The sequence below is a fragment of the Pseudomonas sp. GM48 genome, assembly GCF_000282335.1.
Classification (GTDB): domain Bacteria; phylum Pseudomonadota; class Gammaproteobacteria; order Pseudomonadales; family Pseudomonadaceae; genus Aquipseudomonas.
This window is the reverse complement of record NZ_AKJM01000034.1, coordinates 1-100,345: the sequence shown is the minus strand read 5'-3', so window position 1 is coordinate 100,345 and position 100,345 is coordinate 1. Positions and strand designations below refer to the sequence as shown.

Here is a 100,345-nt window from a genome sequence, read left to right as displayed (position 1 = left end):
GGCTGGCCGATCGCCCTGCCGGTGATCGGCGCCAGCCTCGCCAATATGGGGTTGAACATCGATCAGGCGGTCAACGGTAAAACCGCTGCAGAACGCAAGGCCGGTATCATTGGCGCGGTGCTCAGTGGCATCGATGTGCTGTTTAACCTGCTTGTACTCAAAGGTCCGGGATCGCTGGAAGACGTCGGCCCCGAGGTTGACGCTGCTGAAGCGCAAGAAATCGCCGATTTGAAGGACGCGCCCAATCCGGTCAAAAGTCCCAAGCCGACGCCGGCCGAAGTTCCCGTGTCCACAGCGGGCAAAGCCGAGCCGAGCGTGAAAGTGCCAGAAACTTTCAGGATCGATGTACCGCTCAATGAGGATACTCTGGTTCGCGAGCCAGGCAGACTCCAGGGTATCTATCAGCTGGCGTCCAACCCTTCCAGCGCCATCAAGCTCAACGGTGATGCTTACTACGTGCGCTACGAATCCAGCATAAACGGCCGTGGTACCTGGGCCATCATCGACCCGGCCAACCCCCATGCATTCTCCGGTTCGATTCCCGTACGTTTGAGCGCCGAAGGCGAGTGGGAAGTGATTCCGCGCCTGGGACTGCGGGGCGGCATGCAAGCGTCGTCCCTTGCTGGCGCATCAAGTGAACCCGTCGTCGAAGAATGGGCACGCACACCGGGAGTTTCCTTACCCGAGATCGAAGACCCTGAAATGAGGACATGGGCACTCGGCGGAGCAGACCAGCGCGCAGAGTTCCGGAGGATATGGACGATCGGCTCAATAGATGTCCGCAGTGTGCTGGGGGATGTGAACACAGCAGGCCCCCGCAGCGTGTTCATGAACACTTTCGAGGAAAACATTGAGAATGTGAGCGCCTTCGAACTGGCGCAACAAGAATCCCGCGATCTCCTGGTCAGCGAAGCAAATGCCTACTACGAACTCAATACCCCGACACCTCGCCCACCGGTATCGTCTGAGCCGATAAACACATCGACCGAGCTGCTCGATACTGCATTCGCGGAAAAACCGGGGTTGGTTGTGGGAGAGCGTTACGGCAGCATCGGCAGTAAACAGTTCCTGATCGAAAACATGCCCGCTCTGGCCGGTCGCGGCGTAAGGACGTTGTACCTGCAGGAACTGCTGGTTAACGTCAATCAACTTGATCTGGACTTGTTTGCACGAACCGGCGAAATGCCCGAGGAGCTGGAGAACTACCTGAGAAAGCTCGATATCAATGCCGGAAACGACCCCGAGGGCAGATTCAACCTGCTGGCACTGGTGAAAGCTGCCAACGCTCAGCGCATTCGTGTGCAAGCCCTCGACATGACGACGACCTACAACATTAATGGAACCCATGTCTTTCGGGGTAACAGCCAAATGGCGAGAAGTTTTTTTGCCAGCCAGGTGATTCAGTTCAATGAAGAGTTAAAGGGGCCAGCCAAATGGGTTGCCCTGGTCAATCAGGAATACATGACAAGTTTCAGAGACTACAGGGGCATCAGCGAACAGACTGACGCCTTGAGTGTGCGAATCGATGACGTGCCTCCGGGTCAGGTACAGCCCATCGGTTCGGACCCTGGCTTGGCGGTGGAATATGCCGACTATCCAGACTCCCTTGTCGTTGAAGCCGTGGAAGGCCTCACTGATATCGACAACATCGGGGCGCTCATCAAAGGCGACTGGCGAGTGCAAATACAAACGTCATGGGCCGACAGAACCTCGCAAGAACTGCGAGCACTGTTGTCAGAACCCGGGATGTTCACTTTCCAGCGCTACAGAAGCAGCCTGCTGGTGGTTTATCGCGACGCCAATAATCGAATGGCGGACAGCGTCATCCGGTTCACGGCCGAAGGGAAAATCACCCTGGATACACCGTTCGGACCAACCCGTAACGCCATGACGGTCGATAACTTCGAGCAACTCAAGCAGGCATTGATCGAACGTGGCATGAAGCCGATGGGATGGCCGGAACTGGCCGGCGAAGCTGATGGTGCCGCGTCCGTGCTCGAAGGACTGGCGCAGGCGCTCCCGCACATTCAGAGGCCGTCCGTACCGGACACATGGCAGGCCAACGAGTTGCTCGAAAGCATGAGCGCCGAAAGCGAACCTGGAAAATACCAGGGCATCTATCGTCTGAACTCCAACCCTTCGACCGCCATCATGCTCGATGACACGCCGTACTACGTCGATTTCAAGCCCGACGTCAACGGCGCTGGCCACTGGGCGATCATCGACCCGGAAAACCCGACAGCACTGTCGGGCTCGATCCCTGTGCGCCTGAATGCCGAAGGGAAGTGGGAAACCATGGCGAAAGAGGGCCTCAAGGGAGGCGGAAAAACTCAAAGCAAACCAGTTCCCGTTTTGCCCGGGCCTTCCGCTTCCCATCCGGACGCCGGTGCGCAAAGTGCAACATCCGTTTATGAGGTGCCGATCCGATGGCGTCCAGAGCTCAAGAACGCGGCAAATGGTTTCCACGACCGTTCTATATGGGATGTCTACGAGAATTTTCGTGAGTTCGACCCTTACCGGGATTTCAAGGCGATCAGACAACGCCTGCTTCAAGATGCGGTGAGCTTTTATGAACACCCTCAGCTGCCACCAAGGCCGCCCATTGCGTCGATGGATTCAGCCGCTACCGACCAGACCATTATTCAGACGCTTTTTCAGGACACCCGAGGACTGGTCATTGGTGAAAGCCATGGCGATACCGGCAGCAAGCAATTCTTGATCGACAACATGGAGCACTTAGCCAGGCAGAACGTCAAAACCCTCTACATGGAACATTTGCTCACTGACTTCCATCAGGCCGATCTGGATGAGTTTTTCAATACAGGTTCAATGCCTGAAAGCCTGGAGCAGTACTTAGAGGGACTCGATCACGGGCATTTGACCGACCCGCTCGATCGCTACACGTTTCTTGAAGTGGTCAGGACCGCGGGGAAACACCGTGTTCGGGTTCAGGCCATCGACTGCATGGCAAGTTACAGGCTCAGCGGCATGCGTTCTTCCCATCTTGGCGAGAACATCGACACAGAGACGCTCAGGCAGCAAATGATGAATTTCTACGCCAGGACAGTCATCCGGGCCGATCAGGCCTCGCATGGTGCTCACCGGTGGGTGGCCTTGACGGGTAATTCCCATGCCGGCACCTACCGTAATGTTGCGGGCATCAGCGAGCTGGAAGAAGCCATTGGTTTGCGCATCGAGGATGTCGCCGAAGGTCAGGCCACGGGCATCGTGGCAGATCCTGGCAGGAACTACGCGGTTGACCATATCGGGCACGCGGTCGAGTTTGTGAAAAACGATTTGCGCCTGCAGATCGAAACGCCCTGGATGGCCCAAAGAATGCCGGAGATCGACAAGCTGCTGACCAGGCCCGGCATGTACACCTTGAAACAGGACCCGGTCGCGACATATCTCATGCACCGAAGCAGTGACAACTCGCTGGTGCGTACCGCCATCGAGACGGAGCATGGCTACCACTCCATCAAACGGCCGTCCTGGCCTTTGATCAATGGACGACGGTTTCCCAGTATCAAGGCGTTACTGGAAGCTCTGGATCAAATGGGCATGACCTTGGCAGGTTGGTCGAAACCTCTGTAACGCGCCCACAAAAAAAAGCCGTGTGAAATCTGGTTTCACACGGCTTTACTGCTCCAGCACTCAAGCCATTATGGCGTGTGCGGGATCATTCCCACTCAATGGTTTTCTTCAAGTCAGGTCGATCACGATGATCTCGCAAAGATCGCCGGGTTCCAGGTCCTGCGTGTTGTGAAGCTCCGATTGGGCCTTCAGTTCGTCCACCAGTGGCATGCGCGGCACTTCAGTCGGTGCACCTTTCTTGCCGCCATGCTTGCCCGCCATCGTCGACATCATGGTCTTGAGGCGATCGGGCGTCTGTTCCTCGTTGCGTTTGTTGAAGCGGTTCCACATCGCCTTGGGCGTTGCGTTCAGGCTGCCGTGATGTCCGACCTTGTAGAAATCGACGTCGTCGAGCAGTTCCGCCATGCCCGATTGGAGCGCGTAGTTCCAGTTCTCCAGTTGCGCATCACCGGGAAACAACAGCTTTCTGGTTCCCGCTTCGAACAACAGGATGAGGCTCGTATTGTTCACGGCGTCATCCAGCGCCGTGACGATTCCGAGCAACTGATCAGCTTCCGCGTTGTCGACCCGTTCCGCGACCCAGCGCATCTCGCTTGGCAGGCGCGACTTGCGAAACATTTCTTCTTTCGAAAGCTGTGGGAACAGCTTGCTGTCCGACTGCCTGGCCACCGCGGCATCCGCGCCGAGAGCCACCAGGGGACTTGCACGTAACCAATAGTCGCTCGAGGCTTTCGCATACTTTTTGATCGACTGCGACTGCTGCAATGTCGGGGGGCCCAACACGTGCACCTTGATGTTCGGCAGGATTTCGTCGAGATCGACATCGCAGCCGTGAAACAGATAGACGTTGCGTGTCTCATCACCAGCCATGGTCATCAGGTTCTTGACCGCGGAGAGGTTCTTGATGTTGTCCTCGCCGAGAAAGCGCAGGCGGTCGGCAAACGGCCATTGGGCGTTGAAGCCCTTCTCGCTGTCGAGCCGCCGCACCACCGATTCGGCGATGGCATGCATGCTTTCGAGCGAGGCAACACGCGTGTCGAAAGCCTTCTTCGCCGCTGCCGCATCAGCCGGGCCCGCCCAGTTCTCGGGGGCTTCGGGGGCCTCGGTCCATGGCTGCAGCACGCGATCGGGCTTGAGTGCCCGGATCACATCGCCAGGACCATCGCCATTGTCAGACGTGGCGAACCCGCTGATGTGATCGGCATGCCGGTGGGTGGCGACCACGATGTCGAGCTTGCCGCCACATTGCTGCGCGATGTCGTCGGCCACGCGCTTCATGTCCGCCTTCGGATCGTTTTTCGGCATGCCGGTGCTGCCGAAATCGATCAGGATGTGCCTGGCGCTGTTGTCGCTGTAATCGAAGCGCAGAAGAAAGCAGTCGCCGAATCCGACCTGGTAGGCGCGAATCGTCGCCTTGACGGGTTGCGGCCCTGCGCTGTGAGCAGTGGTGACCATGCTGTCAATCCTCCATGCGCGCCAGATGCATGCTCGAGAAGCGCATGCGCGCCTCATCGCGTGGCATACGCAGTTGCCCTGTATCGCGCAGGTACTCGAGGCGCCGCACTTGCCGCGCGCCATCGAGCAGGCCATTGCAGATGTGGTACTTGAGGCGACCGTACTGGTCGAAGACGACGACACCACCGCCGAAGAGATCGGCCCGCGTGCGGGTCGTGAAACCCTCGGGCAAGGGTTTGATGCCGCACTCCGACATCAGCTCGGATCCGAAGAAATGCCCGATCTGGACGTACTGACAAATCGTTTCCCGGAACGGAATACCGTCGGGATCGACACGCAATGCCGCGTCGATCGACTGCACTTGCGTATGGCCCCGATCGGTGATGCCGAGTGCCTCGCGGTTTTCCCAAAGGAAGCGAAAGCATTCATCAGGGTCACGCGTCAGCGCTTCGGCATTGCTACGCGAATACTGCAGCTCTTCCGGCGTCGAAAAACCCAACCAGCATCCGTCTGTGTCAGTTTGTCCACTGGGTGGGACGATGCCATAAGCCTCGAAGGAATTCCTGATCTGCGAGCGATAACCAAACCGGCTGTCATCCGGCACCAGCTCGCGATCAGCCGTGAGCAACCCGGCCAGGAACTGGCCAAAATCGAGATCGGTCGGTGGACAGTAGTCGATCGCACGGATCGACATCTGCAACAACTGCGCAGCGGCCTTGGCTCCTTCTTCGACGACAGACTTGAGGTTGTAGCCACCACCATCGAATGTGCCGAGCTGGGCGATGCGTTGAGTCCATAGTTCGACGAAAGCGCGCATCATCGCTGCCACGAGGACTTCGCCTCGTCGATGCGGCTCCAGCATTTCGGGGGCATCGAGAATGTCCGGATCAGGCGTAATCTTGACCGATTGGCGCAGAGCCTCGCGTCCACCACCCGCGATGGCACCTATCTCGGCAGCGATGCCGAGCAGGATCGACGATCGTATGGCATCGCCCGTGACCTTCTCGGCAGGAATCAGCTGCATCGGCTCGCCGAGGCCCGGCAGTTTGTCATTGAAGCCCAGACCCGCTGCGACCACTTCGGGCAGCGAGAAGATCGAGAGGATCGCAACGATGTCGGCGAAGCCTTCATGGAAGGCGGCCTGGTCGGGACCAGACGGCTCCGTGTAGCGCGTGCGCAGGCCGTCCAGTACCGCATGCGTAGTCTCATGTGCGATGACGTCGTGGCTGAGCGCGGTAAAGACCGGCTGCATCTTGTCGTCGAAGAAGTAGCCAAACATCAGCGTCCTGTCGGGCTCCGAATAAAAAGCGTTGGCCAGCGCGAAGGCATGTGGCGCAATGTGCAGCTGATGGCCACCGAACGACCAGCGGACACGGCGACCGAGCGCGCGCTCGAACAGACCCAGCGTGCGCATCGCGATCGCATAGCAGTTCTGGGCATGGAAATTGGGATTCTCGAGCAAGCGGGCCTGGTAGGCCTTGTCGTGCAGTGTTTCGCCGTCCTGCGGCGCGAAGGGATCGAGCAAGACGTCGCCGACTTGATAGCGTTGGCGATCGGCGTAGGCGTGCCGCTCGGTCGCGTTGTAGTCGACCACCTTGATCCTGTAGCCAGTGGGGCCCGAAGCCAGGATCTCGGCCGGCACGTCGACCTGCGCGAACACTATGGGTCCGTTGTTGCCCAGACGCAGACCCGGATCCTTGGCGATGACGGTCAGTTTACGAACGGATTGCAGCACAGTCATGGAAGCGCCCTCTTGCGAAAAAGCTACTCACAGACTTTATGCGTTGTACTGCATGCGCATCATCTGGTTTGGGTAGAGTAGATGGACTCATGCAGGCCTGCGCCGAAGTTGCCCATCAAGCCGCAGGCGCTGCCGTTCATCCTATGGAATTCAACGACCCAGAGTTTGGGAAGCTGCAATCGATGTCGTATTCACGATCACCGGCAGCCTCCTCTAAACCATTGATTCACATGGCTGGTTCAACCGCCATCATTCCCACTCAATGGTCGCTGGCGGCTTGCTCGACACGTCGTAAGTGACGCGGGAGATGCCTTCGATTTCATTGATGATGCGGCCGCTGACGGTTTCCAGCAGTTCGTAAGGCAGGTGTGCCCAACGCGCGGTCATGAAGTCGATGGTTTCCACGGCACGCAGGGCCACGACCCAGGCGTAACGACGGCCATCGCCAACCACGCCAACCGATTTCACCGGCTGGAACACCACGAACGCCTGGCTGACCTTGTGGTACCAGTCGGCCTTGCGCAGTTCTTCGATGAAGATGTGGTCGGCGCGACGCAGCAGGTCGGCGTATTCCTTCTTCACTTCACCGAGGATGCGCACGCCCAGGCCCGGGCCCGGGAACGGGTGACGGTAGACCATGTCGTACGGCAGGCCCAGCTCCAGGCCCAGACGGCGGACTTCGTCCTTGAACAGCTCGCGCAGTGGCTCGACCAGCTTGAGGTTCATTTCTTCCGGCAGGCCGCCCACGTTGTGGTGCGACTTGATCACGTGGGCCTTGCCGCTTTTCGCGCCAGCCGACTCGATCACGTCCGGGTAGATGGTGCCCTGGGCCAGGTACTTGATGTTGTCCAGCTTGCAGGATTCGGCATCGAACACGTCGATGAAGGTACGGCCGATGATCTTGCGCTTCTTCTCCGGGTCGGCTTCGCCGGCCAGGTTGCCCAGGAACTGCTCCTCGGCATTGGCGCGGATCACCTTGACGCCCATGTTCTCGGCGAACATGGCCATCACTTGCTCGCCTTCGTGCAGGCGCAGCAGGCCGTTGTCGACGAAGACGCAGGTCAGCTGGTCGCCAATGGCCTTGTGCAGCAGCGCGGCAACCACGGAGGAGTCAACGCCGCCGGACAGACCAAGCAGTACGTTGTCAGTGCCGACCTGGGCGCGAACCTGGGCGATGGCGTCTTCAGCGATTTTCGACGGAGTCCACAGGGCTTCACACTCGCAGATGTCGAGGATGAAGCGCGACAGGATGCGACCGCCTTGCTTGGTGTGGGTCACTTCCGGGTGGAACTGCACGCCGTAGTAGCGACGCTCATCGCTGAACATGCCGGCAATCGGGCAGCTCGGGGTGCTGGCCAGGATGTGGAAGTCAGACGGCATTTTGGTGACCTTGTCACCGTGGCTCATCCATACGTCGAGGCCGAACAGGCCATCGGCGTCGATGTGGTCTTCGATGCCGTCGAGCAGGCGGCTCTTGCCGACCACGTCTACGCGGGCGTAACCGAACTCACGCAGCTCGGAACCTTCAACCTTGCCGCCCAGTTGCTCGGCCATGGTCTGCATGCCGTAGCAGATACCGAAGACCGGTACGCCCAGGTCGAAAACGGCTTGCGGGCAGCGAGGGCTGTTGGCTTCGTGAACCGACTCCGGGCCACCGGCGAGGATGACGCCTTTAGGAGCGAATTCGCGGATCGCATCTTCGTCCATGTCGAACGGATGCAGTTCGCAGTACACGCCGATTTCACGCACGCGGCGGGCGATCAGTTGGGTGTACTGGGAACCGAAGTCGAGGATCAGGATGCGGTGAGCGTGAATGTCGAGGGCCATGATTCAGTCTCGTCTAAAAAATTCGGAAACAGTCGTGATTCAGAAACAACTCGGGGCTGAATAAAACAGCCCCGGTTGCTTAGCTTGTTACTTGAAGGCTCAACCTACGCGGTAGTTTGGCGCTTCCTTGGTGATCTGCACGTCGTGAACGTGGGACTCGGCCATGCCGGCACCGGTGATCCGCACGAACTCAGGCTTGGTGCGCATCTCTTCGATGTTGGCGCTACCGGTGTAGCCCATCGAGGAGCGCAGGCCGCCCATCAACTGGTGGATGATCGCGCTCAGGGTGCCCTTGTACGGAACACGCCCTTCGATGCCTTCCGGCACGAGCTTCTCGGCGCCTGCCGAGGAGTCCTGGAAGTAACGGTCGGAGGAGCCTTGAGCCTGGGACATGGCGCCCAGCGAGCCCATGCCGCGATAAGCCTTGTACGAACGGCCCTGGAACAATTCGATCTCGCCCGGCGCTTCTTCGGTACCGGCGAACATCGAGCCCATCATCACGCAGGAAGCACCGGCAACGATGGCCTTGGACAGGTCACCGGAGAAACGGATACCGCCGTCGGCGATCAACGGCACGCCAGTGCCTTCAAGGGCAGCGGCGACGTTGGCGATGGCACTGATTTGCGGCACGCCGACACCGGCGACGATACGGGTGGTGCAGATCGAGCCAGGGCCGATACCGACCTTGACTGCGTCAGCGCCGGCTTCGGCCAGGGCCTTGGCGGCAGCGCCGGTGGCGATGTTGCCGCCGATGACCTGCACTTCAGGGAAGTTCTGCTTGACCCAGCGAACGCGGTCGATCACGCCTTTGGAGTGACCGTGTGCGGTGTCGACCACCACCACGTCAACGCCGGCATTGACCAGGGCGGCTACGCGGTCACCGGTGTCTTTACCGGTGCCGACGGCCGCACCAACGCGCAGACGACCTTGATCGTCCTTGCTGGCCAGCGGGTAAGCCTTGGCTTTTTCGATGTCTTTAACGGTCATCATGCCTTTGAGGGCAAACTTGTCGTCGACGATCAGGACTTTTTCCAGGCGGTGCTTGTGCAGCAACTCGCGGACTTCGTTCTTGTTGGCGCCTTCCTTGACCGTGACCAGACGCTCTTTAGGCGTCATCACTTCACGAACGGTGGCATCCAGACGGGTTTCGAAGCGCACGTCACGGGAGGTGACGATGCCGACCAGGTCGCCATCGTGCAGCACCGGAACACCGGAAATGTTGTGCATGCGGGTCAGTTCGAACAGGTCACGCACCGTGGCGTCAGCCTCGATGGTGATCGGGTCTTTGACGACACCGGCTTCGAACTTCTTGACCTTGCGGACTTCGGCAGCTTGCTGCTCGATGGTCATGTTCTTGTGGATGATGCCGATACCACCTTCCTGAGCCATGGCGATTGCCAGACGGGCTTCAGTGACGGTGTCCATGGCAGCGGAAACCAGTGGAATATTCAGCTCGATGCCACGGGTAAGGCGGGTCTTGAGACTGACTTCGTTAGGAAGCACCTCGGAATAACCGGGCACTAGGAGAATGTCGTCGAATGTCAGAGCTTCTTGGCTGATACGCAGCATCGCGGGGGCTCCCGAGCGGGAAAATGGAAGCGCGCCATTATAGTCAGACACCCCCTCGGGTTCAATGTAAAACTCTGACTATTATTGGCATTACTGACATACGGGGCGCTTTTTCGTAGGAGCGAGCTTGCTCGCGATGGTCGTGAACGATAATGCGGGTTGTCTGGAAACCCGCGTGGCCTGAAAGTTCATCGCGAGCAAGCTCGCTCCTACAGGTTTCAGAGTTCGACTTTTACCCAACTGACCGGCTGATCCAGCCAATCGGCAAATTCGTCGAGAAAGCGCTGTTTAAAGCCGGCTTCGGCCCAGTTGTTGAAGATGAAACCGAGGTTGGAGAAGCCGCATTCCTGCAGGAACAGGAAGCCGTTGATGTCGTCTTCATGCCCGCATTCCGGGCAGGTGAAGTTGTCGGTGCGTCCTGGCATCCAGTCTTCCAGGCTTTCGAACAGGGCTTCACCGATTTCCTTGCGGCACTCGGCACAACCTGCTTCTCCAAGGAAACCCTTGGCCGGCGTATAGATGCAGCGCTTGGTGACAATTTCCAGGCCGTTGACGGCTTCGCCAAACGGCAGCGCTTCCGGATGCAGGACCACCTCACGGGCACCCTCGGCGATGGCGTGTCCCATACGATTGCCGGTGCGGCCGCAAGTGGTCAGTTCTTCCTGGACGATGTTCTTGCGCACCAGCCAGCGCACAACGGCCCTGGCCCGGGGTTCGTGCACCGGCAGGGTGGAGATTTTCGGGACGATGATGCTTTGGGAATTCATGGGTACAGGCCTGAAGCTTTAATAAAGGGTCTTGGGCACCCCCAAATTATAGAGACTGAACACCGAACCTGTGGGAGCGGGCTTGCTCGCGAAGAGGGAGTGTCAGTCAACATTAATGTGTCTGACACAGCGCTTTCGCGAGCAAGCCCGCTCCCACAGGGTTACGGGTTTTTACAGTTCTACGACAACCGCCTGCGAAGCACGGGTCGCCTTGGCACGGGCGGCTTCGATCGATTCGTCGCGCGCAAGGGCCACGCCCATGCGGCGCTGGCCGTTGACCTCAGGCTTGCCGAACAGGCGCAGCGCGGTATCCGGCTCGCTCAAGGCGGCACCCAGATTGGCAAAAGCGGTCTGGGTCGACTGCCCTTCCACCAGGATCACCGCCGAGGCCGATGGCCCGAACTGACGGATCAACGGGATCGGCAGACCGAGAATGGCCCGTGCGTGCAGGGCGAACTGCGACAGGTCCTGGGAAATCAGGGTCACCAGACCGGTGTCATGCGGGCGCGGCGAGACTTCGCTGAACCACACCTGGTCGCCTTTGATGAACAGCTCGACGCCGAACAGACCACGGCCACCCAGGGCTTCGGTCACGGCCTTGGCGACACGTTCGGATTCAGCCAGGGCAATCGGGCTCATGGCTTGCGGCTGCCAGGACTCCTGATAGTCGCCCTTCTCCTGACGGTGGCCGACCGGTGCGCAGAACGTAGTGCCGCCAACGTGGCGCACGGTCAGCAGGGTGATTTCGTAGTCGAAATCGATGAAGCCTTCGATGATCACCCGGCCTTTACCGGCACGGCCACCTTCCTGGGCGTAGTCCCAGGCCTTCTGCACGTCATCGACGCTACGCAGCAGGCTCTGGCCCTTGCCTGAAGAACTCATGACCGGTTTGACCACGCATGGGAAACCGAGGTCTTCGACAGCTTTGCTGTAGTCCTCGAAGGTGTCGGCGAAGTGGTACGGCGAGGTTGGCAGGTCCAGTTCTTCGGCGGCCAGGCGACGGATGCCTTCGCGGTTCATGGTCAGCTGCGCGGCGCGGGCGGTCGGGATCACGGTGAAACCTTCGGCCTCCAGCTCCACCAGGGTCGCGGTGGCGATGGCTTCGATTTCCGGCACGATAAAGTGCGGTTTCTCGGCTTCGATTACCGCTCGCAAGGCCGCGCCATCAAGCATGTTGATCACGTGGCTGCGGTGCGCAACCTGCATGGCCGGCGCGTTGGCGTAGCGATCCACGGCAATCACTTCAACGCCCAGGCGTTGCAGCTCGATCACCACTTCCTTGCCCAACTCGCCACAGCCACACATCAATACGCGGGTCGCGGTGGGCGACAATGGAGTTCCGATACGGGTCATCTGAAGGTCCTCAAAGAAGCGGATCATCGAGGGAAGCACGCTTCCCATGGGGAGAAAGCGCGGCATTTTACATGAACTTCAGCTGACGACAGCCTGTTTGCGCAGGCGCCAGGCCATGATCAGCCATACGGCGGTGACCCCGGCGAACTTCGACCCCAGGGCAGTAAGGATCACCCCCGGCGTCAGTACGCCGATCATGCCGAAAAAGATAAAGGTGTCGAGGGGAATGCTCAGGGCCGAACTTATCCACAGGCGATCATGCAGCGGGCGCCTGGTGATGCTGAACACCAGCCAGTCGATGCACTCGGAAATCGCGAACGCCGTGGCACTGGCCAGGGCGATGGACGGATCGGAAGTGATGTAGGACAGCACCAGCGCCGCCAGCATCGCCACGAGGGCGCCATGCCCGAATCGGGCTTGCACCATGTCGCGCAACACAAACACCAGCCCGCCCCAGGCCGACCAGATGATGTCCAGGTGCGGCGCGGTGGAAAAGGCGTAGTTGATCAGCACGACGCTGCTGATGTAGGCGACCAGGAAGAGCATGGACAGTGGGATGCCTGAGGATTCAAGGCGCACAGGGTACTTCAGTCATGCAATGCCGCCAAATGCAGCGCGATCCTTGTAGCAGCTGGCGAAGCCGGCGTTCGGCTGCGAAGCAGGCGCAAAATCAGCCAAAAGCGGTGCGTCAGATATACCGTGTGCTCAGGTTTTACGACTGCTGCGCAGCCGAACGCAGGCTTCGCCAGCTGCTACCGGTTCGGTGATTTGTTGAGCATCCAGATCAACCCGCTGGCCTTGGCCCGCTCATGACACAACCCCAGCACCTTGCGGCGCTCGGCGTTGTCCATGCGGCTCCAGCGGGTGATTTCTTCCACCGTGCGCTGGCAACCGGTACAGATGTCATCGTCATCCAGCGCGCAAATGTTCACGCAGGGCGATGCTACCGGGCGTTCGGTGGTGGTCATTGTTCCTGCTCGGCCAGGTCGCGGGCATAACGCTGCGAGTTGTGCACGTAGTGAGCAGCGCTGGCCTCGAGCATCTTGATTTGCGGCTCGGTCAATTCGCGCACCACCTTGCCGGGCGAGCCCATGACTAGCGATCCGTCCGGAATCTCCTTGCCTTCGCCGATCAGCGAATTGGCGCCGATGATGCAGTTCTTGCCAATCTTCGCGCCATTGAGAATCACCGCGTTGATGCCGATCAGGCTGTAGTCGCCGACGGTGCAGCCGTGGAGCATGGCGTTATGGCCGATGGTCACGCCAGTGCCGATGACCAGCGGGTAGCCCATGTCGGTGTGCATCACGGTGCCGTCCTGGACGTTGCTGTTCTTGCCGATCAGGATCAACTCGTTGTCGCCGCGCAGAACGGTGTTGAACCAGACGTTGGCGCCCTCTTCCAGCTTGACCTTGCCCACCAGCACGGCATTGGGAGCCACCCAGCTTTGTGGATGGGTTTCGACGCGGGCGTCGCCCAGGCGGTATTTCATCGTGTTGTCCTCAAGGCTCTGGCAGGCAGGTTCAAACCATTCGAACGATGGCTTCAGGTGTTGATAAAGCTTTTGGGAGGTTGATGCAGGCTGATTTTGGCGTCATACAGCAGGTTGATCAACTCGACGATCATGATCGCCGTCAGTCCCCAGATCTTGTATTCACCGAAGCGATAGCTCGGCACATACCAGCTGTGGCCCTGATAATCGATGCGATGGGTATGTTCACGGGGGTCTTTGCGGAAGAACTCCAGGGGCACGCTGAACACGGCGGCGATCTCGGCATCGTTGGCCTGGTATTCGACGAAATCCGGAATCACCCCGACATACGGGGTGACCTTGATGCCATGCAGGCTGATCAGCGGGCTGAGCGGGCCGATCACCTCGACCAGTCCCGGCGGCAGGCCGATCTCTTCTTCGGCCTCACGCAAGGCGGTGAAAATCAGGTCGGGGTCTTCGGGGTCGCGGCGGCCACCGGGGAAGGCAACTTCGCCGCCATGGGTCGACAGTCCGCTGGCACGCAGGGTCAACACCAGCTCTGGCTCGTCACTGCGGGTGATCGGCACCAGCACTGCGGCCTCGGGAAAACGATGGTCGGTCTCCAACGTGCGTGGTGTGTGGTTACTTACCCGATGCAGTAGCTCGTCCAGCATGAGTGTTCTCGATCTGTGCCTTACCCGGCATCATGCACCAATCGCTGCGGCCGCCCAACCCCCGCAACCGCCCCATGTCGCGAAACGACAACTTGCCGACCGGCACTGCCACACGCCAAGATAGGCGCAGCATTCAGGAACCCCAGCATGAAATTTTGCAGCCAGTGCGGTAACCCGGTGACCCAGCGCATTCCCGAAGGCGATTCGCGCCTGCGTTTTGTCTGTGACAGCTGTCAGGCCATCCACTACCAGAACCCCAACATCGTCGCCGGCTGCGTGGCGACCTGGGGCAGCAAGGTGTTGCTGTGCCGGCGGGCCATCGAGCCGCGCCGCGGTTACTGGACCCTGCCCGCCGGTTTCATGGAGAACGGCGAGACCATCGAGCAGGCGGCCATTCGCGAAACCGCCGAGGAAGCCTGCGCCCGGGTGCGCAACCTGAGCATCTATACCCTGATCGACGTGCCGCACATCAGCCAGGTGCATGTGTTCTTCCGTGCCGAGCTGGTGGACCTGGACTTTTCTGCCGGCCCCGAGAGCCTGGAAGTGCAACTATTCGACGAAGCGGACATTCCATGGGATGAGCTGGCTTTCCGCACGGTGGGCCGTACCTTAGAATGCTTCTTCGCTGACCGGCGGACCGAGGTCTATCCAGTACGGTCTGAATCGATCCCGCCGCTTGCTCAGCCTGCCATTATCTGATGCCATATTGGTATCATTCGTAGCCGCTGAAAAATCGTCCGAACGCGGCCTGAGCCTTCGGCAGTTCCTACATAAAACATCTATAAATAAATAGTCGCGACACCTCCTGGGGAATCGTTTCAATGCGCTGGTTGCTTGCCCTGTTCTGTTTGTCGTTTGTCACGGTGTCCCAGGCTTCTGCCGTGGAAACCCTGGACGGCAAGGTCATCGAGAAAATCCTGATTCTCAAGTCGTCCCATCAATTGCAATTGATCAATGACGGCAAGCCGCTCAAGACCTATCGAATTTCCCTGGGCAAGCGCCCCAAGGGGCCGAAGCTGATGGAAGGCGACAAGCGCACCCCGGAAGGCTTCTACTGGGTCGACTGGCGCAAGATCAGCGACCGCTTCAACCTGGCGATGCACATTTCCTACCCGAACATCAGTGACTCGGCCCGCGCCCGTCGTGAAGGCGTCGAGCCCGGCGGCATGATCATGATCCACGGCACGCCAGACAGCGAAGACACTCCGGAAGACCTGTTCCACACCCTGGACTGGACCGACGGCTGCATCGCCATGCGCAACATGGACATGCGCGAAGTCTGGAACCTGGTGCCGGACGGCACGATGATCGAGATTCGTCCGTAATCGCAACACCTACCTTGTAGCAGCTGGCGAAGCCTGCGTTCGGCTGCGAAGCAGTCGTAAAACCTGAGTGCGAAGTATTCCTGACACAACGCGTCGGCTGATTTCACGACTGCTTCGCAGCCGAACGCAGGCTTCGCCAGCTGCTACAGGGCGAATTTCTTCCTCTGACCGCCACCGTCGGTCGCCCTCGAAAAAATAAATTCAATAGATCGCGGCCTGCGACAGCATCTGCCGGGGAGATACCAGTTCCCTTCTCAGAAGCTGCCGCAGGCTGCGATCTTTGCTATTGAACTCGCCACCTCTAATACCACTTCGAACACCCCACCATTTCAATCGCTCTTTAGAGCTGGATTTACCGCGCCCCTGCCAGCCAGTGGCGTTGACATGGTATTCAAGTGGTATTAGTTTTTGCTCCATTCAAGGGTGACAACACTCCAATATCCGCCCCGGACACCGCCATGAACGATCTCCACGCCCTGCGCCCCGACGACACCCAGCCCACGCCGCTCTACCTGCAACTGGCGCGCAACCTGGAGGCGGCGATCCATGCCGGCCAGTGGAAAGCCGAGCAGGCCATGCCTTCGGAGCGCAACCTGAGCGAGACACTGGGCATCTCCCGCGTCACTGCCCGCAAGGCGCTGGAAGTGCTACTCGAACAAGGCCTGATCCGTCGCAACCAGGGCTCCGGCACCTTCATCACGCCGCGCCTCGAACAACCGCTGTCGCGCCTTTCAAGCTTCAGTGAAATGCTGCGCCACAAGGGATTTGTTCCCAGTTCGCAATGGCTGGAGCGGGCAATCACCCTGCCGACCCATGAAGAACTGATCCGCCTCGGCCTGTCGCCCAACGACAAAGTCGCGCGCCTCAAACGCCTGCGTAAAGCCGACGACACCGTGATGGCTATCGAGATGAGCACCCTGCCCGCCTCGATCATTCCCAAACCGCAAATGATCGGCGACTCCCTCTACGAATTCCTCGACGGCATCGGCAAACCGGTTGTCCGCGCCTTGCAGCATATCCAGGCGATCAACGCTTCGGACGAGTTCGCCGCGCTGGTCGGTATCGCCCCCGGCACCGCCATGCTGCTGATGACCCGGGTCGGCTACCTGGAAGACAACACACCGATCGAAGTCACCGACACCTATTGCCGTAACGACTACTACGACTTTGTGGCAGAACTTCGCCGCTAGAACGCGCACCGCGAAGCCGCCAAACCAGAGAACCGATCATGTCCGAAGACAACATCCTCACCCCCGACGGCTGGGTTCGCGGCCGGCTGGTTCACGAACACGGCAAGGTCGTCGCCATCGAAGGCGCGTCCTGCGATCCGGCGGACAACGACCTGCCGTACCTGCTGCCGGGCTTCATCGACCTGCACGTGCACGGCGGTGGCGGCAAAGACATCATGGAGGGCACACCGGCCTTCGAAACCATCACCCGCACCCACGTGCGCTTCGGCACTACGGCGCTGCTGGCGACCACCATGACGGCACCGAGCGAAGAAATCTTGCGCGTGCTCAAAGCCGTCGGCGAATTCTGTGAACAGCGGCCCCAAGGCTGCGCCCGGGTGCTCGGCGTGCACCTCGAAGGCCCCTACATCAACCCCGGCAAGCTCGGCGCACAACCCAACTTCGCCCACACCGCGCTGATGGCCGAAGTCGAAGCGTACCTGGCGCTCGCACCGATCCGGGTGATCACCATTGCCCCGGAAATTGCCGGCCACGACGCCTTGATCCGTGACCTCAGCGCCCGCGGCATCCGCATGCAGATCGGCCACACCCTGGGCAGTTACGAAGAAGGCGTGGCTGCGCTGGCAGCCGGGGCCAGCAGTTTCACCCACCTTTACAACGCCATGAGCCCGCTGCATCACCGCGAACCGGGGATCGTCGGCGCGGCACTGGCCCACGCCCAATACGCCGAACTGATTCCGGACTTGCTGCACGTGCATCCCGGCGCGATCCGCGTGGCCCTGCGTTCGATCCCGTGCCTGTACTGCGTCACCGACTCGACCGCCGCCGCCGGCATGCCCGACGGCGAATACAAACTCGGCAGCCACACCGTGACCAAGTGCCTGGGCGGCGTGCGCCTGCCCGACGGCACCCTGGCCGGCAGCACCCTGACCATGGATCAGGCCCTGCGCAATCTGGTGAAGATCGGCCTGCCCATCGCCGAAGCCTCGCAGCGCCTGTCGCAATTCCCCGCCGACTACCTCGGCATCACCGAACGCGGGCGCCTGCAACCGGGGGCCTGGGCCGACTGCGTGCGGCTGGATCGCTCACTGAAACTGACCGCTGTCATGGTCGAAGGAGAAGACATTGACTTCAAAAATGCTTGAAGAGGCGCTGTCCTCGTTCGAGGCCGTGCAAGCCCATCTGCAACAACTCGACCCGCAGTTGATCGAGATCGCCGGACGCCTGCGCCGTCAGCCGCCACAAGTGGTCATGACTGTGGCCCGCGGCAGCTCCGACCACGCCGCCAGCTACTTCGCCTACCTGACCATGCAACTGCTGGGCATCCCGGTGGCGTCGTTGCCGATGTCAGTGGTGACCATGCAGCAGGCACCGTTGAAGGTCAGCGGCCAGGCGGCATTCGCTTTTTCGCAATCGGGGCAAAGCCCGGACCTGGTCAACAGCCTGCGCCTGCTGCGCAAGCGCGGTGCCTTGAGCATTTCGCTGGTCAATGCCGAGGACTCGCCGCTGGAAGCCGCCTGCGAATTCAGCCTGCCACTGTGTGCCGGCACCGAAAGCAGCGTCGCCGCGACCAAGAGTTTTATCGCCACCCTCAGCGCCAGCGCCCGGCTGATTGGTCACTGGAAAGAAGACGCCGAACTGCTCGAGGCCGGCTCTGCCTTGCCCGATGGCCTGCGCGACGCCGCGCAGCAGGACTGGAGCCCGGCCATTGACGCCTTGCGCGATTGCCAGCGGCTGATGGTGATCGGCCGTGGCGCCGGTTTCGCCATCGCCCAGGAAGCGGCGCTCAAGTTCAAGGAAACCTCGGCGATCCAGGCCGAAGCCTTCAGCAGCGCCGAGGTCCGTCACGGCCCGATGGCCTTGATCGGCGACAACTACCCGCTGCTGGTGTTCGCCCCACGGGGTGCCGAGCAGGCCGGTTTGCTGAGCCTGGCGGCCGACATGCGCCAGCGCGGCGCCCGTGTCCTGCTGGCCGCACCGGATGACGTGCTCGAACGCGACCTGACGCTGACCCGCGCCGAACACCCGGCCCTCGACCCGATTCTGGCGATCCAGAGTTTCTACGTGATGGCCGCCGGCCTGGCCGTGGCCCGCGGCATGGACCCGGATCAGCCACGGCACTTGAACAAAGTCACCCGTACGCACTAACCCCCCTTGTAGGAGCGAGCTTGCTCGCGATGGACGTTAACGATAACGCGTGTTTCCTGAATGAACGCGTTGTTCTCAGGTTCTTCGCGAGCGAGCTCGCTCCTACAGAGAAGCGCGTTGATCTGAACTGCATTTTTTATGAGACCGAGCCATGCACAACAACAATAAAGAGCTGACTTTAAGCGCCCCGCTCAGCGGCCCGGTGCTCACGCTCGCCAAAGTCCCGGACCCGGTGTTTGCCAGCGGTGCCATGGGCGACGGCATCGCCATCGATCCGCTCAACGATACGCTCCACGCCCCCTGCGCGGGTGTCGTGGTGCATGTCGCCCGCACCGGTCACGCGGTGACCCTGCGTGCCGACAACGGCGCGGAATTGCTCCTGCATCTGGGCCTCGACACGGTCGAGTTGCAGGGCCAGGGCTTCTCGATGCTGGTCAAGGAAGGCGCACGCGTCGCCAATGGCCAACCCCTGCTGCGCTACGACCTGGACAAGGTCGCGCAACAGTGCAAAAGCCTGGTCAGCCTGCTGATCCTCACTAACAGCCAGGACTTTCAGGCGCGGCCCATCACCCTCAAATCGGTGAAGGTCGGCGAACCGCTGCTGCACATCATTCGTCGACAGACATCGACCGCAGAGGTCGATGTCGAGTTTGCCGGCGCAGAGATTGTCGGTCACGTACGCATTGCTCACCGTGGCGGCCTACACGCGCGGCCGGCGGCGTTGATCCGTCAGACCGCACAAGGTTTCAAAAGCAAATCGCAACTGCACTTCGCCGGCAAGTCGGCCACCTGCGACAGCCTGATCGGCCTGATGGGGCTGGCCATCGGCGAACAGGCGGAAGTCCAGGTCAGTTGCCAGGGTCCGGATGCCGAAGCCGCGCTGCAAGCCTTGCTCACCGCGTTATCCACAGCCCTGGCCGAAGACAGTCACGCTGCCGCGCCACCGACGATTGCACAGCGCAATCGCCCCGCCGAAGCGGGTGTGTTGCACGGCGTATGCGCGGCGCCCGGCCTGGTCGGCGGGCCGCTGTTTCGCCTGAATGCGATCAGCCTGCCGGTGGATGCCGGCCATCATGATCCGCAGCAACAACGGCAGGTTCTGGATGCAGCACTGAGCCAGGTGCGCAGCGACATCGACCACACGCTGGCCTTGGCGAAAAAACACAAGGACAGCGCCGAAGAGGCCATCTTCGCCGCACACCTCGCACTGCTCGAAGATCCGGCCTTGCTGGACGCCGCCAGTCAATCCGTCGCCCATGGCACGGCCGCGACTCACGCCTGGAGCCAGGCCATCGATGCGCAATGCGAAGTGCTCCAGCAAACCGGTAGCGCATTGCTCGCCGAACGCGCCAACGACCTGCGCGACCTCAAGCAACGGGTGCTGCGCGTATTGCTCGGCGATACCTGGCATTACGACGTGCCGGCCGGCGCCATCGTCGCGGCGCATGAACTGACGCCCTCCGATTTGCTGCAACTGAGCCAGCAAGGCGTCGCCGGGCTGTGCATGGCCGAGGGCGGCGCGACCTCCCACGTGGCGATTCTGGCCCGGGGCAAAGGCCTGCCGTGCATGGTCGCACTGGGCTCGACGCTGCTCGATCAGCAACAGGGGCAACCGGTGGTGCTGGACGCCGACGGCGGCCGACTCGAGCTGACACCCGGCACACAGCGCCTGGCGGACGTGCGCCAGTTGCAACAGCAACAGCAACAACGCCGCGCCGAACAACAGGCCCAGGCGCACACACCGGCGCTGACCACCGATGGCCTGCACATCGAAGTCGCGGCCAATGTGGCGTCCAGCACGGAAGCGGCAGACGCATTGGCCAATGGCGCCGACGGCGTCGGCTTGCTGCGCACCGAGTTTCTCTTCGTCGACCGCCACACTGCCCCGGATGAACAGGAACAACACCAGGCCTATCAAGCCGTGCTCGATGCCATGGGCGACAAGTCGGTGATCATCCGCACCATCGACGTCGGCGGCGACAAGCAATTGGACTACCTGCCACTGCCCGCCGAGGCCAATCCGGTGCTCGGCCTGCGCGGCATTCGCCTGGCCCAGGTTCGCCCGGAACTGCTCGACCAGCAACTGCGCGCACTGCTGCACCTGAGCCCGTTGTCACGCTGCCGGATCCTGCTGCCGATGATCACTGAAGTCGATGAACTACTGCACATCCGCCAGCGCCTCGACGCCTTGTGCGGTGAACTCGGTCTGGCGCAACGCCCGGAGCTGGGGGTGATGATTGAAGTGCCGGCCGCCGCGCTGCTGGCCGAGCAACTGGCGGAGCACGCGGATTTCCTGTCCATCGGCACCAATGACCTGTCGCAATACACCCTGGCCATGGACCGCGACCACGCCGGGCTTGCCGCGCGCGTCGATGCGTTGCACCCGGCCCTGCTGCGGTTGATCGCCCAGACCTGCGCCGGGGCGGCGCAGCACAAGCGTTGGGTCGGCGTGTGCGGCGCACTGGCGTCCGATCCACTGGCCACGCCGGTGTTGATCGGCCTGGGGGTCAGCGAGTTGTCGGTGAGCCCGGTACAGATCGGTGAAATCAAGGACCGCGTGCGCCATCTCGATGCCAGCGAATGCCGGCGCATCAGCCTGGACCTGCTCAAGCTGAGCAGCGCCAGCGCCGTGCGTCATGCCTGCCACCAGCATTGGCCTCTGAGCTAAAGAACAACAAGAATCCAGGGAGATCCGCCATGTACCAACTTTTCATTGAAGGCCTGCAACGCCTCGGCCGTGCACTGATGCTGCCGATCGCGATCCTGCCGATTGCCGGCCTGCTGCTGCGCCTGGGCGATACCGACCTGCTGAACATCGCAATCATCCACGACGCCGGCCAGGTGATTTTCGCCAACCTGGCCATGATCTTCGCCATCGGCATCGCGGTCGGTTTCGCCAAAGACAACAACGGTACGGCGGGGCTTGCCGGGGTGATCGGTTACCTGGTGATGATCGCCACCCTCAAGGTGCTCGACCCGAGCATCAACATGGGCATGCTCGCCGGGATCGTCAGCGGCCTGATGGCCGGCGCGCTGTACAACCGCTTCAAGGACATCAAGCTGCCGGAATACCTGGCGTTCTTCGGTGGCCGGCGCTTCGTGCCGATTGTCACCGGGTTCGCCGCTGTGGGCCTGGGCGTGGTGTTCGGCTACATCTGGCCGCCGATCCAGCACGGCATCAACAGCTTCGGCACACTGATGATGGAAAGCGGCAGCATCGGTGCGTTCGTCTTCGGCGTGTTCAACCGCCTACTGATCGTCACTGGCCTGCACCACATCATCAACAACATGGCATGGTTCGTCTTCGGCAACTTCACCGACCCGGCTACGGGCGCCCTCGTGACCGGCGATATCTCGCGCTACTTCGCCGGCGACCCCAAGGGCGGCCAATTCACCACCGGCATGTTCCCGATGATGCTCTTCGGCCTGCCCGCCGCGTGCCTGGCAATGTACCGCAACGCCTTGCCGGAACGGCGAAAAGTCATGGGCGGGATCTTCCTGTCGATGGCCCTGACCTCGTTCCTCACTGGCGTCACAGAACCCGTCGAGTTCGCCTTCATGTTCCTTGCGCCACTGCTCTTCTTGTTGCACGCGCTGCTGACCGGCCTGTCGTTGGCTATCACCAATCTGCTGAACATCCACCTGGGGTTCACCTTCTCCGGTGGCTTCATCGACATGATCCTTGGCTGGGGCAAGTCCACCAACGGCTGGCTGGTGTTCCCGGTGGGCCTGGCGTATGCCGTGATCTATTACGTGGTGTTTGATTTCTGTATCCGCCGCTTCGATCTGAAAACCCCGGGACGTGAAGGTGTCGCGACCACCGAGCAGGCCGCCGTGGCCGACAACGAGCGTGCCGGGGCTTACATCAAGGCCTTGGGTGGTGCGGAAAACCTGATCACCGTCGGCGCCTGCACCACGCGGTTGCGTCTGGACATGGTGGATCGCCACAAGGCCTCGGATACAGATTTGAAAGCGCTCGGCGCCATGGCCGTGGTGCGTCCGGGCAAGGGCGGGAGTTTGCAGGTGGTGGTCGGACCGATGGCCGACGCCATCGCCGACGAGATTCGCCTGGCGATGCCGGCGTTGGGTCGCGCCATCGTGTCGTCGCCTGCGGCAGTCATTGATGAACCCGCACCTCTCGCCGTGGAGACACCTGAAGCCCGGCGATGGCTGGAGGCGCTGGGCGGTGGAGACAATGTGCTGCAACTCGATTGCATTGCCATGACCCGCCTGCGCCTGCAACTGGCCGACGGCAAGGCCTTGTCGGAATCTGATTTGAAAGCGCTGGGTTGTCAGGGTGTGAGTCAACTGGACGGTGGCGTCTGGCATCTGTTGATTGGCGACAAGGCGTCGACCTTGAGTGATGCGCTGGAGGCATTGGTCAATCGCAGTGAGGTCAGTGCCAAGGTTTAGATTTTGGAAACACACCGAACCAGTGTGGGAGCGGGCTTGCTCGCGAAAAGGCCATCACATTCAGCATCAATGTTGCCGGTTAGACCGCCTTCGCGAGCAAGCCCGCTCCCACCCTGGATCGGTGTACATCCTTTGAATTGCAAGCAACAAAAAACCCGCTGAAATCACTTTCAGCGGGTTTTTCATTTCAGCACCGGAGAATCAGAAATCCTCCAGCCGCCACACTTCATAAGCCGGCGTCTCGTAGGGGTGGCTCTGCTTCAGAGCCGCCACCACCGGGCGAATCAACTCATCGGCCACTACGAGCTCAACCTTCCATTCCTCGACCTGTTCGACCTGCCCCGCTTGCCCAATGAACGGCTGGCTGCCGTCCAGTGGGCGAAACTGGCCAAGGCCCAACACCTGCCATGCACAGTGATCGTAAGCACCGATCCGTCCGCCACCGGCGGCGAATACGGCACTCTTGACCAGGTCGACATGACTGTCGGGAACAAAAAAGCTGAGCTTGTACACAGCGCTTAGTTCACCCACACACGAGCATTACGGAACATGCGCATCAACGGTGCATCTTCGTTCCAGTCATCGGAACGCCACGAGTTCTGCACGGCGCGGAACACTCGCTCCGGGTGCGGCATCATGATCGTTACGCGACCGTCGCGGCTGGTCAGGCCGGTGATCCCGCGCGGCGAGCCGTTCGGGTTGGCCGGGTAGCTTTCGGTGACCTTGCCGTGGTTGTCGACGAAACGCATCGCCACGCAACCGGACAGATCGGCTTGCAGCAGTGCTTCTTCGCTGGCGAACTCGGCATGACCTTCGCCGTGGGCGATGGCGATCGGCATACGCGAACCGGCCATGCCCTGCAGGAAGATCGAGTTCGACTCCTGGATCTGCACCATCGCTACACGGGCTTCGAACTGCTCGGAACGGTTGCGCACGAAGTGCGGCCAGAACTCGCTGCCCGGGATCAGCTCGTGCAGGTTGGACATCATCTGGCAACCGTTGCACACGCCGAGGGTGAAGCTGTCGTTGCGCTCGAAGAAGCCCTGGAACGCATCGCGGGCGCGGCTGTTGAACAGCGCGGATTTCGCCCAGCCTTCACCGGCACCCAATACGTCGCCGTAGGAGAAGCCACCGCAAGCGACCATGCCCTTGAACTCGTTCAGGTCGACACGGCCGGCCAGAATGTCGCTCATGTGCACGTCGATCGCGTTGAAACCGGCGCGGTCGAATGCAGCCGCCATTTCCACCTGACCGTTGACGCCCTGCTCACGCAGTACGGCAACCTGTGGGCGAATGCCTTTCTTGATGTAAGGCGCGGCGATGTCCTGGTTGATGTCGTAGCTCAGCTTGACGCTCAGGCCCGGGTTGTCTTCTTCCAGCAGCACGTCGAACTCTTGCTCGGCGCAGTCGGCGTTGTCGCGCAGACGCTGGATCTGGTAGCTGGTCTCGGCCCACTGGCGTTGCAGCAGACGACGCTGGCCTTCGAACACGGTTTCGCCGTTGAAGGTGATGCTGATCTCGCCGTTGTTCATCGGCTGACCGACCACCGATACGCAATCACCCAGACCGGCAGCGCTGAACTGCGCGAGGATGTCCGGGGTGGCGTCCTGGCGAACCTGGATCACGGCACCCAGTTCTTCGTTGAACAGGATCGCAGCGATGTCGGCGGAGGTTTCCGCCAGACCGTCGAGGTTCAGGCTCAGGCCACAGTGACCGGCGAACGCCATCTCGACAACGCTGGTCAGCAGACCACCGTCGGAACGGTCGTGGTAAGCCAGCAGGTGACCGTCGGCGTTGAGGCCCTGGATCACGGCGAAGAAGGCCTTCAGGTCTTCGGCGTCATCGACGTCCGGAGCCTGCTTGCCGAGCTTGCCGTGAACCTGCGCGAGGATCGAGGCGCCCATGCGGTTCTGGCCGCGGCCCAGGTCGATCAGGATCAGGTCGGTGGTGCCCTTGTCCATGCGCAGTTGCGGGGTCAGGGTCTGACGGATGTCAGTCACTGGCGCGAAACCGGTGACGATCAGGGACATCGGCGAAGTGACGGACTTGTCCACACCTTCATCGTTCCAGCGCGTGGCCATGGACATCGAGTCCTTGCCCACCGGAATGGTGATGCCCAGCTCAGGGCAGAGTTCCATGCCGACCGCTTTCACGGTGTCGTACAGACGTGCGTCTTCGCCCGGGTGACCGGCAGCCGACATCCAGTTCGCCGACAGCTTGATGTCGGAGATCTTGCCGATGCGCGAAGCCGCGATGTTGGTCAGGGTTTCGCCGATGGCCATGCGGCCCGACGCCGGAGCGTCCAGCAGCGCCAGCGGAGTACGCTCGCCCATGGCCATGGCTTCACCGGTGTAGACGTCGAAGCTGGTGGCGGTGACGGCAACGTCGGCCACCGGCACCTGCCACGGGCCGACCATCTGGTCACGGGCCACGAGGCCGGTGATGGTGCGGTCGCCGATGGTGATCAGGAAGCTCTTGCTCGCCACGGCCGGGTGATGCAGGACGCGCTCGACGCATTCGGCAATGTTCAGGGCCGACGGATCGAAGTCATCGCCCAGTTCGGCTTCACGCACCACCGAACGGTGCATGCGCGGCGCCTTGCCCAGCAACACTTCCAGTGGCATGTCCACCGGGCTGTTGCCGAAGTGGCTGTCAGTCACGGTCAGCTGTGGTTCTGCAGTGGCTTCGCCGACCACGGCAAACGGGCAACGCTCACGTTCGCAGATCGCCTTGAAGCGCTCGAAATCCGCCGGGCCTACGGCCAGAACGTAACGTTCCTGGGATTCGTTGGACCAGATTTCGTGCGGGGCCATGCCCGGCTCGTCGTTTGGAATGTTGCGCAGTTCGAAACGGCCACCGCGGTCGCCGTCGTTGACCAGTTCCGGGAAGGCGTTGGACAGACCGCCCGCACCCACGTCGTGGATGAAGCTGATCGGGTTTTTGTCGCCCAGTTGCCAGCAACGGTCGATGACTTCCTGGCAGCGACGTTCCATTTCCGGGTTTTCGCGTTGTACCGACGCGAAGTCCAGGTCCGCCGAGCTGGTGCCGGTAGCCATGGAGGAAGCCGCGCCGCCGCCCAGGCCGATCAGCATCGCCGGGCCGCCGAGCACGATCAGCTTGGAGCCAACCAGAATCTCGCCTTTCTTGACGTGCTCTTCACGGATGTTGCCCATGCCGCCAGCCAGCATGATCGGCTTGTGGTAGCCGCGAACTTCATCACCGTGTGGCGTGGTGATCGATTGCTCGAAGGTACGGAAGTAGCCGGTCAGCGCCGGACGGCCGAATTCGTTGTTGAACGCGGCACCGCCCAGCGGGCCTTCGATCATGATGTCCAGCGCGGTAACGATGCGCTCCGGCTTGCCGTACGGCACTTCCCACGGCTGTTCGAAGCCCGGGATCTGCAGGTTGGACACAGTGAAACCGGTCAGGCCGGCTTTCGGCTTGGCACCACGACCGGTGGCGCCTTCGTCGCGGATTTCGCCACCGGAACCGGTGGACGCGCCCGGGAACGGGGCAATCGCGGTCGGGTGGTTGTGGGTTTCAACCTTCATCAGGATGTGCACCGGTTCCTGTACCGCGCCGTACTGGCGGGTTTCAGGGTCCGGGAAGAAACGACCGGCCACGGAACCGACGATCACCGAAGCGTTGTCCTTATAAGCCGACAGGACACCTTCGTTGTGCATCTGGTAGGTGTTCTTGATCATGCCGAACAGGCTTTTTTCCTGGCTCTCGCCGTCGATATCCCAACTGGCGTTGAAGATCTTGTGACGGCAATGCTCGGAGTTCGCCTGGGCGAACATCATCAGTTCGATGTCATGCGGGTTACGCTTCAAGCCGACGAAGGCATTGACCAGATAGTCGATCTCGTCTTCGGCCAGGGCCAGGCCCAGTTCGGTGTTGGCTTTTTCCAGCGCGGCGCGGCCGCCGCCCAGCACGTCAATGGCGGTCAGGGGCTTCGGTTCGGCGTGGCTGAACAGGCCGGCGGCCTGTTCGAGGTTGCCCAGGACGATCTGGGTCATGCGGTCGTGCAGACCGTCAGCAATAAGCTGGGCTTCAGCGTCGCTGAACTGGCCGGCCACGTAGAACGCGATGCCGCGCTCCAGGCGCTGGATTTTCGCCAGGCCGCAGTTGCGGGCGATGTCGCTGGCCTTGCTCGACCATGGCGAGATGGTGCCGAAACGCGGCAACACCAGGAACAGACGACCGGTCGGCTCCTGTACCGGAACGCTTGGACCGTACTTCAGAAGGCGCGCGAGCACCTGCTGTTCGTCGCCGGTCAGGACGCCGGTAACTTCGGCGAAGTGAGCGAATTCAGCATACAGGCCGCTGACAGCCGGAACCTTCTGGCTCAGTTGCTCAAGGAGCTTGCTGTGGCGAAAGGCAGAAAGGGCAGGAGCGCCGCGCAGGATCAACATCTTCGGGACAGCCTCGGGAAGGGGTGTGCTTTGAGGCCGTGCATTCTAGCCTAAACAGCCCGCGACAGCACCCGAAACGCTACGCACGGTTGCACTCGGGTGTCGATCTGTGTTTCTGCCTCGAAAGTCAGGTTAACCGGGCATGTGACGACAGCTTATTTTTACTGTAACAAAATGCGGACAAGGCCCGTTCCTGCGGGGTTTCGGCCGGATTTGTGATCTCTAGCAGACTAGCCCTTCACTGTCGAGATATGGCGCCCGTGGTCCTTTGCGTATACTGCGCAGATGTTTTTCCCAACGGCTTTACGTCCGCGGTACGCCAAATGGCTGATCGCAACCGGACTCTTCCTGATGCTCGGTGGCTGTGTTGATAAACCCAACACGCTCGAGCGCGTAAAGGAGGATGGTGTGCTGCGGGTGGTTACCCGAAACAGCCCCGCCACCTACTTTCAGGATCGCAACGGTGAAACCGGCTTCGAATACGAGCTGGTGAAGCGCTTCGCCGACGATCTGGGGGTCGAGCTCAAGATCGAGACCGCCGACAACCTCGATGACCTGTTCAATCAGGTAGGCAAGCCCAACGGCCCGGTGCTGGCGGCTGCCGGCCTGGTCAGCAGCGACGAACGCAAGAAGCAGGTGCGCTTCTCGCACTCTTATCTGGAAGTCACCCCGCAGGTCATCTACCGCAACGGTCAGTCACGACCGACCGATGCGAAGGATCTGGTGGGCAAGAAAATCATGGTGCTCAAGGGCAGCACCCACGCCGAACAACTGGCGCAGTTGAAACAGAATTTTCCCGGCATCGAATACGAAGAGTCTGACGCGGTCGAGGTCGTCGATCTCCTGCGCATGGTGGACGAAGGTCAGATCGACCTGACCCTGGTCGACTCCAACGAAGTCGCGATGAACCAGGTGTATTTCACCAATATCCGGGTCGCCTTCGACCTCGGTGACGCCAGCAACCAGAGCTGGGCCGTCGCGCCGGGCGACGACAACAGCCTGCTCAACGAAATCAACGATTACCTGGACAAGGTCAAGAAAAACGGCACCCTGCAACGCCTCAAGGACCGCTACTACGGGCATGTCGACGTTCTCGGCTACATGGGCGCCACCACGTTTGCCCAGCACTTGCAGCAACGCTTGCCCAAGTACGAACAGCACTTCAAGGCGTACGCCAAGAAAGAGAAAGTCGACTGGCGCCTGTTGGCGGCCATCGGTTACCAGGAGTCGTTATGGCAGGCGGCCGTCACGTCCAAGACCGGCGTGCGTGGCCTGATGATGCTGACCCAGAACACCGCGCAGGCCATGGGCGTGTCCAACCGCCTGGACCCCAAGCAGAGCATCATGGGCGGCGCCAAGTACCTGGCCTACATGAAAGACCAGCTCGACGCATCGATTCAGGAGCCGGACCGCACCTGGTTTGCCCTGGCGGCCTACAACGTCGGCAGCGGCCACCTGGATGACGCCCGCAAACTGGCGGCCAAGGAAGGGTTGAACCCGGACAAATGGCTGGATGTGAAGAAGATCCTGCCGCGCCTGTCGGAAAAGAAGTGGTACAGCAAGACCCGTTACGGCTACGCCCGTGGCGGCGAACCGGTGCATTTCGTGGCGAACATCCGTCGCTACTACGACATCCTGACCTGGGTTACACAGCCGCAGCTTGAAGGCGACCAGGTTGCCGAGGGCAAACTGCTTGTCCCGGGGATCGACAAGACCAAGCCGGCGCAGGAACCTTCGCCGCTATAACAGAACAACCTGGATCAAATGTGGGAGCGGGCTTGCTCGCGAAAGCGGAGTGTCAGCCAACAGAGATGTTGACTGATAAGCCGCTTTCGCGAGCAAGCCCGCTCCCACAGGGTTTTGTGTTGGTTTTTAAGCCTTGGCAGCCGCCGCCAGAATCAGCGCCTTCATCTCCGAAACAGCCGACTTGAAGCCAACGAACAGCGCATGGGCCACCAGCGCATGGCCGATGTTCAGTTCGTTGATGCCCTTGATCGCCGCCACGGCTTCGACATTGTGATAGTGCAGGCCATGGCCGGCATTGACGATCAGGCCCTGGGCCAGGCCAAAGGCCACGCCATCGGCCACACGCTTGAGTTCTTCGGCGACTTCGGTCGGCGTCTCGGCATCGGCGTATCGCCCGGTGTGCAGCTCGATGGCTGGCGCGCCGACACGGCGGGAGGCTTCGATCTGCCGCTCATCGGCGTCAATGAACAGCGACACTTCGGAGCCGATCTTCGACAGGCGCTCGACCGCCGCCTTGATCCGCGCCTCCTGACCCGCCACGTCCAGGCCACCTTCGGTGGTCAGTTCCTGACGGGTTTCCGGCACCAGGCAAATGTGTGCCGGGCGGATGCGCTCGGCAAACTGCATCATTTCTTCGGTGACGCCCATTTCGAAGTTCATGCGGGTTTGCAGCACGTCCTTGAGCACCAGTACGTCGCGCTCCTGGATGTGCCGACGATCTTCGCGCAGGTGCACGGTAATGCCATCAGCGCCCGCCTCTTCCGCGTCCAGTGCGGCCTTGACCGGATCCGGGTAACGGGTGCCCCGGGCCTGACGCAGGGTGGCAACGTGGTCGATGTTCACGCCAAGAAGAATGCGGGTGCTGGTGGTCACGGAAGCGCTCCAGAAGAAGAGAAAGTTCGGTGCACAGCATACATGCAGAATTTACGGTTTTCGAAACAACTCGCGGGAAACCAAAGGTCGGCCCCCAAGATGCACTGCCAGTGCCTGACGCATCAAGCGTTTGGCCGCCGACAGCGCGCCAGGAGCGGACCAGTCCGCCTCAGCCATGGCCAGCAGTTCAGTGCCGTTGAAGAGACCCGGTTGCAGTAGATAGACCTGCTCCAGCCCGGCATCCACCTGCAAACGGTAAAGACCGTTCGGCGCAATGGGATCACCGTGAATGTCGGTATTGAGGGAAAAACCGTAGCCAAGATCATCGAGCAATCGCCACTCGAAAGAGCGCAGCAACGGCTCCAGCGGCCGACCTTCAGCCAGGGCCAGCAAGGTCGCGGCGTAATGATCGAATACACCGGGATGCGGGTCTTCGGCGGGCAACAGGCGAATCAGCAGTTCATTGAGGTAAAGGCCACTGAACAACGCCTCACCGTTGAGCCAGGTGGAAACACCGGCACTTTCCATGCGCCCGACGTTCTTCAACTCACCACGTCCACGGAACTCGACCTCCAGCGGCACGAATGGCCGAGCGAGCGTCCCGGCCTTGCCCCGCGCACTGCGCAATACCGCCCGCAGCCGACCTTGCGGCGTGAGGAAATCCACCAGCGCACTGTTTTCGCGGTAGGCGCGGGAGTGCAGGACGTAGGCGGGTTGGCCGATTGGCAGGGTTGAGGACATGGGTATCTCGTTGGAGGAGCGCCATCGTGAGATCAACACAAACCAAATGTGGGAGCGGGCTTGCTCGCGAAGGCGGCGTGACAGTCAACCAGGATGTTGAATGTTAAACCGCTTTCGCGAGCAAGCCCGCTCCCACATTTGAATCTTTGTACAGTCTGAGATTACAGATCGCCGTAACCCAGCGAACGCAAGGCACGTTCGTCGTCGGACCAGCCACCCTTAACCTTGACCCACAGGTTGAGCATGATCTTGGAGTCGAACAGCAGCTCCATGTCCTTGCGCGCTTCGGTGCCGATGCGCTTGATGCGCTCGCCCTTGTCGCCAATGATGATTTTCTTCTGGCCATCGCGCTCGACGAGGATCAGGGCATGGATATGCAGGGTCTTGCCCTGCTGCTTGAACTCTTCGATTTCGACGGTGATCTGGTACGGCAGCTCGGCGCCCATCTGGCGCATGATTTTCTCGCGCACCAGCTCGGCGGCGAGGAAACGGCTGCTGCGGTCGGTGATCTGGTCTTCCGGGAAGAAGTGATCGTTTTCCGGCAGATGCCCGGCAATCACTCGCTCCAGCGCATCGAGGTTGTGCCCGTGCTGCGCGGAAATCGGCATGATCTGCGCATTCGGCAACTGCTCCTGCAACCAGCTCAGGTGCGGCATCAGCTCGGCTTTGTCTTCGATGCGATCGGTCTTGTTCAGCGCCACGATCAGTGGGCCGGTCACGTACTGGACGCGCTCGAGAACCATCTGGTCTTCTTCGGTCCACTTGGTGCGGTCGACCACGAAGATCACCACGTCGACGTCTTTCAACGCCGCCGAAGCAGTCTTGTTCATGTAGCGGTTCAGAGCCTTTTCGCCACCCTTGTGCATACCAGGGGTGTCGACGTAGATCGCCTGCACATCGCCCTCGGTCTTGATACCGAGCATGTTGTGACGGGTGGTCTGCGGCTTGCGCGAGGTGATTGCCAGCTTCTGGCCAAGAATGTGGTTCAGCAGCGTGGACTTGCCCACGTTCGGACGGCCGACGATGGCAACATAGCCACAGCGAGTTGCGTTTGTATCAGTCATTGCCATTCTCCACACCCAGGGCAATCAGTGCTGCGGCGGCCGCTACCTGTTCGGCAATACGACGGCTCACACCCTGACCTCGGCTTTTTTCATTCAGTAAGATGATTTCGCATTCGACGAAGAACGTCCGGCAATGCGGTTCACCCTGGATATCCACCACTTCGTAACGCGGCAGCTCACAACCACGGGACTGCAGGAACTCCTGCAGGCGGGTCTTTGGATCTTTGTTGGTGTCGACCAGCGTCAGGCCTTCGAACTCTCCGGCCAGCCAGGCGAGTACACGCTCGCGGGCCACTTCCATGCCGGCATCGAGGTAGATCGCACCGATCAGCGCTTCCAGGGCGTCGGCCAGAATCGACTCGCGACGGAAACCGCCGCTTTTCAGTTCACCGGAGCCCAGGCGCAGGTATTCGCCCAGATCGAAACCACGAGCCAGTACGGCCAGGGTCTCACCTTTCACCAGGCGCGCGCGCAAACGCGACAACTGGCCTTCGCGGGCCAGCGGGAAACGCTCGAACAGCGCCTCACCGGCGACGAAGTTGAGGATGGCGTCACCGAGGAATTCCAGGCGTTCGTTGTTACGCCCGGCAAAACTGCGGTGAGTCAGGGCCAGGACCATCAGTTCCTGATCCTTGAAGGTGTAGCCGAGCTGACGCTCTAGACGGCTTAAGGAGACGCTCACGGTTTACCCACGCTGAGTTCGTGGCTGGATTCCACCGCCATCGCCGTGATGGGGCGCAGGCTTGGGACAATTAACGCTGTGTTCAAAAATTACGTCCTGAATATCATTGGCTTCATGCTTTCAGACCCCGAATGTGCCGGTTCCAGAAATGCATTCGGCGCTGTGTTCAACAGCGCCGTGTTTGATTACTTGATCAGGCCAACCCGCGAGAAATTCGGCAGGTGGCTGAGTTTTGGTTCCGGCCAGCTCATCCAGACCGCAAAGGCCTTGCCGACGATATTCTTGTCGGGAACCATGCCCAGCAGATCCTTGGGAATGCTCGGATCATCCCAGTAGCGACTGTCGTTCGAGTTGTCGCGGTTGTCGCCCATCATGAAGTAGTGCCCGGCCGGCACAGTCCATGAATGGTCCGGCGTTGCACGGTAGCGGCTCATTTCCTTGCGGATCATGTGCTCGGCGGCGCCGAGTTTTTCCTTGTAGAGCTCAGCGCTGCCCAGCGTGCCCGGCTCGGAGCCGACCAGTTGCTCGGCAATCGATTGACCGTTGACGAACAGACGCTTGTCGGCGGTATAACGAACCGTGTCGCCCGGCAGGCCGACTACACGCTTGATGTAGTTGACGTTCGGATCGCTCGGGTAACGGAACACCATGACATCGCCGCGCTGCGGATCACCGACCTCGATGATTTTCTTGTCGATCACCGGCAAGCGGATCCCGTAAGAAAACTTGCTCACCAGAATGAAGTCGCCGACATCCAGGGTTGGCTTCATCGAGCCGGAAGGAATCTGGAACGGTTCCACCAGGAACGAACGCAGCACCAGCACGATGAACAACACCGGGAAGAACGACTTGCCGTATTCAACCAGCAGCGGCTCTTTGTTCAGCTTCTCTACCACGACCATGTCAGGCTGGCTGACGCTGCCCTGGTAGGAGGCGATGGCGGCGCGCCGACGTGGTGCCAGGATCAACAGATCGAGCAACGCCAACAGGCCGCAGACGAACACGGCGATGACCAGCAACAGCGGGAAATTTAGTGACATAGGACCTAACTATCCAACCTGAGCACTGCAAGGAAGGCTTCCTGTGGAATTTCCACGTTGCCGACTTGCTTCATGCGTTTTTTACCGGCCTTTTGCTTTTCCAGCAGCTTTTTCTTACGGCTGACGTCACCGCCGTAGCATTTGGCCAATACGTTCTTTCTGAGCGCCTTGACGGTTGTCCGCGCCACAATCTGCCCGCCAATGGCGGCCTGGATTGCCACGTCGAACATCTGCCGCGGAATCAGATCCTTCATTTTCTCGGTCAACTGGCGACCTTTGTAGTGCGAGTTGTCGCGGTGCACGATCAGCGCCAGGGCGTCGACCTTGTCGCCGTTGATCAGCACGTCCAGTTTCACCAGGCTGGCCGATTGGTAACGATCGAAATGGTAGTCCAGAGAAGCATAGCCGCGACTGGTGGATTTCAGACGATCGAAGAAGTCCAGCACCACTTCGTTCATCGGCAAGTCGTAGGTCACTTGTACCTGAGAGCCAAGGAACAGCATGTCGACCTGTACACCGCGTTTTTCGATGCACAGGGTAATGACGTTGCCCAGGTGTTCTTGCGGCACAAGAATATTGGCGCGCACGATCGGCTCGCGCATGTCTTCGATGGCGGACAGGTCCGGCAGCTTCGACGGGTTGTCGACGTAGATCGTCTCGCCGGTCTTGAGCAGCAGCTCGAAGATTACCGTCGGCGCCGTGGTAATCAGGTCCAGGTTGTACTCGCGCTCCAGGCGCTCCTGGATGATTTCCATGTGCAGCATGCCGAGGAAGCCGCAACGGAAGCCGAAGCCCAGTGCGTCGGAGCTTTCAGGCGTGTATTGCAGCGACGAATCGTTGAGGGTGAGCTTTTGCAGCGCCTCGCGGAAGTCTTCGAAGTCGTCGGAGCTGACCGGAAACAGACCGGCGTACACCTGCGGCTGGATGCGCTTGAACCCCGGCAGCACGTCGACGTCCGGCGTCGTGCTCAAGGTCAGGGTATCGCCCACTGGCGCACCGTGAATGTCCTTGATGCTGGCGATGATGAAGCCCACTTCACCAGCCTTCAGGTCGGCGGTAGGGGTGTGTTTCGGGTTGAACACGCCGACGCTGTCCACCAGGTGGATCTTGCCGGTGGACTTGACCAGAATCTTGTCACCCTTCTTCACGCGGCCGTGGCGAACGCGAACCAGGGAGACAACGCCCAGGTAGTTGTCGAACCAGGAGTCGATGATCAACGCTTGCAGCGGATCTTCGATGTTGCCGGTCGGCGCCGGAATGGTGGTCACCAGGCGCTCGAGCACTTCATCGACGCCCAGACCGGTCTTGGCAGAGCAAGTGACCGCGTCGGTGGCATCGATGCCGATGATTTTTTCGATTTCTTCCTTGACGCGCTCCGGATCGGCCTGTGGCAGGTCGATCTTGTTCAGCACCGGCATGACTTCCAGGCCCTGTTCGATCGCCGTGTAGCAGTTGGCAACCGACTGCGCTTCAACGCCCTGACCGGCATCGACCACCAGCAGCGCGCCTTCACAGGCAGCCAGCGAACGGCTCACCTCATAAGTGAAGTCAACGTGGCCGGGGGTATCAATGAAGTTGAGCTGGTAGTTGATACCGTCTTTGGCTTTGTAATACAGAGTAACGCTGTGCGCCTTGATGGTGATCCCGCGCTCGCGCTCGAGGTCCATGGAGTCCAGGACCTGGGCTTCCATTTCGCGCTCGGCCAGGCCGCCACACATCTGGATGAAGCGATCGGCCAGCGTCGACTTGCCATGGTCAATGTGGGCGATGATGGAGAAATTGCGGATATGACTCAAATCACTCACGGATCAACACTCAAAAAGGCTGCAGGCATAGCCCGCCGAAAAATAGCCGGGAATTGTACCTGATCCACGGCGCAAGCGTCACGTTCGCAGGTCAGACGGCACCTACAAAAACGCCCCGGTCTGGCGACAAGGGCGTTTTTTATCGTCAAAGCGGTCGGGAAATGCCCGCCATCAGCCTGCCCGGCGCATCAGCCAGAGCCCCGCCACGGCACAAATACCCGCCGGCACCAGCACCGAAAGCAAGGGTGGGAAGCCGAACACCTGGCTCGAAGGCCCCAGCAGATCCTGAACGATGCGGAAGGTGAAACCCACCAGCACGCCGGTGAACACTCGTTGACCCAGGGTCACCGAACGCAGCGGACCGAAGATGAAGGAAATCGCCATCAACACCAGGGCGGCAGTGACCAGCGGCTGCAACACCTTGACCCAAAATGCCAGCCAATAACGGCTGTTGTTCAACCCCTGCTCCGCCAGATAGTGGATATACCCCCACAGACCGCTGATCGACAGCGACTCCGGCACCATGACCACGGTGCTCAGCAATTGCGGACTCAAGGCTACTTCCCAGCGCTCGATCGGAGTCGACACCACTTCAGTGCTGCGCTCGTGGAACAGCGTGGTCGTGACGTCCGTCAGCTGCCAGTGATCCGTGTCGAACTCGGCACGCTTGGCGAAGCTCGCCGACAGCATGTGCCGTTCGTTGTCGAAACGGTAGCGGGTCACGCCGTACAAGATACCGTTGGGTTGCACCGAGTTGACGTGAATGAACTCGTCGCCCTGGCGGTGCCACAAGCCGTGCTTGGCGCTTTGTGCATCGCCGCTGCCCTGGGCCAGCGAGCGATTGGCCTGTGCGGCGGTTTCGGCAGGCGGCGCGATGTACTCGCCTACCAGCACACCGGCGAGCATCAATACCAGCATCGGTTTCATCACTGCCCAGACGATCCGGCCGATCGACACACCGGCGGCGCGCATGACGGTCAGTTCACTGTTGCTGGCCAGACTGCCCAGACCGATCAGGCAGCCGATCAGCGCGGCCATCGGCAGCATTTCGTACATCCGGCGCGGAGCGGTCAACAACACATAACTCAGCGCATCGACCAGGGTGTAGGTATCGCTGACTTCACTCATCTCGTCGATGAAGGCAAACAGTGTCGCCAGACCAAGAATGATCCCGAGCACCGCCAGAATCGCCATGAACACGCTGCTACCAATGTAGCGATCCAGCTTAACCACGGGCCACCTCCAGCGCGCTGCGGCGACTCGCCCTCTTCAATTGCAAGGGTTCCCAATAAAGCAAACCCAGGCCGATGGCCAGGAAAATCCCGTGCACCCACCACAAGCCCAGTGCCGCGGGGATCTTGCCCTTGTCCAAGGCACCGCGGGCGGCAATCAGAATGGTCAGGTAAGCCATATAAAGAAGAATCGCCGGCAGTAATTTGAGGAAGCGGCCCTGACGCGGGTTGACCCGCGACAGCGGCACCGCCATCAAGGTCACGATGAACACCAGCAACGGCAGCGATATGCGCCATTGCAATTCGGCGCGCAGGCGAATGTCTTCACTGCCGATCAACGTACTGGTCGGCATCGCGTCACGGTCGGTGACTTCGTCACTGACTTCCGGTTTTGGCAGCAACACGCCGTACTCGTCGTACTTGATCGCCCGGTAGTCGGCCTGTCCCGGACTGCCGTCATAGCGATAACCGTTATCCAGGATCAGGTAGCGGTTGCCGTCCGGACGAATCTCCTGACGCCCCTTTTCCGCCACGAGCACAGAAATTCCGCGATCCTTGTTGTTGGAACTGATGTTCTTTTGCGAGATGAACACACCGCCCAGATTCACGCGATCATCGGACATGCGTTCGGTGTAGGTGACCCGGGTACCGTCACGCAGGGCCTGGAAGCGCCCTGGCTCCAGGGTATCGAATTCGGTGAGGGCATCCTGCTTGTTCAGCAGCAGCTGAAACTGATTGGCCCCTTGTGGCGCCAGGCTCAGGCTCAGCCACGCGACGACGAGTGCAACCAGAGTGGCAGGAAACATCGTCATCCAGACCAGCCGCTGCTGGCTCATGCCGGTGGCCGAGAGCACGGTCATTTCGCTTTCGAGGTACAGCCGCCCGTAGGACAACAGGATCCCGAGAAACAGCCCCAGCGGCAGGATCAGCTGCAGGAACCCCGGCATGCGAAAGCCCATGATCAGGAACAGCGAGCCCGGATCCAGCAGGCCCGAGGCCGCCTGGGCGAGGTATTTGATGAAGCGACCGCTCATGATGATGACCAGCAGCACGGCGCTGACGGCGCTCAAGGTCAACAGGACTTCGCGGGACAGATAACGGAAGACGATCAAACCAGACACTCCAGGGTTGTCAGGCTAAGGCGGCCAAACAAGCAAACGTATCGGACAGCCCGCAAGACAGAGCCGCCGAAAAAAGATGGCGCATTATCCTGTGATTGGGTGCGCCTGTCACTGCGCAATGCATCCCGGGCAAGTGTAGGAGCGAGCTTGCTCGCGATGGTCGTCAACGATAACGCGAAGAACCTGAAACCCCACGGTGGCCTCAGGTTCTTCGCGAGCAAGCTCGCTCCTACAATCGTACAACCGAGGGTTGTCAGCCGCCGGTAGCGAGGTTCAAACTGCGGCCTTTGTCGCCGGTCGATCCTGGCGCCTTTCTGTCTATAAGCAATCGACGCACATAAGGTGTCGGGCGCATGCGTGATAACCATCAATTCAGGGACCCGGACATGGAACTGGTTGTAAAAAGCGTCAACCCGGAAACGTTGAAGACCGCCACGCTGGTGGTTTCCGTCGGCGAAGGCCGCAAGCTCGGTACGGTTGCCAAGCAACTCGACGAATTGAGCGGCGGCGCGATCAGCGCAGTGCTCAAGCGCGGTGACCTGGCCGGCAAGGTTGGCCAGAGCCTGTTGCTGCACAGCCTGCCGAACCTCAAGGCCGAGCGCGTGCTGCTGGTGGGCGTGGGCAAGGACGACGAACTGGGTGACCGCCCGTTCCGCAAAATCATCGCGGGTATCCTCAATACCCTGAAAGGCCTGGGCGGCAGCGATGCGGTGCTGGCCCTGGATGAAGTGGTCGTCAAAGGCCGCGACAGCTATGGCAAGACCCGCCTGCTGGCCGAAACCCTGGTGGACGGCGAGTACACCTTCGAGCAGTTCAAGAGCCAGAAAGCCGATCCCCGCGCCCTGAAAAAAATCACTCTGCTGACCATCAAGGCCGCTCAGGCTGAAGTGCAACGCGCCGTGACCCACGCCACCGCCATCGCCAACGGCATGGCCTTCACCCGTAATCTGGGCAACCTGCCGCCGAACATCTGCCACCCGACCTTCCTCGGTGAGCAGGCAAAAGAGCTGGGTAAAGAGTTCAAGGATCTGAAAGTCGAAGTCCTCGACGAGAAGAAGATCAAGGCTTTGGGCATGGGTTCGTTCTACGCCGTAGGCCAGGGTAGCGCCCAACCGCCACGCCTGATCGTCATGCAATACAACGGCGGCAAGAAATCCGAGAAGCCGTACGCGCTGGTCGGCAAGGGCATCACCTTCGACACTGGCGGCATCAGCCTCAAGCCGGGCGCCGGCATGGATGAAATGAAGTACGACATGGGCGGCGCCGCCAGCGTGTTCGGCACCCTGCGCGCCGTGCTCGAACTGAAACTGCCGGTCAACCTGGTGTGCATCCTGGCCTGCGCCGAGAACATGCCAAGCGGCAATGCTTCGCGTCCAGGCGACATCGTCACCACCATGAGCGGCCAGACCGTGGAAATCCTCAACACCGACGCCGAAGGCCGTCTGGTGCTGTGCGACGCCCTGACCTATTCCGAGCGTTTCAAGCCACAAGCCGTTATCGACATCGCGACCCTGACCGGCGCCTGCGTGGTAGCCCTGGGTTCCCACACTTCGGGCCTGCTGGGTAACAATGACGAACTGATCGGCCAACTGCTGAGCGCCGGCAAGGCTGCCGACGACCGCGCCTGGCAGTTGCCGCTGTTCGATGAATACCAGGAACAGCTGGACAGCCCGTTCGCCGACATCGCCAACATTGGCGGCCCGAAGGCCGGCACCATCACCGCGGCCTGCTTCCTGTCACGCTTCACCAAGAACCTGAACTGGGCGCACCTGGATATCGCAGGCACTGCCTGGACCAGCGGCGGCAAGGACAAGGGCGCCACCGGCCGTCCGGTTCCCCTGCTGACCCAATACCTGCTGGATCGCGCCAAAGCCTGAAACCGATGACTTCACGTGGCGTCACTTATGCGGTGACGCCACGTGAAGCTCAGGAACCGCAATGACCAAAGTCGACTTCTATATCCTGCCCAGCGCCGATCCATCGGCACGCCTGGATTTCGCCTGCAAGCTCACCGAAAAAGCCTGGCGCATGGGTCACCGCGTCTACCTGCATTGCAGCGATGCCTCCCAGCGCGACGATCTCGACGCGCGTCTCTGGGCATTCAAAGGTGAAAGCTTCGTGCCCCACGGTCCCGCCGAAAACGAACCGGACGGCTTGATCGTCCTGGGTCTGGGTGACGATTGCGGTCAGCATCAGGACCTGCTGGTCAATCTTGACCTGAAAGTCCCGGCCTTTGCCCAGCGTTTCGCCCGCGTGGCAGAAGTGGTGGTGGAAGACCCGACGATTCGCCAGGCCGCGCGGGAGAGTTTCCGTTTCTACCGCGAACAGGGCTATCCTCTGCAAGATCACCGTTTACAGCGACTCTGAGCCTTCCAATGGACACTCCAAAACCGCTGCAACAGTCCGCGCACCTGCTGGACGACCTTGAGTCGATCCGCCAATTGCTCGGCGACGACAACCTGCAACCGCCCCTGCTGACCGACACGGTCGAGGAAGGCGATCAGGAACAGATTCCGATGTTGTTCGACGCCGTGAGCGAGCCTTCGCCGTCCGTCTTGCTACCGACAGCCCCTGCCGTTGAACCTGTCACCGCGACGGCATCGACGCCTGCCGCCAGCAAGAACCCGGATGACTTGCTGCACCTGGACAGCGAATTGCGCGCCGCCGCGCAACTGATCATGCAAGACGTGATCGACGATTTCGCCCCGCACATCGAAACCGAAATCAAACGCCGCCTCAGTGCACGACTAGAGCGGCTATTGAGCCAGTACAACGATTAATTCGGACTACAAAAAACTGTGGCGAGGGAGCTTGCTCCCGCTGGGCCGCGAAGCGGCCCTGGCTTTTCTGTCAGTTATACCGGCCTGGATGAATAAGCGTCTGCTGCGCAGCCGAACGGGAGCAAGCTCCCTCGCCACAAAATAGCTCTCTGGCACCAACTCCCCGCCACAGGTTGAATCTTCAGGTACTGAGATAGCGCCCGATCAACGCGATCCCGCTGGCCAGCACCAGCCACGTCACCAGGCGCACGAACGCCTCGCGGGACAAGCGCATGGTCAACCGTCGTCCGAACCACAGCCCCAGTGCCATAGCCGGCAACAGACACACCGCCAGCGCCAGCAATGGCAAATCGGCATACACACCGGCGATTGCAAACAGGCTCAAACGCACCACCGTACTGCAACTGATCAGTGCGCTCTGGGTGGGCCTGGCCGCCTCCTTGGGCAACCGGCTGTTCAGATAGATCGCATAGAGAAAGCCGCCGCTGCCAAACAACGCGCCAAACATTCCGCCCACAGTCCCCATCGGCAGTGCCCACAAGGCGGACAGTTGAGTCGGGCGGACTTTGATCCACAGGCTGTAAATCGCATAGGCGCTGATGAACAACCCCATCAAAAGCAGCAACAAGTCGGACTTGAGGTTCAGCAGAAAAATCACTCCAAGCGTGCACCCCACCGCCATACAGGGCAGCAACCGCAACAACTCCGGCCTCGCCACATCGCGCCGCGAAGGCAGCAGATTGCCGAATGCCGCGACAAAATCGAGCAACACCAGCAACGGCACGATCTTCGACAGCGGCATGAACAGGATCAGAATCGGCCCCGCCACCAGCGCGGTGCCGAAACCGGCGATGCCGAACACGATGTAGGCCAGGGCGATGCCCGCACCGATGACCAGCCAGTCCAGCGAGCCGAATGGCCACTGGTTCAACAGTTCAAACACATTCATTCACGTATCTTCCTTGAATACCCGTCGGTGACTTTACCTTTGTGGGAGCGGGCTTGCTCGCGAATACGGACTTCCATCAAGCATTGAACTGGCTGACACACCGCTTTCGCGAGCAAGCCCGCTCCCACATCAGGCGGCTCCACAAGGGATTTATGCCGGGCCATGGAGATTGCCGGGCAAATGCCTTTAAACTGCGCCCCATGATTAAAGATCCCTTTGCAAGACTCGGCCTGGACCGCGAAGTCCTGACTGTCAGCCAGCTCAACGGCCGCGCGCGGGTGTTGCTCGAAGACGTGTTCAGCAACATCTGGGTCGAAGGCGAAATCTCCAACCTCGCCCGCCCGGCGTCGGGCCACGTGTATTTCACCCTCAAGGACAGCGGCGCCCAGGTGCGTTGCGCGCTGTTCCGGCAGAACGCGGCACGGGTTCGCCAGGCGTTGAAGGACGGGCTCGCGGTCAAGGTACGTGGCAAAGTCTCGCTGTTCGAAGGGCGCGGTGATTATCAGCTGATCCTCGACACCGTGGAGCCGGCCGGCGACGGCGCCTTGCGCCTGGCCTTCGATGCCCTCAAGGAAAAACTCAGCGCCGAAGGTCTGTTCAGTGCCGAGCGCAAGGTCCCACTACCGGCGCATCCGCAACGCATCGGCATCATCAGTTCGCCCACCGGCGCGGTGATCCGCGACATCATCAGTGTGTTCCGCCGTCGCGCACCGCAGGTGCAGTTGACGCTGATCCCCACCGCCGTACAGGGCCGCGAAGCCACTGCGCAGATTGTCCGCGCCCTGAAACTGGCGGATGCCCGCGGATTCGACGCACTGATCCTGGCCCGTGGCGGCGGTTCGCTGGAAGACCTCTGGTGCTTCAACGAAGAAGCCGTGGCCCGCGCCGTAGACGCTTGCGTGACGCCGATTGTCAGCGCGGTCGGCCATGAAACCGACGTATCGATCAGCGACTTCGTGGCCGACGTTCGCGCACCCACCCCCTCCGCTGCCGCCGAATTGCTGGCACCGGACTCCAGTGACCTGGTGCGTCGGGTCGACAGCCTGCACCGCCGGCTGGTGATGCGCATGCGTGACCGCTTGATGCGCGATCGACTACGCCTGGAAGGTATCTCTCGCCGCTTGCGCCATCCCGGCGAGCGTCTGCGCCAGCAAGCGCAACGCCTGGATGACCTGGACATGCGCATGCGCCGCGCGTTCGAGCGTAGCCTCAACACCCGTCGCGAACGCTTGATCCGCCTGGAAACCCGTCTGGCCGCACAACATCCAGGCCGGCAACTGGCAATGCTGCGCCAGCGCCTCGACAGCCTGGCCGAGCGCCTGCCACGCGCCATCCGCGAAGGCCTGAAGAACCGCCGCCTGCAATTGCACAGCCAAATGCAGACACTGCATGTAGTCAGCCCGTTGGCGACCCTCGGCCGTGGTTACAGCATTTTGCTGGACGAGCGCGGCAACGCGATCCGCAGCGCCGCGCAAACCCATACCGGCCAGCGCCTGAAAGCCAAACTGGGCGAAGGCGAACTGCAAGTGCGGGTCGAAGACAATCACCTGACGCCCGTCACCCTTTCTTTACTGGACTGATCCATGCCGCGCTTCCTGGCTCCATTGCTGTTGCTGTGCCTGACCTTCAATGCCCACGCCGATAGCTACATCACCCGCCTGTTGAACAAACCGGTGCCGGGCGGCGTTGCGGTGGTGGACCTGGGCACATCCGCCCAGGCGCCAAAAGCCAGTTATCAAGGCAAACCGGTGCTGGTGGTCAAGGAACAGGAAAACTGGCTGGCCATCGTCGGCGTGCCGCTGACGGTCAAACCAGGGACTCAATCGATCAGCAGCGGCGGTCGTAATCTGAGTTTCACGGTTGGCAGCAAGACATACCCGGAACAGCGCATCACCCTGAAGAACACCCAACAGGTCAATCCGGACCCGGAAAACCTCAAGCGCATCGAGCGTGAATTGGCCGAACAGATTGCCGCTTACCGCACGTTCAGCCCCAACACCCCGAGCAACGTGCTGCTGGACAAACCGGTGAACGGGCCGCTGTCGAGCAAGTTCGGCGTGCGGCGCTTCTTCAACGGTGAGGAGCGTAATCCTCATTCGGGTCTGGATTTCGCCGTGGGCGCTGGCACGCCGATCAAGACCCCGGCCGCGGGCAAGGTGATCCTGATCGGCAACTACTTTTTCAATGGAAATACGGTGTTCGTCGACCATGGCCAGGGCTTTATCAGCATGTTCTGCCACATGTCGAAAATCGACGTGAAGGTCGGCCAGCAACTGGCCCGGGGCGGCGTAGTCGGCAAAGTCGGTGCGACTGGCCGCGCGACCGGACCGCACATGCACTGGAACGTCAGCCTGAACGATGCGCGGGTGGATCCGGCCATCTTTATTGGTGCGTTTCAACCTTGATTATTGCGTAAGGCAGCTGACGCCATCGCGAGCAAGCTCGCTCCCACAGTGTCCGTGTTCACGCAGATCCAATGTGGGAGCGAGCTTGCTCGCGATGGCAATTTCACAGGCACCGAAAGTCGTCCAGCCACACCCCACACCAATTGCGCACCACTCAAACCTTGCGCAAACAACAAAACAATCATTGCCAATCACAGCAATAAAATCTCGATAAATACTCACTCACGAGTATTCCTCTCAATTTTTTTCGACTGCTTGCCAACCTTCACCCCCGCGGTTAGGGTTGAAGGCATGAAAACCTCTCACACCCTCATTCAGCTCCGCCAGCACAGCAGCCTGTGCCTTGTCAGTGCACGACTGCCGGGCTGAATCGTGGTGCCTCGTCCCAAGCGTTACTCCAAGAACTTTTGATCCACCGGCAGGCCGCCTTTTTTCGGCCCACACAATAAGGATTTCCTGATGAGCATGCTTAAAGACCCGTCTTCGAAATACCGCGCGTTCCCGACCATCGACATTCCGGACCGCACCTGGCCATCGAAAACCATCACCGCCGCGCCGATCTGGTGCAGTTCCGACCTGCGCGACGGCAACCAGTCGCTGATCGAGCCGATGGACGCGGTCAAGAAGCTGCGCTTCTGGAAAACCCTGGTTCAGGTCGGCGTGAAGGAAATCGAAGCGTCGTTCCCGGCCGCCTCGCAAACCGACTTCGACTTCGTTCGCACCCTGATCGAAGGCAACCACATCCCGGACGACACCACCATCCAGGTGCTGACCCAGGGCCGTGAAGACCTGATCGAGCGCACCTTCGAATCCCTGCGCGGCGCGAAGAAAGCCATCGTTCACCTGTACAACGCGACCTCCCCTTCCTTCCGCCGCATTGTCTTCAACCAGGACAAGGACGGGATCAAGGCCATCGCCGTTAACGCCGCCAAGTTGTTCGTCAAGTACGCGGCCATGCAGCCGGACACCGAGTGGACCTTCGAATACTCGCCAGAAACCTTCAGCGCTACCGAACTGGAGTTCGCCAAGGAAGTCTGCGACGCGGTGATCGAAGTCTGGAACCCGACGCCCGAGCACAAGATGATCCTCAACCTGCCGGCCACCGTCGAATGCGCGACGCCGAACATCTATGCCGACCAGATCGAATGGTTCGGCCGTCACATCAACCGTCGTGACAGCGTGATCATCAGCCTGCACACCCACAACGACCGTGGCACTGGCGTTGCGGCGACCGAACTGGGCCTGATGGCCGGCGCCGACCGCGTCGAAGGCTGCCTGTTCGGCAACGGCGAGCGTACCGGTAACGTCGACCTCGTGACCGTGGCCCTGAACCTCTACACCCAGGGCGTGAACCCTGAGCTGGACTTCTCCGACATCGACGGCGTGCGCAAAGTCGTCGAAGAGTGCAACCAGATCCAGGTGCACCCGCGTCACCCGTACGTCGGCGACCTGGTGCACACCGCGTTCTCTGGGTCGCACCAGGACGCGATCCGCAAGGGCTTTGCCCAGCAGAAACCGGACGAGTTGTGGGAAGTGCCATACCTGCCGATCGACCCGGCCGACATCGGCCGTAGCTACGAGGCGGTCATCCGCGTCAACAGCCAATCGGGCAAGGGTGGTATCGCCTACCTCCTGGAACAGGAATATGGCATCAGCCTGCCGCGCCGCATGCAAATCGAGTTCAGCCAGGTCGTGCAGCGTGAAACCGACCGCCTGGGCCTGGAAATGACCGCCCAGCAAATCCACGCGCTGCTGTACAGCGAGTACTTGCAGGCCAACACCCCGTACGCGCTGGTCAGCCATCGCCTGCAAGAAGAGAACGGCCACAGCGCGGTGGAAGTCGAAGTCGCCAGCCAAGGCCAGGGCGAAACCAACCTGCACTGGCGCGGCAAGGGCAACGGCGCCCTGGAAGCACTGGTAGCCGGCCTGCCGATTCCGGTGGAAATCATGGACTACAACGAGCACGCCATCGGCGCGGGCACCAATGCCAGGGCTGCGGCCTACATTGAACTGCGCGTCAACGGTGAACGTGCGGTGCACGGTGTCGGCATCGACGAAAACATCACCACCGCCAGCTTCAAGGCCCTGTTCAGCGCGCTGAACCGTTCGCTGAGCCAGCCGGAAGCGAAAGCGGCGTAAGCTGTTAGCCGAAAAGCAAAAGGCCCCGATGGTGTGAACCCCGGGGCCTTTTTTTGCCTGCTTGTTTTGTGTTGTCTGAACCGGCCCCTTCGCGGGCAAGCCCGCTCCCACATTGTCCGTGTTCATATTGAACAACTGTGGGAGCGGGCTTGCCCGCGAAGAGGCCCTGTCAGGCAGCGAAAATATCAGGTGAACTCGAAAGTATCGGCATCCAGATTCGCCGGAAACCGCTGCCGATACGCGGCCAGCTCTGCCGCATCCAAAGTCACCTTGAACACCCCGTCAGCCTCTCCGGCACCGAGCAACGTCTCGCCCTGGAAATCCAGCACCTGACTGTCACCGGTATAAGCAAAGCCTTTGCCATCAGTCCCGACGCGATTGACCGCCGCCACGTAGCACAGGTTTTCGATCGCTCGCGCAGGCAGCAAGCGGTTCCAGTGCTGACGTCGAGCGCCCGGCCAGTTCGCGGTGTACAGCAGCAGATCCGTGTCCTGGGCGTCGCGACTCCACACCGGGAAGCGCAAGTCGTAGCAAATCAGCGGCCGCACTCGCCAGCCCTTGAGCTCGAACTGCACCTGGTGTTCGCCGGGGGTGTAGTGGTTGTGCTCGCCGGCCATGCGGAACAGGTGACGCTTGTCGTAGTGCAACACTTCGCCGTCCGGACGCGCCCACAGCAGACGATTGCGGTGGCTGCCGTCGGCGGCCTGAACGATCACGCTACCGGTGATCACCGCATCCAGCTTCGCCGCCTGAACCCGCAGCCACTTGCTGGTGGGACCGTTTTCCGGCTCGGCGAGTGTCTCGGATTCCATGGAGAACCCAGTGGTAAACATTTCCGGCAGGATGATCAGGTCAGCGCCGCGAGCCTGCTCCAGCAACGGTTCGAAATGCTCCAGGTTAGCCTGACGGTCATGCCAGGCCAGGGATGTCTGGATCAGCGCCACGTTCAGATTGGGCAATGCACTCAGATCACGCATAGTTTTTCCGCTGCCTCACGCAGGGTCTCCTCACGCTTGGCAAAGCACAGCCGCACCAGGCGCTGGCCTTCAGGAGGCGTCTGGTAGAACACCGAGATCGGGATACTTGCCACGCCATGCTCGCGAGTCATCCACAGGGCCATCTCGACGTCATTGAGGTCCGGGCGGATCTGTGAGTAATCGACCAACTGGAAATAGGTGCCGGTCACCCGGGTGAAACTGAAACGTGACGGCGCCAGCAGATCGCAGAACAGATCACGCTTGGCCTGATAGAAGTCCGGCAGCTCTTCGACGTGTTCCGGGTGTTCGGCCATGAAGTCGGCCAAGGCGTATTGCAGCGGCGTCACACCACAGAAATTGACGTACTGGTGCACCTTGCGCAATTCCGCCGTCAGGGCCGGTGGCGCGACCACGTAGCCGGTTTTCCAGCCGGTGACGTGGTAGGTCTTGCCGAACGAGCTGACCACGAAAGCACGCTGATACAGCTCTTCATGGGCCAGCACGCTGACATGGGGCACACCGTCATACACCAGGTGTTCGTAGACTTCGTCGCTGATCAGATAGATGTCGCGATCGCGGATCAACGTCGCCAACTGGTCCAGTTCGGCACGACTGATCAGCGCACCACTGGGGTTGTGCGGGGAGTTGAGAATGATCATCCGCGTGCGCGGGCTCAGTGCCTGGGCAAGCTTCTCGAAGTCGATACTGAAATCGTTCAAGCCCAGTTGTACGTGCACGCAACGACCGCCGGCCAGCTCTACCGAGGGCTCGTAGCTGTCGTATGCCGGGTCAAACACGATGACTTCGTCGCCGCTGTGGATAACCGCCTGAATGGCACAGAAAATCGCTTCGGTCGCGCCTGGGGTGACCGTCACTTCAGTATCCGCATCCACCTGCGCGCCATAGCTGCGGGCGATCTTCACCGCAATCTGCTGACGCAACACCGGCAGCCCGGTCATCGGCGAATACTGGTTATGGCCACTGGCGATATGCCGGCCAACCGCATCGCACAGGGCCTGTGGGGCCGCGAAATCGGGAAAGCCCTGGGACAGATTGAGCGCGCCGGTCTGTGCCGCGAGCTGAGACATCTGAGTGAAGATAGTGATGCCGACATTCGGCAGCTTGCTGGTGATCATCGGTGGTTCCCTACTGAACACCCGGCTCTAACGACGGCGCGGGAGCCCTCGAGGATAGCCCAAACGGAACCCATAAAAAAAGGGCGCCAACTGGCGCCCTTCTTCTAGTGCAATCACCACAAAAACCCGTGGCGAGGGAGCTTGCTCCCGCTGGACCGCAAAGCGGTCCCAATATCTGCAACCGCAATCGTTCAGGCAGAACGCGCTGGTTGATTTTGCGACTGCTGTGCAGTCGAGCGGGAGCAAGCTCCCTCGCCACAACAAGCCCTCCACACAAGATTAGTGTGGAGACTTGAATCAGCGCTTGTCGCGACGCTTCTTGTCGGCTTTCTTGTGGTGCGACATCAAGCGACGCTTCTTGTTGACCTGGCGGTCGGTGAGCGTGTTCTTGTTGCCTTCGTACGGGTTCTCGCCACCCTTGAACTCGATGCGGATCGGCGTACCGACCAGCTTCAGCACACGACGGTAAGTGTTTTCCAGATAGCGCACGTAAGACTTCGGCACTTTCTCGATCTGGTTGCCGTGGATCACGATGATCGGCGGGTTCGCACCACCAAGGTGGGCATAACGCAGCTTGATCCGGCGGCTGTTGACCATCGGCGGCTGGTGTTCGCTCACCGCGTCTTCGAGAATCTGGGTCAGGCGGCTCGTCGGCCAGCGGGTGACCGCGGACTTGAACGAGTTCTGTACCGAGGCGTAGAGGTTACCCACACCAGTGCCATGCAGTGCCGAAATGAAGTGGATATCGGCGTAGTCAACGAAGAACAGCCGACGCTGCAGCTCGACCTTCACGAAGTCGCGCTCGCTCGGCGTCATGCCGTCCCACTTGTTGATCGCGATCACCAGCGCACGACCCGATTCAATGGCGAAGCCCAGCAGGTTGAGGTCGTGATCGACCACACCTTCGCGGGCGTCCATCACGAAGATCACCACGTTGGCGTCTTTGATCGCTTGCAGGGTTTTGACCACGGAGAACTTTTCGACTTCTTCGTGGATCTTGCCGCGCTTGCGCACACCGGCAGTGTCGATCAGCGTGTACTTCTCGTCGTTACGCTCGAACGGGATGTAGATACTGTCGCGGGTGGTGCCGGGTTGGTCATAGACGATTACCCGGTCTTCACCGAGCATGCGGTTGACCAGGGTCGACTTGCCGACGTTAGGACGGCCGATGATCGCGATCTTGATCCCGTCTTTTTCGCTTGGGCCAGGAATGCGCTTGGCTTCCTCGCCTTCGGCGACGACCTCTTCCTCTTCGCCTTCCTGCGGCTCGTCTTCGTCACGCGGGAATTCACTCAGTGCCGCTTCCAGCAACTGGGTGATACCACGGCCGTGGGCACCGGCGATCGGGATCGCATGGCCCATGCCCAACGGGGCGAATTCGGCGCGGGCCATTTCCGGGTCGATGTTGTCGACCTTGTTGGCCACCACGTGGGAACGCTTGTTACGTTTGCGCAAATGCTCGGCGATCATCTGGTCGGCGGCGGTGAAACCGGCCTTGGCATCTACCAGGAACAGAACGACATCCGCTTCTTCAATGGCCAGCAGCGACTGCTCGGCCATCTTTTCGTCCATACCGTGCTCGTCACCGGAGATACCGCCGGTGTCGATCAGAATGTAGGAACGCCCTTGCCACTTGGCCTCACCGTACTGGCGATCACGGGTCAGACCGGACAAGTCGCCGACGATGGCGTCACGAGTCCTGGTCAGGCGGTTGAACAAGGTGGACTTGCCGACGTTCGGTCGGCCCACCAGGGCGATTACGGGAACCATGCGGCTCTCCACTTCGTTATTTCAGAAAATACAAAAGCCGCTGCGAGGCAGCGGCTGGTGCTCGGGGGCAACACTGTGGGAGCGGGCTTGCTCGCGAAAAACGCAACAACACCGCGTTTATTCAGACAGCAAACGTAATCGTTGACGTCCATCGCGAGCAAGCTCGCTCCTACAGGTGAAGCCGCTTGGGGTTAAAACCCAAGCATAGTCGTTACTTGATGGTCAGGGCTTCCAGTTTGCCGCTGTTGCCATACACATAAATCGTGTCACCCACCACCAGCGGACGGGCACGCAGGCCGTCGCTGTCGATGCGTTCACGGCCGACGAATCGACCGTCCACCTGACTCAACAGGTGCAGGTAACCTTCCAGGTCACCGACTGCAACGTAACTGGAGAACACTTCCGGGGCCGACAGTTGACGACGGGCCAGCGAATCGTTGCTCCACAAGGCCGAGGTAGAACGTTCGTCGACGCCTTCAACGGTGCCCGAAGACAGGCTCACATAAACGGAGCCCAAACCCTGGGCGACACCGGCGTAGCTGGAAGCATCACGCTGCCAGAGCTGACGGCCGCTTTGCAGGTCCAGTGCGGCAACGCGCCCTTGATAGCTGGCGACATACAGCGTCCCGCCCGACAGCAGCAAGCCACCGTCGATATCGACCACACGCTCCAGCTCCGAACGACCTTGCGGGATCGCTACGCGCTGTTCCCACACCGGCACGCCGTTGGAGATATCCACGGCAACCACTTTACCGGTCGACAGGCCAGCCACCGCGAGGCGGTTGGTCACGATCGGCGCACTGGTACCACGCAGGGTCAGTACCGCAGGGGTGCTGTCATAGATCCAGCGGCGGTTACCGGTGGAGGCATCCAGGCCGATCAGACGATCGTCCTGGGTCTGAACCACCACAACGTCACCGTTGTTGGCTGGCGGAGCCAACACTTCGCTGGACACGCGAGCGCGCCACTTTTCTTCACCATTGATCGCGTCCAGGGCAACGATTTCACCCTTGAGCGTACCGATGGTGACCAGACCGTAACCGACACCGACAGCACCGGAAACAGGCAGTTCGAGATCTTTCTTCCATTTGACGTCGCCCGTGTTGCGGTCCATCGCCATCAACACGCCAGTGACGTCGGCGGCATAGATGGTTTCGCCATCGATGGCCGGAACCAGCATGTTGTAGGTTTCGCCCTGACCGTCACCGATCGAACGACTCCACTGCTTGTGCAGAACCACTTCTTCCTTGAAGTCGACCAGTTCGGCCGGAGGCAGTTCTTTCTTGCTGTTGCTGCTGCAACCCGCGGCCAACAAGGCCAGAGCCAGCAATGCTGCATGTTTCCAACGAATCACGTCACGCATCCCCTTTGGCCAGGTCGTCCAGCTTGATTTGCAGGCCACCGACCGCCGCTTCATCCGACAGTGCCGCCTTGGCTTTTTGATACGCCGCGCTCGCCTCATCGGTACGACCCAACTGCACCAGCAGGTCGCCCTTGAGTTCTTCGCGAGTGGCCAGGAATGCCTTGTCGGCATCGCCTTCAAGCAGTTTCAACGCTTCGTCGGCCTTGTTCTGCGCACCGAGTACCTGGGCCAGACGCTGACGGGCGATTTCGCCCAGCGCCGGGTTGGCCGGTTTGTCGACAATGGCTTTCAGCTCGCTGGCCGCGTCGTCCAGCTTGCCGCTGTCCACCGCCACTTTGGCCACGAACAGGCTGCCGTACTGCGCGTAGGCGCTACCGCCGAACTCGCTGTTGAGCTTGCCGGCCAGGTCCGAAACACGCGCCGCATCAGGCTTGCCGTCAGGCGTCAGCGTGGTTTCGAGCAATTGCTGATAGAGAATCGAGGCGCCTTGCGACTGATTGCTCTGATACTTGTGGAACGCCTGCCAGCCGAACACGATGACCAGCGCCAACAGGCCGCCAGTAACCAGGGGCTTACCGTTGCGTGACCACCATTCCTTCAATTCCGCCACATGTTCGTCTTCGGTACTCGACACCCCAATACTCCTTAATCGCTAATTCGGCTGTTTAGACAGCTTCAATCCTGCACGACGCAGGTGGCCAGGTGTGCTGCAAGCGCATCCCAGGCAATGCTTTGTTGTTCGCCCTGGCCACGCAGGGGTTTGAAACCTACCACTTGCTGGGCCATTTCGTCGTCACCGAGGATCAGCGCGTACAGCGCACCGCTCTTGTCGGCCTTCTTGAACTGGCTTTTGAAACTGCCGGCGCCGGCATTCACTTGCAGGCGCAGGTTGGGCAACTGATCACGCACACGCTCAGCCAGGGTCAGGCCAGCCAGTTCTGCGGCTTCACCGAAGGCGCAGAGGTAGACGTCGACCTGACGGGAGATCTCTTCCGGGATCTGCTCCAGGGTTTCCAGCAACAGCACCAGGCGTTCGATGCCCATGGCAAAGCCAACACCGGCGGTCGGCTTGCCGCCCATCTGCTCCACCAGACCGTCGTAACGGCCACCGGCACACACGGTGCCCTGGGCGCCGAGTTTGTCGGTGACCCATTCGAAAACGGTCTTGCTGTAGTAATCCAGCCCGCGAACCAGCTTCGGGTTGATCACGTAAGGAATGCCGGCGGCGTCCAGGCGAGCCTTGAGGCCCTCGAAGTGCACGCGGGATTCTTCATCGAGGTAGTCGGCCATTTTCGGCGCATCGACCAATACCGCCTGGGTGTCGGCGTTCTTGGTATCAAGAACCCGCAGCGGGTTGGTTTTCAGACGACGCTGGCTGTCTTCGTCGAGCTTGTCCATGTGCGCCGAGAGGTACTCGACCAGCGCTTCACGATAGCGGCCACGGGACTCGCTGGTGCCCAGGCTGTTGAGCTCGAGTTTTACCGCATCGCGGATGCCCAGTTCGCCCCACAGGCGCCAGGTCAGCACGATCAGCTCGGCGTCGATGTCCGGACCGTCGAGGTTGAACACTTCGACACCGATCTGGTGGAACTGGCGATAGCGGCCTTTCTGCGGACGCTCGTGGCGGAACATCGGACCGATGTACCAGAGTTTCTGAACCTGGCCGCCGCCAGTGATGCCGTGCTCCAGCACCGCGCGCACACAGGCCGCCGTGCCTTCAGGGCGCAGGGTCAGGGAGTCGCCGTTGCGGTCGTCGAAGGTGTACATCTCTTTTTCGACGATGTCGGTCACTTCACCGATGGAACGCTTGAACAGTTCGGTGAACTCGACGATCGGCATGCGGATCTGCTTGTAACCGTAGTTATCCAGCAGGCGCGAAACGGTGCCTTCGAAATGACGCCAAAGGGGAGTCTGTTCGGGCAGGATGTCGTTCATGCCACGAATGGCTTGCAGAGACTTGCTCACTTAAATTCCTTAATTCGTTCGGCTCTTTTTAGCCAGGCTTAGCCGCGCGCAATAACGGCAGCGTCAGCTTCGACCTTCTCGGCCGCTTTCTGGCGGATCAAGCGTTCAAGCTCATCCACCAGATTGTCATTCGTCAGCTTCTGCGACGGCTTGCCGTCGATGTAAATCAGGTTTGGCGTACCGCCGGTCAAGCCGATATGGGCTTCCTTGGCTTCGCCCGGGCCGTTGACCACGCAACCGATGACCGCGACATCCAGCGGCACCAGCAAATCTTCGAGGCGCCCTTCCAGCTCGTTCATGGTCTTGACCACATCGAAGTTCTGCCGCGAGCAGCTCGGGCAGGCGATGAAGTTGATGCCACGGGAACGCAGGTGCAGGGATTTGAGAATGTCGTAGCCGACTTTCACTTCCTCGACCGGGTCGGCCGCCAACGAGATGCGGATAGTATCGCCAATCCCTTCGGCGAGCAGCATACCGAGGCCCACGGCAGATTTCACCGTGCCGGAACGCAAACCACCGGCTTCGGTGATGCCCAGGTGCAGCGGCTGGACGATTTCCTTGGCCAGCAAGCGATAGGCCTCGACGGCCATGAACACATCGGAAGCTTTAACGCTGACCTTGAAGTCCTGGAAGTTCAGGCGCTCAAGGTGCTCGACGTGGCGCAAGGCAGACTCGACCAGCGCGGCCGGAGTCGGCTCGCCGTATTTCTTTTGCAGGTCCTTTTCCAGGGAACCGGCGTTCACGCCGATACGGATCGGGATCCCGCGGTCACGGGCGGCATCGACCACCGCGCGCACGCGGTCTTCGCGGCCGATGTTGCCCGGGTTGATCCGCAGGCAATCGACACCCAGTTCGGCTACGCGCAACGCGATGCGGTAGTCGAAGTGGATGTCGGCAACCAAGGGCACCTTGACCAGTTGCTTGATCTTGCCGAAGGCTTCGGCAGCGTCCATGTCCGGTACGGAGACCCGCACGATATCGACGCCGGCCGCTTCCAGACGATTGATTTGCGCAACGGTGGCCGCGACATCGTTGGTGTCGCTGTTGGTCATGCTCTGCACAGCGATAGGCGCATCGCCGCCCACAGGCACGTTACCGACCCAGATCTTACGGGATTCGCGACGTTTGATTGGAGATTCGCCGTGCATGACTTATTGACCCAACTTCAGGCGAGCAGTCTCGCCACTGGTGAACGGAGCGACATCAACCGGCTGGCCGTTGTAGCTGACCTGAGCGCCGCGGGCGAAACCCAGGCGTACGGCGAACGGTGGTTTGCCATTGACTGCCAGGCTGTCGCCTTTGCGTTTGAGACCACTGAACAGCACCTTGCCGCTACCGTCGGTCACTTGTGTCCAGCAATCGGCGGTGAACTGCACCTGAACCTGGCCTTGACCGGCTACAGGCGCGGTTACCGCTGGAGCTGGAGCACTCGGGGCTACCGGCGCAGTGACCACCGGGGCCGGGGCGGCAGGAGCTGCCGGGGCCGGAGTTGCCGGGGTCACCGGCGCTGCGACAACGGGCGCGGTAGCGTGAGCGGGCGCGGCGGGTGTGGTCGGGGCTGCAGGGGCTGCGGCCGGTGCAGTCGCCTGCGTCTGCTCAGGTTCTTCAGCCGGAGTATCGGCCTGTGGCAGCGCGAGGGCGGTTCCGCCTTCGGTCTGACCTTCCACGACGGCCTGGTCTTCCGGCTCGTCCAGCGGATGAATCTGTGTGGTACCGTCGGCGCCTTCGACTTCAACGTGTTCCGGAGCCAGACCGATCAGGTCCTTGGTGCGCATCGAGGTTTGGTCCTGCCACCAGACAAAACCGCCACCGATCACCGCAATCAGCAGCAGCAGGCTGACAATTCGCAAAATGGTGTGGGAAACCCGAACCGGTTCTTCGATACGGCCCAGGCTGTGGACGCTGCTGCCCTGGGAGTCGCTGCCGGTGGATTGATCGAACTGCTGGACCAGAACGGCCTGATCCATGCCGAGCAACTTGGCGTAGGCACGAATATAACCGCGGGCAAAGGTATGCCCAGGCAGTTTGTCGAATTGGCCCGCTTCAAGATTGCTCAGGGAATTGACGGTGAGGTTGAGCTTGAGGGCCACTTCGGCCAGCGACCAGCCATTGCTTTCGCGGGCCTGGCGCAGTGTCTCACCGGGGTTAACGCGATTCGCTGCTACAACTTCGGGATGCGCCGCTTTCATCATTGCTCCGACAGGTATTGCTGATATTCCGGCGTACCGGGATAGAGTCGTTTTAGTTGCAGGCCGGCACTTGCGGCCTTGTCGCGATCTTCAAACACTTTTGCCAGTCGAACGCCGAGCAATAGACTACGTGCATTTTGTTCGGCGAGCTGGTTAAAACGGTCGTAGTAATCGCGCGCGGGCACATAATGCCTGTCTTCGTAAGACAACTCAGCCATTTCCAGCAATGCACGTGGTTGTTGGCGATTCAGGCGCAGGGCTTTTTCCAGTTGCTGCCGGGCCAAATCGCGCTGACCGAGCATCGCAGCGGTCATACCCAGGTTCTCGAACACCCGCGAACGCTCAGGATACAGGGTATCGGCAGCGGCTTGTTCAAAGCGCTCGTAGGCTTCCTTGTAACGTTTCTGCTCGAACAAAAAACTGCCGTAGTTATTGAGGATTCGTGCATCGCCGGGACGGGAAGACAGTGCCTGGCGAAAATGCTCGTCGGCAAGTTCCGGTTCCATCTCGGCCTGGAACACCAAGCCCAGCGCCGCATTGGCATCCGGGTCGGAGCCATCCAGCTCCAACGCTTTTTTCAGCGGAACCTTGGCGCGCTCGGTCATGCCTTGTTGCAAATATCCAATACCGAGCTGCACATACGCCGCACGCGCTTCATCACGGCCCTCGCTGGTCTTCATCGGGTTGTAGTCACCCGAAAGCACGCAGCCAGCACACAGGCTGGCCAACAGCAAAAGCAGCGCAAAGCGCAGTGACATAGAGATCCTCTCTCGGTTATTCCGCAGCGTTTTGAGCCATATCGTTGTCAGCGTTCAATTCACGCACGGCGATATAACGTTCGCTGCGACGGGTGCGATCCAGCACCTGCCCTACCAATTGACCACAGGCCGCGTCGATGTCTTCACCACGGGTGGTGCGGACGGTGACGTTGAAACCGGCATGATGAAGCTGATCCTGGAAACGACGAATCGCGTTATTGCTCGGACGCTCGTAACCGGAATGCGGGAACGGGTTGAACGGGATCAGGTTGATCTTGCACGGGATGTTCTTGAGCAACTCGATCATTTCCACCGCGTGCTCGACCTTGTCATTGATGTCTTTGAGCAAGGTGTACTCGATGGTCAGCACGCGCTTTTCGCCGAGATTCGACATGTAGCGCTGGCACGACTCGAGCAGCATCTTAAGCGGATATTTTTTGTTGATCGGCACCAATTGGTTACGCAATGCGTCATTCGGTGCGTGCAGGGACAACGCCAGGGAGACGTCGATGTGCTTGGAGAGCTCATCAATCATCGGCACCACGCCGGAGGTCGACAGGGTTACACGGCGCTTGGAAATGCCGTAGCCCAGGTCGTCCATCATCAAATGCATGGCCGCGACGACGTTGTCGAAGTTCAGCAGCGGCTCACCCATGCCCATCATCACCACGTTGGTGATGGCACGGTCGACGGTTGCCGGGACGCTGCCAAAGGATTTGTTGGCAATCCACACCTGGCCAATGACTTCGGCGGCGGTGAGGTTGCTGTTGAAGCCTTGCTTGCCGGTGGAGCAGAAACTGCAATCCAGGGCACAGCCTGCCTGGGACGAAACGCACAAGGTGCCGCGCTTGCCCTGGGGAATGTACACGGTCTCGACGCAGCTGCCGGACGCCACGCGCACCACCCACTTGCGGGTGCCGTCGCTGGAAATGTCCTCGCTGACCACTTCCGGACCACGGACCTCAGCAACAGCCTTGAGCTTTTCGCGCAAGGCCTTGCTGACGTTCGTCATGGCGTCGAAATCATCGACACCAAAGTGGTGAATCCATTTCATTACCTGACCGGCACGGAAACGCTTCTCCCCGATTGAGTCGAAGAATTTTTCCATTTCCAACTGAGTCAGACCCAGCAGGTTAGTTTTTACAGTCGATGTAGTCATGGATTCACCTTCACTCTTAAGCCAATGCTTAGCGAGTGGTTACTTCAGTAGCTGCGAAGAAGTATGCGATTTCGCGAGCGGCAGCGGCTTCGGAGTCCGAACCGTGTACGGCGTTGGCGTCGATGGAGTCAGCGAAGTCAGCACGGATGGTGCCGGCAGCAGCTTCTTTAGGGTTGGTAGCGCCCATCAGCTCACGGTTCAGAGCGATAGCGTTTTCGCCTTCCAGAACCTGAACGACAACCGGACCGGAGATCATGAAGGCAACCAGGTCGTTGAAGAAACCACGAGCGCTGTGCTCAGCGTAGAAGCCTTCAGCTTCGGCTTTGGACAGTTGCTTCAGTTTCGAAGCTACAACGCGCAGGCCAGCTTTTTCGAAACGAGTGGTGATCTCGCCGATCACGTTTTTAGCAACGGCGTCAGGCTTGATGATGGAGAAAGTACGTTGAACAGCCATGGTGTAACTCCAGAAACGGTAATTTACGAAAAATTAAACCCGCGAATTATACGCGGGTTCTCGGGTATTGCCTAACCTGCGGCGTGGCTCAGTCGCGTTCTTCGATCCAGTGGGCCTGAATGGCCTCCAGGATCTTTTCGCCACAATGCTCAGGTTTGTCGTCGAAATCGGGCAATTCCATCACCCATGTACGCAGATCGACGAAATTGACCGACATAGGGTCCACGTCGGGCTTGCTTTCAGCTAGCTGGATCGCGATCTCCAGCACATCAGTCCACTTGAGTTTCATGACAATTCCTTGAATCAGTGCGCTGCTTCGGCTGCGTGGTTGAGCGAGTACTTCGGAATTTCGACGGTCAGGTCTTCAGTCCCGACCTTGGCCTGACAGCCCAGGCGCGACTGGGCTTCCAGACCCCAAGCCTTGTCAAGATAGTCCTCTTCCAGCTCGTCAGCCTCTTCCAGCGAGTCGAAACCCTCGCGAATGATGCAGTGACAGGTGGTGCAAGCGCAGACGCCACCGCAAGCGCTTTCCATCTCGATATGGTGCTCATGGGCCAGTTCGAGGATGGACGTACCGGTCTCAGCCTCCACAACCATGCCTTCGGGGCAAAACTTCTCGTGTGGCAGAAAAATGACCTGCGGCATCGTTATTCCTCAATCTCATTCAGGTTGCGCCCCGCCAGCGCGGCTTTCACCGTCGAGTCCAGGCGGCGGGCAGCAAAGGCGTCGGTCACTTGCGACAGACGCTTGGTCTGCTGCTCGATGGCGTAACCATCAGTACCTTTCATCAGTTCGGTCAGTTCCTGCATCTGCATTTCGATGACCATGCGCTCTTCGGCGTCGAGCAGACGATCGCCATCGGCCTCCAGAGCACCCTGCACCGCTTCGATCAGGCGCTGGGCATCGACCTGCTGCTCGCGCAACACGCGGGCAACCTTGTCGTCATTGGCGTGCTGGAACGAGTCCTTGAGCATCCTGGCGATTTCGCCGTCGGTCAGGCCGTAGGACGGCTTGACCTGAATGCTGGCCTCGACGCCAGAACCCAGTTCGCGGGCGGAAACACTGAGCAGACCATCGGCATCGACCTGGAAGGTCACGCGAATCTTCGCCGCACCAGCCACCATTGCCGGAATGCCGCGCAGTTCGAAGCGTGCCAGGGAGCGGCAGTCGCTGATCAGCTCGCGCTCGCCCTGCAACACATGGATGGCCATGGCCGACTGGCCGTCTTTATAAGTGGTGAAGTCCTGGGCGCGGGCGACGGGGATGGTGGTGTTGCGCGGAATCACCTTCTCCATCAAGCCGCCCATGGTTTCCAGACCAAGGGACAGCGGAATCACGTCGAGCAGCAGCAGTTCGCCACCGTCACGCTTGTTACCGGCCAGCGTATCGGCCTGGATCGCAGCACCAATGGCCACCACTTGATCCGGATCGATTTCTGTCAGCGGCTGGCGAGCGAAAGCTTCGGCGACGGCTTCACGAACACGAGGCACGCGAGTCGAACCACCGACCATGACCACGGCATGCACGTCTTCCAGCTCGATGCCGGAATCGCGAACAGCGCGACGGCAAGCTTTCAGGCTGCGAGCCACCATCGGCTCGATCAGCGCATTGAAAGCTTCACGGGACAGTTCGGCCTTCCAGTCGCCATAGGCAACTTCAACGGCCGCAGCATCGGTCAGTGCTTCCTTGGCCGCGCAGGCGGTTTGCAGCAAATTGCGCTGCACACCCGGATCGAGGTCAGCGGACAGACCGGCGCCCTCGATGATCCAGCCAGCGATCGCGTGGTCGAAGTCATCGCCACCCAGGGCGCTGTCGCCGCCGGTAGCCAGGACTTCGAAGACACCGCCAGTCAGGCGCAGAATCGAAATATCGAAGGTGCCGCCGCCCAGGTCATAAATGGCGACCAGGCCTTCGGCATGCTGATCCAGACCGTAAGCCACCGCGGCCGCCGTCGGCTCATTGAGCAAACGCAGCACGTTCAGACCGGCCAGTTTGGCCGCGTCCTTGGTGGCTTGACGCTGGGCATCATCGAAATAGGCCGGAACGGTGATCACCGCGCCCACCAGTTCGCCACCCAGGGTCGCCTCAGCGCGCTGGCGCAGGACCTTGAGGATATCGGCGGAGACTTCGACCGGGCTTTTCGGGCCCTGGATCGTATCGATGAACGGCATGTGCGACTCGCCGTCAACAAAACGGTACGGCAGTTGCTCGCCCAGTTGCTTGACGTCGGACAGACCACGACCCATCAAGCGCTTGACCGACAGCACGGTGTTCAAGGGATCGGTGGCGGCAGCCAGCTTGGCCGACTCGCCGACTTCGACGCGATCGGCGTGGTAGCGCACGGCAGACGGCAGGATGACCCGCCCTTCTGCGTCAGCCAGAGGTTCGGAAAGACCACTGCGCAATGCAGCGACCAGCGAATTGGTAGTGCCCAAGTCGATCCCCACAGCCAGACGACGCTGGTGCGGTTGAGGACTTTGGCCGGGTTCGGCGATCTGCAGTAGGGCCATCGTTATCAGGACTTATCTGTATATCAGGCGTGCGACCGGAGCGGCACTGGGTTAATCGTCGAGGCGCTCTTCTAACTGGCGCACTTCGTAGGTGAGCTTGTCGAGGAACTGCATGCGCCGCATCAGGCGTTCGGCCCTTTCGCGTTGCGCGGCATCGTTCCAGCAAGCTGCGAAGCTTTGGTTCAGCTCATCCTGGGCTGCCTTCAGGCGGCGCTTGAAGACCGCAACGCCGTTGAGGTCGGCACTGTCCTGCAGGTCTTCGAGCTCTTCACGCAATTCCATCTGTTGCAGAAGAAACTCCGGATCATGCACCGTGACCTCCAGCGGCAGCTCGCCACCATTCAAGGCGAGCAGGTAGCGCGCGCGCTTGGGCGGACTCTTGAGCGTCTGGTAGGCCTCGTTGAGGCTCGCCGATTGCTCCAGGGCCAACCGTTGTTCGCGTTCGGAAGCGTCGGCAAAGCGGTCCGGATGAACACCGCGCGCCAGCTCGCGATAGCGCGTAGCCAGCTGATCGAGGTCCAGGTTAAAACTCGGTTGCAGCTCGAATAAAGCGAAATGACAAGGAGTACCCACGACAAGCCTCAGATGTTGAAGCTTTCGCCGCAGCCACATTCACCGCGTACGTTGGGGTTGTTGAACTTGAAGCCTTCGTTCAACCCTTCCTTGACGAAATCGAGCTCGGTGCCGTCCAGGTAGGCCAGGCTTTTCGGGTCGATGATCACTTTTTCGCCGTGACTCTCGAACACCTGATCCTCTGCAACCACCTCGTCGACAAACTCCAGCACGTAGGCAAGGCCGGAACAGCCTGTGGTGCGAACACCCAGACGAATCCCTTCACCTTTGCCGCGCCCGTCGAGGGAGCGCCGCACGTGTCGAGCAGCCGCTTCTGTCATGCTGATAGCCATCGGTGACTCCTTACTCGTCGCCAAAACTCGAAAATCAGATCAAGCCTTTCTTCTGCTTGTAATCGCGAACAGCCGCCTTGATGGCGTCTTCAGCGAGTACCGAGCAGTGAATTTTCACTGGCGGCAGGGCCAGTTCTTCAGCCAGCTGAGTGTTCTTGATGGTTTCTGCTTCGTCCAGGGTCTTGCCCTTCATCCACTCGGTGGCGAGGGAGCTGGAAGCGATAGCCGAACCGCAGCCGTAGGTCTTGAACTTGGCATCTTCGATGATGCCGGCGTCGTTGACCTTGATCTGCAGGCGCATCACGTCGCCGCACGCCGGAGCGCCGACCATGCCGGTGCCGACATCAGGATCTTCCGCGTCCATCTTGCCGACGTTGCGCGGGTTTTCGTAGTGGTCGATGACCTTTTCGCTGTAAGACATGATTCTCAATCCTCACTCATCAGGGCCGCTCTTGAGGCCCTGCAGTTACGCTGCGTCAGTCGCCGCGTCGCTACAGGACCTGTATCCGGCGGCTTCTATAGTTAGTGTGCCGCCCACTCGATCTTCGAGATATCGACACCGTCTTTGTACATGTCCCACAGCGGCGACAGAGCTCGCAGCTTGATAACGGCCTCGCAGACTTTCTGCGCGGCGTAGTCGATTTCTTCTTCGGTGGTGAAGCGGCCGAAGGTGAAACGGATCGAACTGTGGGCCAGTTCGTCATTGCGGCCCAGGGCACGCAGTACGTACGAAGGCTCAAGCGATGCCGAGGTGCAGGCCGAACCGGACGAAACCGCCAGATCCTTGAGCGCCATGATCAGCGACTCGCCTTCAACGTAGTTGAAGCTCAGGTTCAGGTTGTGCGGAACGCGGGCGCTCATGCTGCCATTGACGTACAGCTCTTCCAGGTGCTCGACCTGCTTGAAGAAACGGTCGCTCAGGGCCTTGATGCGCACGTTCTCGGCAGCCATGTCTTCCTTGGCTACACGGAAAGCTTCGCCCATGCCGACGATCTGGTGGGTCGCCAGGGTACCGGAACGCATGCCACGCTCGTGACCGCCACCGTGCATGGTCGCTTCGATACGTACGCGCGGCTTGCGGCTCACGTACAGGGCGCCGATGCCTTTAGGACCGTAGGTTTTGTGGGCAGAGAACGACATCATGTCGACTTTCAGCTTCGACAGGTCGATATCGACCTTGCCGGTGGACTGAGCAGCGTCGACGTGGAACAGGATGCCCCTGGAGCGGGTCAGTTCGCCGATGGCTGCGATGTCGTTGATGGTGCCGATTTCGTTGTTCACGTGCATGACCGAAACCAGGATGGTGTCATCACGCAGTTCTGCTTCGATCATTTCAGGCGTCACCAGGCCATCGGTGCGAGGCTCGATGTAGGTGACTTCAAAACCTTCACGCTCCAGTTGGCGCATGGTGTCGAGGACAGCCTTGTGCTCAATCTTGGTGGTGATCAGGTGTTTGCCTTTGGTGGCATAGAAATGCGCCGCACCCTTGATTGCCAAGTTGTCGGATTCGGTGGCACCGGAGGTCCAGACGATTTCACGCGGATCGGCGTTGACCAGGTCGGCGACCTGACGGCGAGCGTTTTCAACGGACTCTTCAGCTTTCCAGCCGAACACGTGGGAACGGGACGCCGGGTTACCGAAGTTTCCGTCGACCAGCAGGCATTCACTCATTTTTTGCGCGACACGCGGATCAACCGGGGTGGTCGCAGAGTAATCAAGGTAAATCGGCAATTTCATGGACTATCTCCTAAATCGGGCTGGCTGGCGTGCCGCTAGCTCTTTGGCTGTCATTCGACGGCGGACGCTTCAATCTTGTCCAGGCGTGGCACCTTGCTGTTGCAACGGCGCTGGTCCTGACGCTGGGCTACTTCTTGCACCTCACGGCGAGTCACAAGATCAGCCAAGCTGATACCGCTCAGAAATTCGTGAATCTGCAGGCTCAGGTCGCACCACAAGTGGTGAGTCAGGCAAGTGTCGCCGGAATGGCAATCACCCTGCCCCTGGCATTTGGTTGCATCGACCGATTCGTTCACCGCATCGATCACCTGGGCGACCTGGATGCCCTGCATGTCGCGGGACAATTGGTAGCCGCCGCCCGGACCACGCACACTGGACACCAGGTTGCTGCGGCGCAGCTTGGCGAAAAGCTGTTCGAGGTAGGACAGGGAGATGCCTTGGCGCTCGGAGATATCGGCCAGGGACACGGGCCCGTGCTGCGCGTGCAACGCCAGGTCAAGCATGGCGGTCACGGCGTATCGGCCTTTTGTAGTCAGTCGCATGGACAATTACCACGGAGTTCGGAATGAGGCGAGTATGCAATTCCCGAGTATTTAAGTCAACTATAAGACCTAGTACTTTAGTCAGGTTTACCCGCAAAAGAGCGGCCGCATCATAACAAAGGCTGGGCGTGTATCACCAGCAAATGCGCGTTATCGTTCTTCGCGAGCAAGCCCGCTCCCACAGGGACGATGAACATCCTGTGGGAGCGGGCTTGCTCGCGAAGAGGTCGACGCGGTCTAGCTAGCCTGACTCTGATCCTTGTCCTTCACACAGGCGAAGTCTTCTTCGCGCAGTTCAGGCAGATCTTTCGCACAGTAATTACTGCCCAGATCCTTCAACGCACCACACATCCCCTCCAGACGCCCATCGACTGCCTGCAGGTGGTCGAGCAACTGGTTAATGGCGCGAGCGACCGGGTCAGGCATATCTTCAGTCACGCCGTAGGCATCAAAACCAATCTTCTCGGCCATGGCCTTGCGCTTGGCATCCTGCTCTTCGTCGGATTTGACGATGATCCGCCCCGGAATCCCGACCACGGTCGCGCCGGGAGGCACTTCCTTGGTCACGACAGCATTGGAACCCACCTTGGCACCGGCACCGACAGTGAACGGCCCGAGCACCTTGGCGCCCGCCCCGACCACTACGCCATCACCCAAGGTCGGATGCCGCTTGCCCTTGTTCCAGCTGGTGCCGCCCAGGGTCACGCCCTGATAAATAGTGACGTCATCGCCGATCTCGGCGGTTTCACCGATGACGATGCCCATGCCATGGTCAATAAAGAAGCGACGCCCCACTTTGGCCCCCGGATGAATCTCGATCCCGGTCAACCAGCGGCCGAAGTTCGACACCAGCCGCGCCAGCCATTTCAGGTCCGCCCGCCATAGCATCGCCGACAAGCGGTGTATCCAGATGGCGTGCATGCCCGGGTAGCAAGTCAGGACTTCAAAAGCGTTACGCGCCGCCGGGTCTCGGTGGAATACGCTCTGGATATCTTCACGCAAACGCTCGAACATCATTAATCCTTCCGCTTTAGTAGCTCACCACGGGCCGCTTTTTGGGTTTCCGTGAGGATGCCACGCAAAATATTCATTTCCGCCCGGCTGACCGAGCTGCGTCCGTACAACCGGCGCAGGCGCGCCATCAAGTGCCGTGGCTTTTCCGGATCGAGGAATTCGATGGCCACCAGGGTTTGCTCCAGGTGCTCATAGAATCGCTCCAGTTCATCCATGGTCGCCAGCTCAGCGCTTTTGACCGAAGCCACTTCTTCCTTCTCAACCTTGCTCGGCTGGCCTTGGGCAGCCAGCCAGGACATGCGCACTTCATAACTCAACACTTGCACCGCCGCCCCAAGATTCAGCGAGCTGAACTCAGGGTCTGATGGGATGTGCACGTGGTAATGACATCGCTGCAGCTCTTCATTGGTCAGGCCGGAATCTTCACGCCCGAACACCAGGGCGATTTCCGCGCCCTGCCCGGCCTCCTCCACCACTTTCGCTCCGCATTCGCGGGGATCGAGCAGCGGCCAGGGAATGCGCCGGTCGCGGGCGCTGGTGCCGAGCACCAGGTTGCAACCGACCAACGCATCTTCCAAGGTGGCGACGACTTGCGCGTTTTCAAGGATGTCCCCGGCACCCGAAGCACGGGCGTCGGCTTCGTGGTGCGGGAACTGACGAGGCTCGACCAGCACCAGCCGCGACAGGCCCATGTTCTTCATGGCACGCGCAGCCCCGCCGATATTGCCCGGATGGCTGGTATTGACCAGGACGACACGAATGTTTTGCAGCAAGGGAGGCGCTCTCGAACACAATAATCGGGAGCAGAATCTTACAGCTACACCTACCGTTAAGCTATGAAAGCGAACGTCGTCCTTCTCCTGTAGAAACTTTCTGATAGAATGCCCGGCTTTCTTTAACAACCTTAGGTGACACATCCATGCAGCCCATGCTGAATATCGCGCTGCGCGCCGCCCGCAGCGCCAGTGAATTGATCTTCCGCTCCATCGAGCGCCTGGATACCATCAAGGTCGACGAAAAAGACGCCAAGGATTACGTATCCGAGGTGGATCGCGCCGCTGAACAGAAAATCATCGACGCCCTGCGCAAGGCCTACCCGAATCACTCCATCATGGGTGAAGAGACCGGCATGCACGCCGGCACCGGCATCGAAGGCGAAGAGTACCTGTGGATCATCGATCCGCTGGACGGCACCACCAACTTCCTGCGCGGCATTCCTCACTTCGCTGTCAGCATCGCCTGCAAATACCGCGGTCGCCTGGAACACGCCGTTGTTCTGGACCCGGTTCGCCAGGAAGAATTCACCGCCAGCCGTGGTCGCGGCGCTCAACTGAACGGTCGTCGCCTGCGCGTCAGCGGTCGTACCAGCCTGGACGGCGCCCTGCTGGGTACCGGCTTCCCGTTCCGTGACGACCAGATGGACAACCTCGACAACTACCTGGGCATGTTCCGCGCTCTGGTTGGCCAGACTGCCGGCATCCGCCGTGCAGGTTCCGCGAGCTTGGACCTGGCCTACGTGGCTGCCGGTCGTTTCGACGCGTTCTGGGAGTCGGGCCTGTCCGAGTGGGACATGGCTGCAGGCGCCCTGCTGATCCAGGAAGCCGGCGGTTTGGTGAGCGACTTCACCGGCGGTCACGACTTCCTTGAAAAAGGCCACGTCGTTGCCGGCAACACCAAATGCTTCAAGGCAGTCCTGACGGCCATCCAGCCGCACCTGCCGGCCTCGCTGAAACGCTAAGCTTCCAGCGACAGAAAAGCACCCTTCGGGGTGCTTTTTTTATGCCTGAAATCCAGCCCCAATAACACCACAGCACCAATGTGGGAGCGGGCTTGCTCGCGAAGGCGGCGTGTCAGCCAGCATTAATAGTGACTGATACACCGCCTTCGCGAGCAAGCCCGCTCCCACAGGGGGGATTGGTGGTGATGCAGAAATTGTGGGCACAAAAAAAGCACCCCGCAGGGTGCTTCTTTTTTATCCAGCTTCAGCAGATTACTGCCCCTGCTGATTCTCCGACAAGATCAACTTGCCCTCTTTATCCACAGGAATCTGATTGCCTGGATCGCGATCCATGCGCACCTTGCCTTCCTTGCCGTCCAGCGAATAACGCACGTCGTAACCTACAACCTTGTCACTGATGTCGTTAACAGTGTTACAGCGGGTCTGGGTCGTGGTGTAGGTATCACGCTCTTGCATGCCTTCCTGCACCTTGTTGCCGGCATAACCACCACCGACAGCACCCGCGACCGTGGCGATCTTCTTACCAGTGCCGCCACCGATCTGGTTACCCAGCAAACCACCTGCCAACGCACCGACCACCGTACCGGCGATCTGATGTTGATCTTTCACCGGCGCCTGCCGGGTGACCGTTACATCCTTGCATACTTCACGTGGAGTCTTGATTTGTGTCTTGACCGGCTCAACGGCTAAAACCTGAGCAAACTCAGGGCCGCTTTTTTTAACCAGGCTGTAGGTGGCCACAGCACCCCCGGCAGTCACACCGACAGCACCCAGTACCGCACCAACCAGCATCGACTTGTTCACATGAACCTCCTGGACCATCACATGCGGAACTTGTCCGCGCTTCTCCCAGCCTTGGAGCACAAAAAAAGGCGCGAGTTCAACTCGCGCCTTTTTTGGACTACACCACCCTAGGAAATTTCCCTCAAGGACGGTCGTCGACTTCCTTCTCGGTATTGGCAGGAGGAATCAGGTCTTCCGTGCTCAGGTTCAGCCAGATCAGCACCACGTTAGCGATGTAGATCGACGAGTAAGTACCCGCCAGAACACCGATGAACAGGGCAATGGAGAAGCCGAACAGGTTGTCGCCGCCGAAGAACAGCAGGGCCGCGATCGCCAGCAAGGTGGAGATCGAAGTCGCCATGGTCCGCAGCAGGGTTTGCGTGGTCGAGATGTTGATGTTCTCGATCAGGGTGGCCTTGCGCAGTACACGGAAGTTCTCACGAACCCGGTCGAATACCACGATGGTGTCGTTGAGCGAGTAACCGATGATCGCCAGTACCGCCGCCAGCACCGTCAGGTCGAAGGTGATCTGGAAGAACGACAGGATACCGATGGTCACGATCACGTCGTGGATCAAGGATACGATCGCGCCGACCGCAAACTTCCACTGAAAGCGGAAAGCCAGGTAGATCAGGATGCCGCCCAGCGCCATCAGCATGCCGAGGCCGCCCTGGTCGCGCAGTTCTTCACCCACCTGCGGGCCGACGAACTCGACACGCTTGACCGTCGCCGGGTTCTCGCCGCCGACCTTCTGTAAGGCTTCGGCTACCTGGTGACCCAGTTGCGGATCTTCGCCAGGCATACGCACCAGCAGGTCGGTGGTTGCACCGAAGTTCTGCACGATGGCTTCGTGATAACCCGCGGTCACCAGTTGCTCACGCACCTTGGTAACGTCGGCCGGACGCTCATAGGTCAGCTCGATGAGCGTACCGCCGGTGAAGTCCAGGCCCCAGTTCATGCCCTTGTGGAAGACACTGAACATTGCCAGCGCGGTAAGGAACAATGTGACGCCGAACGCAAAGTTGCGAACGCCCATGAAGTTGATTGTACGTAACATGGCAGCCCCTTAAATCCACAACTTCTTGAAGTCACGACCGCCGAAGATCAGGTTGACCATCGCGCGGGTCACCATGATGGCCGTGAACATCGAGGTAAAGATCCCGAGGGACATGGTCACTGCGAAGCCCTTGACCGGGCCGGTGCCCATGGCAAAGAGGATGCCGCCGACCAGCAAGGTGGTCAGGTTGGCGTCGAGAATCGCGGTGAATGCCCGGCCGAAGCCTTCGTTGATTGCGCGCTGCACGGTCATGCCGGCGGCGATCTCTTCACGAATCCGCGAGAAGATCAGCACGTTGGCGTCGACCGCCATACCCATGGTCAACACGATACCGGCGATGCCCGGCAGGGTCAGCGTTGCACCCAGCAGCGACATCAGCGCCAGCAGCATCACCATGTTTACCGCCAGAGCGACGGTGGCGATGAGGCCGAAGAAGCGGTAGATGGCCATGATGAACAGCGAGACGAACAGCATGCCCCACAGCGATGCATCGATACCTTTAGTGATGTTGTCCGCACCCAGGCTTGGACCAATGGTGCGTTCTTCAGCAAAGTACATCGGTGCAGCCAGACCACCGGCACGCAGCAACAGCGCCAGCTCGGACGACTCGCCCTGGCCGTTCAGGCCGGTGATACGGAACTGCGCACCCAGCGGCGACTGGATGGTCGCCAGGCTGATGATTTTCTTCTCTTCTTTAAACGACTGAACCGCTACGTCTTTCTCGACACCGTTAACCACTTGCTTGGTGTAAGTGGTCACCGGACGCTGCTCGATGAAGATCACCGCCATGCTGCGACCAACGTTCGAACGGGTCGCACGGCTCATCAGCTCACCGCCGTGACCGTCCAGACGGATGTTCACTTCCGGCGTGCCGTGCTCGCCGAAGCCAGCCTTGGCGTCAGTCACCTGGTCACCGGTGATGATCAGGCCACGCTCGATCAGCGCAGGAGGACGCTTACCCTCACGGAATTCAAAGGATTCGGAAGTGGCTTTCGAAGCACCCGGCTCAGCAGCCAGACGGAACTCAAGGTTCGCCGTCTTGCCGAGAATACGCTTGGCTTCTGCGGTGTCCTGCACGCCCGGCAGCTCAACCACGATGCGGTTGGCGCCCTGACGCTGGACGATCGGTTCGGCAACACCCAGCTCGTTGACGCGGTTACGTACCGTGGTCAAGTTCTGCTTGATGGAGTATTCGCGGATTTCCGCCAGCTTGGCCGGGGTCATCGCCAGACGCAGCACCGGTTGACCATTGAGGTCGGCCGGAACAATGTCGAAATCGTTGAAGTTCTTGCGAACCAGTACACGGGCCTGTTCGCGGGTTGCTTCATCGGAGAAGCCCAGCTGAATGGCACCATTGAGTTGCGGCAGGCTGCGATAGCGCAGCTTTTCTTTACGCAGCAGGCTCTTTACATCGCCTTCGTAGACTTTCAGGCGTGCGTCGAGGGCTTTGTCCATGTCCACTTCCAGCAGGAAGTGCACACCACCGGACAAGTCCAGACCCAGCTTCATCGGGTGCGCAGCGAGGTTGCGCAGCCATTGCGGGGTGGTTTGTGCCAGGTTCAATGCAACGACGTAGTCATCACCCAACGCCTTGCGTACAACGTCCTTGGCCGGCAGCTGATCTTCAGCCTTGGTCAGGCGAATCAGCCCGCCCTTGCCGCTGGCAGACAGGGTAGCTGCCTTGACGTTGATCCCGGATTCCTTGAGCGCAGCGCTCACACGATCCAGATCAGCCTGATTGACCTGCAGCGCAGTGCTTGCACCGCTGACCTGAATGGCCGGGTCATCAGGATAAAGATTGGGAGCGGAATAAATCAGACCGACCGCCAGCACCGCCAGGATCAGAATGTATTTCCACAGAGGATATTTGTTCAGCATCACGCCGCCCGTTTATGACGCGGGGCGCCTTGCGCGCCCCGTCGATTGAAGATGAAGTTGAAACTTAGATCGCTTTGAGCGTGCCTTTTGGCAGCGTTGCAGCGATGGCACCTTTCTGGAATTTCATTTCGACGGTGTCGGAAACTTCCAGAACGACGAAATCGTCGGCCACTTTAGTGATCTTGCCGGCGATACCGCCGGTAGTCACAACTTCGTCGCCCTTTTGCAGGCTGCTCAGCAGGTTTTTCTGCTCTTTGGCGCGCTTGGCCTGTGGACGCCAGATCATCAGGTAGAAGATGACCAGGAAGCCGACCAGGAAAATCCACTCAAAACCGCCACCCATTGGGCCGGCAGCAGGTGCAGCGGCGTCAGCCATGGCATTAGAGATAAAAAAGCTCATTTAGCACTCCAGTTGCAAATGTTGAATCTTGGGGTCAGAAAACTCAGTCCAAAGGCGGAACAGGCAACCCGCGTTTGGCGTAGAAGGCATCGACAAAGGCGGCCAATGTACCCTGTTGAATAGCCTCGCGCAAACCAGCCATAAGCACTTGATAATGGCGCAAGTTATGGATGGTATTGAGCATGCTTCCCAGCATTTCGCCGCACTTGTCCAGGTGATGCAGATAAGCGCGGGAGAAGTTCTGGCAGGTATAGCAATCGCAGGTCGGATCGAGCGGCGAATCATCATGGCGATGGAACGCGTTACGGATCTTCAGCACGCCGGTATCAATGAACAGATGCCCGTTGCGGGCATTACGGGTTGGCATCACGCAATCGAACATGTCCACACCGCGGCGCACACCCTCAACCAAGTCTTCCGGTTTGCCAACGCCCATAAGGTAACGAGGTTTGTCAGCCGGCATCTGGCCCGGCAGGTAATCCAGCACCTTGATCATCTCGTGCTTGGGCTCGCCCACCGACAGGCCGCCGATGGCCAGACCGTCGAAGCCGATCTTGTCCAGGCCTTCCAACGAACGCATGCGCAGGTCCTGGTGCATGCCGCCCTGAACGATACCGAACAGCGCCGCCGTGTTGTCGCCGTGAGCGTTTTTCGAGCGCTGGGCCCAACGCAGGGACAACTCCATGGACACGCGAGCGACGTCTTCGTCGGCCGGGTACGGCGTGCATTCGTCGAAAATCATCACGATGTCGGAGCCCAGATCACGCTGGACCTGCATCGACTCTTCCGGGCCCATGAACACCTTGGCGCCGTCGACCGGGGAGGCGAAGGTCACGCCCTCCTCCTTGATCTTGCGCATGGCGCCCAGGCTGAACACCTGGAAACCGCCGGAGTCAGTCAAAATCGGGCCTTTCCACTGCATGAAATCGTGCAGGTCGCCGTGCTTCTTGATCACTTCCGTGCCCGGGCGCAGCCACAGGTGGAAGGTGTTGCCCAGAATGATTTCAGCGCCAGTCGCCTCGATATCCCGTGGCAGCATGCCCTTAACCGTGCCGTAGGTGCCCACCGGCATGAAGGCCGGGGTCTCGACGGTACCGCGCGGGAAGGTCAAACGACCGCGACGAGCCTTGCCATCAGTGGCCAGCAGCTCGAAAGACATACGACAGGTGCGACTCATACTGTTTCCTCTGGGCCGCTTGGAGCGGGATTACGGGTGATGAACATCGCATCACCGTAGCTGAAAAAGCGGTAACCGTTGTCGACCGCGGCTTTGTAGGCAGCCATGGTTTCCGGATAACCGGCAAACGCCGAAACCAGCATCAACAGCGTGGATTCAGGCAAATGGAAGTTGGTGACCAGGGCATCGACCACATGAAACGGCCGGCCCGGGTAGATGAAAATGTCGGTATCACCGCTGAACGGTTTAAGCACACCATCGCGGGCGGCGCTTTCCAGGGAACGCACGCTGGTGGTCCCCACCGCCACCACGCGACCACCGCGAGCGCGACAGGCGGCAACCGCATCCACCACGTCCTGGCCGACTTCCAGCCACTCACTGTGCATGTGGTGATCTTCGATCTTCTCGACCCGCACCGGCTGGAACGTACCCGCGCCAACGTGCAAGGTCACGAACGCCGTCTCGACGCCCTTGGCGGCAATCGCCTCCATCAGCACCTGATCGAAATGCAGCCCCGCCGTCGGCGCCGCCACCGCGCCCAAACGCTCGGCGTAGACAGTCTGGTAACGCTCGCGGTCGGCGCCTTCATCCGGGCGGTCTATATAAGGAGGCAACGGCATGTGCCCGACACGGTCGAGCAGCGGCAACACCTCTTCAGCAAACCCCAGCTCGAACAACGCATCATGACGCGCCAGCATCTCAGCCTCGCCACCGCCGTCGATCAGGATCTTCGACCCAGGCTTGGGCGACTTGCTGGAACGCACATGGGCCAGCACGCGATGACTGTCCAGCACCCGCTCCACCAGGATTTCCAGCTTGCCGCCGGAAGCCTTCTGGCCAAACAGCCGCGCCGGAATCACCCGGGTATTGTTGAACACCATCAAATCGCCGGGGCGCAAATGCTCCAGCAAATCAGTGAATTGACGGTGTGCCAGGGCGCCGCTGACCCCATCAAGGGTCAACAGGCGACTATTGCGACGCTCGGCCAAAGGATGGCGGGCGATCAGCGAATCGGGGAGCTCGAAAGTAAAGTCAGCAACGCGCATGATGGGGTTCGTCTAGCAGGGCCGGGAAGTCTAGCGGAATTATCAAAAATTCTCCATGTACCTGATTGACCAGCGGTTATCTCATCTCTATACTTCGCCGCCATTGAGCCCTGATGGCGGAATTGGTAGACGCGGCGGATTCAAAATCCGTTTTCGAAAGGAGTGGGAGTTCGAGTCTCCCTCGGGGCACCAAAATTAAGAAAGGTCTTGCTTAGCAAGGCCTTTTTTTTCGCCCATCAAAAAGTGATCCACCCCGCCGTTCTCTGTAGCAGCTGCCGAAGGCTGCGATCGTTTTTGACCTTGTCCGGCCTTCTCCGTCGTGCGCCGACGGAACATTTCACAAGGATTCCCCCCATGGAATTGCACCTGGAAACCGTCGCCCTCTTCTCCCTCAAACTGGCTTATGAATCGGAAGGCCAGAGCCCGATTTTGCGGGATGATTTGGTGATGGGTGATTACCAGCGGGATGTGTTTGAGCTGCTGGTGCGGCGGGGGGATGTTGAGGGGATTCAGGTGAAGGTGGGTGAGTGTGTGGGCTTGGCGCTGGAGGCCATTGGGGGTGTTGATACAGTTATGGGCCGTGAGTTGCATCGGCTGGCAGCTGATTTTCACACTGAGCAGGCAATTGAGGAGCTTGACGCCCCGTTAATCGCCCTCAGGAATTACTTAAAAGACATTTTGTGAATTAACGGACAAACGTAAACCGAGACTCCCTCCTAAGTGCAAATTCGGGTCGGCAAGCTCGGAAAAAGCGAAAAACTCCGCCCCCTCCACCAATTTCTATTAGAAAAACGTTGACTAGCCTCACGACATCCCATTTTGATAGCCCCTTTGCTATCATCAAAAAACCATGATGGGGACGAAGAAAATTCAAATGTCGAAAATACAATCAGAAAACGTCAAAGCAGCATGGAAATACATCTGCCAACTCCGTTCACAGACCAAAAAGAACAGGGCCAGCTTAATATTGGGAGCGGGAATTAGTAGAGATTTACACTTACCACTCTGGGATAAATTGCTTGAAGCAATAAAAAATGAAATTACAACAAAAATCCCAGAAGCAGCTGCGGTAACCGAGCAACCAGGAAAGGCAGCCTTAATTCTATTTGAAATGTTTTCGTCATATCGAAAACTAGAAATCGCCCAACATCCCGAATACAACAATACATATTTGATAGAAAAAAAAGTCCTCTCCGACTGGCGCGAGTTAATTCATAAATTTCTCTACGCCAATACGACAGAGCTTGAAAGACGAAAACTTATTGAACAACACCCATATTTTCGAGAAATGATAGAGTTTATCAAAAATTCGGAAATCACAGTCAATTACAACTTCGACGACTTTGTTGAGTTCGGGCTATCTCAGCCGGACTGGAACCCCTCTCATCATGAGCGCCCTTATCAAACCATTTGGTCCCACCAATCTCAATTCACCAAAAACAAGTCCGTCATTTACCATCCAAATGGATTCTTACCTTTTGACAGCAAAAAATTTCAAAGCGAAAATTTAGTTTTCTCTGACGGCTCTTTTGCAGATCAATTACTAGAAGGGCTTACCGGAAACCTTTCCACTCTTCTGCATGTACTTACAAAAAAAACCAGCATTTTAATCGGCCACTCGCTTACCGACTCGACTTTACTTCACTTATTACGCAAAGCAACAACCATAAGCCCCGGAAACTACAACTACTTCATTCGCTTTACTGCTCCCGGCGAACACATCGCAAACAAAAACTCTATATTTGAAGCAAATTTTAACAACTACAACCTTATTACATTATTCCTAAACAGTTCCGAAATAAAGGAATTCCTTTCCGCGATAACCCTCGAAGAGCGTGACTTCATTGAAATCTCTGAAAACCTTGGTCTCCCGACTAAGTATATCTATTATTTAGTGGGATCCATTGGAATCGGAAAATCTACCGCGCTTAGTCAGTTCGGCAGCCTAACTACGCTAGATGAATGGTTTGACGAAAGGCCTTCAGACATGGCCCTTTCCCCACAAGAACTTTCCACGCATACAACGATCACTATTGATGACTGGACCAATCAACAGTTCGGAAAGAAAAACAATTATTTGAGAAGCAAGCCCGTTGGCGTATTTTTGGTTGACCGCTCGCCTCTAGACCCACTCTCATTTGTTGTAAAAGTTGATGAGAAAGAGCGTGCACGATCTATGATCTCGAATGGTATCAGCCCCGGACAATCGCGAAGAAAAGTAGAACAGGGGGAAATAATACACATGCTTGGAGACCCCAAAGAAATCTGGTCAAGACTAATAACAAAACGAAAAGAATATAGCTGGCCAGTGACAAAAGTAGAGGAATTACAAGAAAAAAGCAAACAACTGTATGCCTCTCTTAACCCTAAATTCATCTATTCCACGCAACGAAAAGAGCTTGACGTAATAAGAGATGTTGCCAAAATAATATTTTCACAATCATACGAACCTGCCGACCTTGACGCTAAATTAGGTGAGATAGCAGCAAATGACCAGTAAAAAGCGCGTATACCTCGCAGCACCACTTTTTAATGAAATGGAGCTTAGCTATAACAAATCGTTGGCAAACAAGCTTAGCCAGTATTTCGATGTTTTCCTCCCACAGGAGGACGGCTTGCTATTGCGAGACTTGATCAGGTCCGGACTTGCATACGAAAAAGCAGAGAGAATGGTATTTGATGCAGACATACAAGCCATGCAAGAGTCAGACATTTTAATTGCAATTCTAAATGGAGGCCACATTGACGAAGGGGTTGCTTTTGAACTTGGCTTTTCTTATGCCACAGGAAAACGATGCATTGGATTTAAAACTGATATACGTCAGGCCTTGCCTTCAGGCAACAACCCCATGATCAACCAGAGTTGTGAAAAAATATTTGACTCAGAGGATACCCTTTTCAAATGGATAATTAAGCACTATAACCCTGCACCAACAAGACCGATCAAATAAGACCACGCCCCCAATACCATCTAAACACTATTAAAAATACAACCAACACTTCATCTCATCAAAATATTAGCGAAACAGAGACCCAAAAAAATGGGCTGTTTTATATCCATTCACTCTGCTAAAAATTTCAAGCCCAAACAATTTGAGAAAGTCACTTGCTTCAAGCAGGCAACACAAATCTTGCTTCAAGCCTATGCAACAACTCAAACGTATTCAAAAAAGGAACATTAAGTTCCTGACAAATATTGGGAATGATGAATTTTCGTTTAGCGTCGCGATTCAGCACTTCATGAGTAACGACTGTAGCCCCTGTAGTCATCGCTTTCGCAATTAACCAAGGGTCAGCACCCGCTAAGAACTCCTCCATAGCACCTATTTTCATCTTAGGTGCTTGGCCAGCCACAAGCCCCCCAACTTGCGCGAACGCCAGTTGCGTATCCTGATCGGTGGTGGAGTGAAAAAAACCAGAATTGTCCTTCGCCCAACCCGCCAGATCGTCATGGCCTTTTGTTAGCTCATCCATCACAGGTGCAATGCTGGCTAAAGCGAATTCTTTATTTTTAAGTAATAACCATTGCCAAAATCCAGGACAGATCGCCATCCCGTAGTAGCGGTTTTTCGCTTCGATCAGCGTGTTAGCGTCGAGTAGGTGATTCATTCCGTGATCTTGCTGGCGAGAGTCCTTAATTTGGAAGGTTGCACACCGAGCAAGTGTCCCGCCTCGCGCAGCAGCATCCGGCCACTCATTGCTTCAGTCAGCACTGCCTTGCTTAGGCGGGGGCTGTTTTTCGCGGTGGCGTTGCGGTAATAGTCACCCGCTCCACCTTTTTCATCCTGGAAAGCTTTGAGAGTCATTCGATAGTAAGCGCTGTAATGAGCTTGGCTTATATATCCAAGATCCAATGCGCGGCGACCGATGGCTAATTTACTGATGTGAAACCTAGTGGCCAGCGGAGCTAAATTGTCTTCCCAGTTAACATCTACGTTCCACATGGCGCGGAATTGGGCTTCGGGGGCCAGAAATTCGCCTGCAACGGCATTACAGAATCGTTCTTCGTCTCGACCGTCAGCGGTGTTTCCGTCAGACACTCCACTGCTGCCAATCCAGATATGGGCTAGTTCGTGAAGTAAAGTGAAGAGCCGGGCGGTGGGTGCATCGGAACTATTGACGAATACAACGGGAGCGTAGGCGTTACTGATGGCGAAACCCCGAAACTCGCTGACTTCAAGTTTGCGATGGGTATTTCCTAGCGCAATGCCACTGCGCATCACCAAAATGCCGGCCGCTTCTGCAGCCTCGATCAAGGCCCGGCTGTATTTGTCGTAATCCAATCCAGCAGCGTCAGGGTCCACGCCGAGGACCCGGCGGATATCGTCCACCACCTCTGCGACTGGAGATCGGCTACTGAAGCGACCGACAAATGCCAGCGGCTGATGCTCGTGCTGTTGCAAATACTCCAGATACCAATCCTGCTTGCGTATGGAGTCTCTGACGGTGTCCAGCAGTTCCAGACTGGGACGTTGAGGCGCGATCCCACCGACGGTCCGCAGATCAGGCAAAGGCAATTGTTCGACGGGCGGCTGCTGTAGAAACAGGAATCCGAAAGGGATGTGAGCAACACTCGCCCACTTTTGAGCCTGAAGGAATGTTGGTTTGGTCTCGCCAGCCTCCCATTCCTGTACTCGATCAGGTTTCACTGGCAGCTTTTTAGCAACCTGCTCAGTGGAGAGACCTGCGCGCTCCCGAGACCAGGTGAGCAGGCTTGGATTGACTAAAGCTGCTTGGCTCATAGGATCGCAGGCAAATCAGATGTGGCAGGCAACCGTTCGAGGGCATGCTTGGCGGATGCACTCGATTGACGCTGGTTCCAGCTATCTGGCATTGCCTTTCTCCTTAGCTGTTTGAGGTCTGGTGGCAGCGACTATAGATTAGTCGATAAGCAGAGCCGCCAACGGTAGGAGCGCGCGATTATGAGGTAAATCCGCAACGACCCGAAGCGCAAATATGTAACCCGCGGACAGATGGCATTGCCCTTTTCCAGAGCGCCGCCGCGCCGTCATCACGCGGATATCCCAAAGACTGACCACATAATCACCCAGCGCTCTCGAAGGTTGCAGCAAAACGATCTGCGCGATACCCTCCCACCGTCGCTGCCAATTCAGCGACCGGGTGTGGAAACCCGCGTAATTCAAGGCGCAACAGCGCCCCCATCACGTCTGCCGGCGCTTTTTTTATGCCTGCGGCGTGAGTTATGGCGGCTGTGCGTGGGACGTCTTCGGGCGTGCCGGTTTCCTTGATTCCCGGTTTTCCACCCTGCGCACAGCTGTCACCCATTCGTGTGGAAACGAACGTGGCAGCTCCTCATATCAAGGAGTTGGATAATGCGCAGTATCAATCCGTTTGAAATTTGGCTTTTCTCTCTATGCGATTCCCAATCGCGTAACGCCCTCCCCCATTGCCTCTCCATCCTCGGAGGTGGCCAATGACTGAACAACCTGAACTCAAAACCATAGGCCTGACGCCCGCCATTTACTGTGCGGATCAAGCGCTGTTTCATGTCACTCGTGATGTTCCCCTCGGGGATGCGTTGGCGATGGCTTCTGATTTTCTGTTTTTGGCCAAGGCGCTGAGTAAGGATGCGGCTTATGCCAGGGATACGGATTATCACGCCTGGGCTGCGCATTATCTGACTTCGATGAGTAAGGCGTTGGTGGATGATGCGGTGAAGGTGCTTACTCGGGATCGGGATAATGAGTTGGCGTCTAAGCGGACAGGGGCTAAGGCTGAAGTTTAGTGGTTGAGGCCTATGGGGTGTGGGTGGCTTGCTAGGGTGGCAGCTGATTCAGCTTTTGTGTTGGCTGGGCTGGCGCTTTCGCGGGCAAGCCCGCTCCCACAGGGATTGCGGTGCACCTTCGGCATTGATGGTGATTGGGCTGGCGCTATCGCGAGCAGGCTCGCTCCTACAGGGGTTGTGCGTTGGGGCCGCAGCGGCATACGTCAATGCATCTGCTTCATAGTATTGGCCACGGTTCTGACGCTTCTTCTCACCGGTATTGCTTGCTATACATCAAGCATCGACAGGCCCTCAGGGCATTAGGCTAGTGTGTGAACGCCCCGTGCACCACTCATCTAGACTTAATGGATAGTCGTAGGCAGAACCGAGCACGTCGCTTTGGTGCGGTTCGATCAATAGCGGCGTGGCAAGCTGCCCTTTATGCCCAGTAGAGGTGCGGCGAAGACCGTGCCGGGCACAACAAGATGCCCGCTCAGGGTGCCCTGGCCAACGGCCAAATTGCCACGATACCGTGACGTGGTGTGAGTGCCGCAGCCGACACTTTCGGACGACCGACAGCCATCTGGTTTGTCCGTGACCGTGAGGATTGCTGAATGCCTGATGAGATGTTGCACCTGCCTGTGGTCAACAGTTTGCTGGAGCGCCATAAGGGCTCTGCGGGTGCGCTGTTGCCTATTCTTCATGATATTCAGGAGCGCATTGGGTACATCCCCGATGTCGCCGTCCCCGAGATTGCCCATGCCCTGAACCTGAGCCAGGCCGAGGTTCGTGGGGTGATCAGTTTTTACCATGACTTCCGTACTGCGCCGCCCGCGCGGCATATCCTGCGTCTGTGCCGGGCTGAGTCGTGCAAGAGTCGCGGTGCCGAGCAGTTGGCTGCGCAGTTGCGTGAACGCCTGCAACTGGATGATCACGGCAGTAGTGCCGATGGCAGCATCAGTTTGCGGCCGGTGTATTGCCTCGGTGCCTGTGCCTGTTCGCCGGCTCTGGAGCTGGATGGTCGGGTGCATGCGCGGCTCAGCGCCGAGCGTCTGGATGCATTGCTCGACGCTTGTCGGGAGGACGCGTGATGCCGACTCTTTATCTGCCCTGTGATTCGCTGGCTCGTGCCGTAGGTGCCGACGAGGTCTCGACGGCCCTGATCACTCAAGCCAAGGAACGCAATCTGCCGCTGGAACTGCAGCGCACCAGTTCACGCGGCCTGTATTGGCTGGAACCTCTACTGGAAATGGACACCCCGCAAGGTCGTATTGGCTTCGGCCCGTTGACTGCTGCCGATGTGCTGTCCGTGCTTGATGCCTTGGAAGGCGAACCGTCCGCCCACCCGCTGGCCTTGGGTCTGGTGGAAGAATTGCCTTATCTGAAGACTCAACAACGCCTGCTGTTCGCCCGCGCCGGCATCACCCGGCCGCTGTCGCTGGACGATTACCGAGCCCATGGCGGTTTCGAAGGTTTAACAAGGGCCATCGCCCTTGGCGGCGAGCAAACCGCGACAGCGGTGTTCGATTCAGGCCTGCGTGGCCGTGGCGGCGCGGCGTTCCCGGCCGGGATCAAATGGCGCACGGTGCGCGCTACCGAAGCTGCGCAAAAGTACATTGTGTGCAACGCCGACGAAGGCGACTCCGGCACCTTTGCTGACCGCATGTTGATGGAAGGCGACCCCTTCCTGCTGATCGAAGGCATGGCGATTGCCGGCATTACCGTCGGCGCCACCTTCGGCTACATCTATGTGCGCTCGGAATATCCAGATGCCGTGGCCACGCTGCGTGCAGCGTTGAACATCGCCCGAGATGCCGGTTACCTGGGCGCCAATGTTGGCGGCAGCGGTCAGGCTTTCGATATGGAAGTACGCGTCGGTGCCGGCGCGTACATCTGCGGTGAAGAAACCGCGCTGCTGGACTCGCTCGAAGGCAAGCGCGGGATCGTCCGCGCCAAGCCACCGATTCCGGCGTTGAAGGGGCTGTTCGGTCAGCCGACGCTGGTGCACAACGTACTGACTCTGGCCTCGGTGCCGCTGATTCTGGCCAAGGGCGCGCAGTTCTATCGCGATTACGGCATGGGCCGTTCCCTGGGCACCATGCCCTTCCAGCTGGCGGGCAATGTTCGTCAGGGCGGGCTGGTGGAACGGGCCTTTGGCCTGACCCTGCGGGAACTGGTGGAAGACTACGGCGGAGGGACCGCCAGTGGCCGGCCGCTGAAGGCGGCGCAGGTAGGTGGCCCGCTCGGTGCCTGGGTGCCGCCTTCGCAATTCGACACGCCGCTGGATTACGAGGCCTTCGCCGCCACTGGCGCGATGCTCGGTCACGGTGGTGTGGTGGTGGCTGACGACACATTGGACATGGCCCACATGGCGCGCTTCGCGATGGAGTTCTGCGCCGAGGAATCCTGTGGCAAATGCACGCCGTGCCGCATCGGCTCGACCCGTGGCGTTGAGGTAATCGACCGCCTGCTGGCCGCGCCTGACCAGAACGGTCGCGATGAGCAGGTGATCATCCTCAAGGACCTGTGCGACACCCTGCAATACGGTTCGCTGTGCGCGTTGGGCGGCATGGTTTCCTTTCCGGTCGCCAGCGCCCTCAAGCACTTCCCCGCCGACTTCGGCTTGCAGCCCTCGGAGGCCGAGCAATGATCACTCTCTTCGACCCGAAAACCGACATCGATCTGGGCACTCCGGCCCGCGACAGCCTGGTGCAAGTCACCCTGAACATCGACGGCCGCAGCATCAGCGTGCCCGAAGGCACTTCGGTGATGCGCGCCGCTGCGCTGCTGGGCACCACCATTCCCAAACTCTGTGCCACCGACAGCCTGGAAGCCTTCGGCTCCTGCCGCATGTGCCTGGTGGAGATCGATGGCATGCGCGGCTACCCGGCGTCCTGCACCACGCCAGTCACTGAAGGCATGACCGTGCACACGCAGACGCCGAAGCTCGCCACCCTGCGGCGCAACGTCATGGAGCTGTACATTTCCGATCACCCGCTGGACTGCCTGACCTGCTCGGCCAACGGCAACTGCGAGCTGCAAACCGTCGCCGGCCAAGTCGGCCTGCGGGAGGTGCGCTACGGCTATGAAGGCGACAACCATCTGGCCGATGTGAAGGACACGTCCAACCCCTACTTCGACTACGACCCGAGCAAGTGCATCGTCTGTAACCGCTGCGTGCGCGCCTGCGAAGAAACCCAGGGCACCTTTGCCCTGACCATTACCGGGCGCGGTTTCGAATCCCGCGTGGCCGCCGCCGGTGGCGAGAATTTCCTCGAATCGGAATGCGTGTCCTGCGGCGCCTGTGTGCAAGCCTGCCCGACTGCGACCTTGATGGAAAAAAGCGTGGTCGAACTGGGTCAACCGGAACGCAGCGTGATCACCACTTGCGCCTATTGCGGCGTGGGCTGCTCGTTCCGTGCCGAGATGAAAGGCGACCAACTGGTGCGCATGGTTCCGGACAAGAACGGTCAGGCCAACCACGGCCACTCCTGCGTCAAGGGGCGCTTTGCCTGGGGCTACGCCACCCACCCGGATCGCATCACCAAACCGATGATCCGCAAGCACATCAACGACCCGTGGCAGGAAGTCAGCTGGGATGAAGCGGTGACCTACGCCGCCAGCGAGTTCCGTCGGTTGCAGCAGAAATACGGCCGCGACTCCATCGGTGGCATTACCTCCAGCCGCTGCACCAACGAAGAAACCTATCTGGTGCAAAAACTGGTGCGTGCGGCCTTCGGCAACAACAACGTCGACACCTGTGCGCGGGTCTGCCACTCGCCGACCGGCTATGGCCTGAAACAAACCTTGGGCGAGTCCGCCGGCACCCAGAGTTTCGATTCGGTGATGCAGGCCGACGTGATTCTGGTGATGGGCGCCAACCCCAGCGACGCCCACCCGGTGTTCGCCTCCCAGCTCAAACGCCGCCTGCGTGAAGGTGCGCGGCTGATCGTCATCGACCCGCGTCGCATTGATCTGGTGGACACGGTGCATGCCCGCGCCGAACTGCACCTGGCCCTGCGCCCGGGCACCAACGTCGCCATGCTCAACGCATTGGCCCACGTTATCGTCACCGAAGGCTTGCTCAACCAGGCCTTTATCGACGCCCGCTGCGAGGGCAGCGATTTCGCCCGTTGGAGCGAATTCGTCAGCCGTGCGGAAAACTCGCCGGAAGCCCTTGGCCCTGTCTGCGGCGTCGCCGCTGCCGACATCCGTGCTGCCGCTCGTCTGTATGCCACCGGCGGCAACGCGGCGATCTACTACGGCCTGGGCGTCACCGAGCACAGCCAGGGCAGCACCGCGGTCATGGGCATCGCCAACCTGGCCATGGTCACTGGCAACATCGGCCGCGAAGGCGTGGGCGTGAACCCGTTGCGCGGGCAGAACAACGTGCAGGGCTCCTGCGACATGGGTTCCTTCCCCCACGAATTGCCCGGTTACCGGCACATTTCCAACGAAGTGGTGCGGGCGCAGTTCGAACAGGCATGGAACGTCACCCTGCAACCTGATCCGGGTCTGCGCATCCCCAACATGTTCGAGTCGGCCCTGGCCGGCAGTTTCAAAGGCCTGTATTGCCAGGGCGAGGACATCGCCCAAAGCGATCCGAATACCCAGCACGTCACCGCCGCTTTGTCGGCGATGGAGTGCGTGGTGGTGCAGGATATTTTCCTCAACGAAACCGCCAAGTTCGCCCATGTGTTCCTGCCGGGCAGTTCGTTCCTGGAAAAAGACGGCACCTTCACCAATGCCGAGCGGCGCATCTCCCGGGTGCGCAAGGTCATGGAGCCGCTGGGCGGCAAGGCCGACTGGGAAGGCACCGTGGCCCTGGCCAACGCCCTGGGTTATCCGATGAACTACAAACATCCATCGGAAATCATGGACGAAATCGCCAGCCTGACGCCGACCTTCACCAACGTCAGCTACGCCGAACTGGACCGCCACGGCAGCCTGCAATGGCCGTGCAACGCCGAGGCACCGGACGGCACGCCGACCATGCACATCGAGCAATTCGTGCGCGGCAAGGGGCGCTTCATGCTCACTGGTTATGTGCCCACCGAGGAGAAGGTCAACAGTCGCTATCCGCTGCTGCTGACCACCGGGCGCATCCTCAGCCAGTACAACGTCGGCGCCCAGACCCGGCGTACCGACAACGTCGCCTGGCACGACGAAGACCGCTTGGAAATCCACCCGAGCGACGCCGAGAGCCGTGGTATCAACGAAGGTGACTGGGTCGGCATCGGCAGCCGCGCCGGCCAGACCGTACTGCGTGCGCGGGTCACCGAACGAGTGGCCCCGGGCGTGGTGTACACCACTTTCCACTTCCCGGAATCGGGGGCCAACGTGATCACCACCGACAACTCCGACTGGGCCACCAACTGTCCGGAGTACAAGGTCACCGCTGTGGAAGTCAGCCGCGTCTATCACCCTTCCGAGTGGCAAAAACGCTATCAGGAATTCAGTGACGAACAGCATCGTCTACTCAAAGAACGCCGTCAGGCGAAAGCGGAGGTACGCCGATGAGCACTGAAAACCTGATCAAGATGGCCAACCAGATCGCCCAGTACTTCACCAGTGAACCGGACCAGCAACTGGCCGTGCTCGGCGTGCGTAATCATCTGCAGATGTACTGGACGCCCGGCATGCGCAAGGAGTTGCTGGCCTGGCAGACCGAGCATCTGGGGGCGGATTTGCACCCGCTGGCGCAGGCGGCGGTGAGTGGGGCGGGCTGGGAGGCTTAGCCTGAAGGATCCCGGATGAATAACTGTGGGAGCGGGCTTGCTCGCGAAGGCGTCAGTCCAGGCGACATTGATGTTGAATGTGCTGGGCCCTTCGCGAGCAAGCCCGCTCCCACAGGAGGGTGAGTGTTGGTTGCCCCTATTCCTTGCCCTTCGCTGCCGCCGTCACCGTCACTTCAATCGCCCGGACACTGATCGCCGCAAACGTCGCCGTCATCAGCACCCCATTGAAACCCAGCAAGATCGCCAACACTCGCGAGACGCCGAGCTTGGGCACCAGTTCTCCGTAGCCAATGGTCAGGCCGGTCACGAAGGCGAAGTAGACGCCGTCATACGGGCTCCACCCTTCGAGGTGGGCGATGATGAGGCCGAACGCAATGATCACTAGCAGCAGTATCGAGAAGATCGGCCACACCACTTTGAAGTAGAACCAGACGGCCTTGTAGAACTCGTGGCGGACGCTTGATGCACGGGTGAGGTTCATGTCGTGGGCTTCCTGGGGTTTGACTGATGCACGGCGGTTCAACACCCCGTTCAGCTTGGCACAAGCGCTGAAAACTGCGACCAACGAGGTGTTATCTCTGGCCAGGACTATGACAAAGATGACGCCCCACAAACTTTCCAGAAACCGCCCGCTGTTGGATTCCTGTAGGAGCGAGCTCGCTCGCGATGGTCGTCAACGATAACGCGTGTTTCCTGGTTAAACGCGGCGCTCTCTAGTCCATCGCGAGCAAGCTCGCTCCTACAACAACAGTGCCAGGTTTATCCCTCAGTTCGCTTCGCTTTCCCGGATCAGTTTCTTGTTGATCTTGCCGACGCTGGTCTTGGGGATTTCGGCGACGAACTTGAACTGCTTGGGGATCGCCCATTTGTTGATGCGGCCGCCGTCGACGAAGGCTTGCAGGTGCGTCTCCAGAATCTTGCGATCCAGGTATTGGCCCGGCTCGCTGACGACCATGGCCATGGGGCGTTCGCCCCACTGTTCATCGACAATGCCCACAACAGCGACGGACATGACGGCCGGGTATTCACTGATCAGGCTTTCCAGTTCCAGGGAGCTGATCCACTCGCCGCCGGTCTTGATCACGTCCTTGATCCGGTCCTTGATTTCCACGCCGCCCAGTTTGTCGATCGAGGCCATGTCGCCGGTGTGCAGCCAGCCGTTGAGCCACAACTCCGCGCCTTTGTCCGGGGCTTTGAGATAGCCCTGGGTCAGCCACGGCGCGCGCACCACGATCTCGCCAAGGGACTCGCCGTCATGGGCCACGTCATTGCCGTCGGCGTCGATGATTTTCAGGTCGACCAACGGCACCGGCGTGCCGGTCTTGATACGGGTCGGCAGTTGCGCTTCGGCGGATAGCTGAAGGTCTTCGTCACGCAGATAGGTCAGGCACAGCAACGGGCAGGTTTCCGACATGCCGTAGCCGGCGTGCACCACCATGCCTTTGGCGCTGGCTTCACTGGCGATGCCAAGCGTCAGTGCGCTGCCGCCGAGGAGCATTTTCCATCCATCGAAACGGGTCGCCTTGCCTTCCTCGCAGTTGAGGATCATCTGCAGGATGGTCGGCACGCAGTGGGAGAAGGTCACCTTCTCTTCGCGGTACAGCTTGACCAGGCTGTTGGGCTCGTAGCGGCCCGGATACACCTGCTTGATGCCCATCAGGGTCGCGACATAAGGCACGCCCCACGCATGCACGTGGAACATCGGCGTGATTGGCATGTACACATCGTCGGAGCGCAGCAGCGGCTGGCCCTGATAGACGCCCAGGGTGCCGACGGCATTCAGGGTGTGCAGCACCAGTTGCCGATGGCTGAAGTACACGCCTTTCGGGTCACCGGTGGTGCCGGTGGTGTAGAACAGCGTGGCGACCGAGTTCTCGTCGAAATCGGGGAAGTCGTATTGGTCCGGGGCCAGGGACAGCAACTGCTCGTACTCACCGAGCACCGGCAGTGACGTCTTGGTCGCCTCGTCATCGGTGAGCTGCAGGTAGCCTTTTACGGTTTCCAGCCGTCCGTGGATCTGCTCGACCAGGGGCAGGAAGTCGTCATGCACCAGCACCAGGTCATCCTCGGCGTGGTTCATGGTGAACAGCACCTGCTCCGGTGACAGGCGAATGTTCACCGTGTGCAGCACCGCGCCGATCATCGGCACGGCGAAGAAGCATTCCAGGTAGCGGTGGCTGTCCCAGTCGAGCAGGGCCACGGTGTCACCGGCCTTGACCCCGGCCGCCGTCAGCGCATTGGCCAGGCGGCGAATGCGCTGGTTCAGCGTCTGGTAGCTGTAGCGCAGTTTGTCGGCGTAGACGATTTCCCGGCCCGGCTCATAACGCACGCCAGACAGCAGCAATTGCTTGATCAGCAAGGGATAGGCATAAGCGCCGTCGGCGGGCGGGATTATTTTTGTATTCAGCATGGTTGGAGTTCCTTGTCCTTCGATCAGAACTGATCGGCTTGCAGCTCGTAGAGGCAATCACTGCCGGCCTTGGCCGATGCGCTCAACGAGTGGATACGCGGCAGCAACCGGGCAAAGTAGAAACGCGCGGTCGCCAGTTTGCTGGTGTAGAAGTCGTCTTCGGCATCCCCGCTCATGACGGCCTTGGCCATGCGCGCCCACATGTAGGCGTATGCGGTGTAGCCAAACACGTGCAGGTACTCGACCGAGGCCGCGCCAATTTCGTTCGGGTTGCTCTGGGCTCGATCCAGCAACCACGCGGTCAGCTCGTCGAGGGTGTCCACGGCGGCATTCAGCGGCTTGGTGAACTCGTCGAGGTCAGCGCAGGCATTGGCGGTAAAGTTGCGGATTTCCGAAGCGAACAAGCGGTAGAGCGCCCCGCCGCTGCCGACGATCTTGCGCCCGGCCAGGTCCAGGGACTGGATGCCATTGGTGCCTTCGTAGATCTGGGTGATGCGCACGTCGCGCACCAGTTGCTCCTGGCCCCACTCGCGGATGTAGCCGTGGCCGCCGAAGATCATCTGACCGTGCAAGGTGGTTTCCAGCCCCATGTCGGTGAGGAACGCCTTGGCCACCGGGGTCAGCAGCGATACCAATTCCTGGGCCCGGGTGCGGGCTGTGACGTCTTCGCTGTACTTGGCGATGTCCAGTTGCAGGGCCACGTAGCTGGAGAACGCACGGCCGCCTTCGTTCAAGGCTTTCATGGTCAACAGCATGCGGCGCACGTCCGGGTGCACGATGATCGGGTCGGCGGCCTTGTCCTTGTTCTGCGCGCCGGTCGGTGCGCGGCTTTGCAGACGGTCACGGGCGTATGCGACGGCGTTCTGGTAGGAACGCTCGCCCTGGGCCAGGCCCTGGATGCCTACACCCAGACGCTCGTAGTTCATCATGGTGAACATCGCCGCCAGGCCTTTGTTCGGTGCGTCGACGATCCAGCCGGTGGCGCCATCGAAGTTCATCACGCAAGTAGCGGATGCCTTGATGCCCATCTTGTGTTCGATGGAGCCGCAGGACAGCGCGTTGTTTTCGCCCAGCGAACCGTCGGCGTTGACCAGCACTTTGGGTACCAGAAATAGCGAAATGCCTTTCGGGCCGGCCGGTGCATCCGGCAGACGTGCGAGTACCAGATGGATGATGTTCTCGGTCAGGTCGTGATCGCCGCCGGTGATGAAGATCTTGCTGCCGCTGACCTTGTAACTGCCATCGGCCTGGGGTTCGGCCTTGGTGCGAATCAGGCCCAGGTCGGTGCCGGCGTGGGCTTCGGTCAGGCACATCGAACCGGTCCAGGTGCCGGCGTACATGTTCGGCAGATAGCGTTGCTTGAGCTCTTCGCTGGCATGGGCCTTGATCGACAGGCAGGCACCGGCGGTCAGCATCGGGTACAGGCCGAACGACAGGCTGGCCGAGTTGACCATCTCTTCGACCTGCGCCGAAATCGCCTTGGGCATGCCCATGCCACCGTACTGCGGATCACCGCCGACACCGACCCAGCCGCCCTCGGCGAAGGCTTGATAGGCCTCGGCAAAACCGTCCGGCGCGGTGACCGAACCATTGCTCCAGGTACAGCCCTGTTCGTCGGTGGCGCGGTTCAAGGGTGCGATGACTTCGCCACTGATCTTACCGGCCTCTTCGAGGATGGCGGCGGCAGTTTCTTCATCGATCACGTCGGCCAGGCCGGGCAAACTGGCCCAGAGCCGGGACACCTGGAAAACCTCGTTGAGTACGAAGCGCATGTCGCGCAGGGGAGCTTTGTATTCAGACATCTTGGCTTACTCGGAAGTGGTCAGGGCATGGGGCATGCCCGGACGTTCAGTGGATTCAGTGTTCTCGGCTGCGGTAACAGAACCCGGCTGAGGAGCCCGTTCGCGCAGCAGGAAATACGACAGGGCCGGAATCAGGATCAGCGCACCGAGCATGTTCCACAGGAACATGAAGGTCAGCAGGATGCCCATGTCGGCCTGGAACTTGATCGGCGACCAGACCCAACACACCACGCCGGCGGCGAGGGTGATGCCCACCAGCCCGACCACCCGGCCGGTAAACGAGACGGCGTTGCGGTAGGCCAGGGACAACGGCAAGCCCTGGCGCTGGAAGTGCAGTTGCACGCTGAGCAGGTACAGGGCGTAGTCCACGCCGATGCCGACGCCGAGGGCGATCACCGGTAGGGTCGCGACTTTCACGCCGATGCCCATGGCCACCATCAAGGCTTCGCAGAGGATTGAGGTCAGCACCAGCGGCAACAGCGCCACCAGCGTGGCCCGCCAGCTGCGGAAGGTGATCAGGCAGAACAGCGTCACCGCTGCGTACACATACAGCAGCATGGTGTGATTGGCTTCGCGCACCACGATGTTGGTCGCTGCCTCGATACCGGCGCTGCCGGCGGCGAGCAGGAACTGGCGATCCCCGGTGCTGTTTTCCTTGGCGAATTTGTCGGCGATAGCGACCACCGCATCGAGGGTTTCGGCCTTGTGATCCTTGAGGAAAGCGATCACTGGCATCAGCGAGCATTCGGTGTTGAACAGCTCCGGCGAGTTGACCGAGGCTTGCTGTGCGGCATAGTTGAGCACGTCCTGGTTGCGCTGGATGCTGTTGAGCTTGGGGTTGCCTTCGTAGGTGCCGGCGGTGATCTGCCGTACCGCGTTGACCAGCGAAGCGGTCGCCTGCACGCCCGGATACTGTTGCAGCTCCCAGGCCAAACGGTCGGCGAGCACCAGGGTCTTGTAGTTCAGGCAGCCTTCCGGCGCCGTCTTGATCATCACCGCGAACAGGTCGCTGGACAGCGCGTAATGCTGGGTGATGTAGGCGTTGTCACGGTTGTAGCGCGAGTCGGCGCGCAACTCCGGGGCACCGCTTTCCAAGTCACCGATCTTCAGGTTGAGGCTGACCACGTAACCGCCAATGCCCATCAATACCGCGACCAGCACGGCGCCTGTGGCCCACTTGGCGGTGGTGAAGCGATCGAGCGCGTCCCACAACCGACCGAAGCCTTTATGCTTTTCGGCACGGGTGTCGATTTTCAATGCACGCTCGGCAGCCTTGGCGCCGACGCCGACATAGGACAGTGCCACCGGCATCAGCAACAGCGAGGTGAAAATCAGCACCGCGACGCCGATGCTGGCGGTGATCGCCAGGTCCTGGATCACCGGAATGTCGATCAGCATCAACACGGCGAAACCCACGGCATCGGCCAGCAACGCGGTGACGCCAGCGATGAACAGACGGCGGAAGGTGTAGCGCGCTGCGATCAGCTTGTGGGTGCCACGGGCGATGTCCTGCATGATGCCGTTCATCTTCTGCGCGGCGTGAGACACGCCGATGGCGAAGATCAAAAACGGCACCAGCACCGAGTATGGATCGATGGCGTAACCGAGCCAGGCGACGATGCCCAGTTGCCAGACCACCGCGATCAGCGAGCAGCCGACCACCAGCAAGGTGCTGCGCACGCAACGGGTATAGGCGTAGATGATGGCCAGCGAAGTGACCACCGCCAGACCGAAAAACATCATCACCTGAATCAGGCCGTCGATCAGGTCGCCCATGAGTTTGGCGAAGCCGATCACCCGCACCTTGTAATGGCCGGTGCCTTCTACCCCGGATTTACGCACTGCGCTGTCGCCGGCGTATTCGATCTTGTCGCGCAACTGCTCTTCGAGCATCTGCGAGAACGCGTGGTAGTTGATGCGCTGGCCACCGGCGGCGGCTTTGTCCAGCAGCGGCACGATCAGCATGGTCGACTTGAAGTCGCTGGCCACCAGGCTGCCGACAATGCCGGCGCGGGAAATGTTCTGGCGCAGCTGTTCGATCTGTTCAGGCTGCCCTGAATAGGTGTCGGGCATCACCGGGCCACCCTGGAAACCGTCCTCGGTGACTTCGGTCCAGCGCACGGCCGGGCTCCACAGCGACTTCATCCAGGCGCGGTCGACACCTTCAGTGAGGAACAACTGGTCGTTGACCTGCTTGAGTACGTCGAGGTATTCGGGGTCGAAAATATCGCCCTGGGTGTTCTCCACCACCACCCGCACCGAGTTGCCCAACCCGCGCAGGGAAGCGCGGTTTTCCAGGAAGTTCTGGATGTACGGCTGGCTCTGCGGAATCATTTTCTCGAAGCTGGGGCGCAGCTCCAGACGCGTTGCCGCCATGTAGCCAAGCACCACGGTAGCCAAGGCCATCAGCAGCATGAACAGCGGACGGAAGTTGAACACCAGCCGTTCGAGGAGGTTGCCGGAACGCTGATCGAAATCACGTACGTCGCGAATCACCGGCATGGCGTCTTGTTTGATATTGCCCATGTCTGGGTTCTCGCTCTTAGGGTTCGAGGGCTGGATCGGTGGACAACGTCCGGGCACCACGGCTGCCCGCCAGCACCAGAGCACCGTCGGCGGACTGGGTAGCGCCGGCGACCGGTGTCGGTGCCGGTTGCTGCAGCAGGTGCAGCTGCGCGCCCGTCCCTTGGCTGACCAGCATCTGCCCGCCCTGGGTGAACAAGCGGTAGTTGCCACGGGCATCGATCAGGCCCGCGGTGATGCTGACGTGCAGGCCGGTGTCCAGTGCGGTCCAGCTCTGGCCGCCGTCGCTGCTGCGCAGCACGTTGCCGCGCAAGCCGTAGACCAGTACTTCGCCGGGCTTGCCGAGCACGCCGAAGAAGCTGCCTTGATAAGGCGTCGGCACGGCGGCGAAACGCTGGGTGCTGTCATCCCACTTAAGCAACAAACCCTGCTCGCCGGCGATGTACAAAGCGTCGCCGGTGGCGGCGATTGCGTTGAGGTGCAGGCTCTGCGGGTTGTCGGTGCGATCCTGGAACGGGGTCCAGCTCTGGCCACCGTCGTCGGTGCGCAGGATCAGGTTGAACACGCCGACCACATAGCCGGTTTTGTCGTTGGCGAACCAGACGTCGAGCAGCGGTTTGTCCGCGCCTTGATCCAGTAGTCGTTGGCCTTCCGTAGCCAACTGGGGCCATTGCTCGTTGCCCGGCTCGGCCTTGGCCAGCGCCGAGTAATGCTTGATCAGCAATTCGCCAATCTGGCGACCGTCGAGTTGCTTCTTCCAGGTCGCGCCGGCGTCGCTGCTGTGCAGCACCACGCCGTCATTGCCCACCGCCCAGCCCTGGGTGGCGGTTGGAAAATTCACCGCGGTGAGGTCGGCACTGACCGGCACAGCGGCCTGCTGCCAATGCTTGCCCGCATCATCGGAAAACAGAATATGGCCACGCTGGCCGACGGCAATCACGCGCTCACCGGCGCGGGCCATGCCGGACAACGGGCTGTTGATCGCCAAGGCGCTGACCCTGGCGGGCAGGTCCAGCACGTCGACGTATTCGGCCGCGTGGGTAACGCCCTGCAACAGGCCGAGCACGACGCCCAACGCCAGCTGCAAAATATTATTTTTATACGAACACATGCTGCGTCCTCTTCGGAAAACCGCGTCGAGGCACACTTGCGTGTGCCTGACGGTAAAACCTCACGCCGTGCAGGTCATGCCGTTTGTAGGAGCGAGCTTGCTCGCGATGGGCGTTAACGATGACGCGGGGAGCCTGGTTCCCCGCGGTGTTCTCGAGTCCATCGCGAGCGAGCTCGCTCCTACAGTGCCGGTGGATCGTGCGAGCGCGTTTTTGCGGTTGGCTTAGCGAATGCCGGCGCCTGCCAGGGATTCCGACGACCACTGCGCCTTGGAGAGCGGCTCGATGTACTTGATGCCGCCGTAAGGGCCGACTACACCGTTGATGTTGTACGAACCACCGACCAGGTCGTAGATCATGAAGGGCGTCGAATCCGGCACCTGCTTGTCATAGCTCTGGCTGAGGAAAGCGAAGGAGCCGCGATAGAGCTGACCACGGGCGTCATATTGATCCGAGGCCAGAGCGGTCCAGCTGTCTTCGTCGAGGTAGAAGCGACGCTTGGCGTAGATGTGACGCGCACCGGCCTTGAGGTTGCCTTCGACGACCCAGACGCGGTGTTTTTCCCAGCGCACGAAGTCCGGTGCCAGGTGGTTGGCGGTGGTCAGCGACTTCGGATCCTGGACGTAGGTCAGCTTGTAGGTGTTGTAGGGCACGATCATTTCCTGTTTGCCCACCAGCTTCCAGTCGTAGCGGTCCAGCGCACCGTTGAACACGAACACGTCGTCGTAGGTGCCCGCACCCGCGGTGCCAGGGTTTGGCGTGTCGTAGGCCAGGTTCGGTGCCAGTTTCACCCGACGCTGACCCGGCAGGTATTGCCAGGCGCGACGTGGCTGTTGCAACGGGTTGGCGGCGTCCTTGAGCATCACCGCCTCGCCGGCCCGACGCGCAGGGCCGGTGTAGGACAGCTTCATCTGGTAGTACACATCGGCGCTGCTGATCGGCTGCGAGAGGTTTTCGTAGATCGGGTAGGAGATGTTCGCTTGCCCGGTGGTCGCAAGGCTTGGCACACCGGCGGAGTCGACGTTCCACGAGTCGTACTTGGAGCTGATGCTCACGCCCTGGTAACGCAGCAGGAAGTTCCACATCGCTTCGTTGCCCGATTGTGGAATCGGGAACGGCACGCCCGGCAGGACATTGTCGATGGCCAGGCCACCTTCGAGGGACTTGGCGCCGCTGGCGTTCTTCACTCCGTTATCCAGAATCGCTTGAGGCAGCGAAACGGTACGGTGCGTCGGGAACACGTCGACATGGAACGTCGGGAAACGCTTGGCCAGTTCAACGGTGGTTGCGCTGAGCAGGCCCTTGTATTGATCGACGTTCTTGCCGTCGATCACCAGCAGCGGTTTTTCGCTGGCAAACGGATCCGGGCGCATGCTGTCACCGGATTTGAAGCTGGCCGGCGGCGTCGTCAAGCCACCGTTGTAGGCAGGAATGGAACCATCAGCGTTCCCGGCTTTTTCAGCGCCCACCATGGTCAGGCTGGTGCCCAGTTTGGCAGCTTCCTGGGTTGAAACAGCGGCCTGTGCCTGGGCGGCAAGGACCATGGCCAGCGAAGCAGCCAACACGGTTTGTGCGAATTTCATCTTGTTATTCTCCTGCTTGCATTGAGCAAATCAGTGGTGAATCAAAAGGTTGTTTTCATCGTCAGGTACACGGCGCCACGGTCCTCAGTCGTGGCACCACCTCCGGAGAAGGACGAGTAGCCACCGGCGAAACAGGCGTAGTTTTCGTTGCCGCTAAAGGCGTTCGGGGTGGAGCCGTCACCGCCGTTCGGGCCGGTACTCACACCGCTGACGTTGCATTTTTCGGTTTTGCCGAAGGAGTCCACGTACTTCAGGTCGACAAAGTATTTGTTGTACACAACGGCACCGACACCAACGGCATAGTTGCCGGTGTCCTTGGCCCCGCCACCGGAGACCGGTGACACACCGGCGAGACCCACGTTGACCGACATCGGCGCGTTGAGATCGACACCGGGGAACACCTGGTACCAGGTCGGTGTGAAGTTGACCGCGATGCCCCAGTTGTCCCGGGTCGGCGCGTCGATGCCGCGATAGCTGTCCTTGCCCTTGTAGAGCGCCTCGTTCTTGCTATCGAGCTTGAGCAGGTTGCTGTAGTACAGCTCGGCCAGCACTGTTGCCTGATCGAACACCGGCGTTTTCGGCAGGGTCATCAGGCCGTTGAGCGTCCAGTGCAAGGTGTCGCCGGTGGCGCTCATGCTGTCGCCGCGGCTCGGGGTGTCGTAGATCACGCCCGTGGCATCCGTACGCGCAGGCAACAGACCCAGACCTTGACCCAGGCCCAGCGGGCTGCGGGTACTGACAATCGCCGGAATACTGGCCAGGGGCATGTTGTGACGGATGTTCAGGTCCGAGCCGACGCTGACCCCGCCCACGTCCTTGGACAGGCTCAGGCCAAAGATCTTGATGTTGTCGGCATACGCCAGTTGATAGGTGGCGGTGTCCAGCGAGTTGAGGGTGTTGACTACCGCAGGCACTTGCCCTGCCGGCCGGGTGCCGTTGGGGTTGGCCGAGGTAATGCCCCTGGCATCCAGCCAGGCTTGCGGCAGGATTTCCGAAGTCTCGCGGTAGTAGACGCCGAGGGTGCCATCCAGCCAGGCCGGCGACCACTTGGCCATCACGCCCCAGTCGCCGCTGCTGCCCGGTGTCAGGTCATGGCCGCGACGCACGTTGGTCAACGCGTTGCACGGCGCCAGGCCACAACCCAGCGGGCTGCCAGGCACCTTGGCGTTGGTGTTGCCGAGCAGGAACGACTGCGCACCATAGCCGATCAGATCCGAACCACCGTAGTAAGTACCGGCTTCGGGCAGACGCGCGGCGTCCCAATCGAGGAAGTACTGGGCGCCCACGGTCAATTCCGGATTGACGGTGAACGTCATCGACAGTTGATTGCGCGGGACGAACAGTTCCTTGGCTTCGGTGCCCGGCGACGCGGCAAGCTTGGCCAGGTCGAGGCCGGACTGGCCGTAGCTGACCGAGTGCACCGGGTTGAGAATGGTCTCGCCCCAGAACACGTTGTGCTGACCGGCCTTGGCGCTGAACATCGACTCCTCGCCCACTTCGGTGCTGTAGAACACAAAGGCATCGAGGATTTCGCCCGAAGGACCGCTGTAGTAGCGCTGGGCATAGTTGCTCAGGTGCGGGCTGCCATTGCCGACGTTGTCATGGGTGACCGCAGCCAGGCGCGGGTCGTTGGCGATCAGGCCCGACGTCGATCCATTGCCGTTGACGAACGGGTTGGAGTTGGAACCGGTGTTGTCATAGGCCTTGTCGTACCAGCTGGCGGCGCTGACGCGAAAGCCCATGGAATTCTTGTAGACCACATCCATTTCGGTCAACAGGTCGATACGGTTGGTGATGTTGGTGCCGGCCTTGCGGAAGTTGTAGTCGCCGTCGTTGTTGTTCGGCGTTCCCAACATGCGTTTGTCAGCGCTTTCGGTGCGCACGCCGTAGTTGTACTTCACGGTGTTATCCAGGCGCGCGGTCCAGTCCGGGTTGCCCAAGTCGAGCTCGACCCCATGGGCCGCCGGCGCAATGACGGCCAGAATGGCCGAGGCCAACAAGGTGTAGCGCGCTACGGTGAAGCCGTGACTCTTATTGTTGTGCATTGCGTTGTCTCCGCCTTTTTGTATTTGTTTTAAGCGCAGCCGCCCTCACGCAAACATAGATGGGTTTGCGTTTAAGGAATGAGGGCAAATGCCGGTTGGCGTACTGCCAGTCCAGCTCCTTGTACTAGCGGTCCAGCTCCAGGATGAGTGCTTCGGCTTGCTGCCAGTGGCCAAATCCTGCGGCCGGATTGAGGTGGCCGACATCGCCCAGATTGAGCAATTCGGCGCCCCAGCTTTCTGCCATGCGGGTGACCGCAGGAAGACTGGCAAGGTGATCGTTGGTGCTGCCGGCCACGATGCTGCGGAACGGCAGCGGGCCTTGGGGCAGAGGATTCCAGCCCTGGCTACGCAGGGTTTCGGAAGAAGGATAGTTGGGCGGCCAGACCGCATCGAGGTCCGGTGGCGCGGCCAGCAAAGCGCCCTTGATCGGACGGCTGTAATGCGCCGCCCAATGCGCGACCATCAGCACGCCAGCACTGTGGGCCACCAGAATCACCGGCCCGTCAATTTGCTCGAGCTCGTGCTGGATTGCCCGGACACGGGCCATGCAGTCGAGTTTGTCGGTTTCCAGTGGCGGGACGCTGCGCACTTTGCCCAGCCGGTCTTGCAGCAACGTTTGCCAATGTTCAGCCACGTGCTCGCGCAGACCCGGGACGATCAGAACGGTGGCGGCAGTTTGCAATTTGTCCACGTCAACACCTTCGCTTTCTCGATAACTCGACTGGCTGTTTGCGCCAGGGGCTTTTTGTAGGGTCGACATTAAAGAGCGCCCACCCAAAGCGCTTTACATTGGACGTCAGGCACTTTTCTTTTGATGACAAATTGTCGGACAGCAGGCCAGCGCGACCGCCGGTCGAAAAACCCCGCAGGTTGGCGCAGGGTCACTGTAATCAACGGATGAGGGGTGATGTCAGCGCGCAGCGCAGAGGATTCTTGACCTGAGCGCAGGCAAATCATCAACGACATGACAACTGTTCAACTGTTGATACGCTGGATATAGTCGCCACGCTCACGCCAACCGCCATCGGCCCAGGGAAGACCTTCGCATGCCCAAGCTTGTTCGCGCCGCCGTCTTGACCAACTACCTGGAGGTCACCCAGTACCTGGGTTTTAACCCGCGCGATGTCATGGCAGCCGTCGGTCTGAGCAAAGCCCAATTGCAGGCCCCTGAACACCGCATTCCCATCGATGCCGCCGTACGCCTGCTGGAAGACTCCGCCACCGCCAGCGGCTGCCAGACCTTCGGCCTGAGCATGGCCGAGTCGCGCCAGCTCTCGGACTTCGGCGTGGTCAGCCTGCTGCTCAGCCACCAGCGCACCCTGCGCGATGCCTTGCAGGTCGTGGTGGATTACCGGCACCTGATGAATGATTCGCTGGCCATCTTCATCGAAGAGGCCGGCAAGATGGTGATCATTCGCGAAGAGGTGGTCACCGAAACGCCCATGCCCAGCCGCCAGGCCACAGAACTGGCCATTGGTGTGATGTTCCGGCTGTGCTCGGCCCTGCTCGGCTCGCACTGGCACCCCTACAGCGTCAACTTCATGCACCAGCCACCGGACAACCTGCACCTGCATCGCCGGCTGTTCGGCTGCAACCTGGAGTTCGGCAGCGAATTCAACGGCATCGTCTGCCCCGACATCAGCCTCGACATGACCAACCCCAACGCCGACCCGGCCATGGCCCGCTACGCCCAGAGCTACCTCGACTCGCTGCAGAGCCACGAAGGGAACTCGATGCTGTTCGAGGTGCGCAAGGCCATCTACCTGCTGCTACCCATGGGACGCGCCACCATCGAACAGGTCGCCCAGAGCCAGGGCATGAACGTGCGCACCCTGCAACGCCGCCTCAAGGACGACGGTTGCGCCTTCAACGACGTGATCAACGATGTGCGTCGAGATCTGGTGCTGCGTTACCTGGACAACCCGAACTACTCGCTGAGCCGCATTGCCGACATGCTCGGGTATTCGATGGCGAGTTCGTTTACGCGGTGGTTTATCAGCCAGTTCGGCATGCCACCGGCTTCATGGCGCAGCACGCAGAAACAAGGTGGAACAAAACCCCACTCTGACGCCAAAGAATCCTGAGCGCCTCGAACCCTGGATTAAAGGGTGGCCACGCAGGCAGTCCAGGTCGCCACGGGGCTGTGCTCTACACGTCCCATCTCCCCGCCCTCGTTGCTTGAAGACTTTTCTGACAGCCCCAGGCCTCAGTCTTCCCAGACCGATCCCACGAGCAAATAGGCTGCAACTGGCAGCGTCCCCCTTCCTCGACACGCAAGCTTACCCCTAAAAATCGATCACCTGATTTGGCGCCCAGGGAGGGGCATTTCGCTGAAAGGAATGCACTCATGGAACAAGATCTTGAGGGGTACCACTGCGCGGTCTGCCGCGACCAGGCCAAGGCACGCGCCCGACAGCCCGCGCACTGGGATGCGGCAGAGGAGCAACGCAAATACGCCGAAATGCTGGCTCGACAACGGGCGCGCGAAGAGCAGGCCAACCTCGCGTGGGAAGCCAAAAAGGCCCGGGAAGAAGCGGCACGCGTAAAGGTCACCCTGCGCATCGGCGTGTTTTTCGACGGCACCGGCAACAACCCGTTCAATGTCGAGATGGGGCGCAAATGCGGGGCTCATCATCCAGTGTCGGAGGACGATCTGGATGGCAGTTGCAAGCCGTATATGCGGGACCCTGAGAGCAGTTATGGGGGGGAAGTGACGAATGTTAAGCGGTTGCATGATTTGTATCGAGAGGACAAAAACGTTGAGCTGATTACATCGAGCAAAATCGTATTCGACAAGGTTTACGTCGAAGGGATTGGCACAACCGCAGGCGAACCAGACCGATTGCTGGGCGCCGCGTTCGGTCGCGGTGAAACCGGTATCGAGGCCCGGGTATATGACGCGTTTGCTCAGGTCAAACGGCGGTTACGCAACTTCCATGAACGCTTCCCGGACCTGCAGATCCAGTCCCTGATCTTCGATGTCTTCGGTTTCAGCCGTGGCGCGGCCGCCGCCCGCCACTTCGCCTACTTGTGCATGGTCGGCATCAACAGCCCGCTCGTAGATACGTTGTACCTGCCGGATCGCCTGTTCGCCCGCGGCTTCAGCAAGGTGTTCGGTGAAGGGGTCAAGACCGGGTTTATCGGTCTGTTCGACACCGTCGCTTCCGTGGGTGGCCTGAGCAACCTGGGGTATGTGCGCAGCCCCGCTGCCCCCGGGGTCAAGCTGCACTTGCTGCCGCGTTTCTTCCCCAACGTTCTGCAACTGGTGGCCAGGGACGAATACCGCGCCAACTTCGCCCTTAACCGGGTCGGCCCGGACCATCCGGAAATCAGCCTGCCGGGAGCCCACTCGGACATCGGCGGGGGTTACCGCGATGACGTCGAAGAGTGCGTGCTACTCAGCCCCCTGCAAGCCTTGGACGTGGGCGAACTCACCGAGGTCAAAACCACCTCGATCTACCGCGAGGCCGATCAGGAACGCGCAAAATGGCACGCCAAGGGTTGGCCACTGGAGATGCTGGAGCTGGTGACTCCAGATCCCGTCAAGCTGCTGCCTGCCCCCAGAGAGCAAGCAGCGCCGAAACAGAAGCGGGTGTTTGCCGGTTTGCAGCTTCGGCGCAAGGTCAGTGCCGGACTGGCGCTGGTGTACTTGCGGGTGATGTATGAAGCCGCCAAAAAGCATGGGGTTGAGTTTGAAGATATTCAGCAACGTGCTGCATTTGCACCACCTGCTGAGCTTCAACCACTGTGCGAACGATTTATCGCGGGTGACTACCGCCTGACTGCAGCCGAAGAGCAACTGCTGAAGCTCCGTTACATCCACCAGTCGGCGCACTGGAACCCGACCTTCCTCTCCGGACCTCGCAGCACTCGATTCGAGCTGGCCTATGCCCATGTCCCGACGGCGGATGCCGTAAGGGTGCACCACCCCCATGTTCCGGAATGGAGGCTGTCACCATGAAAATCCCGTTTGCCTTGCTGGCAATGTTGTCGATATGCGCATGCCAGCCCGTCGATCCGCTGTCAGCCAAAAATGACTACAAACTGCGTTGGTGGGGAATTGGCTTCACTGAGCCCGCCCATATGACGGTGTGGGTCGAGACCTCGGCTGTCGAGGACATAAAGGGGCTGGTAATTCACCATATTGCGGCAGGAACGGCAGCCAGTAGTGACAATGAAAATGGCACCGAAAATGCTCGTGGCTGGGTGGGTGTGGGTGGCTCTGGCATGCCCGTCACGGGCGCCGATCTGCCAAAACGACTCTTTGTGCGCTGGCAATCGATTGTCGAACGCCAGACCTACGCCGGCTGGATCGATATCTCCGAATCGACCCGCG

At 59.9% G+C, this 100,345-nt stretch carries 85 protein-coding genes and 1 tRNA gene; 28 read left to right on the top strand and 58 right to left on the bottom strand.

Annotated features, from left to right (window positions below; translation table 11 throughout):
* On the top strand, nt 1–3,594 hold a 3,594-nt coding region (locus tag PMI28_RS29330), incomplete at its 5' end, for a membrane-targeted effector domain-containing toxin (RefSeq protein ID WP_007982843.1).
* Nucleotides 3,595–3,702: 108 nt separating this feature from the next.
* Here the strand turns inward: PMI28_RS29330 and PMI28_RS24495 are convergent.
* The 10 genes from PMI28_RS24495 to PMI28_RS24540 form a co-directional block, all read right to left on the bottom strand.
* Nucleotides 3,703–5,049, bottom strand: a complete 1,347-nt coding sequence (locus PMI28_RS24495) for a hypothetical protein (RefSeq protein ID WP_007982841.1) — start codon at nt 5,047–5,049, stop codon at nt 3,703–3,705.
* 4 nt (nt 5,050–5,053) lie between these two features.
* Nucleotides 5,054–6,790, bottom strand: a complete 1,737-nt coding sequence (locus PMI28_RS24500; RefSeq protein WP_007982839.1) for a hypothetical protein — start codon at nt 6,788–6,790, stop codon at nt 5,054–5,056.
* Between the two features lie 249 nt (nt 6,791–7,039).
* Nucleotides 7,040–8,617, bottom strand: a complete 1,578-nt coding sequence (guaA, locus tag PMI28_RS24505; protein WP_007982837.1) for a glutamine-hydrolyzing GMP synthase — start codon at nt 8,615–8,617, stop codon at nt 7,040–7,042.
* Nucleotides 8,618–8,716: 99 nt separating this feature from the next.
* On the bottom strand, nt 8,717–10,186 hold the full coding sequence (guaB, locus tag PMI28_RS24510) for an IMP dehydrogenase (RefSeq protein WP_007982835.1): 1,470 nt from the start codon (nt 10,184–10,186) through the stop codon (nt 8,717–8,719).
* A 218-nt stretch (nt 10,187–10,404) separates the two neighbouring features.
* Nucleotides 10,405–10,953, bottom strand: a complete 549-nt coding sequence (locus PMI28_RS24515) for a hypothetical protein (RefSeq protein ID WP_007982833.1) — start codon at nt 10,951–10,953, stop codon at nt 10,405–10,407.
* Between the two features lie 171 nt (nt 10,954–11,124).
* Nucleotides 11,125–12,306, bottom strand: a complete 1,182-nt coding sequence (gene purT / locus PMI28_RS24520; protein ID WP_007982831.1) for a formate-dependent phosphoribosylglycinamide formyltransferase — start codon at nt 12,304–12,306, stop codon at nt 11,125–11,127.
* Between the two features lie 78 nt (nt 12,307–12,384).
* A complete protein-coding gene (locus tag PMI28_RS24525) occupies nt 12,385–12,852 on the bottom strand; it encodes a VUT family protein (protein WP_007982829.1) in 468 nt (155 codons plus the stop codon).
* Between the two features lie 206 nt (nt 12,853–13,058).
* Nucleotides 13,059–13,274 (bottom strand): DUF1289 domain-containing protein, encoded by a 216-nt coding sequence (locus PMI28_RS24530; RefSeq protein ID WP_007982827.1) that lies wholly within the window; start codon nt 13,272–13,274, stop codon nt 13,059–13,061.
* A complete protein-coding gene (locus PMI28_RS24535; RefSeq protein ID WP_007982824.1) occupies nt 13,271–13,795 on the bottom strand; it encodes a gamma carbonic anhydrase family protein in 525 nt (174 codons plus the stop codon). Before PMI28_RS24535 ends, PMI28_RS24530 begins: the two co-directional genes overlap by 4 nt.
* A 53-nt stretch (nt 13,796–13,848) precedes the next feature.
* The gene (locus tag PMI28_RS24540; RefSeq protein ID WP_007982822.1) at nt 13,849–14,448 is read right to left on the bottom strand and encodes a CoA pyrophosphatase; all 600 of its coding nucleotides are present in this window, start codon (nt 14,446–14,448) and stop codon (nt 13,849–13,851) included.
* A gap of 147 nt (nt 14,449–14,595) precedes the next feature.
* Between PMI28_RS24540 and PMI28_RS24545 the strand changes: the two genes are divergently transcribed.
* The 7 genes from PMI28_RS24545 (at nt 14,596) to nagE (ending at nt 23,524) form a co-directional block, all read left to right on the top strand.
* Nucleotides 14,596–15,147 carry an NUDIX hydrolase gene (locus PMI28_RS24545; protein ID WP_007982820.1) on the top strand — a complete coding sequence of 184 codons (552 nt, stop codon included), beginning with the start codon at nt 14,596–14,598 and terminating at the stop codon, nt 15,145–15,147.
* A gap of 122 nt (nt 15,148–15,269) precedes the next feature.
* Nucleotides 15,270–15,773 carry a L,D-transpeptidase family protein gene (locus tag PMI28_RS24550; RefSeq protein WP_007982819.1) on the top strand — a complete coding sequence of 168 codons (504 nt, stop codon included), beginning with the start codon at nt 15,270–15,272 and terminating at the stop codon, nt 15,771–15,773.
* 458 nt (nt 15,774–16,231) lie between these two features.
* Nucleotides 16,232–16,963 carry a GntR family transcriptional regulator gene (locus PMI28_RS24555; protein ID WP_007982817.1) on the top strand — a complete coding sequence of 244 codons (732 nt, stop codon included), beginning with the start codon at nt 16,232–16,234 and terminating at the stop codon, nt 16,961–16,963.
* Nucleotides 16,964–17,001: 38 nt separating this feature from the next.
* Complete coding sequence (nagA, locus tag PMI28_RS24560; protein WP_007982815.1) at nt 17,002–18,108, top strand: N-acetylglucosamine-6-phosphate deacetylase; 1,107 nt, start codon at nt 17,002–17,004, stop codon at nt 18,106–18,108.
* Nucleotides 18,101–19,111 carry an SIS domain-containing protein gene (locus PMI28_RS24565; RefSeq protein ID WP_033063102.1) on the top strand — a complete coding sequence of 337 codons (1,011 nt, stop codon included), beginning with the start codon at nt 18,101–18,103 and terminating at the stop codon, nt 19,109–19,111. The genes nagA and PMI28_RS24565 overlap by 8 nt, the downstream gene beginning before the upstream one ends.
* Before the next feature lie 151 nt (nt 19,112–19,262).
* Nucleotides 19,263–21,779 carry a phosphoenolpyruvate--protein phosphotransferase gene (ptsP, locus tag PMI28_RS24570; RefSeq protein ID WP_007982811.1) on the top strand — a complete coding sequence of 839 codons (2,517 nt, stop codon included), beginning with the start codon at nt 19,263–19,265 and terminating at the stop codon, nt 21,777–21,779.
* A gap of 29 nt (nt 21,780–21,808) precedes the next feature.
* On the top strand, nt 21,809–23,524 hold the full coding sequence (gene nagE / locus PMI28_RS24575) for an N-acetylglucosamine-specific PTS transporter subunit IIBC (protein ID WP_007982810.1): 1,716 nt from the start codon (nt 21,809–21,811) through the stop codon (nt 23,522–23,524).
* A 201-nt stretch (nt 23,525–23,725) separates the two neighbouring features.
* On the opposite strand, the gene PMI28_RS24580 is transcribed toward nagE, so the two are convergent.
* On the bottom strand, nt 23,726–24,037 hold the full coding sequence (locus PMI28_RS24580; protein ID WP_007982808.1) for a Nif3-like dinuclear metal center hexameric protein: 312 nt from the start codon (nt 24,035–24,037) through the stop codon (nt 23,726–23,728).
* A gap of 5 nt (nt 24,038–24,042) precedes the next feature.
* Nucleotides 24,043–27,939, bottom strand: coding sequence for a phosphoribosylformylglycinamidine synthase (purL, locus tag PMI28_RS24585; RefSeq protein WP_007982806.1), 3,897 nt, complete (start codon nt 27,937–27,939; stop codon nt 24,043–24,045).
* 285 nt (nt 27,940–28,224) lie between these two features.
* Between purL and mltF the strand changes: the two genes are divergently transcribed.
* Nucleotides 28,225–29,685 carry a membrane-bound lytic murein transglycosylase MltF gene (gene mltF / locus PMI28_RS24590; protein WP_081501377.1) on the top strand — a complete coding sequence of 487 codons (1,461 nt, stop codon included), beginning with the start codon at nt 28,225–28,227 and terminating at the stop codon, nt 29,683–29,685.
* Nucleotides 29,686–29,811: 126 nt separating this feature from the next.
* Here mltF and pdxJ read toward each other — a convergent pair whose 3' ends face one another.
* The 8 genes from pdxJ to lptF form a co-directional block, all read right to left on the bottom strand.
* Nucleotides 29,812–30,558 carry a pyridoxine 5'-phosphate synthase gene (gene pdxJ / locus PMI28_RS24595; protein ID WP_007982801.1) on the bottom strand — a complete coding sequence of 249 codons (747 nt, stop codon included), beginning with the start codon at nt 30,556–30,558 and terminating at the stop codon, nt 29,812–29,814.
* A gap of 51 nt (nt 30,559–30,609) precedes the next feature.
* Nucleotides 30,610–31,299: a DNA repair protein RecO gene (gene recO / locus PMI28_RS24600; protein WP_007982800.1), complete on the bottom strand. Its 690-nt coding sequence runs from the start codon at nt 31,297–31,299 to the stop codon at nt 30,610–30,612.
* A 161-nt stretch (nt 31,300–31,460) separates the two neighbouring features.
* Complete coding sequence (gene era / locus PMI28_RS24605; protein WP_007982798.1) at nt 31,461–32,363, bottom strand: GTPase Era; 903 nt, start codon at nt 32,361–32,363, stop codon at nt 31,461–31,463.
* The gene (gene rnc / locus PMI28_RS24610; protein ID WP_007973960.1) at nt 32,356–33,045 is read right to left on the bottom strand and encodes a ribonuclease III; all 690 of its coding nucleotides are present in this window, start codon (nt 33,043–33,045) and stop codon (nt 32,356–32,358) included. Before rnc ends, era begins: the two co-directional genes overlap by 8 nt.
* 185 nt (nt 33,046–33,230) lie before the next feature.
* Nucleotides 33,231–34,085, bottom strand: coding sequence for a signal peptidase I (lepB, locus tag PMI28_RS24615; RefSeq protein WP_007982795.1), 855 nt, complete (start codon nt 34,083–34,085; stop codon nt 33,231–33,233).
* Between the two features lie 5 nt (nt 34,086–34,090).
* A complete protein-coding gene (gene lepA, locus PMI28_RS24620; protein ID WP_007982793.1) occupies nt 34,091–35,890 on the bottom strand; it encodes a translation elongation factor 4 in 1,800 nt (599 codons plus the stop codon).
* A gap of 171 nt (nt 35,891–36,061) precedes the next feature.
* Nucleotides 36,062–37,123 carry an LPS export ABC transporter permease LptG gene (gene lptG / locus PMI28_RS24625; RefSeq protein ID WP_007982791.1) on the bottom strand — a complete coding sequence of 354 codons (1,062 nt, stop codon included), beginning with the start codon at nt 37,121–37,123 and terminating at the stop codon, nt 36,062–36,064.
* Entirely contained in the window at nt 37,116–38,234 is a 1,119-nt protein-coding gene (gene lptF, locus PMI28_RS24630) for an LPS export ABC transporter permease LptF (RefSeq protein ID WP_007982789.1), read from the bottom strand. Before lptF ends, lptG begins: the two co-directional genes overlap by 8 nt.
* Nucleotides 38,235–38,629: 395 nt before the next feature.
* Here lptF and PMI28_RS24635 point away from each other — a divergent pair, with 395 nt between their 5' ends.
* The 3 genes from PMI28_RS24635 to PMI28_RS24645 all read left to right on the top strand — a co-directional run bounded on the left by PMI28_RS24635 (nt 38,630) and on the right by PMI28_RS24645 (nt 41,023).
* Nucleotides 38,630–40,120 (top strand): leucyl aminopeptidase, encoded by a 1,491-nt coding sequence (locus PMI28_RS24635; RefSeq protein WP_033063104.1) that lies wholly within the window; start codon nt 38,630–38,632, stop codon nt 40,118–40,120.
* Nucleotides 40,121–40,181: 61 nt separating this feature from the next.
* On the top strand, nt 40,182–40,610 hold the full coding sequence (locus PMI28_RS24640; protein ID WP_007982785.1) for a DNA polymerase III subunit chi: 429 nt from the start codon (nt 40,182–40,184) through the stop codon (nt 40,608–40,610).
* An 8-nt stretch (nt 40,611–40,618) separates the two neighbouring features.
* Entirely contained in the window at nt 40,619–41,023 is a 405-nt protein-coding gene (locus PMI28_RS24645; protein ID WP_007982783.1) for a hypothetical protein, read from the top strand.
* 181 nt (nt 41,024–41,204) lie between these two features.
* Here PMI28_RS24645 and PMI28_RS24650 read toward each other — a convergent pair whose 3' ends face one another.
* The gene (locus PMI28_RS24650) at nt 41,205–41,972 is read right to left on the bottom strand and encodes a sulfite exporter TauE/SafE family protein (protein WP_007982781.1); all 768 of its coding nucleotides are present in this window, start codon (nt 41,970–41,972) and stop codon (nt 41,205–41,207) included.
* Between the two features lie 200 nt (nt 41,973–42,172).
* Here PMI28_RS24650 and xseA point away from each other — a divergent pair, with 200 nt between their 5' ends.
* From xseA to leuA, 3 genes are all read left to right on the top strand, one after another.
* Nucleotides 42,173–43,552: an exodeoxyribonuclease VII large subunit gene (gene xseA / locus PMI28_RS24655; protein WP_033063101.1), complete on the top strand. Its 1,380-nt coding sequence runs from the start codon at nt 42,173–42,175 to the stop codon at nt 43,550–43,552.
* Between the two features lie 3 nt (nt 43,553–43,555).
* Nucleotides 43,556–44,377, top strand: coding sequence for a peptidoglycan DD-metalloendopeptidase family protein (locus PMI28_RS24660; protein WP_007982777.1), 822 nt, complete (start codon nt 43,556–43,558; stop codon nt 44,375–44,377).
* A 459-nt stretch (nt 44,378–44,836) separates the two neighbouring features.
* Complete coding sequence (leuA, locus tag PMI28_RS24665; protein WP_007982775.1) at nt 44,837–46,516, top strand: 2-isopropylmalate synthase; 1,680 nt, start codon at nt 44,837–44,839, stop codon at nt 46,514–46,516.
* A gap of 185 nt (nt 46,517–46,701) precedes the next feature.
* Here the strand turns inward: leuA and PMI28_RS24670 are convergent, their stop codons facing one another.
* The 21 genes from PMI28_RS24670 to trmJ all read right to left on the bottom strand — a co-directional run bounded on the left by PMI28_RS24670 (nt 46,702) and on the right by trmJ (nt 65,768).
* Nucleotides 46,702–47,493 (bottom strand): amidohydrolase, encoded by a 792-nt coding sequence (locus PMI28_RS24670; protein ID WP_007982773.1) that lies wholly within the window; start codon nt 47,491–47,493, stop codon nt 46,702–46,704.
* Nucleotides 47,481–48,629: a pyridoxal phosphate-dependent aminotransferase gene (locus PMI28_RS24675; protein ID WP_007982770.1), complete on the bottom strand. Its 1,149-nt coding sequence runs from the start codon at nt 48,627–48,629 to the stop codon at nt 47,481–47,483. Before PMI28_RS24675 ends, PMI28_RS24670 begins: the two co-directional genes overlap by 13 nt.
* 297 nt (nt 48,630–48,926) lie before the next feature.
* The gene (der, locus tag PMI28_RS24680; protein ID WP_007973987.1) at nt 48,927–50,399 is read right to left on the bottom strand and encodes a ribosome biogenesis GTPase Der; all 1,473 of its coding nucleotides are present in this window, start codon (nt 50,397–50,399) and stop codon (nt 48,927–48,929) included.
* A gap of 211 nt (nt 50,400–50,610) precedes the next feature.
* Nucleotides 50,611–51,762 carry an outer membrane protein assembly factor BamB gene (gene bamB, locus PMI28_RS24685; RefSeq protein ID WP_033063099.1) on the bottom strand — a complete coding sequence of 384 codons (1,152 nt, stop codon included), beginning with the start codon at nt 51,760–51,762 and terminating at the stop codon, nt 50,611–50,613.
* Complete coding sequence (locus PMI28_RS24690) at nt 51,755–52,396, bottom strand: YfgM family protein (protein WP_007982766.1); 642 nt, start codon at nt 52,394–52,396, stop codon at nt 51,755–51,757. The genes bamB and PMI28_RS24690 overlap by 8 nt, the downstream gene beginning before the upstream one ends.
* A gap of 41 nt (nt 52,397–52,437) precedes the next feature.
* On the bottom strand, nt 52,438–53,727 hold the full coding sequence (gene hisS / locus PMI28_RS24695; RefSeq protein ID WP_007982764.1) for a histidine--tRNA ligase: 1,290 nt from the start codon (nt 53,725–53,727) through the stop codon (nt 52,438–52,440).
* Between the two features lie 38 nt (nt 53,728–53,765).
* Nucleotides 53,766–54,875: a flavodoxin-dependent (E)-4-hydroxy-3-methylbut-2-enyl-diphosphate synthase gene (ispG, locus tag PMI28_RS24700; protein ID WP_003185136.1), complete on the bottom strand. Its 1,110-nt coding sequence runs from the start codon at nt 54,873–54,875 to the stop codon at nt 53,766–53,768.
* A 3-nt stretch (nt 54,876–54,878) separates the two neighbouring features.
* Nucleotides 54,879–55,916, bottom strand: a complete 1,038-nt coding sequence (locus PMI28_RS24705) for a RodZ domain-containing protein (RefSeq protein WP_007982762.1) — start codon at nt 55,914–55,916, stop codon at nt 54,879–54,881.
* The gene (gene pilW, locus PMI28_RS24710) at nt 55,916–56,674 is read right to left on the bottom strand and encodes a type IV pilus biogenesis/stability protein PilW (RefSeq protein ID WP_007982759.1); all 759 of its coding nucleotides are present in this window, start codon (nt 56,672–56,674) and stop codon (nt 55,916–55,918) included. The genes PMI28_RS24705 and pilW overlap by 1 nt, the downstream gene beginning before the upstream one ends.
* 16 nt (nt 56,675–56,690) lie before the next feature.
* Entirely contained in the window at nt 56,691–57,833 is a 1,143-nt protein-coding gene (rlmN, locus tag PMI28_RS24715; RefSeq protein WP_007982757.1) for a 23S rRNA (adenine(2503)-C(2))-methyltransferase RlmN, read from the bottom strand.
* Nucleotides 57,834–57,861: 28 nt separating this feature from the next.
* Nucleotides 57,862–58,287 carry a nucleoside-diphosphate kinase gene (gene ndk / locus PMI28_RS24720; protein WP_007982755.1) on the bottom strand — a complete coding sequence of 142 codons (426 nt, stop codon included), beginning with the start codon at nt 58,285–58,287 and terminating at the stop codon, nt 57,862–57,864.
* A gap of 88 nt (nt 58,288–58,375) precedes the next feature.
* Complete coding sequence (gene iscX / locus PMI28_RS24725) at nt 58,376–58,576, bottom strand: Fe-S cluster assembly protein IscX (RefSeq protein WP_007982753.1); 201 nt, start codon at nt 58,574–58,576, stop codon at nt 58,376–58,378.
* Nucleotides 58,577–58,590: 14 nt separating this feature from the next.
* Complete coding sequence (fdx, locus tag PMI28_RS24730; RefSeq protein WP_007982752.1) at nt 58,591–58,932, bottom strand: ISC system 2Fe-2S type ferredoxin; 342 nt, start codon at nt 58,930–58,932, stop codon at nt 58,591–58,593.
* A 2-nt stretch (nt 58,933–58,934) separates the two neighbouring features.
* Nucleotides 58,935–60,797: a Fe-S protein assembly chaperone HscA gene (gene hscA / locus PMI28_RS24735; protein ID WP_007982750.1), complete on the bottom strand. Its 1,863-nt coding sequence runs from the start codon at nt 60,795–60,797 to the stop codon at nt 58,935–58,937.
* A 51-nt stretch (nt 60,798–60,848) separates the two neighbouring features.
* Nucleotides 60,849–61,370 (bottom strand): co-chaperone HscB, encoded by a 522-nt coding sequence (hscB, locus tag PMI28_RS24740; protein ID WP_007982749.1) that lies wholly within the window; start codon nt 61,368–61,370, stop codon nt 60,849–60,851.
* Nucleotides 61,371–61,378: 8 nt separating this feature from the next.
* A complete protein-coding gene (iscA, locus tag PMI28_RS24745) occupies nt 61,379–61,702 on the bottom strand; it encodes an iron-sulfur cluster assembly protein IscA (RefSeq protein ID WP_003227904.1) in 324 nt (107 codons plus the stop codon).
* 34 nt (nt 61,703–61,736) lie between these two features.
* A complete protein-coding gene (iscU, locus tag PMI28_RS24750; RefSeq protein WP_007982746.1) occupies nt 61,737–62,123 on the bottom strand; it encodes a Fe-S cluster assembly scaffold IscU in 387 nt (128 codons plus the stop codon).
* 101 nt (nt 62,124–62,224) lie between these two features.
* A complete protein-coding gene (locus PMI28_RS24755; protein WP_007982743.1) occupies nt 62,225–63,439 on the bottom strand; it encodes an IscS subfamily cysteine desulfurase in 1,215 nt (404 codons plus the stop codon).
* Between the two features lie 50 nt (nt 63,440–63,489).
* Nucleotides 63,490–63,981 carry a Fe-S cluster assembly transcriptional regulator IscR gene (iscR, locus tag PMI28_RS24760; protein ID WP_007982741.1) on the bottom strand — a complete coding sequence of 164 codons (492 nt, stop codon included), beginning with the start codon at nt 63,979–63,981 and terminating at the stop codon, nt 63,490–63,492.
* Between the two features lie 237 nt (nt 63,982–64,218).
* Complete coding sequence (gene cysE, locus PMI28_RS24765) at nt 64,219–64,995, bottom strand: serine O-acetyltransferase (RefSeq protein WP_007982740.1); 777 nt, start codon at nt 64,993–64,995, stop codon at nt 64,219–64,221.
* A 2-nt stretch (nt 64,996–64,997) separates the two neighbouring features.
* Nucleotides 64,998–65,768, bottom strand: coding sequence for a tRNA (cytosine(32)/uridine(32)-2'-O)-methyltransferase TrmJ (trmJ, locus tag PMI28_RS24770; protein WP_007982738.1), 771 nt, complete (start codon nt 65,766–65,768; stop codon nt 64,998–65,000).
* Between the two features lie 146 nt (nt 65,769–65,914).
* Between trmJ and suhB the strand changes: the two genes are divergently transcribed.
* Entirely contained in the window at nt 65,915–66,733 is an 819-nt protein-coding gene (gene suhB / locus PMI28_RS24775; RefSeq protein ID WP_007982736.1) for a type III secretion system regulator SuhB, read from the top strand.
* A gap of 252 nt (nt 66,734–66,985) precedes the next feature.
* Here the strand turns inward: suhB and PMI28_RS24780 are convergent, their stop codons facing one another.
* The 6 genes from PMI28_RS24780 to queA form a co-directional block, all read right to left on the bottom strand.
* On the bottom strand, nt 66,986–67,537 hold the full coding sequence (locus PMI28_RS24780) for a glycine zipper 2TM domain-containing protein (RefSeq protein WP_007982734.1): 552 nt from the start codon (nt 67,535–67,537) through the stop codon (nt 66,986–66,988).
* 121 nt (nt 67,538–67,658) lie between these two features.
* A complete protein-coding gene (gene secF, locus PMI28_RS24785; protein WP_007982733.1) occupies nt 67,659–68,573 on the bottom strand; it encodes a protein translocase subunit SecF in 915 nt (304 codons plus the stop codon).
* A 9-nt stretch (nt 68,574–68,582) separates the two neighbouring features.
* Nucleotides 68,583–70,451, bottom strand: a complete 1,869-nt coding sequence (secD, locus tag PMI28_RS24790) for a protein translocase subunit SecD (RefSeq protein WP_007982731.1) — start codon at nt 70,449–70,451, stop codon at nt 68,583–68,585.
* 64 nt (nt 70,452–70,515) lie between these two features.
* Complete coding sequence (gene yajC, locus PMI28_RS24795) at nt 70,516–70,851, bottom strand: preprotein translocase subunit YajC (protein WP_007982729.1); 336 nt, start codon at nt 70,849–70,851, stop codon at nt 70,516–70,518.
* Nucleotides 70,852–70,894: 43 nt separating this feature from the next.
* On the bottom strand, nt 70,895–72,010 hold the full coding sequence (gene tgt / locus PMI28_RS24800; protein ID WP_162130405.1) for a tRNA guanosine(34) transglycosylase Tgt: 1,116 nt from the start codon (nt 72,008–72,010) through the stop codon (nt 70,895–70,897).
* A gap of 14 nt (nt 72,011–72,024) precedes the next feature.
* Entirely contained in the window at nt 72,025–73,074 is a 1,050-nt protein-coding gene (queA, locus tag PMI28_RS24805) for a tRNA preQ1(34) S-adenosylmethionine ribosyltransferase-isomerase QueA (RefSeq protein ID WP_007982725.1), read from the bottom strand.
* A 107-nt stretch (nt 73,075–73,181) separates the two neighbouring features.
* On the opposite strand from queA, the gene PMI28_RS24810 reads away from it, so the two are divergent.
* From PMI28_RS24810 to PMI28_RS24825, 4 genes are all read left to right on the top strand, one after another.
* A tRNA-Leu gene (locus PMI28_RS24810) sits at nt 73,182–73,266 on the top strand.
* Nucleotides 73,267–73,428: 162 nt separating this feature from the next.
* Nucleotides 73,429–73,758, top strand: coding sequence for a hypothetical protein (locus PMI28_RS24815; RefSeq protein ID WP_007982723.1), 330 nt, complete (start codon nt 73,429–73,431; stop codon nt 73,756–73,758).
* A 190-nt stretch (nt 73,759–73,948) separates the two neighbouring features.
* Entirely contained in the window at nt 73,949–75,574 is a 1,626-nt protein-coding gene (locus tag PMI28_RS24820) for an SIR2 family protein (protein WP_157395750.1), read from the top strand.
* Nucleotides 75,564–76,025 carry a nucleoside 2-deoxyribosyltransferase gene (locus PMI28_RS24825; protein ID WP_007982719.1) on the top strand — a complete coding sequence of 154 codons (462 nt, stop codon included), beginning with the start codon at nt 75,564–75,566 and terminating at the stop codon, nt 76,023–76,025. The genes PMI28_RS24820 and PMI28_RS24825 overlap by 11 nt, the downstream gene beginning before the upstream one ends.
* A 160-nt stretch (nt 76,026–76,185) precedes the next feature.
* Here the strand turns inward: PMI28_RS24825 and PMI28_RS24830 are convergent, their stop codons facing one another.
* Both PMI28_RS24830 and PMI28_RS24835 read right to left on the bottom strand, forming a co-directional pair.
* Nucleotides 76,186–76,683 carry a DUF4411 family protein gene (locus PMI28_RS24830; protein ID WP_007982717.1) on the bottom strand — a complete coding sequence of 166 codons (498 nt, stop codon included), beginning with the start codon at nt 76,681–76,683 and terminating at the stop codon, nt 76,186–76,188.
* Nucleotides 76,680–77,816, bottom strand: coding sequence for an XRE family transcriptional regulator (locus PMI28_RS24835; RefSeq protein ID WP_007982715.1), 1,137 nt, complete (start codon nt 77,814–77,816; stop codon nt 76,680–76,682). Before PMI28_RS24835 ends, PMI28_RS24830 begins: the two co-directional genes overlap by 4 nt.
* Nucleotides 77,817–78,508: 692 nt before the next feature.
* Here PMI28_RS24835 and PMI28_RS24840 point away from each other — a divergent pair.
* The 5 genes from PMI28_RS24840 (at nt 78,509) to PMI28_RS24860 (ending at nt 84,537) form a co-directional block, all read left to right on the top strand.
* Nucleotides 78,509–78,820: a DUF3077 domain-containing protein gene (locus PMI28_RS24840; protein ID WP_007982713.1), complete on the top strand. Its 312-nt coding sequence runs from the start codon at nt 78,509–78,511 to the stop codon at nt 78,818–78,820.
* Between the two features lie 593 nt (nt 78,821–79,413).
* Nucleotides 79,414–79,890: a formate dehydrogenase subunit gamma gene (locus PMI28_RS24845; RefSeq protein WP_007982711.1), complete on the top strand. Its 477-nt coding sequence runs from the start codon at nt 79,414–79,416 to the stop codon at nt 79,888–79,890.
* Nucleotides 79,890–81,449, top strand: coding sequence for a formate dehydrogenase beta subunit (locus PMI28_RS24850; protein WP_007982710.1), 1,560 nt, complete (start codon nt 79,890–79,892; stop codon nt 81,447–81,449). The genes PMI28_RS24845 and PMI28_RS24850 overlap by 1 nt, the downstream gene beginning before the upstream one ends.
* Entirely contained in the window at nt 81,446–84,319 is a 2,874-nt protein-coding gene (gene fdhF / locus PMI28_RS24855; RefSeq protein ID WP_007982708.1) for a formate dehydrogenase subunit alpha, read from the top strand. The genes PMI28_RS24850 and fdhF overlap by 4 nt, the downstream gene beginning before the upstream one ends.
* Nucleotides 84,316–84,537 carry a formate dehydrogenase subunit delta gene (locus PMI28_RS24860; RefSeq protein ID WP_007982706.1) on the top strand — a complete coding sequence of 74 codons (222 nt, stop codon included), beginning with the start codon at nt 84,316–84,318 and terminating at the stop codon, nt 84,535–84,537. Before fdhF ends, PMI28_RS24860 begins: the two co-directional genes overlap by 4 nt.
* A gap of 136 nt (nt 84,538–84,673) precedes the next feature.
* Here the strand turns inward: PMI28_RS24860 and PMI28_RS24865 are convergent, their stop codons facing one another.
* The 8 genes from PMI28_RS24865 to PMI28_RS24905 all read right to left on the bottom strand — a co-directional run bounded on the left by PMI28_RS24865 (nt 84,674) and on the right by PMI28_RS24905 (nt 96,700).
* Nucleotides 84,674–85,018, bottom strand: coding sequence for a potassium channel family protein (locus PMI28_RS24865; RefSeq protein ID WP_007982703.1), 345 nt, complete (start codon nt 85,016–85,018; stop codon nt 84,674–84,676).
* 285 nt (nt 85,019–85,303) lie between these two features.
* Nucleotides 85,304–86,947, bottom strand: a complete 1,644-nt coding sequence (locus tag PMI28_RS24870; protein ID WP_007982701.1) for a fatty acid--CoA ligase — start codon at nt 86,945–86,947, stop codon at nt 85,304–85,306.
* A gap of 23 nt (nt 86,948–86,970) precedes the next feature.
* Nucleotides 86,971–88,749: an acyl-CoA dehydrogenase C-terminal domain-containing protein gene (locus tag PMI28_RS24875; protein ID WP_007982699.1), complete on the bottom strand. Its 1,779-nt coding sequence runs from the start codon at nt 88,747–88,749 to the stop codon at nt 86,971–86,973.
* 6 nt (nt 88,750–88,755) lie between these two features.
* On the bottom strand, nt 88,756–91,275 hold the full coding sequence (locus PMI28_RS24880; protein WP_007982698.1) for an efflux RND transporter permease subunit: 2,520 nt from the start codon (nt 91,273–91,275) through the stop codon (nt 88,756–88,758).
* Between the two features lie 16 nt (nt 91,276–91,291).
* A complete protein-coding gene (locus PMI28_RS24885; RefSeq protein ID WP_007982696.1) occupies nt 91,292–92,383 on the bottom strand; it encodes a WD40/YVTN/BNR-like repeat-containing protein in 1,092 nt (363 codons plus the stop codon).
* Between the two features lie 222 nt (nt 92,384–92,605).
* Entirely contained in the window at nt 92,606–93,964 is a 1,359-nt protein-coding gene (locus PMI28_RS24895; RefSeq protein ID WP_007982692.1) for a DUF1329 domain-containing protein, read from the bottom strand.
* Nucleotides 93,965–94,005: 41 nt separating this feature from the next.
* The gene (locus PMI28_RS24900) at nt 94,006–96,009 is read right to left on the bottom strand and encodes a DUF1302 domain-containing protein (protein WP_007982690.1); all 2,004 of its coding nucleotides are present in this window, start codon (nt 96,007–96,009) and stop codon (nt 94,006–94,008) included.
* Nucleotides 96,010–96,133: 124 nt separating this feature from the next.
* Complete coding sequence (locus tag PMI28_RS24905) at nt 96,134–96,700, bottom strand: RBBP9/YdeN family alpha/beta hydrolase (RefSeq protein ID WP_007982688.1); 567 nt, start codon at nt 96,698–96,700, stop codon at nt 96,134–96,136.
* A 355-nt stretch (nt 96,701–97,055) separates the two neighbouring features.
* Here PMI28_RS24905 and PMI28_RS24910 point away from each other — a divergent pair, with 355 nt between their 5' ends.
* The 3 genes from PMI28_RS24910 to PMI28_RS24920 all read left to right on the top strand — a co-directional run.
* Nucleotides 97,056–98,093, top strand: a complete 1,038-nt coding sequence (locus PMI28_RS24910; RefSeq protein WP_007982687.1) for an AraC family transcriptional regulator — start codon at nt 97,056–97,058, stop codon at nt 98,091–98,093.
* A 263-nt stretch (nt 98,094–98,356) separates the two neighbouring features.
* Nucleotides 98,357–99,970: a phospholipase effector Tle1 domain-containing protein gene (locus PMI28_RS24915; RefSeq protein WP_007982685.1), complete on the top strand. Its 1,614-nt coding sequence runs from the start codon at nt 98,357–98,359 to the stop codon at nt 99,968–99,970.
* On the top strand, nt 99,967–100,345 hold a 379-nt coding region (locus PMI28_RS24920), incomplete at its 3' end, for a DUF2931 family protein (RefSeq protein WP_007982683.1). The genes PMI28_RS24915 and PMI28_RS24920, both read left to right, overlap by 4 nt.

What these genes read in the sequence shown, in the direction of transcription:
- PMI28_RS24565 (WP_033063102.1), top strand. Translation starts at nt 18,101, where the DNA reads ATGCTTGAAGAGGCGCTGTCCTCGTTCGAGGCCGTGCAAGCCCATCTG.
- nagE (WP_007982810.1), top strand. Translation starts at nt 21,809, where the DNA reads ATGTACCAACTTTTCATTGAAGGCCTGCAACGCCTCGGCCGTGCACTG.
- guaB (WP_007982835.1), bottom strand. Translation starts at nt 10,186, where the DNA reads ATGCTGCGTATCAGCCAAGAAGCTCTGACATTCGACGACATTCTCCTA.
- PMI28_RS24705 (WP_007982762.1), bottom strand. Translation starts at nt 55,916, where the DNA reads ATGAAAGCGGCGCATCCCGAAGTTGTAGCAGCGAATCGCGTTAACCCC.
- purL (WP_007982806.1), bottom strand. Translation starts at nt 27,939, where the DNA reads ATGTTGATCCTGCGCGGCGCTCCTGCCCTTTCTGCCTTTCGCCACAGC.
- recO (WP_007982800.1), bottom strand. Translation starts at nt 31,299, where the DNA reads ATGTCCTCAACCCTGCCAATCGGCCAACCCGCCTACGTCCTGCACTCC.
- PMI28_RS24535 (WP_007982824.1), bottom strand. Translation starts at nt 13,795, where the DNA reads ATGAAATACCGCCTGGGCGACGCCCGCGTCGAAACCCATCCACAAAGC.
- PMI28_RS24675 (WP_007982770.1), bottom strand. Translation starts at nt 48,629, where the DNA reads ATGATCACCAGCAAGCTGCCGAATGTCGGCATCACTATCTTCACTCAG.
- PMI28_RS24850 (WP_007982710.1), top strand. Translation starts at nt 79,890, where the DNA reads ATGCCGACTCTTTATCTGCCCTGTGATTCGCTGGCTCGTGCCGTAGGT.
- cysE (WP_007982740.1), bottom strand. Translation starts at nt 64,995, where the DNA reads ATGTTCGAGCGTTTGCGTGAAGATATCCAGAGCGTATTCCACCGAGAC.
- PMI28_RS24645 (WP_007982783.1), top strand. Translation starts at nt 40,619, where the DNA reads ATGGACACTCCAAAACCGCTGCAACAGTCCGCGCACCTGCTGGACGAC.
- rlmN (WP_007982757.1), bottom strand. Translation starts at nt 57,833, where the DNA reads ATGACTACATCGACTGTAAAAACTAACCTGCTGGGTCTGACTCAGTTG.
- PMI28_RS24845 (WP_007982711.1), top strand. Translation starts at nt 79,414, where the DNA reads ATGCCTGATGAGATGTTGCACCTGCCTGTGGTCAACAGTTTGCTGGAG.
- PMI28_RS24555 (WP_007982817.1), top strand. Translation starts at nt 16,232, where the DNA reads ATGAACGATCTCCACGCCCTGCGCCCCGACGACACCCAGCCCACGCCG.
- PMI28_RS24820 (WP_157395750.1), top strand. Translation starts at nt 73,949, where the DNA reads ATGTCGAAAATACAATCAGAAAACGTCAAAGCAGCATGGAAATACATC.
- PMI28_RS24875 (WP_007982699.1), bottom strand. Translation starts at nt 88,749, where the DNA reads ATGTCTGAATACAAAGCTCCCCTGCGCGACATGCGCTTCGTACTCAAC.
- PMI28_RS24545 (WP_007982820.1), top strand. Translation starts at nt 14,596, where the DNA reads ATGAAATTTTGCAGCCAGTGCGGTAACCCGGTGACCCAGCGCATTCCC.
- PMI28_RS24815 (WP_007982723.1), top strand. Translation starts at nt 73,429, where the DNA reads ATGGAATTGCACCTGGAAACCGTCGCCCTCTTCTCCCTCAAACTGGCT.
- tgt (WP_162130405.1), bottom strand. Translation starts at nt 72,010, where the DNA reads ATGTCTTTCGAGCTGCTGGCCACTGATGGCAAGGCTCGTCGCGGTCGT.
- xseA (WP_033063101.1), top strand. Translation starts at nt 42,173, where the DNA reads ATGATTAAAGATCCCTTTGCAAGACTCGGCCTGGACCGCGAAGTCCTG.
- PMI28_RS24670 (WP_007982773.1), bottom strand. Translation starts at nt 47,493, where the DNA reads ATGCGTGATCTGAGTGCATTGCCCAATCTGAACGTGGCGCTGATCCAG.
- purT (WP_007982831.1), bottom strand. Translation starts at nt 12,306, where the DNA reads ATGACCCGTATCGGAACTCCATTGTCGCCCACCGCGACCCGCGTATTG.
- PMI28_RS24660 (WP_007982777.1), top strand. Translation starts at nt 43,556, where the DNA reads ATGCCGCGCTTCCTGGCTCCATTGCTGTTGCTGTGCCTGACCTTCAAT.
- iscU (WP_007982746.1), bottom strand. Translation starts at nt 62,123, where the DNA reads ATGTCTTACAGCGAAAAGGTCATCGACCACTACGAAAACCCGCGCAAC.
- leuA (WP_007982775.1), top strand. Translation starts at nt 44,837, where the DNA reads ATGAGCATGCTTAAAGACCCGTCTTCGAAATACCGCGCGTTCCCGACC.
- PMI28_RS24495 (WP_007982841.1), bottom strand. Translation starts at nt 5,049, where the DNA reads ATGGTCACCACTGCTCACAGCGCAGGGCCGCAACCCGTCAAGGCGACG.
- iscA (WP_003227904.1), bottom strand. Translation starts at nt 61,702, where the DNA reads ATGGCTATCAGCATGACAGAAGCGGCTGCTCGACACGTGCGGCGCTCC.
- PMI28_RS24895 (WP_007982692.1), bottom strand. Translation starts at nt 93,964, where the DNA reads ATGAAATTCGCACAAACCGTGTTGGCTGCTTCGCTGGCCATGGTCCTT.
- PMI28_RS24550 (WP_007982819.1), top strand. Translation starts at nt 15,270, where the DNA reads ATGCGCTGGTTGCTTGCCCTGTTCTGTTTGTCGTTTGTCACGGTGTCC.
- PMI28_RS24870 (WP_007982701.1), bottom strand. Translation starts at nt 86,947, where the DNA reads ATGCTGAATACAAAAATAATCCCGCCCGCCGACGGCGCTTATGCCTAT.
- pilW (WP_007982759.1), bottom strand. Translation starts at nt 56,674, where the DNA reads ATGTCACTGCGCTTTGCGCTGCTTTTGCTGTTGGCCAGCCTGTGTGCT.
- ispG (WP_003185136.1), bottom strand. Translation starts at nt 54,875, where the DNA reads ATGCACGGCGAATCTCCAATCAAACGTCGCGAATCCCGTAAGATCTGG.
- mltF (WP_081501377.1), top strand. Translation starts at nt 28,225, where the DNA reads ATGTTTTTCCCAACGGCTTTACGTCCGCGGTACGCCAAATGGCTGATC.
- der (WP_007973987.1), bottom strand. Translation starts at nt 50,399, where the DNA reads ATGGTTCCCGTAATCGCCCTGGTGGGCCGACCGAACGTCGGCAAGTCC.
- PMI28_RS24530 (WP_007982827.1), bottom strand. Translation starts at nt 13,274, where the DNA reads ATGACCACCACCGAACGCCCGGTAGCATCGCCCTGCGTGAACATTTGC.
- fdhF (WP_007982708.1), top strand. Translation starts at nt 81,446, where the DNA reads ATGATCACTCTCTTCGACCCGAAAACCGACATCGATCTGGGCACTCCG.
- PMI28_RS24830 (WP_007982717.1), bottom strand. Translation starts at nt 76,683, where the DNA reads ATGAATCACCTACTCGACGCTAACACGCTGATCGAAGCGAAAAACCGC.
- PMI28_RS24865 (WP_007982703.1), bottom strand. Translation starts at nt 85,018, where the DNA reads ATGAACCTCACCCGTGCATCAAGCGTCCGCCACGAGTTCTACAAGGCC.
- secD (WP_007982731.1), bottom strand. Translation starts at nt 70,451, where the DNA reads ATGCTGAACAAATATCCTCTGTGGAAATACATTCTGATCCTGGCGGTG.
- PMI28_RS24650 (WP_007982781.1), bottom strand. Translation starts at nt 41,972, where the DNA reads ATGAATGTGTTTGAACTGTTGAACCAGTGGCCATTCGGCTCGCTGGAC.
- PMI28_RS24915 (WP_007982685.1), top strand. Translation starts at nt 98,357, where the DNA reads ATGGAACAAGATCTTGAGGGGTACCACTGCGCGGTCTGCCGCGACCAG.
- PMI28_RS24900 (WP_007982690.1), bottom strand. Translation starts at nt 96,009, where the DNA reads ATGCACAACAATAAGAGTCACGGCTTCACCGTAGCGCGCTACACCTTG.
- suhB (WP_007982736.1), top strand. Translation starts at nt 65,915, where the DNA reads ATGCAGCCCATGCTGAATATCGCGCTGCGCGCCGCCCGCAGCGCCAGT.
- iscX (WP_007982753.1), bottom strand. Translation starts at nt 58,576, where the DNA reads ATGAAACTCAAGTGGACTGATGTGCTGGAGATCGCGATCCAGCTAGCT.
- PMI28_RS24525 (WP_007982829.1), bottom strand. Translation starts at nt 12,852, where the DNA reads ATGCTCTTCCTGGTCGCCTACATCAGCAGCGTCGTGCTGATCAACTAC.
- queA (WP_007982725.1), bottom strand. Translation starts at nt 73,074, where the DNA reads ATGCGCGTTGCTGACTTTACTTTCGAGCTCCCCGATTCGCTGATCGCC.
- guaA (WP_007982837.1), bottom strand. Translation starts at nt 8,617, where the DNA reads ATGGCCCTCGACATTCACGCTCACCGCATCCTGATCCTCGACTTCGGT.
- iscR (WP_007982741.1), bottom strand. Translation starts at nt 63,981, where the DNA reads ATGCGACTGACTACAAAAGGCCGATACGCCGTGACCGCCATGCTTGAC.
- PMI28_RS24755 (WP_007982743.1), bottom strand. Translation starts at nt 63,439, where the DNA reads ATGAAATTGCCGATTTACCTTGATTACTCTGCGACCACCCCGGTTGAT.
- hscA (WP_007982750.1), bottom strand. Translation starts at nt 60,797, where the DNA reads ATGGCCCTACTGCAGATCGCCGAACCCGGCCAAAGTCCTCAACCGCAC.
- PMI28_RS24515 (WP_007982833.1), bottom strand. Translation starts at nt 10,953, where the DNA reads ATGAATTCCCAAAGCATCATCGTCCCGAAAATCTCCACCCTGCCGGTG.
- PMI28_RS24880 (WP_007982698.1), bottom strand. Translation starts at nt 91,275, where the DNA reads ATGGGCAATATCAAACAAGACGCCATGCCGGTGATTCGCGACGTACGT.
- fdx (WP_007982752.1), bottom strand. Translation starts at nt 58,932, where the DNA reads ATGCCGCAGGTCATTTTTCTGCCACACGAGAAGTTTTGCCCCGAAGGC.
- lepB (WP_007982795.1), bottom strand. Translation starts at nt 34,085, where the DNA reads ATGTCACTAAATTTCCCGCTGTTGCTGGTCATCGCCGTGTTCGTCTGC.
- PMI28_RS24840 (WP_007982713.1), top strand. Translation starts at nt 78,509, where the DNA reads ATGACTGAACAACCTGAACTCAAAACCATAGGCCTGACGCCCGCCATT.
- PMI28_RS24635 (WP_033063104.1), top strand. Translation starts at nt 38,630, where the DNA reads ATGGAACTGGTTGTAAAAAGCGTCAACCCGGAAACGTTGAAGACCGCC.
- PMI28_RS24825 (WP_007982719.1), top strand. Translation starts at nt 75,564, where the DNA reads ATGACCAGTAAAAAGCGCGTATACCTCGCAGCACCACTTTTTAATGAA.
- PMI28_RS24500 (WP_007982839.1), bottom strand. Translation starts at nt 6,790, where the DNA reads ATGACTGTGCTGCAATCCGTTCGTAAACTGACCGTCATCGCCAAGGAT.
- PMI28_RS24860 (WP_007982706.1), top strand. Translation starts at nt 84,316, where the DNA reads ATGAGCACTGAAAACCTGATCAAGATGGCCAACCAGATCGCCCAGTAC.
- PMI28_RS24885 (WP_007982696.1), bottom strand. Translation starts at nt 92,383, where the DNA reads ATGTGTTCGTATAAAAATAATATTTTGCAGCTGGCGTTGGGCGTCGTG.
- bamB (WP_033063099.1), bottom strand. Translation starts at nt 51,762, where the DNA reads ATGCGTGACGTGATTCGTTGGAAACATGCAGCATTGCTGGCTCTGGCC.
- yajC (WP_007982729.1), bottom strand. Translation starts at nt 70,851, where the DNA reads ATGAGCTTTTTTATCTCTAATGCCATGGCTGACGCCGCTGCACCTGCT.
- nagA (WP_007982815.1), top strand. Translation starts at nt 17,002, where the DNA reads ATGTCCGAAGACAACATCCTCACCCCCGACGGCTGGGTTCGCGGCCGG.
- PMI28_RS24910 (WP_007982687.1), top strand. Translation starts at nt 97,056, where the DNA reads ATGCCCAAGCTTGTTCGCGCCGCCGTCTTGACCAACTACCTGGAGGTC.
- secF (WP_007982733.1), bottom strand. Translation starts at nt 68,573, where the DNA reads ATGTTACGTACAATCAACTTCATGGGCGTTCGCAACTTTGCGTTCGGC.
- ptsP (WP_007982811.1), top strand. Translation starts at nt 19,263, where the DNA reads ATGCACAACAACAATAAAGAGCTGACTTTAAGCGCCCCGCTCAGCGGC.
- ndk (WP_007982755.1), bottom strand. Translation starts at nt 58,287, where the DNA reads ATGGCTGTTCAACGTACTTTCTCCATCATCAAGCCTGACGCCGTTGCT.
- era (WP_007982798.1), bottom strand. Translation starts at nt 32,363, where the DNA reads ATGACTGATACAAACGCAACTCGCTGTGGCTATGTTGCCATCGTCGGC.
- PMI28_RS24540 (WP_007982822.1), bottom strand. Translation starts at nt 14,448, where the DNA reads ATGCTGGACGAGCTACTGCATCGGGTAAGTAACCACACACCACGCACG.
- PMI28_RS24835 (WP_007982715.1), bottom strand. Translation starts at nt 77,816, where the DNA reads ATGAGCCAAGCAGCTTTAGTCAATCCAAGCCTGCTCACCTGGTCTCGG.
- PMI28_RS24640 (WP_007982785.1), top strand. Translation starts at nt 40,182, where the DNA reads ATGACCAAAGTCGACTTCTATATCCTGCCCAGCGCCGATCCATCGGCA.